107 protein-coding genes, 5 pseudogenes and 1 other annotated feature (2 of these 113 only partly in view) are annotated in these 115,343 nt (G+C 41.6%); of the genes and pseudogenes, 25 read left to right on the top strand and 87 right to left on the bottom strand.

From position 1 onward, the window contains the following. The 3 genes in view from liaF to GRQ40_RS05165 are tightly spaced (each overlapping or abutting the next) and all read left to right on the top strand, a layout consistent with a single transcriptional unit that may run on beyond the window. A protein-coding gene (gene liaF, locus GRQ40_RS05175) for a cell wall-active antibiotics response protein LiaF (protein ID WP_159719510.1) crosses the window boundary here: on the top strand, positions 1 to 324 show its end. 411 nt of this gene lie to the left of the window's left edge; 324 of the gene's 735 nt are visible here — the last part of the coding sequence; its start codon lies off the left edge, out of view; its stop codon occupies positions 322 to 324. Next, on the top strand, positions 321 to 1,373 hold the full coding sequence (locus tag GRQ40_RS05170; RefSeq protein ID WP_156487519.1) for a sensor histidine kinase: 1,053 nt from the start codon (positions 321 to 323) through the stop codon (positions 1,371 to 1,373). The genes liaF and GRQ40_RS05170 overlap by 4 nt, the downstream gene beginning before the upstream one ends. Beyond that, entirely contained in the window at positions 1,366 to 1,998 is a 633-nt protein-coding gene (locus GRQ40_RS05165) for a response regulator transcription factor (RefSeq protein ID WP_159719509.1), read from the top strand. Before GRQ40_RS05170 ends, GRQ40_RS05165 begins: the two co-directional genes overlap by 8 nt. 164 nt (positions 1,999 to 2,162) lie before the next feature. On the opposite strand, the gene GRQ40_RS05160 is transcribed toward GRQ40_RS05165, so the two are convergent. The 3 genes from GRQ40_RS05160 to GRQ40_RS05150 all read right to left on the bottom strand — a co-directional run bounded on the left by GRQ40_RS05160 (position 2,163) and on the right by GRQ40_RS05150 (position 5,039). Continuing rightward, the gene (locus tag GRQ40_RS05160; RefSeq protein WP_044742111.1) at positions 2,163 to 2,801 is read right to left on the bottom strand and encodes an SGNH/GDSL hydrolase family protein; all 639 of its coding nucleotides are present in this window, start codon (positions 2,799 to 2,801) and stop codon (positions 2,163 to 2,165) included. Between the two features lie 112 nt (positions 2,802 to 2,913). Further along, on the bottom strand, positions 2,914 to 3,759 hold the full coding sequence (locus tag GRQ40_RS05155) for an aldo/keto reductase (protein WP_159719508.1): 846 nt from the start codon (positions 3,757 to 3,759) through the stop codon (positions 2,914 to 2,916). Between the two features lie 47 nt (positions 3,760 to 3,806). Beyond that, positions 3,807 to 5,039, bottom strand: a complete 1,233-nt coding sequence (locus GRQ40_RS05150; RefSeq protein ID WP_159719507.1) for an MFS transporter — start codon at positions 5,037 to 5,039, stop codon at positions 3,807 to 3,809. 147 nt (positions 5,040 to 5,186) lie between these two features. On the opposite strand from GRQ40_RS05150, the gene GRQ40_RS05145 reads away from it, so the two are divergent. After that, complete coding sequence (locus GRQ40_RS05145; protein WP_044742108.1) at positions 5,187 to 5,558, top strand: winged helix-turn-helix transcriptional regulator; 372 nt, start codon at positions 5,187 to 5,189, stop codon at positions 5,556 to 5,558. A gap of 62 nt (positions 5,559 to 5,620) precedes the next feature. Here the strand turns inward: GRQ40_RS05145 and GRQ40_RS05140 are convergent, their stop codons facing one another. Genes GRQ40_RS05140 through GRQ40_RS05130 form a run of 3 tightly spaced genes read right to left on the bottom strand, consistent with a single transcriptional unit; the run spans position 5,621 to position 9,509 of the window. Beyond that, positions 5,621 to 7,048: an NAD-dependent malic enzyme gene (locus GRQ40_RS05140; protein WP_066150879.1), complete on the bottom strand. Its 1,428-nt coding sequence runs from the start codon at positions 7,046 to 7,048 to the stop codon at positions 5,621 to 5,623. A gap of 27 nt (positions 7,049 to 7,075) precedes the next feature. Beyond that, positions 7,076 to 8,494, bottom strand: a complete 1,419-nt coding sequence (aspA, locus tag GRQ40_RS05135) for an aspartate ammonia-lyase (protein ID WP_066150925.1) — start codon at positions 8,492 to 8,494, stop codon at positions 7,076 to 7,078. Position 8,495: 1 nt separating this feature from the next. Then, positions 8,496 to 9,509, bottom strand: a complete 1,014-nt coding sequence (locus GRQ40_RS05130) for an asparaginase (RefSeq protein ID WP_066150876.1) — start codon at positions 9,507 to 9,509, stop codon at positions 8,496 to 8,498. Between the two features lie 220 nt (positions 9,510 to 9,729). On the opposite strand from GRQ40_RS05130, the gene GRQ40_RS05125 reads away from it, so the two are divergent. Continuing rightward, the gene (locus GRQ40_RS05125) at positions 9,730 to 10,095 is read left to right on the top strand and encodes a helix-turn-helix domain-containing protein (protein ID WP_066150873.1); all 366 of its coding nucleotides are present in this window, start codon (positions 9,730 to 9,732) and stop codon (positions 10,093 to 10,095) included. A gap of 335 nt (positions 10,096 to 10,430) precedes the next feature. Here GRQ40_RS05125 and GRQ40_RS05120 read toward each other — a convergent pair whose 3' ends face one another. The 4 genes from GRQ40_RS05120 to GRQ40_RS05105 form a co-directional block, all read right to left on the bottom strand. Then, positions 10,431 to 11,366 (bottom strand): LCP family protein, encoded by a 936-nt coding sequence (locus GRQ40_RS05120; RefSeq protein WP_159720772.1) that lies wholly within the window; start codon positions 11,364 to 11,366, stop codon positions 10,431 to 10,433. A 455-nt stretch (positions 11,367 to 11,821) separates the two neighbouring features. Further along, on the bottom strand, positions 11,822 to 13,081 hold the full coding sequence (locus GRQ40_RS05115; protein ID WP_080859957.1) for an MFS transporter: 1,260 nt from the start codon (positions 13,079 to 13,081) through the stop codon (positions 11,822 to 11,824). A gap of 60 nt (positions 13,082 to 13,141) precedes the next feature. Beyond that, positions 13,142 to 13,384 (bottom strand) — a binding site (T-box leader). A 3-nt stretch (positions 13,385 to 13,387) separates the two neighbouring features. After that, positions 13,388 to 13,858: a metallothiol transferase FosB gene (fosB, locus tag GRQ40_RS05110; RefSeq protein WP_369824128.1), complete on the bottom strand. Its 471-nt coding sequence runs from the start codon at positions 13,856 to 13,858 to the stop codon at positions 13,388 to 13,390. Positions 13,859 to 13,942: 84 nt separating this feature from the next. Beyond that, positions 13,943 to 14,092: a hypothetical protein gene (locus tag GRQ40_RS05105; RefSeq protein WP_231734656.1), complete on the bottom strand. Its 150-nt coding sequence runs from the start codon at positions 14,090 to 14,092 to the stop codon at positions 13,943 to 13,945. Positions 14,093 to 14,477: 385 nt separating this feature from the next. Here GRQ40_RS05105 and GRQ40_RS05100 point away from each other — a divergent pair, with 385 nt between their 5' ends. Further along, the gene (locus tag GRQ40_RS05100; protein ID WP_159719506.1) at positions 14,478 to 15,431 is read left to right on the top strand and encodes a carbon-nitrogen hydrolase family protein; all 954 of its coding nucleotides are present in this window, start codon (positions 14,478 to 14,480) and stop codon (positions 15,429 to 15,431) included. Positions 15,432 to 15,765: 334 nt separating this feature from the next. Here GRQ40_RS05100 and GRQ40_RS05095 read toward each other — a convergent pair whose 3' ends face one another. The 16 genes from GRQ40_RS05095 to hpaI form a co-directional block, all read right to left on the bottom strand. Beyond that, the gene (locus GRQ40_RS05095; protein WP_159719505.1) at positions 15,766 to 17,211 is read right to left on the bottom strand and encodes a MocR-like pyridoxine biosynthesis transcription factor PdxR; all 1,446 of its coding nucleotides are present in this window, start codon (positions 17,209 to 17,211) and stop codon (positions 15,766 to 15,768) included. A 144-nt stretch (positions 17,212 to 17,355) separates the two neighbouring features. Further along, on the bottom strand, positions 17,356 to 17,550 hold the full coding sequence (locus GRQ40_RS05090; RefSeq protein ID WP_044742100.1) for a hypothetical protein: 195 nt from the start codon (positions 17,548 to 17,550) through the stop codon (positions 17,356 to 17,358). Positions 17,551 to 17,894: 344 nt separating this feature from the next. Continuing rightward, the gene (locus tag GRQ40_RS05085) at positions 17,895 to 18,380 is read right to left on the bottom strand and encodes a YfmQ family protein (protein ID WP_080859828.1); all 486 of its coding nucleotides are present in this window, start codon (positions 18,378 to 18,380) and stop codon (positions 17,895 to 17,897) included. 457 nt (positions 18,381 to 18,837) lie between these two features. After that, the gene (locus GRQ40_RS05080) at positions 18,838 to 20,343 is read right to left on the bottom strand and encodes a malate:quinone oxidoreductase (protein ID WP_066149443.1); all 1,506 of its coding nucleotides are present in this window, start codon (positions 20,341 to 20,343) and stop codon (positions 18,838 to 18,840) included. Between the two features lie 599 nt (positions 20,344 to 20,942). Then, complete coding sequence (locus GRQ40_RS05075; RefSeq protein WP_159719504.1) at positions 20,943 to 21,329, bottom strand: 5-carboxymethyl-2-hydroxymuconate Delta-isomerase; 387 nt, start codon at positions 21,327 to 21,329, stop codon at positions 20,943 to 20,945. A gap of 223 nt (positions 21,330 to 21,552) precedes the next feature. Further along, entirely contained in the window at positions 21,553 to 22,296 is a 744-nt protein-coding gene (locus GRQ40_RS05070; RefSeq protein WP_066149441.1) for a fumarylacetoacetate hydrolase family protein, read from the bottom strand. Further along, positions 22,293 to 23,090 carry a fumarylacetoacetate hydrolase family protein gene (locus GRQ40_RS05065; protein ID WP_159719503.1) on the bottom strand — a complete coding sequence of 266 codons (798 nt, stop codon included), beginning with the start codon at positions 23,088 to 23,090 and terminating at the stop codon, positions 22,293 to 22,295. Before GRQ40_RS05065 ends, GRQ40_RS05070 begins: the two co-directional genes overlap by 4 nt. A 317-nt stretch (positions 23,091 to 23,407) precedes the next feature. Beyond that, the gene (locus tag GRQ40_RS05060; RefSeq protein WP_236546403.1) at positions 23,408 to 24,964 is read right to left on the bottom strand and encodes a solute symporter family protein; all 1,557 of its coding nucleotides are present in this window, start codon (positions 24,962 to 24,964) and stop codon (positions 23,408 to 23,410) included. A 2-nt stretch (positions 24,965 to 24,966) separates the two neighbouring features. Next, complete coding sequence (locus GRQ40_RS05055; RefSeq protein ID WP_231734655.1) at positions 24,967 to 25,311, bottom strand: DUF485 domain-containing protein; 345 nt, start codon at positions 25,309 to 25,311, stop codon at positions 24,967 to 24,969. Between the two features lie 27 nt (positions 25,312 to 25,338). Continuing rightward, on the bottom strand, positions 25,339 to 25,497 hold the full coding sequence (locus GRQ40_RS05050; RefSeq protein ID WP_156450541.1) for a hypothetical protein: 159 nt from the start codon (positions 25,495 to 25,497) through the stop codon (positions 25,339 to 25,341). Between the two features lie 102 nt (positions 25,498 to 25,599). Then, a complete protein-coding gene (locus GRQ40_RS05045; RefSeq protein WP_159719501.1) occupies positions 25,600 to 26,496 on the bottom strand; it encodes a cytidyltransferase in 897 nt (298 codons plus the stop codon). Between the two features lie 154 nt (positions 26,497 to 26,650). Next, entirely contained in the window at positions 26,651 to 27,115 is a 465-nt protein-coding gene (locus GRQ40_RS05040) for a flavin reductase family protein (protein WP_044742090.1), read from the bottom strand. A gap of 43 nt (positions 27,116 to 27,158) precedes the next feature. Beyond that, positions 27,159 to 28,142 carry a 3,4-dihydroxyphenylacetate 2,3-dioxygenase gene (hpaD, locus tag GRQ40_RS05035; protein ID WP_044742089.1) on the bottom strand — a complete coding sequence of 328 codons (984 nt, stop codon included), beginning with the start codon at positions 28,140 to 28,142 and terminating at the stop codon, positions 27,159 to 27,161. Positions 28,143 to 28,459: 317 nt separating this feature from the next. Next, positions 28,460 to 29,932, bottom strand: coding sequence for a 4-hydroxyphenylacetate 3-monooxygenase, oxygenase component (gene hpaB, locus GRQ40_RS05030; protein WP_066149431.1), 1,473 nt, complete (start codon positions 29,930 to 29,932; stop codon positions 28,460 to 28,462). Positions 29,933 to 30,000: 68 nt separating this feature from the next. Continuing rightward, positions 30,001 to 31,521, bottom strand: a complete 1,521-nt coding sequence (hpaE, locus tag GRQ40_RS05025) for a 5-carboxymethyl-2-hydroxymuconate semialdehyde dehydrogenase (protein ID WP_066149428.1) — start codon at positions 31,519 to 31,521, stop codon at positions 30,001 to 30,003. Positions 31,522 to 31,575: 54 nt separating this feature from the next. Next, positions 31,576 to 32,505 carry a 2,4-dihydroxyhept-2-ene-1,7-dioic acid aldolase gene (gene hpaI / locus GRQ40_RS05020; RefSeq protein WP_044742086.1) on the bottom strand — a complete coding sequence of 310 codons (930 nt, stop codon included), beginning with the start codon at positions 32,503 to 32,505 and terminating at the stop codon, positions 31,576 to 31,578. A 158-nt stretch (positions 32,506 to 32,663) separates the two neighbouring features. On the opposite strand from hpaI, the gene GRQ40_RS05015 reads away from it, so the two are divergent. Continuing rightward, complete coding sequence (locus GRQ40_RS05015) at positions 32,664 to 33,557, top strand: LysR family transcriptional regulator (RefSeq protein WP_044742085.1); 894 nt, start codon at positions 32,664 to 32,666, stop codon at positions 33,555 to 33,557. Between the two features lie 346 nt (positions 33,558 to 33,903). Here the strand turns inward: GRQ40_RS05015 and GRQ40_RS05010 are convergent, their stop codons facing one another. Further along, positions 33,904 to 34,953: a hypothetical protein gene (locus GRQ40_RS05010; protein ID WP_044742084.1), complete on the bottom strand. Its 1,050-nt coding sequence runs from the start codon at positions 34,951 to 34,953 to the stop codon at positions 33,904 to 33,906. 369 nt (positions 34,954 to 35,322) lie between these two features. Here GRQ40_RS05010 and GRQ40_RS05005 point away from each other — a divergent pair, with 369 nt between their 5' ends. Then, positions 35,323 to 35,727, top strand: coding sequence for a (deoxy)nucleoside triphosphate pyrophosphohydrolase (locus tag GRQ40_RS05005; RefSeq protein WP_066149422.1), 405 nt, complete (start codon positions 35,323 to 35,325; stop codon positions 35,725 to 35,727). A 133-nt stretch (positions 35,728 to 35,860) separates the two neighbouring features. On the opposite strand, the gene GRQ40_RS05000 is transcribed toward GRQ40_RS05005, so the two are convergent. The 4 genes from GRQ40_RS05000 to GRQ40_RS04985 all read right to left on the bottom strand — a co-directional run bounded on the left by GRQ40_RS05000 (position 35,861) and on the right by GRQ40_RS04985 (position 38,933). After that, complete coding sequence (locus GRQ40_RS05000; RefSeq protein ID WP_044742082.1) at positions 35,861 to 36,271, bottom strand: hypothetical protein; 411 nt, start codon at positions 36,269 to 36,271, stop codon at positions 35,861 to 35,863. A 12-nt stretch (positions 36,272 to 36,283) separates the two neighbouring features. Further along, positions 36,284 to 37,213 (bottom strand): glutaminase A, encoded by a 930-nt coding sequence (gene glsA, locus GRQ40_RS04995; RefSeq protein ID WP_159720770.1) that lies wholly within the window; start codon positions 37,211 to 37,213, stop codon positions 36,284 to 36,286. 311 nt (positions 37,214 to 37,524) lie between these two features. Further along, positions 37,525 to 37,929, bottom strand: a complete 405-nt coding sequence (locus GRQ40_RS04990) for a hypothetical protein (RefSeq protein WP_236546402.1) — start codon at positions 37,927 to 37,929, stop codon at positions 37,525 to 37,527. Between the two features lie 821 nt (positions 37,930 to 38,750). Continuing rightward, positions 38,751 to 38,933: a hypothetical protein gene (locus GRQ40_RS04985; RefSeq protein WP_159719500.1), complete on the bottom strand. Its 183-nt coding sequence runs from the start codon at positions 38,931 to 38,933 to the stop codon at positions 38,751 to 38,753. 207 nt (positions 38,934 to 39,140) lie between these two features. Here GRQ40_RS04985 and GRQ40_RS04980 point away from each other — a divergent pair, with 207 nt between their 5' ends. From GRQ40_RS04980 to GRQ40_RS04960, 5 genes are all read left to right on the top strand, one after another. After that, the gene (locus GRQ40_RS04980) at positions 39,141 to 40,337 is read left to right on the top strand and encodes an iron-containing alcohol dehydrogenase (RefSeq protein WP_159719499.1); all 1,197 of its coding nucleotides are present in this window, start codon (positions 39,141 to 39,143) and stop codon (positions 40,335 to 40,337) included. Positions 40,338 to 40,676: 339 nt separating this feature from the next. After that, positions 40,677 to 41,744 carry an iron-siderophore ABC transporter substrate-binding protein gene (locus tag GRQ40_RS04975; protein WP_236546401.1) on the top strand — a complete coding sequence of 356 codons (1,068 nt, stop codon included), beginning with the start codon at positions 40,677 to 40,679 and terminating at the stop codon, positions 41,742 to 41,744. After that, positions 41,737 to 42,777 carry a FecCD family ABC transporter permease gene (locus GRQ40_RS04970; protein WP_159719498.1) on the top strand — a complete coding sequence of 347 codons (1,041 nt, stop codon included), beginning with the start codon at positions 41,737 to 41,739 and terminating at the stop codon, positions 42,775 to 42,777. Before GRQ40_RS04975 ends, GRQ40_RS04970 begins: the two co-directional genes overlap by 8 nt. Then, on the top strand, positions 42,774 to 43,805 hold the full coding sequence (locus GRQ40_RS04965; protein ID WP_159719497.1) for a FecCD family ABC transporter permease: 1,032 nt from the start codon (positions 42,774 to 42,776) through the stop codon (positions 43,803 to 43,805). Before GRQ40_RS04970 ends, GRQ40_RS04965 begins: the two co-directional genes overlap by 4 nt. Continuing rightward, positions 43,806 to 44,612, top strand: coding sequence for an ABC transporter ATP-binding protein (locus tag GRQ40_RS04960; RefSeq protein WP_159719496.1), 807 nt, complete (start codon positions 43,806 to 43,808; stop codon positions 44,610 to 44,612). It begins immediately after the preceding gene. A gap of 560 nt (positions 44,613 to 45,172) precedes the next feature. Here the strand turns inward: GRQ40_RS04960 and GRQ40_RS04955 are convergent. From GRQ40_RS04955 to GRQ40_RS04935, 5 genes are all read right to left on the bottom strand, one after another. Then, a complete protein-coding gene (locus GRQ40_RS04955; RefSeq protein WP_044742119.1) occupies positions 45,173 to 45,943 on the bottom strand; it encodes a DUF817 domain-containing protein in 771 nt (256 codons plus the stop codon). 133 nt (positions 45,944 to 46,076) lie between these two features. Continuing rightward, positions 46,077 to 46,298, bottom strand: coding sequence for a helix-turn-helix domain-containing protein (locus GRQ40_RS04950; RefSeq protein ID WP_044742076.1), 222 nt, complete (start codon positions 46,296 to 46,298; stop codon positions 46,077 to 46,079). A 10-nt stretch (positions 46,299 to 46,308) separates the two neighbouring features. Next, positions 46,309 to 46,788 carry a DUF2975 domain-containing protein gene (locus GRQ40_RS04945; RefSeq protein WP_159719495.1) on the bottom strand — a complete coding sequence of 160 codons (480 nt, stop codon included), beginning with the start codon at positions 46,786 to 46,788 and terminating at the stop codon, positions 46,309 to 46,311. 269 nt (positions 46,789 to 47,057) lie between these two features. Continuing rightward, positions 47,058 to 48,695, bottom strand: coding sequence for a nucleoside recognition domain-containing protein (locus tag GRQ40_RS04940; RefSeq protein ID WP_159719494.1), 1,638 nt, complete (start codon positions 48,693 to 48,695; stop codon positions 47,058 to 47,060). Further along, on the bottom strand, positions 48,689 to 49,801 hold the full coding sequence (locus tag GRQ40_RS04935) for an NAD(P)/FAD-dependent oxidoreductase (RefSeq protein WP_159719493.1): 1,113 nt from the start codon (positions 49,799 to 49,801) through the stop codon (positions 48,689 to 48,691). Before GRQ40_RS04935 ends, GRQ40_RS04940 begins: the two co-directional genes overlap by 7 nt. A gap of 515 nt (positions 49,802 to 50,316) precedes the next feature. Here GRQ40_RS04935 and GRQ40_RS04930 point away from each other — a divergent pair. Beyond that, a pseudogene (locus tag GRQ40_RS04930) lies at positions 50,317 to 50,937 on the top strand (IS256 family transposase); the annotation flags it as partial. 344 nt (positions 50,938 to 51,281) lie between these two features. Here GRQ40_RS04930 and GRQ40_RS04925 read toward each other — a convergent pair. Further along, positions 51,282 to 51,758: a GNAT family N-acetyltransferase gene (locus GRQ40_RS04925; RefSeq protein WP_044741682.1), complete on the bottom strand. Its 477-nt coding sequence runs from the start codon at positions 51,756 to 51,758 to the stop codon at positions 51,282 to 51,284. A gap of 394 nt (positions 51,759 to 52,152) precedes the next feature. Here GRQ40_RS04925 and GRQ40_RS18465 point away from each other — a divergent pair, with 394 nt between their 5' ends. From GRQ40_RS18465 to GRQ40_RS04905, 5 genes are all read left to right on the top strand, one after another. After that, positions 52,153 to 52,764, top strand: a complete 612-nt coding sequence (locus GRQ40_RS18465; protein WP_066149404.1) for a hypothetical protein — start codon at positions 52,153 to 52,155, stop codon at positions 52,762 to 52,764. Between the two features lie 56 nt (positions 52,765 to 52,820). Beyond that, positions 52,821 to 53,324 (top strand): SagB/ThcOx family dehydrogenase, encoded by a 504-nt coding sequence (locus GRQ40_RS18460; protein WP_052660899.1) that lies wholly within the window; start codon positions 52,821 to 52,823, stop codon positions 53,322 to 53,324. Between the two features lie 12 nt (positions 53,325 to 53,336). Beyond that, positions 53,337 to 54,608, top strand: coding sequence for an MFS transporter (locus tag GRQ40_RS04915; protein WP_044741680.1), 1,272 nt, complete (start codon positions 53,337 to 53,339; stop codon positions 54,606 to 54,608). 152 nt (positions 54,609 to 54,760) lie between these two features. Next, positions 54,761 to 55,153, top strand: a complete 393-nt coding sequence (locus tag GRQ40_RS04910; protein WP_044741679.1) for a DCC1-like thiol-disulfide oxidoreductase family protein — start codon at positions 54,761 to 54,763, stop codon at positions 55,151 to 55,153. Further along, positions 55,122 to 55,604 carry a VanZ family protein gene (locus GRQ40_RS04905; protein ID WP_236546442.1) on the top strand — a complete coding sequence of 161 codons (483 nt, stop codon included), beginning with the start codon at positions 55,122 to 55,124 and terminating at the stop codon, positions 55,602 to 55,604. Before GRQ40_RS04910 ends, GRQ40_RS04905 begins: the two co-directional genes overlap by 32 nt. Before the next feature lie 271 nt (positions 55,605 to 55,875). Here GRQ40_RS04905 and fumC read toward each other — a convergent pair whose 3' ends face one another. Next, entirely contained in the window at positions 55,876 to 57,264 is a 1,389-nt protein-coding gene (gene fumC, locus GRQ40_RS04900) for a class II fumarate hydratase (protein WP_159719491.1), read from the bottom strand. A 152-nt stretch (positions 57,265 to 57,416) separates the two neighbouring features. On the opposite strand from fumC, the pseudogene GRQ40_RS04895 reads away from it, so the two are divergent. Next, positions 57,417 to 57,925 (top strand): annotated as a pseudogene (locus tag GRQ40_RS04895) (alpha/beta hydrolase); the annotation flags it as partial. 70 nt (positions 57,926 to 57,995) lie between these two features. On the opposite strand, the gene GRQ40_RS04890 reads toward GRQ40_RS04895, so the two are convergent. The 16 genes from GRQ40_RS04890 to GRQ40_RS04815 form a co-directional block, all read right to left on the bottom strand. Next, complete coding sequence (locus GRQ40_RS04890) at positions 57,996 to 58,856, bottom strand: fructosamine kinase family protein (RefSeq protein WP_370514186.1); 861 nt, start codon at positions 58,854 to 58,856, stop codon at positions 57,996 to 57,998. Between the two features lie 28 nt (positions 58,857 to 58,884). Further along, entirely contained in the window at positions 58,885 to 59,430 is a 546-nt protein-coding gene (locus GRQ40_RS04885; protein ID WP_159719489.1) for a hypothetical protein, read from the bottom strand. Positions 59,431 to 60,158: 728 nt separating this feature from the next. Further along, positions 60,159 to 61,490, bottom strand: a complete 1,332-nt coding sequence (locus GRQ40_RS04880; protein ID WP_044741674.1) for a PTS galactitol transporter subunit IIC — start codon at positions 61,488 to 61,490, stop codon at positions 60,159 to 60,161. Between the two features lie 21 nt (positions 61,491 to 61,511). Further along, positions 61,512 to 61,787: a PTS sugar transporter subunit IIB gene (locus GRQ40_RS04875; protein WP_044741673.1), complete on the bottom strand. Its 276-nt coding sequence runs from the start codon at positions 61,785 to 61,787 to the stop codon at positions 61,512 to 61,514. Between the two features lie 36 nt (positions 61,788 to 61,823). Beyond that, complete coding sequence (locus tag GRQ40_RS04870; protein ID WP_044741672.1) at positions 61,824 to 62,291, bottom strand: PTS sugar transporter subunit IIA; 468 nt, start codon at positions 62,289 to 62,291, stop codon at positions 61,824 to 61,826. An 897-nt stretch (positions 62,292 to 63,188) separates the two neighbouring features. After that, entirely contained in the window at positions 63,189 to 64,136 is a 948-nt protein-coding gene (locus tag GRQ40_RS04865) for a sugar-binding transcriptional regulator (protein WP_159719488.1), read from the bottom strand. 301 nt (positions 64,137 to 64,437) lie between these two features. Beyond that, a complete protein-coding gene (gene lpdA / locus GRQ40_RS04860) occupies positions 64,438 to 65,820 on the bottom strand; it encodes a dihydrolipoyl dehydrogenase (protein WP_159719487.1) in 1,383 nt (460 codons plus the stop codon). A gap of 14 nt (positions 65,821 to 65,834) precedes the next feature. Continuing rightward, positions 65,835 to 67,172, bottom strand: coding sequence for a dihydrolipoamide acetyltransferase family protein (locus GRQ40_RS04855; RefSeq protein WP_159719486.1), 1,338 nt, complete (start codon positions 67,170 to 67,172; stop codon positions 65,835 to 65,837). Between the two features lie 18 nt (positions 67,173 to 67,190). Continuing rightward, positions 67,191 to 68,174, bottom strand: a complete 984-nt coding sequence (locus tag GRQ40_RS04850) for an alpha-ketoacid dehydrogenase subunit beta (RefSeq protein ID WP_159719485.1) — start codon at positions 68,172 to 68,174, stop codon at positions 67,191 to 67,193. Between the two features lie 15 nt (positions 68,175 to 68,189). Continuing rightward, entirely contained in the window at positions 68,190 to 69,170 is a 981-nt protein-coding gene (pdhA, locus tag GRQ40_RS04845) for a pyruvate dehydrogenase (acetyl-transferring) E1 component subunit alpha (RefSeq protein ID WP_159719484.1), read from the bottom strand. A 296-nt stretch (positions 69,171 to 69,466) separates the two neighbouring features. After that, positions 69,467 to 70,396 (bottom strand): sugar-binding transcriptional regulator, encoded by a 930-nt coding sequence (locus tag GRQ40_RS04840; protein ID WP_231883425.1) that lies wholly within the window; start codon positions 70,394 to 70,396, stop codon positions 69,467 to 69,469. A gap of 62 nt (positions 70,397 to 70,458) precedes the next feature. Continuing rightward, entirely contained in the window at positions 70,459 to 70,818 is a 360-nt protein-coding gene (locus tag GRQ40_RS04835) for a PTS glucitol/sorbitol transporter subunit IIA (protein WP_044741666.1), read from the bottom strand. 20 nt (positions 70,819 to 70,838) lie between these two features. Continuing rightward, a complete protein-coding gene (locus tag GRQ40_RS04830; protein ID WP_044741665.1) occupies positions 70,839 to 71,870 on the bottom strand; it encodes a PTS glucitol/sorbitol transporter subunit IIB in 1,032 nt (343 codons plus the stop codon). Positions 71,871 to 71,920: 50 nt separating this feature from the next. Beyond that, positions 71,921 to 72,448, bottom strand: coding sequence for a PTS glucitol/sorbitol transporter subunit IIC (locus GRQ40_RS04825; protein WP_044741664.1), 528 nt, complete (start codon positions 72,446 to 72,448; stop codon positions 71,921 to 71,923). A gap of 25 nt (positions 72,449 to 72,473) precedes the next feature. Continuing rightward, entirely contained in the window at positions 72,474 to 72,899 is a 426-nt protein-coding gene (locus GRQ40_RS04820) for a transcriptional regulator GutM (RefSeq protein WP_231734651.1), read from the bottom strand. A gap of 36 nt (positions 72,900 to 72,935) precedes the next feature. Beyond that, entirely contained in the window at positions 72,936 to 74,183 is a 1,248-nt protein-coding gene (locus GRQ40_RS04815) for an NAD(P)H-dependent oxidoreductase (RefSeq protein WP_066149390.1), read from the bottom strand. A gap of 320 nt (positions 74,184 to 74,503) precedes the next feature. On the opposite strand from GRQ40_RS04815, the gene GRQ40_RS04810 reads away from it, so the two are divergent. After that, positions 74,504 to 74,851 (top strand): hypothetical protein, encoded by a 348-nt coding sequence (locus GRQ40_RS04810; RefSeq protein WP_044741662.1) that lies wholly within the window; start codon positions 74,504 to 74,506, stop codon positions 74,849 to 74,851. Between the two features lie 392 nt (positions 74,852 to 75,243). Here GRQ40_RS04810 and GRQ40_RS04805 read toward each other — a convergent pair whose 3' ends face one another. From GRQ40_RS04805 to GRQ40_RS04710, 20 genes and pseudogenes are all read right to left on the bottom strand, one after another. Continuing rightward, a complete protein-coding gene (locus GRQ40_RS04805) occupies positions 75,244 to 76,353 on the bottom strand; it encodes an RNA-guided endonuclease InsQ/TnpB family protein (RefSeq protein ID WP_159719483.1) in 1,110 nt (369 codons plus the stop codon). A 12-nt stretch (positions 76,354 to 76,365) separates the two neighbouring features. Next, positions 76,366 to 76,755: pseudogene (tnpA, locus tag GRQ40_RS04800) on the bottom strand (IS200/IS605 family transposase); the annotation flags it as partial. 582 nt (positions 76,756 to 77,337) lie between these two features. Then, a complete protein-coding gene (locus GRQ40_RS04795) occupies positions 77,338 to 78,087 on the bottom strand; it encodes an HNH endonuclease (RefSeq protein WP_080860724.1) in 750 nt (249 codons plus the stop codon). 88 nt (positions 78,088 to 78,175) lie between these two features. After that, positions 78,176 to 78,325: a hypothetical protein gene (locus GRQ40_RS04790; protein WP_156450539.1), complete on the bottom strand. Its 150-nt coding sequence runs from the start codon at positions 78,323 to 78,325 to the stop codon at positions 78,176 to 78,178. 279 nt (positions 78,326 to 78,604) lie between these two features. Continuing rightward, positions 78,605 to 78,727, bottom strand: coding sequence for a transposase (locus tag GRQ40_RS04785; RefSeq protein WP_159719482.1), 123 nt, complete (start codon positions 78,725 to 78,727; stop codon positions 78,605 to 78,607). Positions 78,728 to 79,186: 459 nt separating this feature from the next. Continuing rightward, positions 79,187 to 79,933, bottom strand: a complete 747-nt coding sequence (locus GRQ40_RS04780) for an SIS domain-containing protein (protein WP_044746811.1) — start codon at positions 79,931 to 79,933, stop codon at positions 79,187 to 79,189. Further along, a complete protein-coding gene (locus GRQ40_RS04775; RefSeq protein WP_159719481.1) occupies positions 79,930 to 80,655 on the bottom strand; it encodes a KDGP aldolase in 726 nt (241 codons plus the stop codon). Before GRQ40_RS04775 ends, GRQ40_RS04780 begins: the two co-directional genes overlap by 4 nt. After that, a complete protein-coding gene (locus GRQ40_RS04770) occupies positions 80,642 to 81,373 on the bottom strand; it encodes a creatininase family protein (protein ID WP_159719480.1) in 732 nt (243 codons plus the stop codon). Before GRQ40_RS04770 ends, GRQ40_RS04775 begins: the two co-directional genes overlap by 14 nt. Positions 81,374 to 81,393: 20 nt before the next feature. Next, positions 81,394 to 82,386: a phosphotriesterase family protein gene (locus GRQ40_RS04765; RefSeq protein ID WP_159719479.1), complete on the bottom strand. Its 993-nt coding sequence runs from the start codon at positions 82,384 to 82,386 to the stop codon at positions 81,394 to 81,396. 136 nt (positions 82,387 to 82,522) lie between these two features. After that, positions 82,523 to 83,821: a PTS ascorbate transporter subunit IIC gene (locus tag GRQ40_RS04760; protein ID WP_080860700.1), complete on the bottom strand. Its 1,299-nt coding sequence runs from the start codon at positions 83,819 to 83,821 to the stop codon at positions 82,523 to 82,525. A gap of 27 nt (positions 83,822 to 83,848) precedes the next feature. Beyond that, positions 83,849 to 84,112, bottom strand: a complete 264-nt coding sequence (locus GRQ40_RS04755; protein ID WP_080860698.1) for a PTS sugar transporter subunit IIB — start codon at positions 84,110 to 84,112, stop codon at positions 83,849 to 83,851. A gap of 26 nt (positions 84,113 to 84,138) precedes the next feature. After that, entirely contained in the window at positions 84,139 to 84,570 is a 432-nt protein-coding gene (locus GRQ40_RS04750) for a PTS sugar transporter subunit IIA (RefSeq protein WP_159719478.1), read from the bottom strand. A gap of 26 nt (positions 84,571 to 84,596) precedes the next feature. Next, positions 84,597 to 86,705 (bottom strand): BglG family transcription antiterminator, encoded by a 2,109-nt coding sequence (locus GRQ40_RS04745; protein ID WP_236546399.1) that lies wholly within the window; start codon positions 86,703 to 86,705, stop codon positions 84,597 to 84,599. Positions 86,706 to 86,889: 184 nt separating this feature from the next. After that, positions 86,890 to 87,123: a hypothetical protein gene (locus tag GRQ40_RS04740; protein WP_159719477.1), complete on the bottom strand. Its 234-nt coding sequence runs from the start codon at positions 87,121 to 87,123 to the stop codon at positions 86,890 to 86,892. A 273-nt stretch (positions 87,124 to 87,396) separates the two neighbouring features. Continuing rightward, positions 87,397 to 87,882, bottom strand: coding sequence for a hypothetical protein (locus GRQ40_RS04735; protein ID WP_201295978.1), 486 nt, complete (start codon positions 87,880 to 87,882; stop codon positions 87,397 to 87,399). Positions 87,883 to 87,894: 12 nt separating this feature from the next. Beyond that, positions 87,895 to 89,043: a pre-toxin TG domain-containing protein gene (locus GRQ40_RS04730; RefSeq protein ID WP_159719476.1), complete on the bottom strand. Its 1,149-nt coding sequence runs from the start codon at positions 89,041 to 89,043 to the stop codon at positions 87,895 to 87,897. A 278-nt stretch (positions 89,044 to 89,321) separates the two neighbouring features. Continuing rightward, positions 89,322 to 90,593 (bottom strand): Wadjet anti-phage system protein JetD domain-containing protein, encoded by a 1,272-nt coding sequence (locus tag GRQ40_RS04725; protein ID WP_159719475.1) that lies wholly within the window; start codon positions 90,591 to 90,593, stop codon positions 89,322 to 89,324. Further along, entirely contained in the window at positions 90,593 to 93,976 is a 3,384-nt protein-coding gene (locus GRQ40_RS04720) for an ATP-binding protein (RefSeq protein ID WP_159719474.1), read from the bottom strand. The genes GRQ40_RS04725 and GRQ40_RS04720 overlap by 1 nt, the downstream gene beginning before the upstream one ends. Next, the gene (locus tag GRQ40_RS04715; protein ID WP_159719473.1) at positions 93,945 to 94,586 is read right to left on the bottom strand and encodes a DUF4194 domain-containing protein; all 642 of its coding nucleotides are present in this window, start codon (positions 94,584 to 94,586) and stop codon (positions 93,945 to 93,947) included. Before GRQ40_RS04715 ends, GRQ40_RS04720 begins: the two co-directional genes overlap by 32 nt. A gap of 30 nt (positions 94,587 to 94,616) precedes the next feature. Then, the gene (locus GRQ40_RS04710; RefSeq protein WP_236546398.1) at positions 94,617 to 96,146 is read right to left on the bottom strand and encodes a Wadjet anti-phage system protein JetA family protein; all 1,530 of its coding nucleotides are present in this window, start codon (positions 96,144 to 96,146) and stop codon (positions 94,617 to 94,619) included. A gap of 536 nt (positions 96,147 to 96,682) precedes the next feature. Between GRQ40_RS04710 and GRQ40_RS04705 the strand changes: the two genes are divergently transcribed. After that, the gene (locus GRQ40_RS04705; RefSeq protein WP_370514185.1) at positions 96,683 to 97,009 is read left to right on the top strand and encodes an ATP-binding protein; all 327 of its coding nucleotides are present in this window, start codon (positions 96,683 to 96,685) and stop codon (positions 97,007 to 97,009) included. A gap of 109 nt (positions 97,010 to 97,118) precedes the next feature. Here the strand turns inward: GRQ40_RS04705 and GRQ40_RS04700 are convergent, their stop codons facing one another. The 7 genes from GRQ40_RS04700 to GRQ40_RS04675 all read right to left on the bottom strand — a co-directional run bounded on the left by GRQ40_RS04700 (position 97,119) and on the right by GRQ40_RS04675 (position 101,439). Continuing rightward, complete coding sequence (locus tag GRQ40_RS04700; RefSeq protein ID WP_159719472.1) at positions 97,119 to 97,379, bottom strand: hypothetical protein; 261 nt, start codon at positions 97,377 to 97,379, stop codon at positions 97,119 to 97,121. A gap of 92 nt (positions 97,380 to 97,471) precedes the next feature. Then, entirely contained in the window at positions 97,472 to 97,837 is a 366-nt protein-coding gene (locus GRQ40_RS04695) for a transposase (protein ID WP_159719471.1), read from the bottom strand. A gap of 151 nt (positions 97,838 to 97,988) precedes the next feature. Next, positions 97,989 to 98,246: a helix-turn-helix domain-containing protein gene (locus GRQ40_RS18935; protein ID WP_338079045.1), complete on the bottom strand. Its 258-nt coding sequence runs from the start codon at positions 98,244 to 98,246 to the stop codon at positions 97,989 to 97,991. Positions 98,247 to 98,252: 6 nt separating this feature from the next. After that, a complete protein-coding gene (locus GRQ40_RS18450; protein WP_236546397.1) occupies positions 98,253 to 98,468 on the bottom strand; it encodes a helix-turn-helix domain-containing protein in 216 nt (71 codons plus the stop codon). A 412-nt stretch (positions 98,469 to 98,880) separates the two neighbouring features. After that, positions 98,881 to 99,429, bottom strand: a complete 549-nt coding sequence (locus GRQ40_RS04685) for a hypothetical protein (protein WP_159719470.1) — start codon at positions 99,427 to 99,429, stop codon at positions 98,881 to 98,883. An 18-nt stretch (positions 99,430 to 99,447) separates the two neighbouring features. Further along, positions 99,448 to 100,386: an SAR2788 family putative toxin gene (locus tag GRQ40_RS04680; protein ID WP_159719469.1), complete on the bottom strand. Its 939-nt coding sequence runs from the start codon at positions 100,384 to 100,386 to the stop codon at positions 99,448 to 99,450. Between the two features lie 15 nt (positions 100,387 to 100,401). After that, complete coding sequence (locus GRQ40_RS04675; protein WP_236546396.1) at positions 100,402 to 101,439, bottom strand: S8 family peptidase; 1,038 nt, start codon at positions 101,437 to 101,439, stop codon at positions 100,402 to 100,404. 546 nt (positions 101,440 to 101,985) lie between these two features. On the opposite strand from GRQ40_RS04675, the pseudogene GRQ40_RS04670 reads away from it, so the two are divergent. Then, positions 101,986 to 102,327, top strand: a pseudogene (locus tag GRQ40_RS04670) (thermonuclease family protein); the annotation flags it as partial. A gap of 190 nt (positions 102,328 to 102,517) precedes the next feature. Continuing rightward, the gene (locus GRQ40_RS04665; protein ID WP_159719468.1) at positions 102,518 to 103,804 is read left to right on the top strand and encodes an IS110 family RNA-guided transposase; all 1,287 of its coding nucleotides are present in this window, start codon (positions 102,518 to 102,520) and stop codon (positions 103,802 to 103,804) included. A 784-nt stretch (positions 103,805 to 104,588) separates the two neighbouring features. Here GRQ40_RS04665 and GRQ40_RS04660 read toward each other — a convergent pair. Beyond that, positions 104,589 to 105,653 carry an anti-sigma factor gene (locus GRQ40_RS04660; RefSeq protein WP_159719467.1) on the bottom strand — a complete coding sequence of 355 codons (1,065 nt, stop codon included), beginning with the start codon at positions 105,651 to 105,653 and terminating at the stop codon, positions 104,589 to 104,591. Beyond that, on the bottom strand, positions 105,650 to 105,814 hold the full coding sequence (locus GRQ40_RS04655) for a sigma factor-like helix-turn-helix DNA-binding protein (RefSeq protein ID WP_236546395.1): 165 nt from the start codon (positions 105,812 to 105,814) through the stop codon (positions 105,650 to 105,652). The genes GRQ40_RS04660 and GRQ40_RS04655 overlap by 4 nt, the downstream gene beginning before the upstream one ends. Between GRQ40_RS04655 and GRQ40_RS04650 the strand changes: the two are divergent. Then, positions 105,815 to 106,762: pseudogene (locus tag GRQ40_RS04650) on the top strand (IS256 family transposase); the annotation flags it as partial. Between the two features lie 39 nt (positions 106,763 to 106,801). On the opposite strand, the gene GRQ40_RS04645 reads toward GRQ40_RS04650, so the two are convergent. From GRQ40_RS04645 to hsdR, 4 genes are all read right to left on the bottom strand, one after another. Continuing rightward, positions 106,802 to 107,933, bottom strand: a protein-coding gene (locus GRQ40_RS04645; RefSeq protein ID WP_159719466.1) for an IS3 family transposase whose coding sequence is annotated in 2 segments (ribosomal slippage) — positions 106,802 to 107,662 and positions 107,664 to 107,933 — 1,131 coding nt in all. Because the reading frame shifts where the segments join, the coding sequence is not laid out codon by codon here. 1,744 nt (positions 107,934 to 109,677) lie between these two features. Beyond that, positions 109,678 to 111,075, bottom strand: coding sequence for a restriction endonuclease subunit S (locus GRQ40_RS04640; protein WP_159719465.1), 1,398 nt, complete (start codon positions 111,073 to 111,075; stop codon positions 109,678 to 109,680). Beyond that, complete coding sequence (locus GRQ40_RS04635) at positions 111,072 to 112,526, bottom strand: class I SAM-dependent DNA methyltransferase (RefSeq protein WP_159719464.1); 1,455 nt, start codon at positions 112,524 to 112,526, stop codon at positions 111,072 to 111,074. Before GRQ40_RS04635 ends, GRQ40_RS04640 begins: the two co-directional genes overlap by 4 nt. Further along, positions 112,527 to 115,343 carry the 3' portion of a type I restriction-modification system endonuclease gene (gene hsdR, locus GRQ40_RS04630; protein WP_159720760.1) on the bottom strand. Its footprint extends 429 nt past the window's final position, so 2,817 of the gene's 3,246 nt are visible here — the last part of the coding sequence; its start codon lies off the right edge, out of view; it ends in the stop codon at positions 112,527 to 112,529.

Raw genomic sequence — 115,343 nt, 5'->3', positions numbered from 1 at the left:
GCATATGAATGGAACGATGTGAATATCCAAGTAGGACTAGGAGATACCGTGATTGATTTAAGCTATGCGGTGCTTCCAAAAGGCGAAGCAGTGATTTCCATACGCCATTGGATCGGAAATGTCCAAATTTTTGTGCCTTATGAACTCGAAATCAGCATCGTCCACTCCGCGGTTGTTGGTTCCACTCTCATTTTAGATAAGGAAAAGGAGCAAATATTTAACCAAACATTGGTCTGGCAAACAACAGCTTATGAGACAGCAGAGCAAAAGCTTAAAATCATCACCTCGATGATGGTCGGAAATTTAGAGGTGAAGCGGATATGAACATGATGCTGCGGCAGTTTGCACTTTTTATTTTAGTGGCGCTTGTTGTTTTGTTTCTTCTGCTTTTCTCTTGTTTCACGTTGTTTCCATTAGGAGACTGGTCCATATTATGGAAAACCAAAATCATGAATTTGCCATTTATCGTTTTTGCACCTACTGTTGTCATTTTGATCGGAGCTGCCTTCGGAATTGTTTCTAACCTATGGTGGCGACAGCAGCTGCAAACGATCGCCAACGCCCTTCAACAAATCGAACAAGGCTCATTGATGCAATTGGAAGTCAAGCAGCCAACGGAAGATTTTCAGGAAATTTGGGAACGCCTCCAAAAAATTCATCATCAATGGATCGAACAAACCAAACGCTCACAAAAAATGGCGACAGCAAAAGCTGAACAGCAAGAGCGGCTTATTCAAGATATTATTTCCCAAGAAAGAAATCGGCTTGCGCGCGAGCTGCACGATTCCGTCAGCCAGCAGCTCTTTGCCGCTTCGATGATGATGTCGGCGATTATGGAAGAAAAAGAGCGGTCCGATAACCATGAAACCAAGCAGCTGAAACTGATCGAGCAAATGATTCACCAATCGCAATTGGAAATGAGAGCGCTGCTGCTTCATTTGCGTCCTGTCCAACTTAAGGGCAAATCACTGCAAGAAGGAATGGAGGAGCTTTTGCTGGAATTATCGCAAAAAACGCCGATGCAGATCAAATGGAAAATAGAAGATGCACCTTTAGATAAAGGAGTAGAAGACCATTTATTTCGTATTTTGCAGGAATCTGTTTCCAATACGCTTCGCCACGCGAAAGCTTCGACTCTGGAGGTGCTGTTAATTCAGCGGGATCATTTTGCTATTTTGCGTGTGGTTGATGACGGAATTGGATTTGATGTCCATGCAAATCATTCTAAAAGCGGTTCATACGGCTTGCAAAACATGTATGAACGAGCGGCTGAAATCGGCGGAACGCTCAAAATTATCAGCTTAAAAAATAAAGGGACAAGACTTGAAGTAAAAGTACCGATAGTGGCACAGGAGGATCAACGCCATGATTAGAGTGTTATTGATTGACGACCATGAAATGGTGCGAATCGGAGTTTCTGCTTATTTATCATCTCAACCTGACATGACGGTAGTCGGCGAAGCAGAAAACGGAAAAAAAGGAGTGGAACTAGCGCTTCAGCTTCGCCCGGATGTCGTTTTAATGGACTTGGTGATGCAGCCAATGGATGGGATTGAAGCGACAAAAGAAATCATGTCCGCATGGCCGGAGGCAAAAATTATTATCGTCACTAGCTTTCTAGATGACGATAAGGTCTATCCGGCGCTAGAAGCGGGAGCGGCAAGCTATATGCTGAAAACCTCGAAAGCGAGCGAAATTGCCAATGCCATCCGCTCTACTTTCCACGGCCAGTCGGTATTGGAGACGGAGGTAGCCGGAAAAATGATGAAGAAAATGCGGCAAAAAGAAACGCTGCTGCCTCACGAAGAGCTGACGAACCGCGAAATGGAGATCCTTTTATTGATCGCCCAAGGCAAGTCTAACCAAGAAATCGCCGAAGAGCTATTTATTTCATTGAAAACCGTCAAAGTCCACGTCAGCAGCATTCTCGCCAAACTGGGAGTACAAGATCGGACACAAGCGGTTATCTATGCTTTTAAACATTCACTCGTCAAATAAACGACATGGCACTTTACAGCCTTTAAACCAACTGAACAATCCGGCCTATCCGGCGCACTTTTTGCCACGATACGGGAAAATAGAATAAAAATGCTTACATTCGCTTGTTTTGCTGGGAATGTTAAAGCAAATGCCAATGTGAAGTGCGAAACACATTTCGTGTGCTATTTCTGTCGCCGATCGCGATCAAACGCCGTAAGCCATGTTCGCGCCATCAACATATTGCCAAGCGAATTCATATGAACTCCATCTGTCGTCAGCCGATAGCGAGATGATGGACGTGCTTGCAAATAAGCAAGAAATGCTTGATGAGTAGGCACAAGCGTTCCATGAAACGTATGCGCTACTTTACGCACAATGTTCACATAAGGCTTCAGCTTTCGATTGCCTTCTGAATGAATCGCCTCGCCAATAATCGTCGGTTCCATCAAGATCAGATGCGCATAGGTTTTGGCTTTCGTTTGCCAAGCTAACTCCATATAGATTTCCTCAAATTGCTTAGGATACACCTGTTCCTTCTCGGGATGATCGAGCTGGCGCCACACATCGTTGATACCGATGGAAATCGAAACAAAAGATGGTTGCAATGCAATGACATCTCTCTCCCAACGCGCCAATAGATCAGGAATGCGGTTGCCGCTCACTCCCCGATTGACAACGGCTAACGGCTGCTGCGGGTCATCTGTCAGCAAATAATCGCGAATCAGTCGGACATACCCGTAACCCATTTGCTCGGGATCTTTCCTTCTGCCCGCTTCTGTTATACTGTCGCCGATAAAAACAATGCTTCCTTTCTCGTTCATTGTTCTCGCCCCTCCTTGGCTCCTCCAAACATCATGACATATCTTCTCAATGGATCGATATCGATTGTATGAACCTCCCCCCGTTTAGAGGGGGAGCTTCTTGGTGGATGTGTTAAAAATCAAAGTTATCCGGATCTGGACCTACGCGGCGATTTTGATTTAAGCGATCGATTTGTTCCACCTCTTCTTTTGTCAGAGCAAAATCAAATATGGAGGCATTTTCCATCATCCGCTGCTCTTTAGTTGTTTTTGGAATGGTTACCACTCCTTTTTGCAAATCCCAGCGCAAAATAATTTGCGCAACCGTCTTATTATGATGCTTCGCGATCTCTTGTAAAACAGGATGATTAAGCAATTGTCCTTGCATTAATGGCGACCACGCTTCTAATTGAATACTGTGCTCTTCGCAAAAAGCCTGAAGCTTTTGTTGTGTTAGACGCGGATGGTACTCTACTTGGTTCACCATCGGCTTGATTTCTGCTTCCTTCATCAGCTCCTCAAGATGATGAATATGAAAATTGCTCACACCGATAGCCCGTACTTTTCCTGCCTTGTAAAGCGTCTCTAATGCTTTCCATGCTTCTTTATATTTTTCTGCTACAGGCCAATGAATCAAGTATAAATCTAGATACTCTAAACCTAATTTATTCAGGCTCGCTTCGTACGCTGCTAGCGTCGCGTCATATCCTAAATCCGTGTTCCACACTTTTGACGTCACAAATAATTCTTCACGTGAAGCTCCGGTCTCTTGCAATGCTTCGCGAATCCCCTGGCCTACTCCTTGTTCATTTTCATAAATCGCCGCGGTATCAATACTGCGATAGCCGTGGCGAATGGCTGCTTTAACAGCCTGAACAAGCTCCGGCCCATCTTCCACCTTAAATACTCCAAGCCCAAGCCATGGCATTTGGACCCCATTCGCTAAAATCGTTGTGTCGGCTAAATGTTTGGCCGTCATTCAACTCATCTCCTTTATTTCTTTTGATTGGTCTTGTATTACACTACTTATCGCATAAGGCATTCGCGATGATCCATCATCTCGTTTTCCGCTCTGTGCATCTTTTGATCTTTCTTCTCAAGTGCCAAGCTCCAGCTTGTTAAAAGGACCGCTCCTAGCACCATCAATCCACCGACCCAAGCGGTATGAATCAGCCCCATTGATTCGGTGACAATGCCGCCTAGGTAGGAACCAATTGCAATTCCCGCGTTAAATGCGGCAATGTTAATCGCTGAAGCAACATCGACTGCGCTCGGCACAAAACGCTCGGCAAGCATCACTACATATACTTGCAATCCTGACACGCTCATAAAACCAAGCAGTCCCATTAAGATGATCGTCATAAGCCCAACCACCTTAAATGGAGCTGTAAAGGTTAAAATAAAAAGCACAATAGCTTGCACAATGAACATATAAAATAAAGCGCTAATCGGATTTTGATTAGATAGCTTTCCTCCCGCTACATTACCGATCGCAATCGCTACCCCATAAACAAGCAAAATCACCGTAACCGTTTTTTCACTAAATCCCGTGACGTTCTGCAAAAGCGGAGATAAGTACGTAAAAGCAACAAAAGTGCCTCCGTATCCTAAAGCTGTAATAATGAACAGCAGCAACAAACGTCCATTAGTGATTAACCGAAACTGATCACGAAACGTAGTGCGGGCACCTTTTCGCAAATTCGCTGGAACGAGAATGCTGTTGGCAATGAACGCAATAACCCCTACAGCAACAATAAAAAGAAAGGCAAACCTCCAGCCAAATTGCTGTCCAATAAATGTACCGAACGGCACTCCTGTGATCGTAGCGACCGTGAGCCCAGAAAACATAATGGAAATCGCGCTAGCCCGTCGGTGTTCCGCTACTAAACTTGCGGCGATGGTTGACCCGATCGACATAAATACACCGTGTGAAAACGCAGAAAGCACACGAGCTACAAGTAAAACCGTTATACTATCGGCACGAGCTGCAATGCTGTTACCGATGATAAAGACAACCATAATCGAAAGCAACAAAGCTTTGCGTGACATACTGGACGTTAAAGATGTAAGAATAGGAGCGCCGAAAGTAACCCCTAAAGCGTACAAGGAAACCGTCAGACCGGCGACTGAAACGGAAACGTGCAAATCGCGCGAAATGAGCGGCAGTAACCCTACACTAATAAATTCTGTCGTCCCGATCGCAAAGGCACTTACAGCTAATGCGATCAATGCTAATGTATTTCGTTTACCTTCGTTCATCGCCTTTCCTCCCCATTGCTTGGTTGTAAAAAATATAGCAAAAGCCAGCTGGCAAATGTTATTATGGAGCATATAAGCTATAAAAAAAAGTACGTACTTTAAAGTACTATAGATACTTTTTAGTAACTATTGAAGAGGAGGAAGAACATGCAAAAAAAGAAATATAATATTCCCGTTGAAGCGACACTAGAAGTAATAGGTGGAAAATGGAAATGCGTTATTCTTTGCCACCTGACACACGGCAAAAAACGCACCTGTGAATTGAAACGTTTGATGCCAGGAATCACGCAAAAAATGCTAACGCAGCAATTGAGAGAGTTAGAAGAAGATGGGATTATCAATCGCATTGTTTATAATCAAGTCCCCCCGAAAGTGGAATACGAACTAAGTGAATACGGGTGGAGCTTAAAAGAAATTTTAGATTCTTTATGCGGATGGGGAGAAAAGCATATTGTCAAAGTATACGGAGATAAATTTTCCGTTTTAGAAGAAAGTGTTTTAAATGAAAAATTAAAATAACGTTGTTGATTTGGGAAACTAAAAACGTCGAAGCCCTAGTAAACGGGACTTCGACGTTGTTTTTATTCAGCCTTAAACATGATATCCTCTTTGCGGGCCACTCCTGTACGATAAGCAGCTTTAATAACCGCCTCTCTCACTTTCTCAGCCACTTTGCTGTTAAATACACTTGGAATGATATACGTTTCATTTAGCTCTTCTTCTGTCACAACAGAGGCAATGGCTTCAGCTGCCGCCAGCTTCATCTCTTCGTTAATTTCAATCGCTCGGCAATCAAGAGCGCCTCGGAAAATCCCCGGGAAGCAAAGCACGTTGTTGATTTGATTCGGATAATCGGATCTGCCTGTAGCCATAACCCGTACATACGGCTCTGCCAGCTCCGGATCAATTTCCGGAATAGGATTAGCCATCGCAAACACAATCGGATCTTGCGCCATTTTTTGCACATCTTCGATTTGTAAAATTCCCGGAGCAGATACCCCGATAAACACATCCGCCCCCTCAATCACATCTGAAAGCGTGCCGCTGACATTTTCCGGATTCGTTAGCTGTGCATATTCATTCCAATAAGGGTTGTCATATTCCACCCCGCGGTGAATAGCACCATGACGATCAACACCGATAATATTTTTGACGCCGGCCGCTAGTAAAATTTTCGTGCAGGCGATGCCGGCCGCGCCAATTCCGGTTAAGACCACTTTAATATTTTGCAGCTTTTTATCTACAATTTTCAGCGCATTTAAAAGACCGGCAAGCAATACGACGGCCGTTCCATGCTGGTCATCATGGAATACTGGAATATCCAGCTCTTGCTTTAATCGTTCTTCAATTTCAAAGCAACGAGGAGCAGAAATATCTTCAAGATTAATGCCGCCAAATGCCGGGGCAATGGCTTTAACAATTTGAATAATCTCCTCGGTATCTTTTGTATCTAAGCAAATCGGAAAAGCATCGACATCAGCTAACTGCTTAAACAGCATCGCTTTTCCTTCCATGACAGGCATCGCTGCATACGGTCCGATATCCCCTAGCCCCAACACAGCTGTCCCATCAGAGACAACCGCCACTGTATTGCGTTTAATGGTTAGCGAGTAGGCTTTGCTTGGATCATCGGCAATCGCACTGCACACGCGAGCCACTCCTGGCGTATAAACACGCGATAGATCATCGCGAGTTTTAATCGGAATTTTGGATTTCGTTTCAATTTTCCCGCCAATATGCATCAGGAACGTGCGATCCGATACATTGATGAGTTTGACTCCATGCGTTTTTCTCAATGTGTCTGTCACTAAGTCGGCGTGCTTAGTATCAAACACACTGACCGTAATATCGCGCACCGTATGCGTTTTCGTCGAGGAAATGACATCGATTCCAACAATGTCTCCACCCGCTTGTCCTATTGCCGTCGCAATGTCACCAAAAGAGACCAAATTTTTTGCAAACTGAATACGGATTGTAATATGCATGCTTGCACCACTTGGTATTGCCATATGTATCTGCCTTTCTGTTTTTATTTTTTAATCATTTTTTTGCCCTGCAATTCCAGGACGAGTCATCGCATAAGGATCCAGTATTTCGTTTAACTGCTGTTCTGTTAATAAATGATAGGATAAGCATAGCTCACGGACAGATTTGCCTGTAAGATAAGCTTCACGCGCAATGTGCGAGGCTGTTTCATACCCAACATAAGGGTTTATAGCCGTAATGATTCCCACACTTTTTTCTACTTTCGTTTTTAAATTCGCTTCATTTGCTTCAATTCCTGCTAAACAATAGTCAGTAAATACACGAAATGTATTATCCATAATATGAATGGATTGCAGCAAATTAAAAACGAGTACGGGCTCCATCACATTTAATTCTAGCTGTCCCGCTTCAGATGCCAAGCAAATGGTGTGATCGTTCCCAATCACTTGAAAAGCTACTTGATTGATCACTTCTGCCATGACCGGATTGACTTTGCCAGGCATGATGGAGGAACCAGGCTGGCGGGCCGGCAATGTAATTTCATTAAAGCCCGTTCTTGGACCAGATGCCATGAGACGCAGATCATTCGCAATTTTTGACATATTAATCATGCACACTTTTAGCGCCGATGACACCTCGGTATAAGCATCTGTATTTTGCGTTCCGTCAACGAGATGCTCAACACGTACTAGCGGAAGCTCGCTAATCGTTGCTAAATGCCTAATCACGCGATCAATGTAACGCGGATTAGCATTTAATCCGGTTCCTACTGCCGTTGCCCCCATATTGATTTCATATAAATGCTGACGCGATTGCTGTATTCTTTTTATATCCCGCTCCAACACACGGCTATAGGCTTCAAATTCTTGGCCAAGGCGAATGGGAACAGCGTCTTGCAAATGCGTCCGCCCCATTTTAATCACACGATCAAACTGCCGCGCCTTCTCAACAAATACAGCGTGCATGTTCTCCATCGTCGTCAGCAGCTTTTCCAGCATCTTTAACACGGCAATATGAATGGCGGTCGGAAAAGCATCGTTCGTCGACTGGGACATATTGACATGATTATTCGGGCTGATGACTTGATAGTTTCCTTTCCGTTCGCCGAGCAATTCAAGCGCCCGATTGGCGATGACTTCATTCGCGTTCATATTAATCGATGTTCCGGCCCCGCCTTGAATCGGATCCACGATAAATTGGTCATGCCACTTTCCATCGATAATTTCTTGCGCGGCTTCGGCAATCGCTTGGCCTATCCGTGGACTGAGCTGTCCGATTTCCATATTCGCTTGTGCCGCCGCCATTTTCACGATCGCTATTGCTTCAATTAAGGACGGATGAATTCGATATCCGGTAATCGGAAAATTTTCTACCGCGCGCATCGTTTGAATGCCATAGTATGCATGCTCTGGAATTTCCTTTTCTCCAAGAAAGTCTTTTTCCATTCGCACTGCTTTTGTTTTAATCATTTTATAAATCCCAGCTTTCATCAAATTTTGGCGTAATGTCTCTCGCAATCGGAGTTTCCATTATTTTTTTGATTTCAAGCAGATGATTGGTTTTGCCTAATACCCACATTAGCTTTGGCACAATAGCCTCTGTATTCATATCTCCAGATAGAATGACGGTGTTTTGCGCCACTTTGCGTCCCACCTCATACAACGTCAAATCTTCTCCCTCTTCTAAACATTGCGTGGTAATGACAACGGCCATGCCGTCATCAATGAGCTCCTTAATTTTGGGAAGCAAGTTCCTTTCCTGAAACGGCACCCCACCATTTCCAAAGCTTTCGATAATCACTCCTCGATACAGCGGTTTAATATAATCAAAGATTTCTGGCTTCGTACCAGGATGTAGCTTTAAGAGAAACACATCCGGACAAAGCGACGGCTCAAATATTAGTTCTCCAACTGCTTCCGAGCGAAGCTCATATTGATAATCGACTTGATCATGATGGATATAAGCGATATACGGATGATTAATACTTTCAAAAGCATCGTAGCTTTTTGTTCGCATTTTGACCGCTCTTGTGCCAAGAATCACTCTTCCATCAAACACGATAAATACGCCGCCAACTTCTTCACAAGCAAACCGAACGGCATCGGATAAATTTTTTTTCGCATCCGTTCGCTCAAAGCTAATCGGAACTTGGGAGCCAGTAAGAACAACAGGTTTGTCCAAATTTTGCAGCATATAAGATAAAGCCGAAGCTGTATAAGCCATCGTATCTGTTCCATGCGTAATAACAAACCCGTCATAGCGATGATAGTTTTCATAAATGGCTTCGGCGATTTTCACCCAATACTCTGGCTGCATATTTGTGCTGTCGATGTTCATCAGTATTTGGCTGTCCAAGCGATAATTAGGGCTATGTTTTGGCACATACCCTGTAAGTTCTTCAGCTGTTAATGCCGGTGAGAGTCCTTCTTCTCCTTTTACGGAGGCAATTGTGCCGCCTGTCGCGATTAAAAGAATCTTTTTCATCATTGACACCTCTATGAAAAGCGATAATCGAACGAAAAGGTGATTTTCTATTGAATAACCTGTTGTGTTTTATGGGTCATTTAGTGTACATTATAATTAAGTTGTTCGCGAATCGCGAATATACGATTCCATTATATTCATTCCCTATGAAAATAACAAGAGTTTTTATTCGTTTCGCGAACTTTTTATAGTGGGAGAAAAAGAGGGAGGGAGCAGGACGATGATATCAAAACGGCTATCAGAATTAAGAAAAAAGAAAAAATGGCCTTTGCAATATATTGCCGATCAATTAAATATCGCTAAAAGTACCTATGCTGGCTATGAATCCGGCTACCGCCAGCCTTCATTAGAAGCAGTTAAAGAATTGGCTCAATTATTTGAAACGTCTACCGACTATTTGCTTGGAGCCGCGGATAGCCCTGAAAAGCCCGATTTCCATACCATTGAGTTAACGGAAACAGCGATGTTGGCCCATATTTGCTTTACCATTGATGGAAAGCCTTTAACAGCGGATGACCTTAACCAAATGATTGCCTTTATTCGTGTCAAAAGAGAAATGGACAGCACTCAAACCCATCATCAATGAACCTTCCCACCTACACTCCGTTACGAGGTGGGAGACTTCTCGATGGATGATGTTAAATACGGAATGTTTCCGACTGATCTGCGCCAGAAAAATCCCGGTAAATTGAACAAAAAGGCAAGTCCGTCTCCATAGACTTGCCTCTGATCGCCGACGTTCCAGAAATTATTTGTACAATCTATTTTGAAAATGCTTTGCTCCCCCTATGCGTTTTTCGTCATGGAAGTCTATATCAAACTAGCGGCCAAACATGTTCTGCGCTGTATTTATAATTTTTGCTGGCAAACGGGTGCCTTATTCCGTCTTTAGCAGCTTATGAACCATACAATCGAGCATGCTTACTTTAGGAATTCCTTTAACGCTTGCCTATTTTTCGCAAGATCCATTTCTAGCACGGCCCCTGCTTGAGGATAGGTGGCATCTCGAAATGATCCATCAATAGGAATTCGAAAGAAGCTAATATCCTTCTGGTCGCTTCCGGGAAATGTAGCTAATAGGGGCAGTACTTCTTTATACCCTACGTTCGTTAATATATATGGCCGGATGGTACCGACTACACTCGGCAGCTTCGCGATCCCCCGCACACTGATAAATTCGTCCATCACACGCTTCACTACCTCTTGCTGTCTCCGTACTCTGCCAAAGTCGCTTTCAGCATCTTTTCTGAATCTCACATACCCAAGCAATTCGTTTCCATGAAGTCTTTGAACACCTGGATGCAGCGTGACACCTATTCCTTTCGACATCTCTTTTTCAACATTGATTTCAATTCCTTCAGGAAAAGCTACATCAATTGCTTTAGTGAATCCTTTAAAATCTACTAAAGCAAAATAGGCAATATCTACATCAAAATTTTCTTTAATCGTCTTCCGTAATAATTCAGGACCTCCATAAGCATAGGCGGCATTGATTTTATTTTTCCCATACCCCGGTATATCCACATAGGAATCCCGCATAATGGAGGCGATTTTCGCTTGCTTGGTCTTTCGATTATACTGAGCAATCATAATCGTATCCGCTCGCGCTTTCTCGTTTCCTCTCGCATCAACGCCAAGCAGTAAAACGTTCATACGCTCCTTATCCTTTACGCCTTGAAATTCTACCTTTTCATGCGGCAAAAAAGAGTCATTTTGCGAGTTTTTCAAGCCTTTACGGTATTCGATGACCGCATATAACAATGCCGTCAAAATGAGCACGATCAAAATAAGCAGGATCACGAACCACTTTTTTCTTTTTCGTTTTTTTATTTTTCGATCCCTTCTGCTACTTTCCATCATGGAACACGACCTCACTATGTAAGTTTTTAACTAAAACCTTCGAATTAGCTCTCCATGCCAACAACCATCCAATATTGACAGCATTTATTCATACTTCATCTATTAAGAACAAATTACCAAACGATGATGAAAAAAACAATTAAAATTTGCCAAACTATATTTACCCTATTGATAAATACAGAATATTTGTCCTTCAAATGAACAGATGATGATCGGGTGACGACAGCATACGATCGAACACGCCGCTTTATAGAACCATAAGAGGAGTTTGAAAACATTTTCGCCACTTGTCTATTTGGTAAAGACCCGTATTTTCATTTTTCTTGTAAGTTTCCACGTACAATAGGCATTGCTCATTTTCTCTAAAATGACGTGCTACAACTTGATAGCCCTTCCTTCTTAATTATAAGGAATCGTTCTATATAAGCCTATATTGTCAGCCAAAGATCTCCTCATGCTTGTGAATCTTCTATTGTCTCTGTGATAATAGATGAGTAATATTTTTTCTTTGCTGGCAATAAGGCGAGTGCGCATAAAATCGAAGTAACGAGTAGCATCAAGAATGCGCCGATCATGACGACAGACTGAATAGAGGCAAGCTGCGCCATCATTCCAAAAACAGCAGTTGTGATGACGAGGAATATCGCTTCAATGAATCCATATATGCTTCCCACTCTTCCCATTACGGAAACAGGTATGTTATTTTGATAAAAGGTATAAAATCCGGTATTGGCAAAGGATAAAGAGACGGAAAGAATAAAGAACCCCAAAGCAGCGATAGAAAAAGAGCTTGAACAAGCATAGATCATATAGCCAATCGCTACATGGAAGGCACCAAAGCCGATTAACCAAGACGTCGCTAATTTTCGCGAAAATATTGCATTCACAATCGCTCCCAACGCAACACCTCCTCCAGCTACACTCACTAAAAAGCCATACTCACTTTCTGATAAAGCAAGCACTTCTTTCGCAAAGGCAGCTTCCAATGAATCAACGGCTGTCGCGATTACCATCATGCAGCTAAATAAAAAATAAATAAGCGTGATATAAACGTAACGATAACTAAAATTCATCACCAGCTTCCAATCGTTTTTCAGCAGCTGGAAAGAGCCTTTGTGATCGGCTGGATGACTTACCAGCTGTGTTTCAACATTCGGAAGCAACAAGGTGATCGCCCCTGAGAAGAGTAGAGCCAATGAATTAATATAAAGGGCCAATACAGGCGTTCCGACTAAAAATAGAGCACCTGCAACCGCTGGCCCGATCAGAAAACCGCCGGAGTCCATTAAACTTCGCAATGAATTAAAGCGCTGCCTTTGCTCCGGAGGAGTTAGCTGGGTGATATAAGTCATCGATACCGGTCCAAATACCGCACTTGCTATACAGATGAAAAAAACAATAAAATAAATAGCCCCAATCGAAGAACAAAAAGGCAGGATGGCAATTAGTACAGCCCTTATCACATCTAGCATGATCATAAGATTCCGTTTATTGAATCGATCTATCACACTCCCGGACCAAGCGTTCGTAAGTAAGGCCGCTAAAGGCTTGAGCATATACAGGATAGATACCGCAAAAGGGGAATCAGTCATATTGAGAACCAATAAATTCAAGGAAATTAAATAAATCCAATCGCCCACATTGGAAATTCCGATTCGAAGCAAAAGTAAAAGGTGATATTGCCAAGCCTCGAATGGATTTTTACCTCTCACTTCCAAGCTCCTCCTTTTATCCAATAAGCTAAATAAAAAATTCGCCCCAAGACACTAGGTCTTGGGGACGAATTTTCATTCGCGATGCCACCCCATTTTATTAATATGTCACCATGTTTAACTCAGTAGGTACACGAATACCTTAGCTCTATAACAGGTGCCACCTGTCACACGATCCCCTTTTTTTTCGGTTCCCGTGCGATGCTCCAAGGCTTGCTTCAATAAACCATTCTTACTCCTTCCCAGCTACCGGAGCTCTCTGAAAAGAATGAATGTATTTACTCTCCTCTTCATCGCATGATGATATTAAGTAAAAAACTGCATATGATGCTTCTCGCTTTTGTAATAAGCCAACCGATCATTCAAACTGCCGGTGTGAAATTCGAACTTGTGCCCGTCAGGATCCGTAAAATAAACAGAGCGCTTGTCTCTTTCATCTCTTTCTCTGCTTGGAATTATGGCCACATCTAGCTCTTTCAGCCTTTGAACAAGATCATCGAAATCTTCTTCTTTGACGGAAAAAGCGATATGAGTATATGAGTGCCGGATTTCGTTTCGCGGAATATCTTTTTGGACATTCAGAGCAAGCCACATTCCATTTAGATCAAAATAGGCTAAATTTCGTCCTTTGACCAATAGCTTTGCACCGAATACTTGCTGGTAAAAGCGAACGGATTTTTCTAAATCGGATACAGAGAACGTTAGGTGATTAATGCTTCCAATCGGCAAGCGGATCTTCCTCTCCGTTTCGTTTTGACATTGATTATGACGATTCATGCTGAGTAAAATGACTGGGGAGTAGCTTTTGTCAAGAAGCAAAATAGAATCGATACATCTTCACTGTTTTCTTATCGTGGAACCCTAAATCGGGCCGTTATCATGATGATCATTTCTCATATTCTGCATATGGGCTTCCATATAGGCCTGTTCTGACCATGAAACGTGCTTGGCATTTTCTTCAGGGTTCAAATCATGGATGCCTTTTCTTTTATACGCCCAATCAACCACCACATGCTCTTTTCCTCTCCTTTCGTATAAGATCATAACCAGTATAGACCACGTATTTTACTAATCTGTATGCATTATACCACATAAAGAAATTATTTTACATAAATTCCAAAATTATAGCCAAATTTTTGCTTTTGTCCTTTATTTTCATTTGATTTATATATAGTGACCGTTAGTCGTCCGATAACCGAAAAACAACATACACTCCAACCTAAGACAGAAACGGCAGCGCCAAAAAGCTGCGTTGATCGCTAGAACCATCCTCGCCCAATTGTGTTAAGGGAAAATGGATGGGGCATTATGGATTCTATTGGCTGGGCACAAAGCATAGATTTTCCATTATCATAACAATGATAGACTTATTCTACTGAAAAGAGGAGGATTTCTCATGGTTCAGCAACATCATGTGCGAGTAGCGGTTGTGCAAACAGCTTCTGTCATTATGGATCGAAAAGCGAGCACCGAAAAAGCCATTTCGTTCATACAGCAAGCAGGGGAAAAAGGAGCGAACATCGTTGTATTCCCTGAAGCGTTTATTCCAGCCTATCCAAGGGGACTCAGCTTCGGGACAACTGTCGGGAGCCGTTCACCAGAAGGGCGGAAGGATTGGCTTCGTTATTGGGAAAACTCCGTTCCTGTTCCTAGCGAAACTACTGAGAAATTAGGAGAAGCAGCACGCAAAGCCGGGGTGTATCTCGTTATTGGCGTCATTGAGAGAGACAATGAATCTAGCAAGGGCACTTTATATTGCTCCGTATTATTTTTTGGACCAGACGGAAAATTGCTGGGAAAGCACCGCAAGCTCAAACCCACTGGTTCAGAACGATTCATTTGGGGAGAAGGAGACGGAAGCACTCTTCCCGTTTTTGATACACCTTATGGCAAAATAGGGGCGTTAATTTGCTGGGAAAATTACATGCCGCTGGCCCGAGTAGCGATGTATGCGAAAGGAATTCAAATTTATATCGCTCCGACAGCAGACTCCAGAGAGCTATGGCAATCTACGATTCGGCATATCGCCGCAGAAGGCAGATGTTTCGTTTTATCTTGCAACCAATATGTGACCAAGGACATGTATCCTACCGATCTAGCTTGCTACGATGATTTATCCTCTTCTCCAGAGGAAATGTGTTTAGGAGGCAGTGCGATCCTTGGACCTTTAGGTGAATATATAAAGGGACCTGTTTTTGGCAAAGAAGAGATGCTTATCGCAGATCTTGATTTGCGGGATATTGCTTACAGTCAATTTGACTTTGATGTAGTAGGTCATTATTCAAGGCCGGATGTTTTCCAGCTCCTAGTAAATGAGGAGAAACAAGAAAGCGTAAAATGGAAAAAGTAAGTAGAAGCAAGAAGCCCCAAAAGCATTGGTCTAGCGCTCGCTTTTGGGGCAAACCAAAAAAAGAAACAGGTTTAACGCTCATCTTATCATGTTGTCCAACCGCTATCATGAGACGCTTCTGCACAATGAACTTCTTAAGCTTTTTCACAAAATCATGAAACTTTCAGTTATCTTAATATGTCTTTACTCGATCTTGGTCGCTCAATCCATTGATCAAGGTTCTTCCCAAAAGCTGGGGCGCCCCCATTTTCTCATTCTATCTTCCTTCAACAAAAACCCGATTCACTACTTTGAAAATAGTGGGGCCTGCATCCCAAAGGCAGAAATGATTCGATTACTTTGGAACCGACTGAATGCTTTTAAACGCCTCTGCAAATCGGGAAACTCCCTCCCGGATGAAGCGTGACTCTTCTCGTCCAAACGTAAAGCGTACATAGCCTTTTTTTGAACCTAAAATGCTTCCCGGAACGAACGCCACTCCTCTTTTCATTGCTTCCTCAAGTAAATGATGCTCATTCATCGGGCGATTTAGTTTGCACCATAGATGGATTCCTCCTTTTGGGATAAAAAAATCCACTTGACTGCCCAATTGGTCGGCAAGGCTGGAAATCAGCACATCTCTTTGTTGTTCTAATTTCTTTTGCAGCATCGCTATATGTGTATGAAAATGTGAGGACGCTAAAAATTCATTGGCGATCCACTGCGGAAAAATGCTATGTCCAAAATCCACTTGCTGTTTCGCATCGGCTAGTCGCTGAATCACCTTCGGCGGGCCAATCACCCATCCAATTCGCAATCCCGATGCGGCAATTTTGGATAGAGAACTAATATACAGGATATTCCCCGCATCATCCATCGATTTTAAAGGGGGATGGATTCTTCCATCAAAGGTCGTTAAACTATAAGGATCGTCTTCAATGATGGGGATACCGAATTCAGCCGATAGCTCCAGCACTTTTTTTCGGCGCTCTAAAGAAAGGACCGTTCCTGTAGGGTTATGGTGTTCAGGGTTTAAAAAAACCATGCGAATCCGATGCTTCTTGTGCAAGGACAGAAGATCGTCAGGATTCATGCCGTGCTTGTCTACAGGCAAAAAATACGTTCTTAGCCCGGCAGACTGAAAAACAGGGAGAGAAAAACAGTAGGACGGATCCTCAATGGCAACCGCATCTCCTGGCTTTAATAAACATTGAACAATCAAATAAAGAGCTTGTTGCGCTCCCGATGTAATGAGAATAGAAGAAGAGCTCGTCTCAATATTTTTGTACTCTCTCACATGAGAAGCAATAGTTTCCCGCAACACTTCATTTCCTTGGGGATGGTCATAGCCGAGATGTCCAGTAAACAGCTGTTCAGCAAAAATTTTCTTAAATTGTTCAGCTGGAAACAAGCTTGGCGTCAATTCGCCGCTTGCTAAATTAATTAAATCATTTTTTTGTGTTTCCGTGCGAATTCGCTGCACTAGCGGAAGATTAGGCAAAAAAGAGCCATCCTCGACATACCGTCCCCAATTGGGGATGCGTTTATGCGATATTCCCCATATATCCGTACTCACTCGTGTGCCGCTTCCCTTTTTACGCTCGACTATTCCGAGAGACTCCAGCCATTCATAAGCTGCAGAAACAGTGCTTCGATTCACCTGCAATTCGTTTGCAAGAGCACGTTCGGAAGGCAGCAAACGGTCCGGCGGGAATATTCCCGATGAAATTCCTTGTTCAATATAATCGGCAATCTGCTTATAAATCGGTTTCTTATCCGCACGATTCGGCTTCCAATCCATCTTAACCCATCCTTACCGTTTTTTTATTGGCTGGCTACTTTCATGAAGTTGATGATTCCAGCCATGTTGAAGAGATCCCTCGCTTGCTCCAATCCGATGATAAAAAATTTCCACCGTCTAACGACAGCTAGGCCGCTAGTCAAGCTATAAAGCAACAAATGCATACCAGACCAGCCCGATAAGAAGTCCCAAAATTAGGATCACATAGATAATCGTCAAATTCCCGATATTCCGCTTAATCGATTTCCCATAGTTCGTCTCCACCGTTCTTGCCACTAATATGGTTCCTATAAGGGAGACCACTCCTATCAGCAAAACAAGCATAATGGCAAATTTCATCGATTTTCTCCTTCCTAAGTTCATCAAAATGAAACGAATATTTATTCATACGGTGTTACCGTGATACTTACGCCCCATTCTAACTTGACGTTACCATTTTGTAGATATCGAGTTCAACACTTCACAAAGTCAGCAACAACGGCGCCGAAAGCGTTGTTGCTCCGGCCTTTGTCATGCGGACAAACCACTTGCTTTCCTTTTTCCATCTTTACAGTTTGGTGACAATACAAGAATAAGTGAATCCATTTAATCTGACAACGAATGAACAGCCGCCTTTTTCCCTGCTTTCCATTTCGTTTATGAAGCTGACCAAATTCGTTAGCCACGAGCATCTGTCTTCTTTTTCATTCGCCACTAGCACAAACATGAGGATTTTCAGATCCGGAAATATCCGTTGCGAGCCGCTGTGCATAACGAACTAAATTTCCCGGAAAAAGACGATACGCCAGCATTTTTTTCTTATACTGTTTGATAACCTCCACGCGGTCGTTGTAGCAATAAATGAATAGTCTCACATCTTTTTTAGAACTTTTCGTATCAACGATAATCAACGTTCCGCTATCTGTCGGATGCAAATAGCTCTGTTCCGTGCCCGGCCATATATAATGCCGTTCTTTAAACGAGGCTTCATTAAAGTAACGGATTATTTTTGCCTTTTCTTCCCCCTCCAGTCTCTGATTAGCCATCGTCACAATGCTATTCTCCTGATTGAGTTTTGAATGAATTTGAAATTTATCGGTCATCCACTCAACAACCCCAGAGGGAAGAGAAGTGATCACTATTTTTAATAAACTTCCCATGACGATACAAAGCAATACAGTCCATGACATTTTACATCATCTCCGTTTCATGCTTTTTATAGTTCCATCATAACGCACATGGATCAATTATGAACCAGCCACTTCCCCTAAAAATAAGCCATCCACTTTGGCATGGAGCCGCCTCAGCCAACACCTCATCACGCCGCCATCTATCATCCGAAAATATTCATAGGCTATATGCGTTGTGCCATTCTTTTTTTAATTTAGGAATAAAATAGACCGCTTCATTCCAACTTTACATACAAAAAGCCCGAACCATATCATTTCCAACCCATTCAATGAGCTGTTAAAAGCGATATGGTTCGAGCATCCGACCGTCTCATGTGCTGCATTCCGTCTATATCAGCAGCGACAAAAAGGGCTAATCCAAACATGGGCCCTAGCGATGTTCAACCAGCCCTATATACGAATCCATCATCATAACAAACGATATTGTTAAAACCGTTTCTTATTCTTATCGTTCACTTTAGGCCATGGGAAGCGGCATGCCCTCGCTTAAACCAAGCGTTCTTGCAGCTGAAGCATGAATTTCGCGCAGAAGGCCTGGGTTTTTCATAAGTGGCACACCGTAGGAAGGGATCATTTCTTTAATTTTCGGCTCCCACTCTGTCATGCGTTCAGGGAAGCATCTTGTGATCACTTCGAGCATGACGTGTACAGCGGTAGAAGCTCCCGGAGATGCGCCAAGCAACGCTGCGATCGAACCATCAGCGGCACTTACCACTTCCGTTCCAAACTGAAGCGTTCCTTTTCCGCCAGCCTCCGTATCTTTGATCACTTGCACACGTTGACCCGCTACAATTAAATCCCAATCCTCGCTTCTGGCACTCGGAACAAATTCCCGCAGCTCTTCCATGCGCTGCTCTTTCGATAGCATCACTTGCTGAATCAAGTAATTCGTCAGCGACATGTTCTTAACACCAGCCGCCAGCATCGTTAAGAGATTATGCGGCTTTACAGAAGTAATTAAATCAAGCATGGAGCCGTTTTTCAAAAACTTTGGCGAGAAGCCGGCAAACGGCCCAAATAGCAGCGATTTTTTATTGTCAATAAACCGCGTATCAAGATGCGGAACCGACATCGGAGGCGCTCCCACCTTCGCTTTACCGTAAACCTTGGCATGATGTTGCTCTACAACATCTGGATTATTGCACACCATAAATATTCCGCTTACCGGAAATCCGCCAATTCCCTTTCCTTCAGGAATACCAGATTTTTGCAGCAAATGCAAACTGCCTCCTCCAGCTCCAATAAAGACAAATTTTGCGACATGTCGCTCGACCGTACCGCTATCGAGGTTTCGGACTTTCAATTCCCATGAGCCGTCGCTAGTTCGTTTCATATCATCAACATGATGTTTGTATCTTATATCCACATGTTTGCGTTTCAAGTGGTCAAACAGCATGCGTGTTAACGCACCAAAGTTGACATCGGTCCCTGATTCGATTCTTGTGGCCGCTATAGGTTCATTGAGCGTCCGATCCTTCATAATGAGCGGAACCCATTCCTGCAATTTTTTCGGATCATCAGAAAATTCCATTCCCTCAAACAAAGGGTTGCTAGCCAGCGCTTCAAAACGTTTTTTCAAAAACGCGACATTTTTTTCCCCTTGCACTAAACTCATATGAGGCAATGGCATAATAAAATCCTGCGGATGATCAATCAGCTTGCTTTTGACAAGATAAGACCAAAACTGCAACGAAACATTAAACTGTTCGTTAATTTTGATCGCTTTGCTAATATCGATCGATCCATCCGGTTTTTCGACCGTATAATTAAGCTCGCACAGCGCGGCATGTCCCGTTCCGGCATTATTCCATTCATTAGAGCTCTCATCCCCTGCATCTGCGAGCCTCTCAAATACTGTAATTTCCCAGTCTGGTGCTAATTCCTTTAACAACGTTCCCAACGTCGCACTCATAATTCCAGCACCAATTAAAATCACATCTGTTCTCATCCGATTGTTGCTCATCTTTACCATCCTTATACCCTAAGATTTAAAGAAAACCTGTAAGCGCTCCCCTTAGGCGCTCCAACAAACTAGACGATAACCTAGCCTAGCTGATCCACCTTTTCTGAATGAGATATCATTATTAATTATAGTATAGCATTATTATTTATAAATTTAAAATATTTTCTATAATATTACAGTCATTAATGAAATCATTTATGACATCCTCATCCATTGGTTCAATAAGATGGGCACACATATCTGAATGAAAAAATCAAAAAACGCATAAATATACATAGGTAACAAAACCGTTGCTGATTCGTTTTTCCGCGCTAACATAGCCCCTCCGAAAAATCTCTCACCTCTCAGCGAAGTGTAGGTGCAACGGTTCATGCAATTCGGTGTTGGCATTGTGCTTATACAATGAAAATGGACTGAATTATTTTCTATAAAAAACGCATCAGGCTACTGCATTTCTCAATATCCAAAAAACAAACGTAACAGAACTTTTCGGATATGTTAAAACCACATTTTCTGTTCATTTATTATTTGAACCACACTGCATAAAAAAATACGGACGCTTTGCATCCGCTCTCGCTTAATGAACAAATCCTCCCACACTACGTTCTAAAACGTTTATGAATATTGTTATGCTTATAGGTGCCCGTTTCGCTGAATTCCACTAATTCCAGAGACAATGCTAAGTAACGTTTGGCGAATTCGGCCGCAAAATGATCCTTTATTACCTCAAAAAGCTGATCACAGGTTTCTTTTTTTTCCTTCTCAGACCGCCCGGCGCCAATTTTTAAAGTCACATGAACAAACGCATCGTCCTCAGCTCCATCCGCAATCCGGTAATGATGAAGCTCAATGGCCCGCGAACGAATACCTCCAATCGGGAAAATATCGCTTTTAGAGATCAGAACTTGATTCACTTTTTCCAATAAATCAGAAATATGAATCGCATCCTTCAGATTGTCTGTATATTCAATAATCAGATGTGGCATGATTTCTCCTCTCTTTCTATCACTTGAAAATGAGGCAATTCTTTTTTAAACCCGTCATACGCGCAAGCACGCTCCAAAAGCTGAATGACTAGCAGCTTTTTAGGATCAACGAATCGGTCTTTCGAGCACTCCGAACATCTGAACCCCAGCCAAAACTTCATCGTTCCTTTTCTCTTTATAAAAATGATTACCACGAGAACGATAAGCAACATCAGCAGCCACTTTATTCGTCAGCTATAATGGTGTTCATAAGTCGGCCAATTCCTTCGATCTCAGCGACCACTTCGTCACCTACAGCTGTATCGGCTAGCCCTTCAGGAGTTCCGGTTAAAATTACATCATCCTTGTTCAATGTCATAAAACTGCTTAAATACTCAATAAGAGCAGGGATGTCAAAAATCATATCCCTTGTCGTCCCATGTTGTGTCAGCTTGCCATTGACATATGTTTTTAACGTTAAATTCATCGGATCGGCTATGTCTTTAGCATCTACCAGCCATGGTCCAATCGGCGTGCATGTATCCCGGCTTTTCACCCTTAAATTAGGGCGATAATAATTCTCTAAGTAATCGCGAATCGCATAGTCGTTGGCAATGGTATAACCCGCTATATAGTCATATGCCTCTTCTCGTTTCACTCTACGAGCTGGACGGCCAATCACGACCGCCAGTTCACATTCATAGTGCATGTTGACAACATCCTTGGGACGCCGCGTCTGTGCACGATGACCAACAAACGTATTGGGGCCTTTCAAAAAAACAAGCGGTTCTGTCGGCGCTTGAAATGACAGCTCCTTCGCATGATCGGCATAATTAAGCCCAAGGGCAAACACTGTACGAGGCTGCACAGGCGGCAGCCAAACCACTTCATGTTCAGCAACGATACGGCCATCTTCCAGCTTCATACAGCCATTCTCTTCAACGGCATGATGAATGGCTCCAGCATACGCGATTCGTGCTCGCTTCATAATCGTTGCCCCCCTGCTAATTCATCCTCATAAATAATCGTATTCTCCAAACTGCCAATCCCGTCAATTCCAATGCGAACATGATCTCCTGCCTTTGCGACCGGCGCTCCTTCCGGCACTCCTACTAACAGCGTGTCACCAGCATATAAGGTCATAAAATCCGTAACATCAGCAATAAGCCTGCTCACAGATCGAATGAGATTTGCTGTCGTATTTTCCTGTCGCAACTCCCCATTAATCCATACACGCACTCCCAATGCATCCGGATCGAGTACTTCATCCTGTTCAACGATCCAAGGGCCGACTGGGCAAAAACCGTCACGAGCCTTTTGCTTGATGGCCGGACGATAAAAACTTTGATGCGGAATGCTCACATCATTCACGATCGTATAACCCGCTACAAATTCAAGCGCTTGTTCCTCGCTCACACGAGTTGCCGTACGGCCCATCACAACTCCGAGCGCCGCGCCGATTTCAAGCTCTCTGGCATCAGCCGGCAATGGAATGGGCATTCCATAACCAATGACTGTATTTCTCGGTTTAATATATAAAACAGGAGCTTTTGGTTCTCCATGATAAGGAGCTTCATATACAGTCTCTCCCAAAGCGGCAAGCGCTCCTTTATAATTGAACAGCGTTCCGTATACAGCACCTGATATAGGAGCATCCCACATCAGCTGATCTACCCGATAATGCCTTCCTTGCAATTCAATCCTATTCTCGTCCAAGTTAGCGACCGCTTCCCTCTCTTGCAGGATGCCGCGGAATTTCACCCTGACTTTGACTTTACTCATATCCCTCGCTCCTTGTTTTATTTTTCTATAAGAAAGTTGAGCTTACATAGCCAATGCAAAAACAGAATCCTATTTTTTCGTCGCGCTTAAACCGAACAACCGGCTGTTTCATTTGTCAATGAACAGGGTTGCTCGGTCGTCCGACCGCCGCAATCGTCTCCTCGTTTTTAGGATAAGGCCGGAAATGCATCCATTCACCAACAAGGGAGCCTTATAGAAATTGTCATCATGACCATCGTTTCAATAGTGATAAAACCTTGTACTCATCTTTACACAGGTTAAAGATACCTCTTACTGATTGTACAAATGGCCTCTCCTTACACTCCATGATGACTAACTCCTTTTATGTCGCTCCCTGTATTTGATTTAACTAATATTTCCTCGAAATTGCCGATCTGCTCTTTTCTCGCTGAAAAGACTGTGCCAAGATAGGCTCCTAAAAAGCCAAGAGGAATCGATACAATTCCTGGTGACGCTAATGGGAAAATCGGTTCGCCAACGAAAAGAGCCTTCCCTTGTTCAGGACTCCACACATTGGGACTTAATGCAACAAGGAGAATCGTTCCAATCAATCCTACGAGCATCCCTGTAATCGCGCCTGTTATGTTAAAACGCCTCCAATAAACGGTATACAAAATAACAGGCAAATTCGAGCTGGCTGCTACTGTTAATGCTAAAGAAGCTAAAAACGCCACATTCATTTTTTGGACGAATAAAGCTAGGATAATAGAAAGGACTGTAATTCCGATCGATGCGAACCTTGCCATGCGAATTTGTTCTTTCTCTGTCGCCTTCCCTCCTTTGACAATTTCGTTATAAAAGTCATGTGAAAATGCTGTAGCGCCTGTTATCACAATTCCTGCCACAACCGCTAAAATCGTGGCGAATGCTACCGCTGAGACCACAGCAAATAGCAGATCTCCCCCCAATATTTTAGCGAGCAACGGCGCGGCCATATTCCCGGCTGGATTAGCAGCCACAATGTCTTGCGCCCCTACAAATTTAGCGGCCGCAAATCCTAAAAAGATCACCATCACATAAAACAAACCGATAATCCAAATGGAATAAACGACAGATTTTCTTGCTACCTTCGCATTTGGAACGGTTAAAAAGCGACTAAGAACGTGCGGAAGCCCAGCCGTGCCCAATATTAGGCCAAGCGTTAACGAAAAAGCATCAAGACCGTTCGCATATTTCGCCCCCGGAGCTAAATAGGCTTCCTTAAGAGGCGTGGCTGTCTGCATCTCCTCAAATACTCGCAAAAAGTTAAAATCAAATTTCGCCATCACCATCACAAAAATGACAAATGTGCTGCCTAACAACAGGAAAGCTTTCGTGATCTGCACCCAGCTTGTGGCCGTCATTCCTCCAAAAATCACGTAAATTAGCATGACAAGACCTACTAACACAACGGATATTTCATAACGAATATTCAATAAAAGCTTAAAAAGATCACCCGCTGCCACCAGTTGGGCCAGCATATAAAAGATAGAAATCGTTAGCGCATTAAAGGCTGTGACCCCGCGAACTTTTCTCGCTTGAAAACGCTCTACAATCATATCTGCCAATGTATATTTCCCAAGATTTCGCAGAGGTTCAGCTACTAAAAGCAGAACCACTAAATAAGAAACAAGCGCTCCATACATTAAAAAGATCCCATCATAGCCGACGAGGGAAATGGCGCCGATCAACCCTAAAAATGAAGAGGCCGACATAAAATCCCCTGCAATAGCAAAACCATTTTGCCAGCCTGTTAACCCCCCGCCTGCCGTATAAAAAGAACTTGCACTATTTGTTTTTTGGGAAGCATAGTAAGTAATGAGAAGCGTGACGGCAACGATGAGAGTAAAAAGGGTCACAACTTTTACATCCATGTTCATCTTTCCCCCTCTTCTTGATGATGCAGCAGCACTTGGTCCGCCATGTCATCAAATTCAGCCGCTTTTTTTACATACAAGTGGCAGATGATCCATGTCATCACAAATTGGGCAAAAACGAATATCCAAGCCCATGAAATAGCGCCTATGGCAGGCTTTTTTAAGATGTTAGTGTAGAATGCCAAAATGGGGAGCAAAAGAGAGAAGATAAGAAAAAATAGGGTTACATAAATGGTAAAGCGCTTCTTTACAGCTAAAAGCTGTTTGAATTTCTCCGATGCAGCAAGCTCCTTATAATGGAGCTGTTGATGGTTAACAACGACCCGTTCATTTTGTCCCATCATATCACCAATCCTCCACTTTTTTGTCGTTCATTTTTTACGTCCGACTCGTTTCCGTTCTGCCATCTCTTCAAACGCAGATGAACTCTTTTCCAAACAGCTTTCCTTTACTCTGCTATATGGCATGCGAGAGGTTTCGTGATTTTGCTTATATACCATTTTCTGAAACAAGCTATTTTTCGTATCCATTCCTGCGTCCCCTATTGCAAATGATGGACTTGTTCCATTATTTTCAGAGGACGGAACTGATTGGTTAAGACCTTTTTCAATCCAATCTTCATCAAGACAGGACTAAATAATTCTTCGCTCTCCCTCCATATATTGATAGATGTCGTGATCCTCTTTTGCTTTGCGCAAAGAGAATTGAAGCCATTTTACCTTAACCCGTTTCTCATACGTGTTGATAAGGCAATTTGTCAGCTGAACTAAAAGGAATGATTGGTTACCATTGCTAGAAATTTGCTGGCAAGTCCCCTTATATCGTTGCCCATCTATTTCCACATAAACTTTATATATACCGGGCGTTGGCAGCATATATTCTTCATCTACTAGAATATGAAGAAATTGATTATTTTTATAATAGATCGACGCTTTTTTGACTTTCCCTCTTATTTCGTAGAAGTCACCAAGATAACTAGGAATCAAGGCTACGTTCCCAACAGACAGCAGATTGCGGATAGCAGTAGAACTGATTTTTTCCTGCTCGCGTTTGATCGGATGGATCACTGTTACTTGAAACTTTCCGTCCCCTTCTTTTTTCAAAGTGGCCATCGTTCCTTTGCCTTTATATCCGTAATGATAATCAAATCCGGCTACGACATGCTTACAACGAAGGCCTACGATATATTGGACGACGAAATCTTTCGGCCGGAGACGCGCAAATTCAGGAGTAAAACGGACCACGAATAATTTTTCCACCCCCATCTCTCGAAACCGTTCTTCCTTTATCGGCAAAGGAGTTAAATACTTTCTCGGCTCTTCATTTGCTTGGATAATATCTTTAGGATGAGGATAAAAGGTCATAACGCCAAAGGAGAGCTGCTTTTGCTTCGCCGCTGCTTTGGCAGCCTCTAGAACTTCTTTATGTCCAAGATGAACGCCGTCGAAAAAGCCAAGCGCCAAAACACAAGGCCTCATTTGAGCTGTGACGGATGCGGAAATCGGATGCCGGATATAAACGGTTTCCATCGCTACACCTCCCTGTTCTCCAGATCAACCTTAATTTTTTTAACGCCCTGTCGTTTTTCAGCGTTCTCGAACAATACCGCTTCCAGATCTCACCATTCGTCTAAAGAAGCGGTTGGTTGTTCGAGTAAAAGCCATCCTCCTGCTACATGCGATTTTATATATTTGCAATTTTTCCATACTTTCCGGCAAAAAAGGTTAGCGGCGTCCCTTCCCCCACAACCACATCGATGACTTCCCCGATAAATAACGTGTGGTCTCCCGCCAGCTGCTTGCTATAAACATGGCAGACAATATTGGCCAAAGCACCATTTAAAATAGGAATACCATGTAGCCACTCAAATGTTACCTCGCGCTTTTTCTGTATTTGTCCTGCAAACTGCATGGATAATTCCTTCTGATCTTCAGACAAGATATTGACAGCGAATGCGTCTGACTGATTCAATTTTTCTAGCATTTTCGCTTTTTCCCCAATCGAAATGAGCACTAGTCGGGGGTTAAGAGAAACCGACATAAATGCATTGGCTGTCATTCCATGAACGTCCCTATCTACTGCCGTTGTGATTACCGTTACTCCTGTCGCGAATTTTCCCATTGCATTTCTAAATGTCCGATCATCCACTGCTCATCCCCCCTTCGTTCTGTTTGATCCCATGGACAAGCAGCTATAGGATAAATTCTGGTTTAATTTTTTCTAAAGTCGCTTTGGAGACAGGAATCGGTTCTCCTGTATCAATGTCTAAAAACGGAAACGTTTCGTTAAACCAGCTTTCTGGAGCTTTATGCCCCCAAAATGTTTGACGTCTCGGGTCATCTAACTCCCAACGAATCGGAATAAAATCGGGATCACTTGTCAAGTAGTCCCCGTTGTAAAGCTCAATTCGATAACCATCCGGATCTCTTAAATAAAGGAAAAAGGCATTGGAAAGTCCGTGGCGCCCTGGTCCTCTCTCAATACTTTCTGCATAGCCGATAGAAGCCAGTATATCGCAACAATGGATTAATGCTAATGGATCTGGCAGCCAAAAGCCGATATGATGAAGGCGCGGACCTTCTCCGTTCATAAAAGCTTGATCGTGTACCCCTTGTTTTCGGTGGAGCCATGCTGCCCAAATCCGCTCTTTCTCTGTCACGGTGTACTCAGAGCAAGCAAATCCTAATTCTTTCATAAAAAAGTCATAGGCTTTTTCTACATCAGGAACCATGCAGTTTACATGGTCAATGCGCTGGATTCTCGCCCCTTTATACTGATCATAACGTTGAAGCATCCGCTCCACCCGATCCATTTTGCAGAAAAACTCCAATGGCATCCCGGATACATCATGGACATGCAATGCTCTGCCGATCGCATATTGCGTTCCTTCTTCCAACCATTTCGTTTTCAAGCCTTTTGCTTGAAATAACGCGGCTAATTTATCTAAATCGGCTTCTGACGCCACTTTATATCCAAGGGCATGAACACCAAGTTGATCTGATTTTTTTAACACTAAGCTATGATGCGTATGCTCTTCTAATCCTCTTAAATAAATATGTTCTCCGTCACACTCTGTTTCAACAAAACCTAAAGCGTTTACATAAAAATCTCTCGAACGATCTAAATCCGTGACGTTAATCACTACTCTCGCAATGCGGATAATATTAAATTCCATCCTACCAACTCCCCCACTTATTGAATGTGGTAATACCTTCACTACACTTTTCGACGGTCGGACAACCGACCACCCTCGCCTATTGACACCTGTAAGCGATTGGTTGTTTGGGACTCGGCCATACTTTGACGTACCCAGCCACTTTTTGCCAACCGTCGAGACTTATAGAAATTCTTCTTGAATGGGCTGTACTTTTCCTTAGTCGTATCTATATAGGCTTCCCGTGATTTCTTGCTAGCTTTCATGATCTAGTTGCGGCAACTCGTCAATAGATGATGAACTGAAAAACCATCTCACAACCCTCTATCGCAAAGAATTTAATTATTTTGAATCATCTGTTCTGAACGGTCGAGAAACTCTTTCACACGATCTACATATTCTTGCTTATCATAGCCGTTATATAAAGCACTCGCCATTCTGACAGGATCGCCAAAGAAAAAGCGCTCATATAAGGTTTGTCTTGTGCCGAATGCACTCATACAAACATCCCAAGCAAGACGGTACAATTTCACACGATGGTAAGCTTCTCCATTCGCCGCTTGCAAATACTTATCTAAATCTGGGCGAATGTCTGACTTAAAATCTGCTTCTGACGGAATAGCCATTAAACCGCTAGCACCTAATAGCTGCATAATTTCACTAAATCGAGGGTAAATCTTTGGATAATAATTGCGAGCAATATTTAGTGGCGTAAAATCAGGCGTCATAATCCCCCATTTATCTATTTTTGCGTTCGCTTCCGCTGCTGTCATGTAGGCTTTCATCGTTTCTAACGCGATAATCACCTCGGACATTTTTTCTTGGACATGCTGGAACTGTCCGATGTTGATCGTTTCCACCATTAGTTGTAAAATTCCTAACACAAATTCCGTTTTCACAATGTTTTTAGCGACTACTTGATGCGTCATATGAACAACGGCATTGCTTTCGTTGTACGCCTGGTTGCAAACGCTTACATCACCAAGTGCAAATACGCGGTTCCACGGCACCACCACATCATCAAAAACAACAACCGTATCCATTTCTTCAAAGCGTGATCCCAGCGGGTGGTCAAAGTGGGATTTTCCGTAATCGAATGATTCACGGCAAATAAATTTTAACCCGGGGGTGTTATTGGGAATTGCAAATGCGTAAGCATATGGGTTTTCTTCTTCGGATTGTTTTAATAGAGTCGAAGGAAATACCATAATTTCATCTGTAATTCCCCCTTGCGTTGCAAGCAAACGCGCTCCGCGAATCACCACTCCTTCCGATGTTTTCTTCACAATCCGAGCGGCAATATAAGGATCTGGCAGCTGTGCGGCGTTGACCGCCCGATTGACTTGAGGCTGAATGAGCGTATGAGTGAGAGAAATATCATTTTCTCTGCAATACTCGTAATATTCTTCCATATTTTTAGCGTAAAACGGATCTTGTTTCCCAAACATTTTGGCAGCTGCGCCGTAAGCCATGATGCCAACGTTAAGATAGTCTGGAGAACGTCCCATCATTCCTCCATTATATTTGGCCCATTCTTGCATCATCTTGCGGCGCATCACAAGATCTTCTTTTGTTCTTGGCTGGATAAATGAAGTCCCTACACGTTCTCCTGTTGTTGGCGATACATATGTCATATAATCTCGCTTGGCGGGATCATGTTGCATATCATACATCTCTGCTTGCGTTTTCATGACTCCTTTAAAAGCAGGATGCTCAGAAATCTTTCCTCTTACTTGTTCGCCATTAATCCAGACAACTGCCTGCGCCTCATCCACTCTCTCAATATATTGTTTTCCTGTTTTAGCTGGCATCTCACTCTCTCCTTTGGAAATTCCCTTCATCACCGATCCATTGTTATTCTATCTGCTTCTTTGATTCTCTATTTCTTTTTTCCAAATTGAGGTATATGGTGATCCCCAATTGCTACATGAATCACTTTCGGCTCCGTGTAAAATTCGAAAATGGCATAATGTCCGCCTTCTCGGCCAATTCCGCTATCTTTCGTACCGCCAAACGGAATGCGAAGATCTCTTACATTTTGAGCATTAATCCATAGCATTCCGGCATCGACCGCATGTGCCACACGATGCGCTTTTTTAATATCGTTTGTCCAGACGTAGCCTGCAAGTCCATATCTTACATCGTTGGCCATTGCAATCACTTCTTCCTCTGTCTCAAATTCAATAACGGCCATCACAGGGCCAAATATTTCTTCTTGGCATACTCTCATTTCATTTTTGGCATTTAATAATAAGGTTGGCGGAACAAAGTTCCCTTCCCTTAATTCCTCAGGCACGATCCCTTGTACCACCTCACATCCTTCTTCTTTTGCCAGTTCGATGTAGCTCTGCACTTTATTAAAATGGGCTTTTTCAATTAAAGGTCCCAGCTGTGTAGCAGGATCTAAAGGATCTCCTATTTTGATGTTGGCTACACGCTCTTTTAATGCTTCTACAAATTGAGGCTTAATGTTTTTATGAAGAAAAACGCGAGAGTTTGCGGTACAGCGTTCACCGTTGAACGAGAAAATTCCCCATACGGCGGCATCAAGCGCCCTCTCTAAATCAGCATCTTCAAATACAATGAATGGCGATTTTCCACCAAGCTCCATCGATACTTTTTTTAATGTATCCGCTGAATTTTTCATAATGATCGAGCCTGTTGTAGTTTCACCTGTAAAAGAAATCGCTTTCACATCTGGATGCGCAACAAGAGCGGCTCCTGCCGTTTCTCCAAAACCATGGACGACATTAAATACCCCCTCTGGAAGACCGGCTTTATGAATCACTTCGGCCAGTTTATTAGCTGTTAACGGTGAAAGCTCTGCGGGCTTCAATACGACTGTATTGCCTGTTGCTAATGCCGGTGCGACTTTCCACGTTTCCAGCATGAAAGGAGCATTCCACGGTGTAATCAGTCCAATCACGCCAAGCGGCTTGTAAATGGTATAGTTGATGAATTCTTTATCAACCAGGTAGGACTCGCCGTGCAATTTGGCTTGAACCATTCTTGCATAAAAGCGGAAGTTTTCCGCAGCCCGTGCTGTCATCTTTTTCGTTTGACTTATCGGAAGTCCCGTATCCAGCGCTTCTAAAAAGGCAATTTCCTCAATTTCTTCATCAATCAGATCAGCGATACGATTTATATACTTCATTCGCGCTTCCACTTTCATCGTTCCCCACGGGCCATGCTCAAACGCTCTTTTCGCTGCCATCACCGCTTCATTTACATCCTCCTGGCGGCCTTCTGCTACACGGTTGATCACTTCATTTGTAAAAGGATTGATGTTATCAAAGCTGGTTCCTGACCGGCCCTCTACAAATTTCCCGTTTATATAGTGCTGGACATCGTCTACTTGCTTATGAGCCGATTTTTGAACGGCTATTCCTTGATTCTCCATCTTTTTTCACATCCCTTTACCCTATTTTTTATGATGTTATGGAAAAGGACCGTCTCATGAGTTCGATGAAACTTCCTCCGGCAAATCTACGTATCTCTTGAGAACTTCGCGGATTTCATCTTGCAAAGCCTGTGTCGGTAAGTCCATTGGCAGACGAAGAACCGGTTTAATTTTCCCCATCATGCCTAATGCCGCCTTTACAGGAGCGGGATTCGTGTCTTTAAAGAGCACATCATTTAATGGCATTAACTCATAATGAAGCTCCAATGCGCGTTGGACGTTGCCTGCATTCCAAGCATTGTACATTTCGGCTACCTTCTTCGGCTCGACATTAGCTGTGGCGCTTATATATCCCGCCCCGCCAATCGCCAACATTGGATAGCATAACAGTTCAATGCCTGAATAAAGGAGAAAATCTCTTCCGCATTCCAGCAACACTCGGTTTACATGTTCAAAATCCTTGTTGGACTCCTTCACCCCGATAATGTTTGGACAATCTTCCCGCAATTTCGCAAGTGTTTTCACTTCAAGATTGACCGCTGTTCTTCCTGGAATATTGTAGACAATAATCGGAATATCCACGGAATCAGCTACCGCTTTAAAGTGTTTATAAAGGGCATGCTGAGATGGTTTATTATAATATGGAACAATTACTAATGCCGCATCGGCGCCAATTTCTTGTGCTATCTTTGTTAAATAAAGCGTTTCAGCATGATTAGTCGAACCTGTACCCGGTACGAAAGGAACGCGACCGTTCACCGCTTTAACCGCTGCTTTCATCACTTGTACGCGCTCTTCAAGCGTCAATGAACTCGGCTCCCCCGTTGTTCCCGTTACAGAAATCGCATGGCTACCGCTCTCAATATGCCAGTTGATCAATTGCTCCAGCGTTTCAAAATCAATCGAACCATCCTCGTTAAACGGGGTTATAATCGGAGCAATGGAACCTCGCAATTTTTTCTTAACCGCTTCCAAATTTCCCATCTTCTCGCTCTCCCTCGTTTCTTTTAGTTAGAAAATTTCATTTTATCTGAAATATCTTACAAATCAAATGTATCATGTGTTAATCTATATGAAAAATACTAAAAAAATTAATGCTCTATACAAAAAAAATATACTTAATGGAAAGGATGGAGACTGTAATGGATATTAAGCAGCTTCGTTATTTTTCAACCATTGCGGAGGAAGGACAGATTACTCGAGCAGCCAAAAAGCTCCATATGGCCCAGCCTCCGCTAAGCTACCAATTGAAATCTCTCGAAGATGAGCTAGGCGTTCTTTTGATGGAAAGGAACGGAAAAAATATGGAGCTGACAGAAGCCGGGGAAATTTTGTATAGACGAGCAAAAGAGCTGCTGCATCAACTTGATGATACCATTACAGAAGTAAAAGAAGTGGGGCAAGGCATTAAGGGAATCTTATCGATCGGATCCGTCAAAACATGCTTTGCTTACATACCGGAACGCATTCGGCAGTTTCGTGAACAATATCCAAAGGTTCGTTTTCGGTTATATGAGGGAGATTCATTCCGTCTGGCGCAGAATTTACGAAACCGCGAAATCGAACTTGCCATCGTCCGCCTCCCTTTAGACCTGCATGACTTTTCGCTGCTTATGTTGCCCGCGGATCATTTTGTCGTGATCTCATCGAAACACTGGCCTGTCAGCCCAAAGATGCGAATCCAGGAACTCAAGCATATTCCATTAATCCTATTACACCGAGTTAGCGGTGTCGGCCTTTATGAGCTCGTGATCGATACATGTCGAAAGCATGGATTTGAACCGAATGTTGTTTGTCAAGGCCCTGATGCCGCCATGCTCCTCTCTCTTGCAAGAGCAGGAGTAGGAGTGGCGCTGCTTCCGAAGTCGACATTATGCTCCTTCCCTTTAACCGATTTAAAAATTAGTGAAATTGAAGATTGCAAGATTGAATCAGAATCTGCCGTGATTTGGCTTAAAAACCGCCGTCTGTCAAAAGCAGCTCGCCAATTCCTCCAAACCTTTGAGTATGAATATATGGCACCAGTCTTTGAGTAACTTGGAGGCAGCAGTTGTAATATGCGCTGAAAAGTGATGGCTTTTTTGTTTAATAGAGGACGAACACCCCCGCTTCACAGAACCAAAGCGGGGGTGTTCATGACCTTCATCACGCATTCACATGACGAAAAGGCAAGTGTGTGCACTTGCCTTTCAGCCGTGTTTTTACGGGCATCGTTCGTTCAATTCTTCAAATGACTGAAGTTGACCTTTTTCCCTATTAGATAACCCCTGAACTCCAAATAAAGAGTCATCAACTTTTTATGGGAACAGCTTTTGTTCGAGGAAAAAAGTTCTTTTTTTATACTGGCTGATTTTAGCTTCATTCAAACAGATAGCCAAAGTTTTATTTTTGCACAGACTTAACTATGCTACTATTTTCACCAACTTTAAGTTTCTTAACTATTTTACCATTTTTCATAAATTGTAATGTTCCGTTTTGAGGATTAGACACTAAAAATCCTTTTAATTGTTTGTTGTAGTCAAAATAGGCTGGATTCTTTATAGGTAAAAATGATTCACCAAAATCTTTTTTATTAATTATTGTTAAAAATTTTCCTTTCATGTCCATATCCGTATAATTATTAATATAGAATTTATTCCCCACGCTAATTATTTTTTGCGGGAAAGGCTTAGACAATTTCTTCTCATAAATGATTTTCCCATTATTCAAATCGATAACCATAAACCTATTTGTATATTTTTCAGGATCTTTCACCCACTCAGGCCGTGGTCCGTAAGAAAAACCTGTAAAAACACAGTACATTTTGTTATCTTCAATTACAAAATCACTTGGAGGTAATTCAAGATGATCTTGAATAACAGGATGAAATGAAAGGGATGCATCATTAGTTTGTATTCTATATACATTACTGTGCTGGCTCATGCTCCCCCCAGAATTTATAGAAATGAAAATTTCATCTTTATAATGTTTAATTGTATTAACCATTCCTTTGGTAAACATCAATTTTTCTATTTTCCCATTAGACAAATTAACAATAAAAAAAGGCATTCCCTCTCTAAATATTTCAGATGAAGCAATATAAGCTTTTTGCTTCACGACCACAAAGGCCGCTGGTATATGTGGCAGTTTTATTTTTCTTTCAATATAACCATTCGAAAGATTCATGATGAGCATCGAGGGTTTAGTTCCCGTATACGTACCATCCTCTAAAGCATAAACACGATTTCCGTCTATAGAAAAACTTTGAAATTTGTTTTTATTATTAATTTCTTTCACTATATTCATCTTCTTATCAAGAAAAATCAACTTACTATCTCCATCGGCAAGTGCGACAAAAGTTGGATATCTTGCGTGGTTTATTTCTTTCGATTTTTCACATCCGAAAATAAAACAGCAACAAATAAAATACGCAAAAATGACAAATTTCCTCATATACAAGTCTCCTTGTAAATCAGTGTTCATCTGAAACAAGACCAACTAAACATTAGGATAAGATCAAAAGTGTGGATAATCCATTATTTTACTAAAAATATGGAATGATTGAGCTAGACACAAGCAATGTCAATTGGTTTTAGTTTTTTTACCAAAACACCATAATTTCTTTGCATGAAAACGAATCTATGCGACACACATTGGACTAGTATCCAGACAAATAGATTGTCCCGCTCTTATATCATACCAAAATTTATCACTCAAAGATTCTTCAGCGTTTTTCCAGAAATCAAAAAAACAACTAAGCTTTGCATCGAATATTTTGTGATAAAATAAAGTAAAAATGTGAACAAAAAGGAGAATAACATCATGAAAAAGACCGTTCGTGTCATCGGCGCCGTTATTGAAGATGAGCAAAATCGTATTTTGTGCGCTCTTCGTTCTCCTCAAATGACATTACCGAATGTATGGGAATTCCCTGGCGGCAAGATGGAAGAAGGAGAGAAGCCAGAAGAAACATTATCAAGAGAAATTTTCGAAGAATTAGGCTGCACAATTAAAGTAGATGAAAAAATGGAAGAAGTGCATTATGAATATCCAGATGTGATCGTCCATTTGCTTACGTATAAAGCAAAAATTGCCGAAGGGGAACCAAAGGCGAAAGAGCATGCAGAATTAAAATGGGTGCCGCTTCAAGATCTAACATCCCTTGAATGGGCACCTGCTGATGTTCCTACAGTAAAAGCGCTACTAACGAATGTTCTCAATGCTTAGTAAAAAACGGTCATACACGGCCTCTAAGCGCCAAAAAGCCCGCATAGAAGATTTCTCTTCCATCCGGGCTAAGCGAAGAAAGCTGTTTTCAAAAATCATGTTACTGGCCTTTGAAAACAGCTTCTTTCATCCCTTACACTTCCACCGTCTTTCCTTCCTCCACAATATGGTAGAGCAAATGGACCAAATGGTGAATCGGACCGTATGCTTCCTCTTTATCGCCTTCTCCGGCCATCTCTTCCTCATCGGCGAATTCAAGATCATTTAAGTATAGGGCCATAAATTCATAAAAATCTTTCATCTCAAAGCTATAGCATGCGCTCGCTTCTTCTTGGTCTTCTTCATATTGAAGCATCAAATAGGATACATTTCCTTTTGTGTCTTCGGCATCAAAAAAGACAAAGTAGCCGATGTTCGTATCCAAGTCGAACAAATGGCGCGTCCCGCCTTCAGTTACCTCATTGAACTCGCCTTCGTTCAATTTGCCGACTTTCATCGTTTCCATATCATCTTCGCGGTGAAACTGCACCATAAATGTTTTCATGTTTGTCTCCTCCTAGAAAATACTTAGTGAATATGTTTTTGACAGCAGCTCAAGCAATTTCATTCCCGTTAAGCTATTTCCCTTACCATCGAGCGCCGGACCGAAAATGCCGATTCCACACCGTTTAGAAACAGCCGCGAGAATACCGCCTGAAACACCGCTTTTCGCGGGAATGCCAATTTTAATCGCAAACTCCCCTGAAGCGTTGTACATACCGCACGTCACCATAAACGTTTTGCAGATACGGGCGACATCAGGCGGCATGAGCGGTTCACCCGATTGCGGGTCTCGCCCATCAAGCGCCAATACAAGGCCGATATGCGCCAAATCGATGCACGTCATCTCAATGGCACACTGCTTCGTATACAAATCCATTAGTTCTTCAACATCTTCATCGATAATACCATGCTGCTTCAGGAAATAGCAAAGCGAACGATTTAAAAAGGCGGTCGCAAACTCAGATTGAGCCACTTCTTTCGAGTAGGAAATGCTTTCATTGCCGGCGAGGCGGCGGACGAATGCCAACAGCCGGACAAGCCGTTCCTCGACCGAACCGCCGCGGATCATATGCGTCACCGCCAGCGCTCCAGCGTTAATCATCGGATTAAGCGGTTTGGCTGGCTGCATGTCTTCAAGCTTGGCGATTGAATGAAACGGGTCTCCCGTCGGCTCCATGCCGACTTTGCGGAATACTTTCTCTTCGCCGCAGTCAATCAAGACAAGCGCAAGCGCAATAATTTTCGAAATGCTTTGCAATGTCACTTTGACTGTTACATCGCCAGCATCGATCACCTGACCATCCGGCATATAGATGGCGATCGACAGTTCATTCGGATTCGCTTTTCCCAGCGCGGGGATATAATCGGCCACCTTTCCATCGCGGGCGTACGGCTTCGCTTCTTCGACAAAACGGACAAGCTCTTCTTTTTTATACACAAGCATCACCGTTTGTTAGTATCGTCCATTTCTCCAGCATATATGACCCTTTGTTTATCGCTCATTGATCTTTTTTCTCTAATGATTCGCTCTAAGGATTTCTGCTTGATTTTTCAATTTCTAAGGCGCAAAATAATCATTAACAAAAAAGTGCCGAATGAATGACCATTGAACCGCGCTTTTTATGTTGGCACACTCACAGTTACTAATTTGTTTATTTCGGTTGAAGTTTTTTCTTTCTCCAAGGTTTTAAATATGAAATAATAAAAATAAAAACGGTGACGGCCACTTGAAAATATACCGCGTATTGCCTTATTTCATGATTTTGAAGAAAAGCCGGATTGCTTAAAGCTAGTTCCTTTTGCGTTTCCAATAATTCCATATTGGCAATCATCAAACGGTCGACGACAAAAATGCCAACAACGGTTTGGATCATATAAAGACCAAATTTGACGCCGACCCAGCGATGCTAAAAAAATCCCCAATGGGTGAAAAATCCGTAAATAAAGCCTACTAAACAAAGTTCCAACCGCTCCCCATCTGACTACATGATCACTTATCGTCACCATGTTTTTATAACCGTGGTAGGCTTCATCATATTTTGTAAAATCAATCCAGAAATTCAATGCTACCGAGCTCAAAATGCCGCCAAAAAACAAAACCACTAAAAAAACATGGATGATTTTCAGCCATTTCATGCCATTAGGTCCTATTTTCTTCAATATTCCGTCCCCCTCTTTATCGCTTGTATGTTACGCGTTTTTTACACCGATCAAAAATCTTCTCTATCTTCGCACTATTCATCATTATAACGGGGGAAAAATAATGGCAATATGGGCCGCGTTTTTCATTCTCCCTACTTCTGAAGGCTTATTTCTTATAACAGCAACAACGATAGTTGATGTGAAATGTTTGGACACAAAAAAGCAATCACGGGAAGATGATAACGTGTTTGGCAAGGGGCTTCTGCATGTATAAGTTCTGTTGCAAAAATTCTTATATGACGAATGAGAGGGAAACGATATGAAACAGAAATTTTTCCCACCCTTATTATTTTTCTTAATATAAAGCGGGTCAGAAGGTCCAGACTTTACTGGCATTGTTGCTTATAAATCAAGACGGTTGTCGCAAAGTTTGTTATTTTTTCAAGAAATCTCCCGCCTCTTAACGAAATGCAGGTGGGAGAGGCTCAGCAAGTAAAATACGCCATAAAATGATTTTCATTCTCTGAATTACGATAAAATAACACAAATGAAAAGAGGATTGTTTATGAAAGTTTTCTCTGTTTTGTTCATGATTTTAGGAGTTATTTTAACGCTTTTAGGTATATTACCTTTTATATTGAAATATCCGTTTAACAACAGTCCTAATTCAGGTCCAGCAAATATTTGGGAACTAATCCTTATGATTTCATATGACGTCAAGGGATGGTATTTAATGATTGGCATTGGTTTATTGTTATTATCCTCGTTTTTCAAACAAAGGGAAAATTAAAGTTTTAAATCATTTTTAAATAAACACCCTAATTTTATTTGCACAAATATTACCATTCTCCTGCTTCTTTCAAGATTCCACTCCATAAACTTTTTACTCTAGCAAAATAGATCAACGCTTTGACAGCCGGGCGACCGAACCAGCCGACTTCTAGACAAATGAACTTGTTTAGAAGCAGCTCGTTGTTCGGCGCTTGGAACATTTTGGCATGACCGAGACATGTCATTAACACTTCTCCATCCACCCTGAACTTTCGGCTAAAAAATGAGGAAAGCAGTGGGCTTCTTTTGAAAAATTCATCTGTATTTATATAGATCGTTATGATCTGAAACACTTGTCTGTCTATATATCACGCACTAAAGGATCTTATGGTAATTGCATTTAATAATTGGCAGACGTCTTGCGTATTTATATGGTGAAAAAGAAAGGAGTGTACCAAATGAGAGATTATGCCTTGTTTCAAACACCCCAAACCATATCCTATGGATGCAATGCCCTTCAAACAGTAGGCAAAGAAGCAGCATTAAGAGGCAGAAAAGCTTTAGTAATAAGCGACAAAATTATGGAGAGCTTAGGGAATATTGAAAAACTTCAACATGAGCTTTTAAAAGAAGAAATTGTAAGCGTTGTCTATTCAGGCGTGAATTCAGAACCAAATGATGGTTACGTGGAAGAAGCATTACATCTTCTTCAAGAAGAAAAGTGCGATTTAGTGATTTCGCTAGGTGGAGGAAGTTGTATTGATACAGCAAAAGCCGTTGCTGTGGTTGCAACAAATGGTGGTTATATTGGCGATTATATGGGAAGAAAAAAAGTCGCAGGAAATCCATCCATCCCGCACATTGCCATTCCAACAACAGCGGGAACCGGATCGGAAGCTACGGATGTCACAGTCATAACCAATACTGCTAATGATGTAAAAATGATGATCAAACAACCTGCCTTCATGCCTGACGTCGCCATTGTCGACCCACTCTTCACTTTATCTTCTCCTAAAGCTGTCACGGCGGCCACTGGAATTGATGCTTTAAGTCATGCTGTTGAAGCTTACATTTCTAAACGTTCTCATCCAATGACAGACGTTCTAGCACTTTCTGCAATGGAATTAATCGTGAAACACTTAAAAGAGGCATATGAGGACGGAAACAATATTGAAGCAAGAGAAGGAATGGCGCTGGGAGCATTACAGGCAGGTATGGCCTTTACCAATTCTTCTGTTTGTCTAGTGCACGGTATGTCAAGGCCAATTGGTGCGCTGTTCCACGTCCCGCATGGAATTTCAAATGCGATGCTACTACCGGCCGTTTTAGAGTTTAGTTACGAAGCTTGTACCGATCGCTTAGCTGTATTGGGAACATATTTTGATCCAACAGCAAAAACCCTTTCCCACGACGAAGCGGCAAAAATCGCCGTTCGTTCTGTAAAAAAGCTTTGCCTAGATTTAAATATTCCCAATTTAAAAAATTGGGGCATCGATCAACATGATTTTGAAAACGCTATCGAAAAAATGGCGACTGATGCGCTTGCCAGCGGAAGTCCACAAAACAACCCTAGAGTGCCATCAAAAGAAGAAATAAAAGAGCTTTACAAAGTTTGTTACAATTACGATTTTTCTACGGAAAATTCTTCACTATGAACCCCCCTCCGTTAAGAGGGGGCTTTTTTCAGAGGAGTGTTAAAAATATAAGATGGCGCTCATTCATTATTGACAACTGATTTCTGAAAACATAGAATGAGATTGGGAATCATTATCATGTGTTGGTGGACAAAAAGCATTTATTTTCTTGCTGTCCATCTCATAGATTGTGATCAAGATAGGAGGTAGACACAGATTGGCCGTTGTGAAAAATGATAGGCAAAACGCCTGCTAGTAGCAAATGTGTGGAAACAAATCATTTGTCAAGGTTTTTTCTTTCTATTCAATAGGATTTGCCTATCATAAATCTATGATTAAAAATAAAAAGGGGGCTATAAATTGATTGCAAAACAAAACTTCTCATTTAAATTACTTGTTATTTTGACAGCGCTCATGATCGCATTAGTTGGTTGTTCGAGCAATTCTTCTTCTACCTCCAAATCAAATGAAGAGAAATCGACAAATACTAAAACAGCCGCTGGTGATGACACAAAATATCCGATCGAGATCAAACATGCTTTTGGTACAACGGTGATAAAAAGCAAACCGAAACGAGTCGTTACGATCCAATGGGGGAATCAAGATATCCCGCTCGCTCTTGGTGTGGTTCCTGTAGGATTCTCGGCGGCAAACTTTGGCGTCCAAGATGATAGCGGTCTTCTACCTTGGACAGCGAAAAAGCTCAAAGAACTCGGTGAAACGAACCCAAATGTGTTCCACGATACAGACGGATTGGATTTTGAAGCGATTTCCGACGCAAAACCCGATGTCATTCTGGCTGCTTACTCCGGTATAACAAAGGAAGATTACGATATGCTCAGCCAGATTGCTCCGGTCGTTGCTTATCCGGAAGCACCATGGGCCACTCCATGGCGTGACCAAATTCTCATGAATGCAGCAGGAATGGGCATGAAAACAGAAGGCGAGAAACTGGTCAAGGATATGGAAAAATTGATCCAAGAAAAATTAAGCAACTATCCACAAATTAAAGGCAAGAAATTTGTCTGGGCTAATTTTTCGGCTGATGATTTGTCAAAGCTCCATATCTATACGCCGGTAGACACCCGCGTGGCCTTTCTACATGAGTTTGGATTGGAATACCCTGAAAGTGTGAAGAAACTTATTAAAGATCCTAAAAGTTTTTACTTGGATTTAAGTGCAGAGAACGCCGAGGCTCTTAACGACGTGGATATCATCGTCGGATATGGCAACGAAGAATTATACAATGCCCTCAAAGCGGATCCTGTGCTTGGCAAAATTCCAGCGATCCAGAGAGGTTCTGTCGCGTTCATCGACAGCAGCACACCTTTGGTTGCAGCTGCCACTCCGACTCCGCTTTCCATAGAATATACGATTGATGATTATTTAGAATTAATTGGAGGAGCCGCTAGCAAAGTAAATGAATAGTTTTTTTGCTACTCATGACAAACGAATCCGTTTACATACGCCGAAAAACTTTACAATGATTTTGGCGATTTGTATTCTCTTGCTCGGCGTGTGTATCCTTGCTTCCCTGGCCTTGGGTTCCCGATTAGTGAGCCTTCAAGAATTAGTAGACGGTTTGTTTCACCCTGATGTTGATTCTTATGGAGCCAACGTGGTTCGCAAGCGAATTTCGCGAACGATTTTCGGTTTGTTTTGCGGAGCAGCGCTTGGGGTTTCCGGAGCGCTTATGCAATCTGTCACGCGAAATCCCATTGCGGACCCGAGCATTTTGGGTGTGAACACGGGCGCCGCTTTGTTTGTTGTTTGCGGGATCGCGTTTTTGCATATCAATGCAGCCAACCAATATATTTGGCTAGCTTTAGCTGGAGCGGTGATAACAGCAAGTCTCGTATTCGGCATTGGTTCCATGGGACAAGGAGGGGCTACTCCCCTCAAGTTGATCTTGGCGGGAGCCGCTACAAGCGCGGCTCTCTCTTCCCTCGTCGTCATGATCATACTTCCGCGCTCTTATGCCATGGACCAATTTAGGTTTTGGCAGGTCGGAAGTGTTGGATCAGGGACTTGGAGCGCTATCTCCATCTTTATCCCTTTTCTTATCGTCGGGATATTGATCGCTATGATAACGGCTCCGGCCCTTAACGCTCTCGTACTTGGAGATGACGTTGCGACCGGACTGGGGGTTCGAACAGAAATCTTGAGACTAGTTGCCGCTCTCGCAAGTGTGATATTGTGCGGGGCAACTACGGCGCTGGCCGGCCCTATCGCCTTCGTCGGGCTCTTATCCACTCATATTATGCGACTTCTACTCGGCCCTGACTTGCGCTTTGTCATACCGATGTCTGCTATGGCAGGCGCCATTATCTTGACGATATCAGATGTATGTGGCAGGCTCATCGGCAGCCCTGGTGAACTTGAGGTCGGTGTTGTTACTGCATTTATCGGAGCGCCGTTACTCATTCTATTAGCTATAAAATCGAAAGTGAGTTCATTATGATCAAATCATCTGTTGAATTGATTATGGCGGGCAGACGCCAAAGACGTCGCCGATGGATACTTGTTACTGGATTGCTTGCGTTATTGGCGTGTATACTTTGTTGCGCGATGCTGTTGCTTGGGAACACGATTTATCCGGTTACAGAAGTCATCCGGGCGCTTTCAGGCGAGCAGATTCCAGGTGCGTCATTTGCGGTGAATACGATCCGCTTACCGAGAATGCTGGCAGGACTTTTTGCCGGATTTGCTTTTGGCCTTGCCGGCAGCATCTTCCAAACAATGTTGCGCAATCCTCTTGCCAACCCGAATGTCATTGGAATTACTACCGGCTCAAGCGCGGCGGCCGTTTTCTGTATCATCGTGCTTCAAACTATTGAATCGGTCGTTTCTTTAGCTTCGGTGATGGCTGGTCTTGCCACCGTCATGATAATTTATCTCTTATCTAGCAGAAAGCCCTTTTCAATTGGGCGATTAATCTTGGTTGGAATCGGCATACAAGCGATGCTTGACGCCGCCATATCCTATCTGCTTCTCATTGGCGCACAACAAGACATTCCCGCAGCACTCAGATGGCTGAGCGGGAGCCTCAATGGCTCCCAGATGCATGAGCTTCCGCCACTGATGATAACGGTTTTGATCTGCACTCCTATCATTATCGTATTGGGAAAACAGCTCAGTTTGCTGGAGCTTGGCGAACAAGCGGCGACATCTCTCGGCGTACGTACGAATACAGTCAGAGTCATACTTATTCTAAGTTCAGTCTGTATGCTTGCTGTGGCTACGTCTGTCACCGGACCCATCGCCTTTGTCGCATTTCTTTCGGGACCAATTGCCAAAAGATTGGTTGGATCTGGTTTTTCCAATGCCCTTCCTGCGGGGCTTGTTGGTGTGAATCTTGTTCTCGGAGGAGATCTGATTGGACAGTTTGCTTTTGAAACCCGTTTTCCTGTCGGCGTCATCACTGGCATAGTCGGAGCGCCATATTTGATTTTCTTGCTGATCCGAATGAATCGAAAGGGAAGTTTATAAATGAAACCAGTGCATCTTTTCAAAGTCGAGCAAGTCGTGGCAGGGTACGATCATAAAACCGTTATTCAAGATGTTAGTCTTGTTGTTCCTAGTGGCAAAATAAGTGTGATGATCGGAGCAAATGGCTGTGGGAAATCGACTCTTCTAAAAACGATGGCCAGACTGATCAAGCCTACATCTGGACAGATCATCCTCGACGGAAAACCGATCAGTCAATTTCCACCAAAACAATTGGCTCGAATTTTAGGATTGCTGCCGCAATCTCCTGTCATCCCAGAGGGAATTACGGTTGCAGATCTGGTGGGGCGTGGAAGATTTCCACATCAATCTTGGCTTAGCGGATGGACTAAAAAAGATTATGAAGCTGTTGCAGAAGCCATGGAATTTATGAATATTATCGAGTTCGCCAATCATCCTATTGATGAGCTTTCAGGCGGTCAAAGACAGCGCGTCTGGATTGCTATGGCTCTTGCACAACAACCGGACATTTTGCTTCTCGACGAACCAACAACATTTCTAGATATTACCTATCAAATCGAAATTCTCGACTTGCTTACTGACTTAAACCGAAAACATGGAACAACGATTGTCATGGTCCTTCACGACATCAATTTATCTGCACGCTATGCCGATCATATTTTTGCGCTCCACGAGGGCAGGCTTGTGGCCGAAGGAGAGCCATCTAAAGTGCTTACGAGCACATTGATCAAAGAAATCTTCGGCCTCGATTGCACAGTAATCGAAGACCCTCTTTCAGGCTCACCAATGGTGGTGCCGAAAGGTCGACATCATGTTCATGTCCATTAGTAGGCGTTCCCCTGTCTTAAGGGGAACGCCTACTATTGTCTAATACATTCTATCGAGAAGTCTGCCTCCTCTTAACAGAATATGAGCAGAAGAAATTCCATTAACAGCAATCACTACATGAAACAAACAGATTGTCAACATCATAACTTGGAATTGCTTATCTAATTTCCATCAATATAAAAAAGCAAAAACCCTAGTATCATAATAGTTGACTAGAAAAATTACGGTAAGGATTTCCGCTATGCATCATCTATCGAATTAATCCTGCCATTCTCGTCTCTTTGGATTTTCTATGCTCTCTGGATGAAGCTTCATCATTTTCTCGTCAATCGTTCCACTTGACACAACGGCATGTTTAAATAGAAAAATTTCTCCACCACTCTGCACAAATAAACTAGTGAATAGAAGCAATCGGTATGAGACAGCTAAAATTCATATTTTAGCGTAAATGCTAATCTCTCAAGTGACCTCTAAATGTCATAAGAATGAACGTTGATCGTTGGAAACGGAAAGGATTCGTTTCGATCACATATAATTTCAAGTTTCGCGAGGACAAGCCTCTATTCTGATGGAAGATTTTCCTTCACTTGCTTTAACGTCGCTACGATCAAAAAGCTCACAATCACTAGTAAGAACCAAGAACTCACCTTTCCAAGATGAACAAGACTCCATGCCTCGGCCTGATTTGGATATTGCCAAGCTCCAAAAAACGTTGCGATATTTTCAGCGATCCATATAAAAAATCCGATAAGCACAAAGGAAAGGACGATCGGCATGCGGTAACGAGTGCCGCCAACCTCGTACGTGACCCATGATGGCCAAAAAACGATCATGACAAGTCCTGACAGCCACCAACGAACGTCCATCCAATAATGATGAGTGAAAAAATTCAAATAAATCGCGGCAGCAAGAGGCACAACGACGAAAAACGGCGGCCATTTAACGAGCTCCACCTTCAGCCTCCTCCACGCCTGACAAAGATAGCTCGCTACACTTGCGTACATAAATCCGCTATATAAAGGCACTCCGAAAAATTTAGAATATCCTTCCCCTGGATAAGACCATGAACCCATATGCACCTTGAAAAGTTCAAGAGCAAGGCCGATAAGGTGGAACAATGTGATCACCTTTAGTTCATCCATTGTTTCAAGCCTAGAACGCACCATCCACCACTGCATCAGAAGGCAAATAATGAGCAGCCAGTCATATCGCGGCAGAAAGGGAAGCGGCACGATTTTTGTAAAGGCTAAAGAGGCAAAAATCACAACGGGAAACAAACATGATAGAGCCTGCTCCCAACCGAAACGCACGAGTTGTTTGCATGCTCTCATAATTTGTGCCTTTATCATTTTTTTCTGGGTATCCTTTTGAATAGTTAAATTCATGAGCGACTCCTTTTTGATGAATTTGAATCATCGAAATGCTCCTCTTCCTTTCCACTTCACGTTACATAGTTCTATGAGCCTAATCTTGACTCTCTTCATCACTTCGGTATTCTAAAATATCTCCTGGCTGACATTCTAATGCCTTGCAAATCGCCTCTAAAGTGGAGAAACGAATCGCTTTCGCCTTTCCGTTTTTCAATATGGAGAGATTCGCCATTGTGATCCCAACTTTCTCCGAAAGTTCTGTAACGCTCATTTTTCTTTTCGCCAGCATAACATCAAGATTGATTATAATTGGCATATTGTCCACCTCAGATCGTTAAATCATTTTCTGATTTGATATCGATAGCCGTTTTTAAAAGTTTTTGCAGAACGGCAGCAAAAACGGCAATCACCATTGATGCAAAAGGAACCACCAATCCGAGCAAGATGACACCTGGAGCGTCATCTTTCTCCGCAAAGAGATAAAAAAACGGTAAGACGAGCGCATGCAAACTGCTAATGGTGATGGCACAGTATTTGATTTTTTTCAAAGCGATGACAGATAACTCGGAAAAAGCTTCATTTTTGTCAATGTAGCGTAAAAGATTGAAAGCCTGATACAAAGCAAAGTAAAACGGTACCGCAGATGCATAAAAAACAATGAAAACGAGATATTTAATAGAAGCAAATTCCGGAAGCAATTTTGCTGCAACATTCCCTAGCGCAGGTACCAAAAAGATGCACAAAGCAAGAACTGGAATCCCTATAAGAATAACAACAATCTTTAAAAAGAGAGTTTCTGGTTTCATAAAAAGCACCTCGCTTATTTATTGTCGATTTAATTTTAATAGATGTTTTATTGTTTTTCAATAAATTATTATCGTTTATTATTATTTTTTTGTTGCAAAAAAATATACTCCTTCGTTCAAAACAGACACAAAAAAGCATTTCTCATTATAGAGAAATGCTCTGTCACTTTTATATCCAAGCCTCCAGCTTCCCTGCGCTTTTTGCTTATTAATCTTTGGACTTCCTTAGATCTTTTATGATTTGCTTCTTCGAACGGTAATCAAGTATTTTATTGGAACAACAGCGAAAGCATCAGGGCGGATGTAAGAGATGTGACCATCTGCTTCCCCGATAATAACAGGGCCTCTTTCACCCCTAATTCCTTTGCAACCGTCCATAAAGTAACCGCGCACGCACTTAAAGTAGAAGCAAGATAAACGCTAAGAAATAATTGAAATGTCGACATCTCCGATAACAGCAGCTGGTTCCCTTCATTAAACAATAAAATGCCATCTTTGCGAATCATCGAAAAAACAAGGCCGACAGCGGCTTCATGCGGCAAATTCAGCCATTGAACAAGCGGCGCAAACACTCCAACCGCTTTTTTCATCCATCCGAACACGTCCATCAATCCAGCAATTAGGCAAATCGTAAAAAAGATTGGCATCGCCTGTGTTAGAAATTGTGAGACCGTTGCACGAACCCGGTATAATACTCCTGACCATGTTGGCAGCTGAATAAATGTCCGATGCGGGCGGATCATCCCTATATGCGCGAATGCCTGCCGATGCCATATTCTCGTATGAAGTGCTCCAACAAGAAAAACAGTAAATAAATACGGCAAAAATAAAGACGGCTTTTGTGCGCTATGAAAAATGGAAATCGTTGCACCAATTTGATAACTGCAAGCCGAACCAAACGAAATAAGAGAAACACACGATTTTCGTGTGCACGCACTGCATAATCTGCTCTGTTGAACGGCCACCACATTGCATCCAAATCCAGTTAATACTGGTATAAGATCTTGGCCATTTAATCCGATTTTTCGCAAATATGGATCAAGGGCATCCATGATCCGATCTTTAATCCCTGTTTCGTCCGTGATCGCCATCATAACACTTAACAAAAACACAACGGGAAACGCCCATAAAAAGGAATACGCTCCCAACGTAAGCAATCCATAATCTCCAACAAGTAACGCTTCAACCAGTCTCCCTTTCCCTTCAAGAGCCTGAATAACTCCAGCTAACGCCGCTTCTAAATACGGCTGTCCCCACTCTGCGATTTTATAGGCGATATAAACCGGAAAGAGAAACATCATCAAAATCGCCGCTACTGAAGCGAGAGGCCCTACGACGGGGCGTTCAAATAAAAGCGAAACAGGCTCTTGTTTAGGCAAACGAAGCGCCTGTAATAGCTTCATATCCTCTTCTGTCCATTTTCTTCCTTGCATAAACGGCGGAAGCGTACCATCAGTCTCCTTCCTTCCTTTTGTCAAAAAGATCGGGAATTTGTATTGCTTTTGGGCGTTTTCTAATACTGCTTTCGCTTGTTCATTCATTTTATCTACAAATGTAACGGCAATGGAGACGTCCATTTGATCGATAGAAACAATGGACAATAGTTCTTCTAATTCCTCTTGAAAATGGGTGCCCCGTATAATAAGCATCACATGATGGGCTTTTTCCACTTCTTTTTCCAGTTGCCGCTTGCCAAGCTCATCTCCTCTGCGCAATCCCGGTGTATCGACAATCTCCCATCCATCCAAGCAACGAAGGGGATGGGAACGAATCGTATACGTCGTTCCCTTCACATTGGTTTCTTCACCAATGCCAAACTGCGTCCATCTTGAAAATAACGTTGTCTTTCCAACGGATTCAAGCCCGATGAGCAAAAGCCGTTTTCGTTTCGCTTGTTCGGCTAGCACTCGCATTTCACCTCACAACAAGATAAGTCCGTTAAATACATTTGATTGTTGGCGTAGTGAGTGAATATTTCTTCATCATGAGACAGTCTGAAACGGTCAACCAATTGTTTGGCCACAACAGCAAAACGCTGCCGAAATTTATAAATAAAGCAGAAAATCGCCTGATCGTGAGCAACACTTGGCCCAATTAAAAATAAATTCGGCGTAATGGTCGATTCATCATGAACCGTCAGTTTCGGTTTTCCATTTTCCCCCCATTCAAACAATGAACGAATTTGTTCCGCACCTGAACGAAATCCTGTGGCTAGAATCGGTTGGGGTTGAGTCAGCATTTGCTTGCCATTCGAAAGAAATAGCGTATAACCGTTGTTATCCTTATAAATCTTTTCCACTTTTGTCTTTTCGATAACGGTTAGCCGCTTGGTGCGCTCGGCTATTCGCAAGCGCTCCCATGTATATGGGGCCAGCGACAAACTCGGGTCCGCTTCTTTTTTTCCATTTCGCTCTTGAGCTGAGATCACAGTCACCTCATTGCCATAAGCCACTAAATTCACAGCTGCATCCATCCCGCTTTCATAACCGCCAATGACCACATAGTGACCTTTTTCAAGCTTTCTCCAACTATCAATATATCGGTTATGTAACGCATGTTCCGCCCCCGGGAATGGACGTACATTTGGAAACTGAAATTCCCCCGTCGCCCAAATGACAGCATCTGCTTCATAATCGCCTTCATTTGTTTTTAAAACAAAGCGGTCTCCCCTTTTCTCAACGCTAGTCACATTTACTTCTTCTCGAATCGGCAAATCATAATGTTCAGCTAATAAATCAAGATATAGTGCATAATCTTCGCCGCTTAGCCGCTCTTTTCGCAGTGTGAATGCAGGCGATGTTGTCGGGGAAACAGCATTTAAATCTAATGCGCCAAATCCTTGTCCTGTAAATGACGGAGTAATAAAGCGCATTTCTTTCGGCCATTGCATAAATGACGAACCAATGCGATCACGCTCTAAAATCCCGAAATTCTTAATTCCTAATTGCTTGAATAATATCCCCATTCCAATCCCAGCAGGTCCCGCCCCTATGATTAGAATAAAAGGGTTCATTTCCTCTTCACCTCTCGATAATAGTAATCATTACGTTTTATAAACTATACCACACAAAAAGGAATTTGTGAATTCTATAGAATGGAATACATCAAAACATTGTCGGTATTAATTTCATATTTTTTCACAAACGTTCAACAAGGATTCGTCTGTATAGTCCCCCCCTCCTTGTGCGATTCTTTTAGCGATGATAGACGAATCATCCAAACAGCCCTTTTTATGAAGTTCTTTCTAAAAGCTTCTTTCCCCGTCCAGCATTCATCTTTTCCCATTCCAGACTTCAATATATATACTCCCCAGTTTGTCTTTGCATTTACAAGCGAAGTATGTTTAAATATTATTTAAATCGTAATGATTACTATTTTCGTTTTATTTTCTTATCTTTTAAGAGTGTTATCAAAATCAGGACGGAGAATTTAAAAAAGAATTTTTAATAACGGGGAGGAAAATGACTAATGAATCAAAAAATACCTGTAACTGTTTTAAGCGGCTACTTTTATTTTGCACTAAACAGTCGAGATACGGTAGAAAAAGAGGTCATTTATGTCGTGTTAGGTGTAAACGAAGAAGGGTTTCGTGAAATTCTTGATTTCTTTGTGGGAGGACAGGAAAGCGCCCATGTATGGCAGGAGATTCTTCAACAACTATACAACAGAGGCGTCAAGGAAGTCCTTCTAGGCGTATTCGATGGACTACCGGGTTTAGAGGAAGCCTTTAAGACGGTTTATCCGAAAGCCGATGTGCAGCGTTGTGTCGTTCACAAAGTACGTAATACCTTACATCGTGTTCGGAAAAAAGACCAATTTGAAGTGGCAGAGGGTCTCAAGCTGATTTATTGCGCAACGAATAAGGAGATGGCGTTACAGATGTTTCAACAGTTTGAGTCGAAATGGTCCAGCAAGTATCCGAGAGAAGTTCAATCTTGGGCGAATGAGTGGGATGTCCTCCTTACATTTATGGAGTATCCAAGTCGTATTCGAAGTGTGATTTACATGACCCATGCCATTGAACGAACGATCAAAGAGATTCGGAAACGTCTCAAGCCGATGAACAGTTTGAGTAGCTTAGAAGCCGCTGAAAAAGTCGTGTATTTGACCATCCAAGATTTTAATGAGAAATGGGCAGGGCGAAAGTGACGAGGATTTGCTGAAGCACAGGAGGCGCTTCAACGAATGTTTGAAGAACGTTACAATTAACCAAATACTGTAAATTCCAAACCAATAAAACAAGGGGATCCTCCCTTTCTGCACAAAAAAACTGAATATTCTGTCATTTTTATAGAGGAAACTAATCCCCTATCCATTCCAAATCCATTTCAGAGATACCCTATCTATGTTGCATTACACAAAATTCTTGACGTTACCTAGTATTATAACTAAATTATACCAAATTTGGCATATTATTAAGAATTCCTGAACCCATAAAAAGAAAGCCTTTCTCAAGTGCTAAAGTCTAGTAAAATCGAGATACGAGTTAGTTTTCATTTGCTTCTGAGATATTTTTTCATTTTAATGCTTGTTGGAATATACCCCATCTTGGTATATAACTGATATGCACGTTTGTTGTGCCCGAAAACATGTAACCCGATTGAACTTACATTCATCGAGGCAAGGTCAGTTTCAAATGCAATAAGTGACTGCTTTCCATATCCTTTGCCTTGAAATTCTTCGTATATCTTAATGCTGTATATAAAAGCTGATTTCTCGCCATTATTTTCTTTGACTTCATACCAAATCGTGCCTATTGCGCCTACTACTTCGTGATGCAATGAACACAAAAAATGACCATTCGTATGAATCCCTTTAGATAATAGTTCATTTGTTTCTTTGATCGCTCGTCCAATCGATTCTGATGGTGTCCATCTGCCTTCCTTTACATTTTCTTCGGCATACTCTCTGACTGTCTCTTCGAAGAACCTTTTATATTGTTCTTCGTTCATTCGAACCAAAGTTATCATGGATATTCCTCCTAGATTAATTCCTACCGGCCAAAATAGACTATGGTGTCGGCTTCAAATGCAGATTTACACAGCAATTTAGTGGAAAATTATTACTAACATTAACTTAATATTATCATATTTATAATAATTTTCAAATTTCTAACTTGACTAAATTGCCAATCAAATTTAATATAAACTTAAGTAATGTAAGTAAGTGGAAAAATTGGATGATGAATTAAAAGATAATTCAGTAAAAAATAATACAGTAAAAGAAGAAACATTTATTTTTGAAGAACAGGAAGCACTGATACCTATTATGCACCCGGCCGACTAAGAATTGGCATGAGCGGAACCATCTGAAACTCAATCAGGTGGTTCTTACTTTTATTCTGTTGGGAAAGGGTTTGAGAAAATGTCACGATTGAACCGTTATTATTTAGCACCTGATTTAGTCATTACTTATCCTGATGGACAACCGCACTTGCATCTACCTTCTGTAAAACGCACTTTTAAAGTTGATTGGAAGGTATGCGAGATTATCTCCATGTTTTCGAGTGAAGACACAAGCTTACAACCGATTTTTTCAGAATCAATGGTAACAAGTATTGTCGAGCACTTGGTCAAAAATGGAATTCTCATCGAAAAGGAAACAGATTACAATTTGACCATTGAGCAAATCGTAGCGGAATGGCAAGATTGGGATGAATCATCTTGGTTCCTTCATCTACAAACAAAAGATACAAAATTTGAAACCACTGAAGAAGGTAGATTGAAAAATGTTGAAGAATTCAGAAAAAAATCATCTCCTGCACCACAATATTTCAAGTGCAACTGCGCAACATCTAGCATCAAACTACCGACTCCTAGTAAACTTTTAGATCAAACTTTGGTCAATTCTTTTATGAAACGTAGATCCTGTCGACGTTTTTCTGAAGAACCAATTTCACTACAAAACTTAGCCGATGTTCTATTTTACACTGAGGGATTCTTTTCACAAATGACACACACTCCTATGGAATCGTAGCCAAAAAGCCCTCTCCCTCTCCGGGTGGACGACATTCAATAGAGTTATATCCGATTGTGAATGCATGTGAAGGTTTACGAAGCGGTGTGTACCATTACTGTCAAAAACACCACGCTTTACATCTTATTGAGACAGAAGAAGACGTGAAGCCATTTCTATACGATGTCCTATATGGGCAAGATTATTTCCTGAATGCCGCAGTTACAGTTTTTTATACAAGTGTTATAGATCGAATTAAATGGAAATACAAAGGCGCACGCATTTATCGACTTATGCATTATGAAACCGCTCACTACGCGCAAAACTTTTTGTTAGCGGGAACAGCACATAATTTAGGTGTTTTCATGACGGCAGCTTTTAAGGAAAGTTTAGTAGAATCAAAACTCGGTATTGACGGAGTACATGAAGTGGCCATGTATGTAACAGGAGCTGGACAAAAAGATGAAATAGGTCCATATGCTCGCGCCGGCATTGAGCTAAGTGAAAACGTACCGGCAGATTTTAAAATTGTCCTGCCAAAAGCTCTTTCTTCTACAGCTGAGCAAAAGATACTAGGGTAAGGTGGAGATGGCATGAAGTTCCTAGTTTCTCAATATTCGAAAATAAAGAAAGTAGTTCATTCACAACCTTGGAGTGCGCCCTTTCTAGGGGCATTGTTTCTAGATTCGTTCGGATCGGGGTTAACTATGCCATTTTTAGTTCTTTTTTTTCTAAAGACGAGTGGTCTTTCGTTGGAGCAAGTAGGTCAAATGCTATCGATTAGTGCATTGGCTGGATTACTTGCCATACCTGTCTGCGGTATGATAGTGGATCGATTAGGTGCAAAGCCTGCTGCTCTTGCAAGTTTTTGGTTACGAGGAATCGGAACTCTTGGATATTTGATATTCCATAATATTTGGGGATTGACAATCGCAGCGACTATTGTTACCTGGGGACAGCGGGCATGGCCAGTTGTGAACCAAACGATCATCTCACAACTTGTCCCCAGCGAGGATCGAACGATGTGGTTTGGAAGTTCTCGAAGTTTACGGAATTTGGGGAATTCTTTAGGAATGCTCATAGGTACAGGTATCATAGCAATATTTAATACATCGTTTGCTTATGGGACGTTAATATTCATAGATGCATTCAGTTTTCTTATTGCAGCCGTGTTGATTGCAAAAATTCCATTGCGCAACCAATCAATTATAAAAAAAGAACCGATTTCCAAAAAAGTTTGGGCTATTCGTTTTTCATACGACTCAAACTTAATGCGTTTTTTGGTAGCAGTTGCTCCGATGACCTTTATGTACGTCGCTTTAGGTTTCGCAATGCCTGCTTTTATAAAGGAGATAAGTCCAGACCTTAGCTGGATTTCTGGTGTGTTATTTACAGTAAATAGCCTTTCCGTTATTGTCCTTCAGGTTCCGCTGTTGTTTTTTACACATCGCTTGAACGATTTGCAAAAAATAATCGTCGGTTCGGTTGTTTTAGGCTTATCTTATATCATTTTCTTAGGAAGTACATTTTTAGTATCTGCACACTTGAACTTTTTTGTTCCACTTCTTTTCGTCGGAATTCTTCTCTTTAGTTGTGGAGAACAACTTTTTTATCCAGCGTCTGCAACAATTGTGGGAGAAATTGGTCCGGCTGAGAAAAGAGGGAAAAGCATTTCGAGCTATCAGCTTCTCTATGGAATCAGTAACGCGATCGGTCCCTTCATTGTAGGATATTTATTAACAAGAAATATTCCCCTTTCTTGGTCGTTTTTTGTGGTGCTTGCTTTTGTTGGAGTATTCCTACAGTGTATGTTATTACCCAATATAATTGGACAATCGCGTTCTCGTGAATCAACAATATTATAGGTATAACAAATGCTAAAAATAACGAGACGTAAAGCGTGATAAGTGTATTTGAATATTCAAATCCTTTCAAAATTAATTAATTTGATGATTTTGATATCACCCCTTATTATAAACATAAGATTTGAAAATTTTACAAAAAGGAGTAGCATAAGGTGAGTAAAATCTTAGTATTGTATGATAGCTGGTGTCCAATCTGTATGAGAGTTAAAGAAAATATTCATAAGCTGGATTGGTTTAACCTTATTGAACTAAAGAGTATTAGAGAAGAAAATAATCTAAATATACCTATCACTGACCTTGAAAAAGAAATGTATTGTATAAACGTAGAAACAGGAAAAATCACAAAAGGTATTGACGCAATCGCTTCTATTTCAGCAAGACTTCCGTTGATGATCTTATTTTGGTTACCTGTGAATTTGTGGTCGTTCAGGCATTTATGGTCAGAAGAAAAAAGGAGTTTAATTTTTTTAGCATATTGGCAAATATATTTTTGTGAACTACTGTCTGTACGTTATGTTCTTACTCTTTTTCCCTATTTATATTGATCCGAAAGCAATAGATACAAGTCAACCGATCGCTCATAATATTAATATAATTCCCTTCGCTTCGTTAATCGATATGGCCATATTCGCTATCAAACACGGCTATTATATGTCTTTAGTTACAAACATTGTGGGAAACACTTTGCTGCTTTTCCCATTGTCCTTTTACTTGACAGTCCTCTGGGATCGGCTTAAAAGCGTGAAAACAGCATTTATTTCCTCCATTTCCATTCCTATTTTAATCGAATTGATTCAATTAATTGAAAACATTTTTCAAGGGACTGGAAGAAAAGTAGATATTGATGATGTCATGCTAAATGGAATCGGCTTTTTTATCGGATACCGGATTGCTGTTCAACTTTATTCCCCACTTAAAGAGATCCTTTCACAATCGAGTATCCGTTTAAAAAAAACATCATTTATAACTTCAGCGATTTACTATGCAAAATTTTGAACCCTATCCGAGCGTTGCAACAAAAGCTGGAATCATTCTGTTTTGTTTTTTGGGGATATGGTGATCATTTTATATTAGCTGATCGCCATTCTAAGCATGGATAAATGGAGCGGCTTTTATTATGGAAAATAAAAGCAATAAGTTGATTGAGTTTTTTAGCTTGCTCATGGCCTAAAAAGACCATGAGCGAGCTTTCATAAGTTAAATTGGCGCGAACGCGATAAAATAAGTGAGGCTTGGACTTTTAAGACGTTAGAAAGCTACTTTTTGATCACGCTTTTGGATGAATCATCTCTTCAGGACGAACATATTGATCGAATTGTTCTTCCGTTAGCACTCCTAATTCAATGGCCGCTTGTTTAAGGGACAAGTTATGTTTATGAGCATGTTTGGCAATTTTCGCCGCATTTTCATAGCCAATGTGAGGATTCAAGGCTGTTACTAACATTAAAGACTGATTCAAGTATTCTTGTATCACTTTTTCGTTTGGTTTAATGCCGACGGCGCAATTCGTATTAAAGGAATCCATCGCATCGGCTAACAGACGGACGGATTGCAAGAAATTATAAGCAATGACCGGTTTAAAAACATTTAATTCAAAATTCCCTTGACTTGCGGCAAAACCAATCGCCGCATCATTTCCCATCACTTGAACCGCTACCATGGTGAGTGCTTCACTTTGTGTAGGGTTTACTTTTCCAGGCATGATCGAGCTGCCCGGTTCGTTTTCAGGGATGGTAATTTCCCCGATTCCGCAACGAGGGCCGCTTGCCAACCAACGAACGTCATTTGCGATTTTCATTAAATCGGCAGCTAAAGCTTTTAAAGCACCGTGGGCATAGGTGATTTCATCATGGCTTGTTAAAGCATGGAACTTATTGATTGACGAAGTGAACGTTTCTTTTGTATAAGCCGAAATCTCTTCGGCAACCATCTCGCCAAACTTTGGATGAGCATTAATTCCTGTTCCTACAGCCGTTCCCCCAACCGCCAAGGCTTTCATCTTTTCAGTAGATTCCATAATCATCTCTTTGGAACGCTGCAGCATATATGCCCAGCCGCTAATTTCTTGCCCGAGTGTAAGCGGGGTGGCATCTTGGAGATGAGTACGACCGATTTTTACAATATGTTGAAACTCTTTTTCTTTCGCAACGAACGTTGTATGTAAGCGCTCTAATGCCGGAAGCAAAGTGTCTTTGATCGCAAGGACACTCGCAATATGCATGGCTGTCGGAAAGGTATCGTTTGAGCTTTGGCTCATGTTGACATGGTCATTCGGATGAATCTTTTCATCCATTCCTTGTTCTTTTAACCAGGCATTTCCGCGATTCGCTATCACTTCATTCACGTTCATATTCGACTGCGTTCCACTACCGGTTTGCCAAACGACAAGCGGAAAATGGTCATTTAATTTCCCAGCTAAAATTTCATCGCAAGCAAAAACGATCGCCTCTTTTCTAGGTTTGCTTAGTTTTCCTAGTTTTTCATTAACGATGGCGGCACTTCTCTTTAGCACGGCGAAAGCGCGAATTAATTCGATTGGCATTTTTTCTGTTCCAATTTTAAAATTATTCTTACTTCTTTGTGTTTGGGCTCCCCACCATTTATCCGCTGGAACTTTCACTTCACCCATTGTGTCTCTTTCTATCCGATATTCCATCGATCGAATTCCTCCCATATATTGATGATTTCTATGTTTACTATAAAGGAAATGAGCCTCTGGTTTCAAATGATTAAGATGTAGCTTACAAAACAATTTGACAAATAGGGAATAATCCGTCAATATTACTCTGAATTTGAGATATTTTAATTAACGAACAAGCTCTCCTGCCATTAGCTGAGCATATCGATCCACAAGCGAACATACTCAGTGTTCGAGGAAATGTTTTAGAAAACGGAATGCCGCGATTTTTTAAGCGCTTGGCGGAAGGAGTTTTTGATGAGGCCGATTTGATTAAGCGGACGAAAGAACGAAACGACTTTTTAGATGAAGCAGAGGCAAACTATCAATTGAACCGCGGAAATATCGTGGCATTTGGATATTCCAACGGAGCTAATATAGCAGGAAGTTTATTGTTTCATTTTAAAGGGACTTTAAAAGGGGTCTTGCTGCATCATCCAATGATGCCAAGAAGAGGAAACAAACTTCCTGATTTAACCGGTACGTCCGTATTTATTGCCGCGGGTGTGAATGATCCGCTCTGCCTCCGGTCAGAAACGGAGGAACTAGAAGGCAAAGGCCAAGGTAACCATTCATTGGATGAACACCGGCCCATCAGCTTACATGGCAAGAAGTCCGGCAGGCTGCTGAATGGGTATAAACATACGGTTAAGCAATAAATAAGAAAGGTAGAATGAAATCGTTGACGAAATGTTGTTAGGTGAACACGGTTAAACATAACGGTTAACGATTCTTTCTACCGCATTTACATAGCTTTTTCCAAACAAATTGAGATGAACAAGCAGATAAAATAATTGATAAAGTTCTTTACGATCTTCATAATCTTTGGATAAAGGATTTACTTCTTGATAAGCATGATAAAAGCCGGCTGGAAACCCGCCAAATAATTCGGTAAAGGCGAGCTCAAATTCATCATGTCCATAAAAAACAGAAGGATCGATGAGATACGGTTCGCCATTTTCCCCCGCCATCCAATTTCCGCTCCATAAATCTCCATGAAGCAAAGAGGCTTTTGGTTTTTCTGGTATCCATTGCTCTAACTCTTGCATCAGCTTATTTAATTTTTTGAAAATCGAAAGGGGTAACAATCCCTTTTCTTCAGCAAGACGAATTTGAGGTTGCAGCCTGCATGTTCGATAATAATCGATCCATGAATCCAACCATTGATTCGGTTGCGGCAGCTTTCCAATGTAACCATTGTTCGCAAAACCAAATTTTTCTCCTGTATGGTTGTGCATGAGGGCGAGCAGATTTCCAAGTTTTTCGGCGGCTTGTTCGGTTTTCTTCCCGGATATCCATTCTAAAATTAAACAGCCAACCTCGCCATCTTCATACACGTGAAACACGTTTGGAACGGAAATCGTCTTCGTTAAGCGAATCGTATCTAATCCGCTTTTTTCAGAATGGAAAAAGCAAGGTGGCGGCGCTGTTTGAATTTTTATGAAATAGGAACCGGAAGCTGTCCGAATGTAAAAAGATTCATTGATATCTCCGCCATAAACTTGTTTCCATGTAATGATTTCGCTTGTATCGAAATACGTTTGGATGGCTTTGGATAACATAGAATGCATCTGGACCATATCCTTTGCTATTCACGATTTATCCTTCTTCAGGCTTTTTTCTTGGAAAGATAAAATAGGAGATCGAGATGAGAAAATCGACGATGAGCACAATTGTCCAAACTTTTGCAATTTGAACGAGGGCAGCTGTTCGTTCGATATCGTCAATCAACCAATCAATCATTCCTATCATACCACAACCGATCATATAAGATAAAACGTGCCGAATCCAGCCTTTAAAATAATGCTTTGCATAGTCGAGACCGTAACGTTTCACTGGTTTTGGCCCTGTTTTTGCCACGTAATATTGAAATCGCTCATCCGCCCAGCGTATCATGCTTTTCCCGAAAGCGATCGAAACGCCAATATATACCGCGGCCACACCGTGGGCAATGGTGGCTGTTGCTCCACGATATAAATCAAAACTCGTAGCGATAAGTAAAACGAGATCGACGATAGGTGACATCGCTAGTAGATAGATTCCTAGCTTTTGTTGCTTAAAAACATATCTTGCAAATAGGCCAGCAATAATGAATACCCAAAATCCGATTTCACAGGCAATAATGAACCATGCGATCCAATTCATCTGTTTCTCCTTTTTTAATACAATTGTACTAAAAAAGTACAGATTAAGCAAATAGTTTGAAGACCATGACAGGAAGCCTTCTCCATTTTCATAAAAAAACGTTTGGAACACATGAACCAACAAATGGCCGAAGAACGCGATAAAAAACAAGATCGACTGCTCCATCAACATACATTCGGAATCAATAGCTTTTTGATGAAGAAGAAAAGGTGATCTCCAGAAGAGAAAATGAGCGCTTACATGCAGAACATCTATTTATTGCAGCTTCCTCACCTTCGCCCCGTTAAGAGGCGGGAGAGTTCTCGGCGGATGAGGCTACAATCATTTGAAAAGAAACCAATATTAAATTGAGAGATTGGATTACAGAGGGTTTACTGATAAAAGGCATAAAAAAATAGCTTCCCCCCAAGAATGTTGCTCACTGTCACTTTTGAAATGGGGTACAGAAAGTTTTCCACCCCGCATCATCCGTTCAGCACATATGTCTTTCAATCCATTGTCCGTCTGCTTATAGGTTCCTTCGCTATCCATTCATTTGTTATCATATGTAACTGCTTTTTGATGAGCTGTTGCAAAACGTTCTATGCTGATTGTTTTTTAATTGAGCAGCAACATAGAAACCGCCAAAACATTCCGCAAAAAAAAAAACTTCAACTTCGAAACTGAATCGTTTGGAAGTTGAAGCTGCATGTTTTCGTTTGCTGTAAAAAGCAAAGGATGAACCCCATTTATGATTCGTTTGTTTTATTGGGCCTTTTATTGATGTAATAAGCGGTTGCTAGAGCAATTAATGCAATGATAATCAAGCCAATGTACCCTAGCTTTGCCCCGAATAAGAAGATCGCAGTCGTTGGAACCGCCCCGTCAACAAGCGAGGATATGGAGTTCGTTCCTTCTGGGAAAGAAAAACCTACATTTTTGGCTGCTTGTGTGAAAAGAGGGGAAATATAGGTTGCTAGCAATAAACCAAACCCTAATGCAATCGTGCTTGCTACCACGGTTCGAATAACATTTCCCCGGAAAATCGGAACCATCATACTGACAATGAATGGGATCGTTGCCAAGTCACCGAATGGCAATACTTTGTTGCCAGGTACAATAATGGCTAGTAATAAGACAATCGGCACCATGATCAAAGATGAGGCGATTGCTGCTGGATGTCCTACTGCCAAAGCACTGTCCATCCCTATGAATACTTCGCGGCCAGGAAATTTTGATTTTACAAATTCGCTGGCAGATTCTGAAACGGGCGCAAGTCCCTCCATTAAAATGGAGACCATCCGCGGTAAAAGAAGCATAACAGCTGCAGTCGATACTCCTAAATTCAACACTTCTTTTGCATTCCATCCTGCTAAAATACCGATAATAAGACCTAATATCAGCCCTAATACTGTCGATTCACCTAAAATTCCTAATCTTTTTTGAATCGATTCAGGATCAGCTTTTAAATTTTTAAACCCGGGAATCATGTTGAAGAGCTTTTCTAAAGGCCAAGCAAACAAAATATACGGTGTAGACGTTCCATGGGGAAAAGAAATGTTTGGATAGCCATAAAATTTCTCTACATGTTTTTGTGACATATCAGCAAGGACTAAGAGGACAATGGCATGTACAGAGGCGGTTACAATTCCCATCGCAAAGCTGTCGGTCATAATGCTGACGAGCGCACCTGTGAAGGCAATATGCCATAAATTCCACAAATCAATATTCAGCGTTTTTGTCAAGCCTACAATGAGTAAAATGAAATTGACAATTAATCCGATAGGGATTGCCAAGGCACCTACAGTTGATCCGAAGGCAATGGCAGAAGTAGCTGGCCAACCCACGTCAATAATACTTAAATCAATCCCTAGCCTTTCAACCATATCTTTTGCGGCAGGTCCTAAATTATCCACGAGCAAGCCGATAATTAAATTCACACCGATAAAACCAATTCCGACGGTTAAACCTGCCCGAAAGGCACGCCCCGGTTTCATTTTTAAAACAAGACCGAATAAAAAAATGATGACAGGCAATACGACTGTAGGGCCTAAATCAACAATCTTTTGGATGAAATCCATATACTCCCATCCCCTCATTGATTATTTTAATGCTTCTAATATATCGTTAAATACCTTTTCCTTTCCTATTCCTGTTAGTAAAGGAACGGCATTAACAACCTTTGTTTTAATGCTTGGCGGAACAACGGTTGTCGATATGATGACATCATAATCATTTCCGGTTGATAAAATATCCGAAACTTTTGATTGATAAAGCTGAACATCGATTTGTTTTTCTGCAAAAAATTCCTTTAGCTTATTGATCACCATTGTTGATGTTGCAACTCCAGTTCCACAAATGACAAGCACCTTTTTCATTTTTATTCCTCCCTTAATCATCAATATTTTCTATTTTCAAAATATTTCAGTTTCTAAATAGGCAGCGATTTCTTTCTCGTTTTTCATGTCTTTTAAAACAAGCAATTTTTCTTCTTTTTGAAAAAATTCCATTAAACGTTGCAGGAGTTCGATTTGTTTTTTGCCATCGTTCATCGCAAGCATCAAAATAATAGATACATGTACTTTATCATCAGGACTTCCCATTACAGAGAACTCTACAGGTTTCTTTAAGATGGCAACTCCTATGCCCGTTCGAGCAACATGGTAAGCATCTGTGTGCGGAATGGCAACACCGATTGAAACTAATGGCAATCCAGTCGGAAATTCGGCTTCCCTTTCTAAAACAGCATGCTTAAAGGTATCCTTAACAAAACCTTGTTTATATAAAGCATCCGAGAGTTGAGAAAGAATGTCATGTTGATCATACGCTTCGACATTTAACAACACACAATTTTCGTGAATGATTTTTTCAATCGAATTCATGAACCTTCCCCCTAGTTAGGTTGAAACACAATCGCACAAAAAATGATAATTCTGACTTTTTACATTTGTTCTATTTAGTTAATTTTGTTTTAATTATATTTGTAATCGCTTTCTCGTGTCAATACATAAAACCAAATTCACGGTTGAAATGTAAAAAAACGATAGATTCGTATGTTGACATCGAACAGCTTTTTGCTGATATCAATAGGACTCGCTTGTTTCGCTTCACTCATAAGAGCAATAGCTCTTTTCCTCACGACAGAATGCCAGTCTGATCAATTTTGGGTGCCTTTTGAACATGGCGATGACAGCTGTTTTCAAGCAAGCTGCTGCAATCGTTTTTCAACAGATACCATGATTGCCCGAAAGATTTTTCGTAAAGCCGAAACACTAATGGAAAGGCTTGTTTCATCATATGAACCATGAGCCGACAAGCAGATGTCTCAGACGAACGAATGAACCATATGCGAGCAATGGAAGCCGCCTCCTCCGATCATGAGATCAAGCAGTATCGTCGCTCAAGAAGGTCTTTATTTAGGCTTGACCATTGAGACAACGGAACATCCCCTATTGCCTTTTCCTACAGAAGAATGGTTTCATCCCACAGATTTTGGCTCATTGTCGCCCAATGCTTCGGATAAAAGCCGAGCGGATGAAGCCCCCGTTAGCGTTCCAGCCATTCCTTCATCGATGATACGGTTGTGATCCCTCATCATCCATGTTGAGTAATAGAGTCTCAGTCCTTCTATCTGTAAAAAATTGGTGAATCATTAGTAAGCTGAAGCCTGATACATGAACCTCCTCAATCGTTTGGTCAAATCTCTACTTTATGAAGGTTTTTTTGTAAATGTATATTAATGAATGGACCCAAGTAAAAATCGTTTTCCATGAAATTTTTCACCAATTTTCAACAATCGCTGCAGCAGTCTGCTCATCAATAATTAAAACATTGATGAAGCCTCCGTTCAGTGCTCCTTTTATACTTTCAAGTTTATGAATTCCTTCAACAACCGCTATCACTCGGTTCACCTTTTTTAATTCGCTTAAGGAAACGCCAATCACTTTATTGGTGAATGAATTGATAATGACATTACCAGATTCATCAAAAAATCGAAATCCGATATCACCCACGACACCCAGCTTACGCAAATAGTGCAGATCATCATCCTCCAAGTAACCTAGCTTACGCAAGGTGGAGGATTTATGCGGATTGCCGATTCCAATGATGGCTACATCGATATTCCGACCTTCTTCAAGCACGGATTCGATATCTGGCATGGATAACAATCTTTCCCTTAATTCTTCTGTCTCAACAATGGCTGGAGCATATAAATAAAGACAGGTACAGCTCATTTTTTTAGCCAATTCGTGGGCAAGCTGGTTCGCATGAATTTCAACGAATTTTCTTCCCATCCCTCCTTCAAGCGGAATAATTTTTAACTCTTCTTTGCGAATATACGGAAATTCTTTCACTAGTTCTGCAAGCGTCGTTCCCCACGAAATCCCTAACCTTTTCACCGACTTTAAATTTTTAGAGAGATAATAAGCGCCCGCACGCGCTACAGCCCGCTTCACCATATCAGGCGTCAATCCTACTGTCGGTACGACAACCGCATCCTTCAATCCGTAATGCTTCTCCAATTTTTGCTCCAATTCAACGGTATGGGCACTTTCATCTTTAATAAATATTTCTACGATTCCCACTTCTTTCGCGCGCTGTAGCATTTTGGAAATAATCGGTCTTGACACTCCTATTTTTTTCGCGATTTGTTCTTGCGTCCACCCCTCCATATAATACAATGTAGCCACTTTAACAAGCTGCCTTCTTTCTTCCCACTCTAACATTTCCTCACCTCTTCTTTTTTCATACCATTTCAGGTGTGTTGATACCCCATAAAAAACCCGTTGACATTGCTTGATTCCTAGCTCAATCATTCCACATTTTTCATAAAGTAATGGATTATCAACACTTGCGATGTCATTTGCTCTATCTGATTACTTACATAATTCTATAATAAACATATCATCAGATGAATAAAAAGCTTTTATGTTCCATTTACTTTTTTAAAAGCAAAAAATAAGAGCTTATTTACATTTTGTTCGATCCATAGAACAATTGTAAATAAGCTCTTTTTACATCACACTATTATTTTTTACTTTTATCTATAATGTTTTTTGCGATGTCAAAAAACGATTCAGAAATCGTTGGATGCGGGTGAATCATACGGGCCATTTCTTCGACCGTGCCTTCTAGAAATATGAAAGAAGACGCTTCGGAAATCATTTCCGTTACGTGAGGGCCGACCATGGTGACGCCGATGATTTCTCCATATTTCATGTCATAGACGATTTTGACAAATCCTGATGTGTCGCCGGAAATCAACGCTTTCCCATTTCCGGCAAGATCGAATGTTTCCGTCTTCACCGCAAGCCCTTTCCGTTTCGCCTCTTCTTCCGTCCATCCGACACTGGCCACTTCCGGAAGCGTAAAAATGCATCTAGGAACCACTTTTTCATCCATTTTCCGCTCGTATCCTGCTGCGTTCGAAGCAGCAACGATCCCTTCCATATAGGCGGCATGCGCCAGCTGGTATCCCCCTATGACATCGCCGACAGCATAAATGTTGGAAGCGCTCGTCTCCATTTTTTCATTTACTTGAATAAAAGGTCCGTTTTGCTCCAGTTTTAACCCCTGAACCGCAGATAAATTAGGCTTCCTGCCAACGCTTACGAAAAGCGCCTCTCCTTCGACCAACACGGATTCGCCTTTTTCATTGAGACATTCCGTCATGATTTTGTCTCCATTTTTTTGCACACGTGTCACTTTCGCATTTGTTAACATTCGTACTCCTTTTTTTTGCAGCGATTGAGCAAGCGCTTTGGAGGCGTCCGCATCTTCGGTCGGGATCATCCGTCCAGCCATTTCAATAATGGTCACTCGTGTTTTAAAACGAGAAAAAACCGTCGCCAGCTCCACGCCAATCACGCCGCCGCCAATAATGGTGAGGGAGCTTGGGATGTTGTCGATTTCAAAAATGGTATCGCTTGTATAAAAAGAAACATCGTTTAGCCCGGCAATCGGAGGAATGGAGGGAGATGAGCCGGTCGCCACAATGATTTTATCCGCTTGAACACGTTCCTTTTTTTGATCTGCAATCAATTGAACCGTATTTCCTTCTTCCAAAAAGCCTTCTGCCTGATATACGTCAATTTTTCCTTGCCTTAACAAAAGCGCAATCCCTTGGCGGAGACGGGAGATGACGTCATCTTTCCGCTTTTTCATCTTGTCTAAGGAAATCGTGAGGTTGCCCGTTTGAATGCCCCATTCTTTGGACAACTCAATGGATTCTATAATTTCAGCGTTTTTCAACCATGTTTTAGAAGGAATGCAGCCTCTATTTAAACAGGTGCCGCCTAAAAACTCCTTTTCCACCAGCATGACTTTTTTTCCAAGACGAGCAGCATGAAGAGCCGCCATATAGCCTCCCGGACCGCCGCCGATGACCGCGATATCATACGATTGTGCCAAATGGAACCTCCTCCTTATAAAATCATTTCATACGGGTTTTCGAGAATGCGTTTGACTTCAGCTAAAAATTCCGCCGCGGGCGCGCCATCGATGACGCGGTGATCAAAAGACAAGCTGACGGTCATGATTGGGCGGATGGCGATGTTCCCATTGACAACCACAGGTTTTTCTTGGATTCTGCCTACGCCTAAAATCGCGATTTCCGGCTGATTAATAATCGGGGTGAATGCATCAATCGGATACATGCCTAAATTGCTAATCGTAAAAGTAGAGCCTTTCAGCTCATCGGGCCGGAGTTTTTGTTCCCTCGCGCGCTTGCTTAAATCTTTTGCTTCCGCGCAAATGACCGCCAGCCCTTTCTGTTCCACTTGTTTAATGACCGGCACTATTAAACCGTCTTGGACCGCAACGGCTACTCCAACATTGACATTCTTTTTATAAATGATTTCATCATGCTCCAAATGGACGTTTACTTCAGGGAAGCGTGATAAAGCCGTACCAACCGCTTTGATGAGAATGTCCGTATACGTTAAACGAAATCCTGTTTGTGCTTCGACAGTCGGAAGGAGGGCTATTCTCATTTCGATCGCTTTTGTCATATCCACATCGCTGGTTAATGTAACGTGGGGAGCGGTAAAGGCGCTTTGTACCATGCGGTCGGCCACCACTTTCCGCAATCCAGATAGCTTCTTCCGGACTTCATGCTGCTCCTGCTTTTGTCCTGACGTTTGAGCTGGAACGGCATGGATCACATCCCGGCTCATCACCTTGCCGCCTGCTCCTGATCCTTGAAGCGTCTTCCAATCGATATTCTCACGTTCGGCCATTTTTCTTGCTAGCGGCGATGCTTTTGGCTGTTCCTTTTCCGTTTCTAAATATTGCTGCACATCTTTCAGGTGGATGCGGCCTTTGGGCCCGCTTCCTAAAATGCTTTGTAGATCCGCTTGCGCTTCTTTGGCTAAGCGTCTGGCGGCAGGTGTGGCTCGTACCTTTCCATTCTCATTGCTTTTCCCTTTGACAGCGTCCTCGCTTATTGCAGACGGTTCCGTCTTTTGACCAGATGGTTCGGTCGCTCCTCCTGATAAAATCGGCGGTTCTTCAGGAACAGCCTCCCCTCGTTCGCCGATGTAGCCAATCACTTGATTGACCGGGACTTGATCATCGGCTTGGAAATATTTTTTCAATAGGATTCCTCTGTCATAGGCCTCGACTTCGATATTGATTTTATCGGTCATAATTTCAAAGAGCGGTTCGCCGATATCAACAGGTTCACCTTCTTCTTTCAACCATTGAAGGAGTGTGCCGACTTCCATTGTACTGCTCAGCTTCGGCATAAAAATTTCTTTTGCCATCGGTTCTTCCCCCCTTTTTTATTTAAATTGGACCGTTTCTTTTACGGCTTTGATAATATCTTGTACTTGCGGGACAGCCGCTTTTTCTAAATTCGGGTTATAAGGAATCGGAACAGGCAGCCCGCCAAGCCGTTTAATAGGGGCGTCGAGATAATCGAAAGCCTCGCTCTCTGCAATGATGCTTGCGATTTCACCGCCATATCCTCCACGTTTGACCGCTTCGTGGACAACGACCACTCGTCCTGTCTTTTTCACCGATTCGACGATCGTCTCTTCATCAAGCGGGACAAGTGTTCTCGGATCGACAATTTCGACGTCAATCCCTTCCTTTTCAAGCTCTTTTGCCGCTTCTAATGCCTTATGCACCATCATCGCTGTGGCCACAATGGTTACGTCCTTTCCTTCCCGTTTCATGTCTGCTTTTCCTAATGGAATGGAGTATGGTTCTTCTGGAACGTGGCTTTTCGTTTTGTAAAGGAGCTTATGTTCGTAGAAAATCACGGGATTATCATCATCAATCGCCGCCTTCAACAATCCTTTGGCATCATAAGCGGTTGACGGCTGTACGACCTTTAGCCCGGGAATATGAGCCATCCATGCTTCTAGGCTTTGGGAATGTTGGGCAGCTGCGCCTGTACCTGATCCAGCAGGAGTTCTTACCACCATCGGAACCTTCCCTTTTCCTCCGTACATGTATCGGAGTTTGGCCGCTTGGTTCACAAGCTGATCCATCGCGATCGTGATAAAATCGGAAAATTGCAGCTCCAAAATCGGCCGCATCCCGGTGAGCGCTGATCCGACGGCCGCACCGGCAATAGCCGCTTCCGAAATCGGCGTATTTCTCACACGTTCCGGTCCAAATTCTTCAATCATTCCTCGCGTGACACCAAATGCACCGCCGTAAACCCCGATATCCTCGCCTAATAAATAAACATCTTGATTTTTTCTCATTTCCTGACTCATCGCTTCGCGAACGGCTTCTAAATACGTGATCTCTCGCATCGCTTTTCTCCCCCTTTACGCATAAACGTCTTCCAACAATGTATCGATCGACGGTTCTGGACTTTTTTCCGCAAACGCGACAGCTTCTTCAATTTCCCGGAACGCTTCTTCGCGCAGCTGTTCGGCCTTTTCTTCTGTTATTACTCCTTTTTCCATCAAGTACTCTTTGAATCTTTTGATCGGATCTTTTTTTCTCCATTCTTGTTCTTCTTCGCGAGTGCGGTATTTTTTGGCGTCGCTTTTGGAGTGGCCCTTCCATCGATAGGTTTTGGCTTCAATCAGTACAGGCCCCTTTCCTGATCTGGCATATTCAACCGCTTCATAAACGGCATTCATCACTTCCAGCATGTCATTTCCGTCGATGACTTTGCCGGGAATGCCGTAAGCCTGTGCCCGATCGGCGATATGTTCAATATTGAACATTTCTTTGACAGACCCGCTCATTCCGTATTGATTGTTCTCGCATATGAACACAACGGGAAGACCCCAAATGGAAGCAAGGTTTAAGGATTCATGGAAGCTTCCTTCATTGGCTGCACCATCTCCGAAGAAGCACAAGACAACATAGCCTTCGTTTTTCATCTTGGAAGTTAAGGCCGCGCCGACGGCCAACGGGATGCCGCCGCCAACAATGCCGTTTGCGCCAAGGTTTCCTTTTTCCACGTCGGCAATGTGCATAGAGCCGCCTTTTCCTTTACAGTATCCGGTCACTTTGCCAAACAGTTCGGCCATCATTTTATCGACGGATGCCCCTTTCGCAATGCAATGACCGTGGCCTCGATGCGTGCTCGTAATTTTATCTTTCTCTTGCAAAACCGCAATGGATCCAGCTGCCGTCGCTTCTTGTCCGACGCAAAGGTGTGTCGTTCCATGAATCATCCCCTTAGCAAAAAATTGGTCCACCTTCTCATCAAAATATCGAATGAGCCACATTTGTTTATACAATTCAACTAATTTTTCATCTGTTATAAATGCTGGAAGTGCATGATTGCTCATTTTTACACTCTCCCTTTACATTTGTTCTTTATATTTACTTTTGTATCAAATATAAAGTTTTTTCTGAAAATAGTCAAGGAATATCTACGTGAGTTTTACTAGAAATTTCAAAATAGAAAACGTATTTGAGCTTGTTTTTTCGCGCTGAAAAAATCAGGAGATCTGTTATCATATTTCGTGCAAAAAAAAAGCGGCTGTCATGTTTGCAGTTACGACAGCACAGCTACTGAGCAAAGATGAAAAGCATATAAAATTGATGTGTTGGACACCCTCGTGTTTTACACAGAGGATACGTTTTAGGACCCGAGCATTTCTGCTGTTTTTTCATCTGTGATCAGCACATTGATTAATTTCCCATTTAAAACGGCTTTAATGGCTTCGACTTTTTCCACCCCCGCTGCTACTCCGATCACAAACGGGATTTTTTTTAATTTTTTAATGTCGAAAGAAATAATTTTATCATTCCAGCTATTCGAAGGAGCATTTCCATTTTCATCGATAAATTTATAGCAAATATCACCGACCGCATCGAGTTCATTAAAATATTGCCGATACTTTTTGCCAATCTCTGATCTCGTAATGGTGGAGTGTTTAGGTGAACCGCCGATTCCCACAAGGATGATATCCGCTTTTTCAGCAAGTTCAAAAACACTTTGTATCGATGATTGGGACATAAACAATTCCTTATCTTTTTTACTGTCGGCTATTACCGGAGCATGAAGGAATTTATAATGGGCTTTTAATTTTTCGGCAAACATAGAAACAAGAACATTGGCATGGATATCTACCCGTTCATCTCCCATGCCTCCTACGATCGGAACAAAGGTGGTAGAGGCATAAGGGAGCTTGGCTGACAGCTGCTTTGCTACGGAGAGCAAGGTGGTGCCAGAAGAAACTCCGACAATTTGCCCATTTTTCAAGATCCTTAATAAATAACGGCTTGCATATGTTCCAATACTGTCTAAATCTGTGCCATTTCCCAGGTTAGGAACGCAAATGACCTCCCGAAGCCCATACTTTTTCTCAATCCTTGCTTCTATATTCATAAAAGGATGGTGTGAGCCGTCATGAATTTTTATTTCCACAATTCCTGCTTCTCTCGCCTTTGATAAATATTTTGAGATTAATGATCGACTTACACCGAACACTTTGGCGATTTCTGATTGGGTCGCTCCTTCCAAGTAATACATATGGGATATTTTCACAAGCAGCCTTCTATCTTCCAACAGTCCCCCTTCTTTCTATCAAAAATTAGACTGTATTTTGTTATAATCAACGAAAGAATTGGTTATTTCTCAAAGCGAATTTCTTTCCCGACTTCGAGCGATGGGAAGGCGAAAGGCTCAACAAAAACCGCTCCAGGAAGCACATGTTCATTCGGCTCGGAGAAATAGATAGAAATATGGCCCAGTTCTTTTAAATTTTTGTTTGCTGCTGATCCGACCGCCGTGATGGAATATTCTTGATCGTTCCAAATGATTTTCCCGCCTTCAATTAGAGGCTCATCTGGCACTTCACCGGCAAATTCGTGAATAACCGATATCTCTCTTAGCTCTGGAGGAGCGTGAAGTCCAAAGAGAATTAATAGGTTTTCTTCTTTAAATGATGAGACGAGTGCACCGATTTCACGAATAATGGTTTTTGACATCTTTTATCCTCCTTGAATGATTAATACATGCCAATGCTTGCGGCATATGCGATTAAAACGGCAAGAACTCCCGTGATTAAGCGGCTGTACAAGACCGCTGGCACGCCGTATTGAATCGTTTCCGGCTTTGCTTCGCCAAGAGACAGACCGACAGGGACAAAATCCGCACCCACCTGGCCATTAATAGCGAATAGAGCCGGCAAAGCAAACTGCGGCGGAATATGGCCTGCTGCAATTTGGCTTCCAATTAACACCCCAACGACTTGCGCAATCACCGCTCCGGGACCTAATACCGGCGACAGAATCGGAATGGTACATACGATAACAATGATGATCAATCCCCATAAAGAACTGGCGAGAGGAGAAAGAGTATTGGCAATCACATCACCGATTCCCGTATAATTGATGATGCCGATTAACATACTGACAAAAGCCATAAATGGAATAATATTTTTAATCAGCATATCAACAGAATCGCGGCCCGCCTGATAAAAAGTGCCGGTTACTTTTCCTATTCCCCTTGAAAACCTCATAAATAGATTTTCATTATGCTCACGGGATTCTTTTTTCACTTGTTCATATTGAGAGCGAAAGGCTTCCTTATCCTTCACATCGAATGCCGGTCTTTCTTCCAAGTTTTCTGCTCCCAAAGCATCCGCCTGAACCGCTTGTTCTTCTGCTTCATCCGCTCGATAAATGTCCTTCACGGTAACGCCTGATACAAAAATATCTTCTGTAATGTGTTTCGCTAACGGACCAGAAGGAGAAGACGGAAGAATATCAACGGTCGGGATTCTTTTCATTGGATACAGGCCGATTCTCGCTGTTCCGCCGCAATCAATCACCACGCACATCATTTCATCTTCTGGAACGGAATGTTTAAAGCCGTCTATCGCTTCCGTGCCAGTTAACTCTGCTATTCTCGCTGCTACAGGATGGATGCCGCCGCCCGTAATCGATACAACTTTTTGTTTTTTTCCTTGCGGCTCAATGCGCAAGCCTTTTCCCCAGCCGCCTGAACCTTTGGCAACAAAAACAGCTTGTTTTGACATCATTTCTCCTCCTCTTAAACATTTGAATTCGCTTTCATCTTTGCCCTATGTTAAGATTTTGCTTCCATTCTGCGCGCCAAGAATTTGGTAATATATTCGGTAATGATTCCCCGCAATAAAATGACAACAATCCCTACGAGAAAATAGCGGACAGCAAGTTCTGACATCGAATAGCCGGCCTCTTTGATCCCATTGGCAATTCCTAAATAGACAAATAGCTCGCCTGCGTTCGCATATGGGAATAGCGCTGTTACCGGATGAACGAATGATACGGCAGAATCATAAAACGCCGGTTTTTGTTTTTCTGGCAAAAATCGTCCGAACGTATAACACATCGGGTTTGTTAATAGCAATACGGACAATATCGGCATGACCGTATATCTTAACAGCATATACTTTGAGGCAAATTGGATCGCTCGATTGACCCGCTCTTCCCCAATAAATTTAATAACGGCATAAGTGAATGTAAGTAAAACAATTAAAGTCGGGATAATTCCTGTAAACATTCCCATAAACGTTTCTCCGCCGGCCTGAAACATTCCGATAAAATGTTCACCAATCCATTTTAACCATTCCATCTTTCACTTCTCCTTTCCGGGCATTTTATATGGAAAGCTTTTTCTTAGAAATGGAAACCATCGCGTTTTCGGCTGCCATTGACAAAGCCGCCAAAAATGAAGGGATTTGCTTCTTCCTTCCTCCAGTCTTTTCTACACATTCATGATGATCATCCAAAATTTTCGCTACGTGATGCCCAATGTATTTTTCATATTTTTTAAACTTCGAAAAAACGGAAACCCCTTTGAGAATATAGCAATCTTCTATCACATAATCGTTGTTCACCACAATCATAGCCACAGCGCCGGGACTCAATTTTCGTCTGTTCATGCCAGAGTACAAAAAATAGCCTTCTTTGCCTTTGTAACGGCTTACAATTTTGCCGACATATTTTTGATAATGTCTGACTTGTATGATCGTTGCCACATATTGAATCAGCAAAATCATCGATAAAATGATGGCAAGCTTCAAAAAGAATCACCTCCTTTGCGCTTGACACATGCATTTTTAGTTTGAAAACAAACGATCTTGTAGAGCTCTTAATTTCCAAACAGTGGTGGATGGATCTAACTCGACATCATCCAATGTTAAAAATTGGCCTTGTCTAATAGGGCGTTTGGCGATAATTTTTCCGCTGATTAAACCGATGGGGATGTGCGAATCTTTCTTCATCTCTTGATGAGTTTCAAGCACGCCTCTTACCGAGTAGCCGCCAATGCCATCAATGGCTTCCCCTGCCTGGATATCGCGCTTGGCGACAGCGACTGTTTCTGAAACGGGCGCGCCTAATGGATGAATCGACGTATCGTGATGCAATACGGCTTTGGCAATGGTGATCGGAGTTTCTAAACTTGCGAGATGATAAGGCCGGTAAAGAACGTAATGGGGACCTTTGCCAACTTTCAAATACCTTAATTCGGCATCCACAGGTTCTAATTCGCTTTTCACGATGACAAATACGCCCGGTGCTAACCCTTTTACATATTCAACGACTCCGAATTGGTTTAAAACACCGCCGTTTTCTTGTAAATTCAGCTTGTCGGCAACCGTTTCCAAATGGGCCTCCACGCCATGCATCCCAATTTTATCTGGAATAAGGCCTGTAGCGTTGCTTAACAAATTCATTTCCGCCATCGTTTTTGTGCCGTCCTGGAACGCCGCAAGCATATGGGCGCTCATCCGTTTTTGAAGAGCTTCTTCCTTGCACGTATCCGGATTGGCGTTTGGAATAAACGGGTTGTTTTTCCCTTTTCCAGCAACCAGTACTTCAAAGCCCATCGTCTTCGCAAACTCATACAGTTCAAGCGTGGCTGCCGGCTCATCTCCCGCCGATCCTGTATAAACCAACCCAGCTGACGTAAACCAATTGTGCATGATAGAACCAATTGTAATATCTACTTCGACGTTAAGCAGTACTAAATGTTTTCTCGATCTCAATGCTTCCAGCGAAATATTGGCGCCGACTTCAGGAATCCCTGTCGCATCGACAATCACTTCCACTTCATCCGATTGAATGACTTTGCGGTAATCACTGCTGACAAGAACAGGATGTTTTTTCGTTACTTTCGATTGATAATAGCTGCTGGCTCTTTCTGCTGCCTCCATATTGACATCGCAAATTCCTCTAACCTCCATGCCAGGTATGCGCGAGATTTGCGAAATCAGTCCAAATCCCATTTGACCTGCGCCAACCACCCCTACTTTAATCGGCTGACCGTCACGTTCCCGTGCAAGCAATTCTTGATAAACGGACATGTTTCCAGCTCCTTCAAAGCGTTTTTTAACGTATGTGCACGCACTCGTAACATTTGTTACGACTAATAACATTTGTTAATAGATTATTATCATCATTATATCCTAGTTGTTCAAAAAGTCAATAAATTCTTAAAATTATTTTTCAAACTTTTTATACTTTGAAATACCTATTGAAATTTGGTTATAATGATTTCAATCCTCGAGGAGTTTTTATCAATTGTGAGTGTCGGAAACATTTTACAGAAGGAAAAGAAGCCAGACTTGAATAATATACTTAATATAGAGAAGGATTTGATCCTTCATAAAAAGAGGTGAAGAACGTGGAAATTAAAGAAATAGAAGCAGTGTTGTTTTGCATTCATTGCAACGAGGAGCAAGACCACGTCATTACTTACATTAACGATAAAATCTCAAAGATTGAATGTGTTCACTGCCATCACTCCGTTGAAATAAAGATTGATTTATTACATGAATTTTATCATGAGGTATATGAAAAAATTGTTCATAAACCGGCAGAGATCACAGAGGAATATCGAAGCGACCTCAGTAAATTTTTGCTTTCCCTTCCGGTCCGAATCATAAAAAAGCCTTACAGCATTTATAAATATATGAAGCAAACAAGAGATGTTTTTAAAGCCTTTAAAGAGCAGCAGAAACGAGAAAAGTAGCTTGTTCAATCTTCATCTCCCTCTTTCCTGCTGACCTTCTCGATAAAAAGAAAAAGCGAAATTTCCTGCAAGGTAAAGGTATTCTCCACGGCTACCAAACAGGAAATTTCGCATTTGTCTAACAACTGTATTTAGTAGATACGATTAAATACAAGCAGAGTGTTAAATATATATCCATAATAGGATCTAAAATCCTTATTGAAACATTTCTTCGAGGTACAAGTGTTGGATATTCATATTCTGAAATCATTTTATCTGTTTTAAGATCTTTTATCCGTGACATACTCCCCCCACCTACGCTTCGCTTAGAGGTGGGGGCTTCTCGGGTAATCCCATCTCATGATGAGAAGTTGACCGAGCGATCCCCGTGTGCCCCACGGTTCGAGGACAAGTTAGACTATCGCTAATCGTTTCATGCCCTCATGTTTGATATTGATGGCCGCATTGACGTCCCTGTCGCTCTCGAATCCACATTCACAGCGGAATGTACGCTCAGAAAGCGATAGAGACTTCCTAACTTTACCGCAGCACGAACAAGTTTTTGATGATGGAAACCATTTGTCGATTTTGATCAGCTTCTTCCCCTGTTCTTCCAATTTGTACCGAAGGAAAGTGATAAACATGCCCCAGCCGTTATCATGAACGCTTTGACCGAAATGGAGGGCTTGGGACATTGCTTTCATGTTGAGGTCTTCAATCACCACGCAATCATACCGTTTCGCTAATTTGTGCGATTCCTTATGCAGAAAGTCCTTGCGCTGATTGGCAATTTTCTCATGCAACTTCGCTGCTTTCAGACGCTGTTTATGCCAACGATTAGAGCCTTCCTTTTTACGAGACCATTTACGCTGTTCTTTCGCTAATTTTTCCAATGCTTTGCGATAGAATCGAGGATAATTGGCTCTCTTACCCTCGCTATCGACATACAGCATATTCATGGAAAAGTCAAGCCCAACAACCGTTTGTACTTCTTTTGGTGCAGGTTGATGTTCGTACTCTGTGAGAATAGAAATATAGTATTTTCCTGTTTTTGTTTTCGTGATCGTACAAACCTTGATGATATGGTGGGCAGGAATCTCCCGATGTTGCTTGAGCTTGATCCATTTCAGTTTGGGCAGCTTGATATAGCCATCTGAAAGCTTCATGTTGCCATTCACCACATTTGTGGTGTACGACTGTTTCGCCTTGCGGTTTTTGAACTTTGGAAATCCAGCGCGGCCAGAAAAGAAGTTTTGAAACGCCTTCTGCAAATTCAATTGGGCATTTGCCAGCGCAAGGCTATCCACTTCTTTTAGCCAAGGAAACTCCTTTTTGTACTTGGTAGGGGTCGGAAATTTTTGCTGTTTCAAGGATTCTTTATCGTCCTTGAACTTTTCAAAAATTTGTATGCGTTCTTCAAGCATTTTGTTATACACGAAACGGACACAACCGAAAGTTTTGGCGAGCAGTTGTTCTTGTTCTTTTGTTGGGTATAGACGGAACTGATAGGCTTTGTTTGCCATATCGACACCACATCACTTCATACCTTGATTTTCTATATATTTTTTTATTACTTCAATGGGCGCACCACCCGTTGTAAGCAGGCAAAAGCTTCTTGACCCAAAATATTCTTTCCACCGTTTTCTTTTCACTTTCGGAAAATGCTTTTTGATCAGTCGAAAACTTGCACTTTTATAGGCATTGATGAACTTTGATCGTTCACTATTTGGATGTGCTTTGAACAAAATATGCACATGGTCCATATCGTGATTCCATTCGACCAAGGAAATATCGTAATTTTTACCCAATCTCACAAACATATCTTTTGCATAGTCAGATATGGTATCATCAATCACTTTTCTGCGATATTTTACAACCAGAACAAGATGATAATACAACAGGAACACTGAATGGTTATTATTGTCTCATTTCATTGATACAACGGCCTTTCATTTTTCTAAAACTAATTATATCATAACACACAAAAAAAGAGACCACTTTAGGCTACGCCTAACCGAAATTCATCTCCCACTTTCACTTCGTTTAGAAGTGGGAGACTTCTTTCGGAAAGATGTTAAACAGCACCATTCGAATGGTGACAGGCGCTGAAACAATCTGTTGGTTGAATTGATCAATATATTTTGTGATAAAAAAAGTTTGTAAAAAATGCAAATATCAATCCGAGTGGAAACGAAAAAATAACAGACCAACCGTTGACTTTTCCGGTTTCTGCACTTATTTTTATAGCTTCTTTATATCCATATGCAAAATGGAAAACAGATAAAACATAAGTAATAATGAAGAAAGCAAAATCCATTTCTATCCCCTCCAGCTTTTGTCTTCCCTAAATTTCATATATTCACGCTTGTCCATTTTTAATACAAAAAATAAATATTATGAATGCATCAACATCCTGTTTTTAATTGTATCTAGATACATCGTGTCTTTTTAGTTGGGGGAAACTATTGTTTTACATCACCATATTTCAACTTAGAGAAAGACCATATTTATCTTAACGAACGAGTCGAAATCATACGTCTTAATTCTTCAATCGAAACATTCGCTTTATGCAACATGGCGTGGCAATTCGGACATACCGGCCGTAAATCTTCAAAAGGATTAACTTTGTACTCTTCATTGATTTCACTTAGTGGTTTGAGATGATGAACTTCGATAAAGTGTTTACCGATCCTTCCATAGAACTCCTCAAAATCAAAGTCACAAACCGAACATCGGTATCCATATTTTGATAAACACAACTGCCTTGCTTTCGCATTCCGTTCATAGCGATTGACGGCTACTAATTTTTTACTGCCTTCATATAATTCCATATGGTCCAATTCCTGTTCTTCTGGCATCAAAAACATTTCCTTCTGCTCCGTTTCTTCCTCAAACTCATAAAGACGGACCGCTTCTTTTAATTCAGGTCTCACTTGCCAAAAGCATTGATTCCGATATTCTTCTCCTAAAAAGGGAATATGCCACCATCGAATCGTACCATCTTCTCTTTGCGGAAACGTTATCCCTGGCAATCGTTTGCGTATCCTCCTTCCAAGACGACCCAATTGAGAATTAAATCCCCGATGGTCTACTCTGTTTAAAAGTTTTGCTACTTGTCTGCCTGTCGCTTTTGAATCCTTCTGTTTATAAACCGTCAAGATGAGCACTATATCTTCTGTGCGAAAAACTTCCGGGTCTTTCAACAATTGAAGCCACTGATGAACGGAAATATCAAGTGGATCATTATATACCTTCATTCTTTTCTCCCCCTCTCTCTAGAAAACAAACGACATGCTTGCTAGCGACTTCCCCATCTCCTAAATGAAGGCTTGTCCTCACCTTCTCCTACATATGGTAACCAATTCCTTCATAAAGCTTCTGCAAGATTTCTTCTTGATACCCGGCTTTTTTTATTTTTCGCATTTTCTCTTTGATCGGCTGCAATTCTTCAAGCGTAACCGTCTCTAGTTTCTCTACCCGGTCAAGCGACAGCAAAACAAGGCATAATCCAATAGATCTTGAAAATCTTGAATACCCATGTAACCGACGGGAAAAATTGAACAGTTTTCGCTAAATAAGAGTGAACACTTTTCTGGAAATTCCAGCGTAATCCCTATCACTTGACATGGAGCCTCTGCGTACAAGATATTTCCTAAAAAGCGAGCAACAACAAGAATCAGCCGCATGAAACGAGGCTATCATGTACGCCACTCCATGTAAAGTGCACGCTTCTAAACTGTTCAATTTAATCAGTCGAATTCTGTTCAGTTTTATTTAGCGGTCACAGTTGTAAGCCAATCCTAACTCTTTTGCCACTTGGGCGATGGACTTGTCCCCCTCCAAGCATAAATCAACGGCTTGAATCTTGTATTCTTGATCAAATGTTCTCTTTTTCATGATTGGACACCTCGAACCGATTGTCATTAAGTTGATTATCATCTCTCTGTTCTCCGTGTCCAATTTTTAGACTCACATCATTTTTATACAAATAGAAACTGAGAAATTAAAAATTCCGTAATTATTTATCGACATAGCTTCGTGAAGGATCCTAATGGATGGAGGAAGTAAAAAGGTAGAATCTGAATGACTGATAAGTTTTCTTAATAAAAATACTCAACAAAAAACTGATTCAAAAAGTTTATAAAGACCATTTTGAATCAGCCGGTTATTAAAAGTTAACAGAACGATTTTAGAATATAAAAAAAATTCATAAAATATTATCTAAATACTCCGATCTAAATACAAACTTTTCTAATGAAACATAGATTAAGTACTTTACAGGAAATTATGTGACTCCTTACCTTAATAAAATTTTATATCAATTTGTACAGTTAGGAGTAAAAGCCGGAAAATTCTTTAACCTAATCCTTTTGTCAATAGAGGAATTCTTTCTTTATATTTATTAATGAGTAACTGATTGTGTTCATCTGCCCCCTCTATATTTCCACTTAGAAAAACAGGTGGAGTGAAACCTTCTTTCGCCATAATCACAATTGCTTCAGCAAAAATGCCATTTAAAATAACGGCTCCTGAAACTGTAGATGTTGGCGAGAACGGTATAGCCACCTTTTCATGTTTTAATATAGCGTCTCCGATTACGGAATGATTATCAATCACTAGGTCTCCCACTTCATATAACCTCTTTCCACTTTCATGTCTTGAAGGTTGACTGTTCGAGTACTCCATAGAAGTTATAATAATCACAAAGGCTCCCTTTTCTCTTGCATGGAGTGCAACGTCAATTGGAACGGCATTTCTTCCGGATGTGGAAAGGACAATAAATACATCTCCTGATCGAATGTCTTGTCTGCTCATAAATGTATGTGCATAATTGTTTTTACGTTCTAACATCGATGAAAGAACTGCTCCTTCATGAAGCATTAAAGGCTCATGAAAAATGGGTTTAATCGGTACAAGTCCGCCCGCTCGATAAAACACTTCTTCCGTTAAAATATGGGAGTGTCCACACCCAAATAATTGAACAATTCCTCCGTGTTTTATAGCTTCTGCCACTTTTTCCGCTGCCTTTTTCATCGAATCTGTCTCTTCATTTTTTATTTTTTGCAACAAATGTTCAATTTTCTGAAAATATTGAGCGATCATAATGTTCCCCCTTTTAACAACGTCAATAGATCCCTAACTTTTTCATGATTCGTTTTACCAGGTTCTACTAATAAATCTCCAAAAATATGGGGCATAAATAATTCAATATGGGTCTGTTGGATGGCTTTAAACATTATTGGTACGTGTTCAATTTTAATACCACCTGCCGGCTCAATCCCACGAATACCTCTTTTCACTGCTTCTTTTGCAATAAAGACAAGTTCTTCCAAATGAGTTAACCCCTTTACCGGCATCACTTTGATTGAATCAATATTAAGAGCTGCTGCTAAATCTAAGCACGATTCAACATCAACTGTAGCTCCAGTGGACAATCTCACTTTACCGATTATACCAGTTGGCATTACTAAGGCATTAATCATTGGTTTGACATTATTCGCCTCTAAATATCCTTTGGCGTAGCTAGCTGTTTCATACGGTTGATTAATATGCTCGGATTTTGCCTCAACTGCCATTTGAACAACACGTTTCCACTCTTGGAAGTTTCCACCACCTCCAAGACCAATACTAACTACAGGAACAGCTTTTTTTAATTCGCGTAATTTCGCCACACCCTCATCTATAGTAGAATAGTCTGCTGCTGCAATTCCTGGAACGATATATCCTTCTCCAGCATCATAAATTGCTTTTGCGTTTTCTTCACCACTTGCCAATACATTGATTAATAATTGATCCCTAAATTTTTCCATTTCAAGCAATTTCATCTTTTGCACTCCTTAACATTGCTGCCATTTTTTCAATGGCAGTTTCAACAATTTTCTCTCCCTTTTCTTTTGTGGCAAGAATTGCATCTCCAAGAACAGCAGTATTAGTAAATTTCTGCCAAGGAGTTGGTGTGAAATCAGCACTTTCCGGTATATCGGGGATGTCGCAGATGGCCTTATCCATATTCGTGTGTTCTTCAGCTAAATAAAGCATGATTGATGTTTCGATTTCACAAGCATGAAAATAAGTGGAATGGACGGATTGAGTTTCTCTTACATCTTTTAAAATGGCATTCATCCCAGGATAAAAGAAATAAAAAACTTTAAAATCCTGAAATTGATCATAAAGAACTCGTGCAGCATCTTTTAAAGCCGGTTGATTCCCTAAATGACCATTTACGATCGCCCAAATTCGAAAACCTTGTTTATATAAACTTGTTCCTATATCAACGAGGACTGAAATTAAAGATTCATTTGAAATATTTATGCTCCCAGGAAAGTCTCGTAAACTCCATACTTGTCCATAAGGTAAAGTAGGGAGAACAAATGCATGAACCTTTTCAGCAAGCTTTTCTGATAACCGTTCAGCTAAAATATTATCTGTCGATAGAGGCAAGTGTGGACCGTGAGCTTCAATAGCCCCAATTGGCAATATGGCTATTTTCCTTTCCTGAATTTTATGTTTCACTTCAAAAGAGTTTTCATATTCAAATTTCATCTAGTTCACCTGCATTCAACTCATTTTTTAAATGCAAAACATTTTGCCGGATTTTCCACAAAGAAAAGATAAACTAATTTTTCACCGTCAAAACCGGCTTTGTTCGCTTCATCAATAAATCTCGGCACCCATTTAGCGATAATATACTCTAAACCTAATCCGTCATCATAATGTTTGTAATAAGTCTTTCTTGCTGTATCTCCACTAACTAAAATTTGTCCCTCATATCCTTTACGAACTAATTCTAAAATACAATGAATCCTCGTACTTTCTGGTGCATACTTAATTTTTGCTATTCCATCAAAGCAAAGAAAAGCTCCTGTCTTTGCGATTTGCTCATGATAATACGGATCGGGATTTCGATCCATATGACCAAAGCTGACGTATGATAAATCAACACCCTCACTCTTTAATATTTCAATTTGTTCTAATGCCATCGTGCCAACTTCTGTATGTGAGTGAACAGGAGCTTTCGTTTCATGATGAGCTCTCGCAACAGCACGTATTGTTTTTTCTTCTAAAGGAGTAATGCGATTATAGCCTGTTCCAAACTTCACTTGTCCTCCTTTATAAGAAGTTCCTTCCAATCCTTCTTCAATTTCTTTTACAACAAATTCTGTTAACTCATTAATCGATGAATGGTCAATCCATTGTGTATAAGTATCAAAAGGTCCTATTACTTTTCTTACTTTTTCTTCTATTTTCGCATCCCATAAAAAGCTTTTATTAAACCCAGCCGTTCCAATAATAAAAATTCCAGCTTCTTTCCCTATTTCTGCAACTACCTCTACATCTCGACCATAATCAACTGCAGTTGCATCTACAATTGTTTGTCCACCGTGTTTTTTAAAATCTAACACATCTTTTAGGGAAGCCTCTTTATTATCTAATAATAAGTCATTCTCTCCTTTTTCAACCCAATACGGAGGACGACAAACAATATGTTCATGAGAATAGGTAAATCCAAGCTGTTCCGGTTTTATATCACCAAAAAATGTTCGGATGAAAGACATGCTAGACACCTCTTTTTTCATTTTTTATCCTAATTGGAAATGTCCACACTTGTGCGGGAAATATATAATTAAGACCAGGCTTCCCCAATCGTGAAAGACTTCTAACCTAATATATTCCAACCATCTTATTCAATCATTAGAAAAATAAACCTGATAGAAAGCGAATAATCGGCCCTAAAATAAACATGTCAGAGTCTGCAGCCCACATTGCTGTGTCAGGAACAGTACTTGCGATTAAGTTTCTTACCATGAAATATTGTCCCCAAGCAACTACCGTCGCCGTAATAAATCCACCGATTAAGGCACCGCGTACACCACCTGTCGCATTACCAAACACTCCGGCTGTGGCCCCATGGAAAAATAAAACGATCATGGTAGGTACAAAAATGTAAGCAGCTGTATTCCCTAACACAACCAACCATAATAATGCCCCGACAAACGCACCAACAAATCCTAAAATAACAGCATTTGGAGCAAACGGGAACACAACCGGACAGTCTAATGCAGGTTTTGCACCTGGGACTAATTTGGTTGCAATACCGTTGAAAGCAGGTACAATTTCACCAATGAACATCCTTACCCCCATCAACACAACTGCAATACCACCCGCAAATGTAAATGATTGAATAATTGAATATACGATAAAGTCTTGTCCACCTGTACTTCCTATTAATTCTTTGGCCCCGGGGGTTGTTTTTAACGAAACGACAATGGCCCCAATAAGAAATAGAATTCCCATAGTCAGCGCCGTAATAACGTTTGAATCTCTTAAAAACTCGAGGCCTTTAGGCAATTTTATTTTTTCTGAATCGTTTTCCTTATTTCCTAAATATTTACCTGCAATAGCTGCCAAAAGTGATACAGATGCAGAAGTATGTCCTAGAGCAATGTTATCATTCCCCGTTATTTTCCTCATGAACGGCTGCGTCAGTGTAGGTTGGATGGTCCAATAAAGCCCCATTACAATTGACAAAAATGTGACCAATCCCCAAAATGACAATTTGTCCCCCACTGTATGAACAACGACTCCTGCAAAAATCGTTGTTGTCCAGAACATCATATGACCCGTTAAATAAATATACTTAAAAGGTGTCATTCGAGCTAAAAGTACGTTGATTAGAAATCCTAATGTCATGGCCAATGTTACAGCGCTACCAAACTTCGCATTGAAAACATCTTGCCCCATAAAGTTTGATAATGCTTCAGCTTCTAAGTTAAACACTTCTTTCCACATTGGTTCAAATACGTTCAGTGCCCCGACAATAATCCCTGATCCAGCACTAATGATCAAAAAGCCAATAATTGCTTTAAATGTACCACTGATTACTTGACTGGCCGTTTTCTTTTGAAGCAATAAACCGATTAAAACGATAATTCCTAATAAAATTGCCGGTGTCCCGAAAAAGTTATCGGCTAACCAATACAAAAATTCCATGCTTAATCCTCCCCCCTAAAATAAGGTTTATAAATTTTCTTTTAAAGCTGAACGAATTTCATCCATATCAAAATAGTTATTCACTATAATGACCTTAGAGGGTGTTCCTTTTAATGATTGAGCTAGTTCATTACTAGTAATAATGATATCCGGGTTCAGACTGGAAGCTGAAGATACATCCGTATTATCCACATCAGCCGTAATCCCCATTTCCCTTAATGCCGTTTCGACGTTCATTCGCAATATTAAACTTGTTCCTTGACCTAAACCACAAACGCATAAAATTTTCATCGTCACCCAACTCTCCTTTTGATCCATTAATTTAATAACGATTTTATTTCTTCATAATTTTTGGCTGATTTTAACTTTTCTGTATTTTCAGCATTCCCTAACACCTTCATTAACATTTTTAAAACGTTTAAATGTTCATCGCTGTTTGAAGCCCCTAACGCAAACACTAGCTTCACCGGATCATTTCCGGTGCTTCCAAATGAAACAGGCTCCTTTAGTTGAATCAAAGAAACACTTGCTTCTTTTACTCCATCTTCCGGACGAGCGTGCGGAATTGCAATATTAGGGGCTATCACAAAGTACGGGCCATTTTTTTGAAACGAGCGAATCATCGCATCGATATAAGATTGCGTGATATATCCTTTGTCACTCAATAAATGCCCGGCTTTTTTTATTGCTTCTTCCGGAGTAGATACTTCTACATTAAGTGCTACAATGTCTCTCTCTAAAAATTTCATATCCAATCTCCTTTAGTTCCCAACTTTTATGATGTCGATAAGATTTGAAGCACACTTTCTTTCGTTTTACATTCCATTAATTCCACTACTGTTTTTCGTGAAGAAAGCAATTCTGATAATTGCGATAGAGCTCTTAAATGGAGTTGGTTATCAATAGAAGACAAAACAAATAATAAACGGACTTGATGGTTTTCTTTACTTGAGAACGATACAGGTTTTTGTAATATTAGTAGACTCATTCCAAGTTTTAGTGCACCATCCTCCGGTTTCCCATGCGGGAGCGCGACATTTGGTACAACAACATTATATGGGCCCAATTTTTTAACATATTGGATCATTGCATGAACATAAGATGGTTGAATCACTTTATCCTGCAATAGCGGATGAGCTGCCTTCCTTATAGCATCTTCCCAATCATTTACTTCATTCAAAAATGTTACATATTGACCCTTTAAAATATCTAATAAATTTGGACCTTCCCCCTTTTCTTTAGTCATGATTGGTTGATGTAAGTATTCTTTTAATGCGAGTTTTAACGATTTTTCATCTTGTATACTAGAATATTGTTTAATGATGCCCATTATAGAATCAACGGAAACTCGAAAAGCACTTTGTTCAGTCCCCGTTAATGCATGGACCTTTTTAATTAATCTTTCTTTGTCCTTATCATTTAAGATCGGATTTACAATAAAAGTCGGATGTTTCGCCTCCTTAATCGGGACTGTTGATACTATAAAGTCTACATTCGAATATGACCTGTTCTCATATTCTCTTGCAGAAATAATGTCTATAAAATCAACGGTTGAAAATAGTCCATCTAATTGATGTTTTAAAATGGTTGAAGTTCCAATACCGCTTGGACAAACAATGATTGCTTTTTTTCTTTTTTCCGGTTGTAGCCCTTCTTTTTTCAACCAACCTCCAAAGTGGATTGCTATAAGAGCAATCTCATCATCATGAACCGATTCACCTACAAGCGTTTCAAAATGATGAATAACTTTTTTTGTAATTAAATACACATCTTTATATTTTCGTTTAATTTGATCTGCTAATGGATTTTCAGCCTTTAATCCATATTTAATTCGATAGAAAGCAGGTTTTAAATGTAACACAAGATTGGCTTCAACTTCTTTTTTATTTGAGAACGATACACAGGCAAATGCTTGAAAATCAGTAACCATTTTCTCAGCAACAAGCTTTAATGTTCTTGTTTCATCATCTTCATTTGCTTGAGCTGAATATTGCACTTTTGCACTTAACAAGTGGGTTGCTAAGTAGTAAACTTCATCTTCAGGTAATAAAACGTGATAAATCTGTTCTAACTTTTTGCTAGCTATTTTCGCTGCTTGAAATTCTTTCGTTTGATTAATAATCTCTTTTTCTATTGGATCCATCGATATTTCTTTCCCTTGAACAATTCTTTTACCGAATAACCAAAACCTTAAAACTAAGCTATTTAATGTATCATCTGCAAATTGTATATTTAACTCCTGTTCACATTCATTCAATATCGTTTGAATCTGTATGAGTTCTTGGAAAAGAATCGTTTGCTTTTGTCTTTCTTCGGAAAAAAGTGCCCGGGTATTCGATAAAAATGTATGCCAATCAAGCGGCTCCGGTATAAGTTTTGATAGGTAGTAAACAATCGCTTTTCGTTTATCGCCTTCACTCCCTTGAACTATATATCCTTCCCCACGCTTTGAAAGTAATTGAAGAGAAGACAGCTCCAGTTCTTTTTTTAGCTTCTTCAAGTCATCAATCGTAGTATTTCTACTTACTCTTATTAACTCTGATAAATCCTCAAGGAATAAAGGTCTGTCTCTTGTTAATAAGTAAATTGCTAACCAAGCTAAGCGTTCATTAGCAGAATATTCATATTCCCATTTGTCAGCAACCTCCAGTTTTTTAGCAATTTTTTCCCGTTCACCTTCCGGGATATAATAGCCTTTTCCCCTAAAATATTGAACAATTTCTAGGCCATTCGATTTCAGCCAATCATTAATTTTATCCAGGTCGTAGTAAACGGTCCTACGAGATATGCGGAATTTTTTAGTGATCTCCTCAACGGTAATACTGCTATCCCGCCAAATTAACTCTGATAAAATCGCTTTACTTCTTTTATCCAAATACATCATTTTGCCCTCCCTGCACTCTAGTGCATCACATTGGATGGCTAGTATTGATTAATGATATAGTAAACAAAATTAGTAATAAATATAAGAACAAATCTCTCACACTATAACTGTGCAATGTTGGACTTTCTATTCTAGATAGTCCAATACGTCCCTCAATCTTTGTGCTTGGCTTTCTCGTAAAATACTATCCTAACGCATTTTTTCCTCCGCCTGCTTTGCCAGAACGATATAAAATTATATCCTCTTCAAGCTTTATAACATTATACATTCCGCTTCTAAAAGTGGATGCAGCACAAGGATTGACTTCCGCTAACGGTTCTGAATTTTCAACCATATTATAAACACATTGTTTTTTGTCTATGTTCTCAGCTGTATCATCTATTGTCTTTTCTGTAACCCGGTTCACCGAAAAATCCATTACGTTTGGGTGTCCTTTTGTAGCCTCTTGTATCGTTTTCCCGAAAATGGATCCAACTCCGGCATACGCTGGCTGCCGTGAAACGGAGGCGACACTTTCCACACAACCGCTGTAAGTCGTACCAGTCAAGAAGCTCCAAGCTGAATTCTTGCAAATAAGCTACGGTCAATTATTCTAAAAAATTAATTACAATCAATGGCTACTGAACGATTGAAAAGACAAAAACCTTGAAAGGCCTACAGCCAATCAAGGTTTTTAATGTAATAGACATAATCACTTATCATTTTTGTTGTTAATACTAGAAATGTCACATTTGTCAACATGAATCTCATAATGCTGTTCCTCAGAATATATTTGTGCAATTAGACCCGTTGACTTGTCGGCTATTATGAAGCTACGAGATTCTGATGTTTTCCAAAGCTCTTCGAGTGCTTTCGTAAAATCCAAAACCCTCACATTCGCCCATACTGGTTGCGTACAATTTGGCACCAGTATCAACCACTCCTCTTTATCCTTGAAAAAATATAATGAGTTTACTAACCACAAAATATAATCGTTTTTATCATCCCTGATAGGCATTAGATATTTTGGTTTAGAATTGATTTTACGGAATTGTTTTAATGAAATTTCAAATATTTTTAACCAGTGTGAATCATGCTGCTCGAAAGCAATGAGCTCTACATATAATAATTGCTTCAAAACTTTTTTTGCGTTCATGATTGCAATTTTTTGTTGTATTTTTTCATTCGGGTACAACATCGCACTCCCCCTTTACCTATTGTAATAAATGTGATTGTCTCCATTCGGACTGTAAATATTAGCGTATCTTTCCTTCTTAAAGTCATAATCAAATGGATTAGCACCTTCTTTTGGTTTGCCCGCATGCACATGTAATCTTCCGTCATTTGTATGATCCACAATCACTCTCTTTCCTTGAGGTGTATCGTACTCGTAGTAACGCCCATGATGGGTTGGGTTAGAACTATATTCGTAGTTTTTATAATTCCCACCCTTTTTATTTATGTCATCTCCAACTTGCCATTGACGTGTAGGCTGTTGTGACCTAGGAATGCCGGCTAAATTCTTTGCTTGGTTAAGGGCTTCTCTTCTGTTAAGATTACCCGTACCCTTAATGGAAGAATTACTTGACTTCGGTATACTATCAATGGCCTCTCCTTCGATTTTCTTCATCATATAAAGAGCGGCATCTTTGACTTCATTCCTCGCTTCATTCATCCACACTCTAGACGTTGGACCAATTCCCGCATAAACCGGCTGCCATGCAGTGGATGCGACGCTTTCCACTAAATCATCCCATTGCTTCTTGAACAAACGTGCCGTTTCCGCAAACGGCGCTTTCATGACCTGTTGGTAAATCGTTTCGAAGATCGCCTTTATTTTATCATAGCACACCACATGTTTCATTTTAGATAGGACCGATGCCGCCTCGATCGCCTTGGCGCCCTTGATTGCCGCTTTTCCCGCCATGTCAGCCCCTTTAGCGGGAGGAAAGATGGACGCAAGCAGCATCCCGCCTGCCAGCAGCCGATCCCCCATCGAAAGGCGCTCGCCGGTAATCGGATCGTACTCGCCAAACACGCGCTGCACGTCGTACCAGCCGAGAAGCTCTAAGCCGAATTCTTTCATGTTGTCTGCCAGCGTTTGGTCCGCTTGGCGCATCGCCGCGGCGGTGCGATATAACAGCTCTTCGACTTCATTTAATTTGTCTTCATAACGTCGCAGCCAATGAACGAGTTCGTCCCGCAGCGCTTCAATGGCAGGCGTGCTGACGCCAGGGAGGGCCATCGCAAGAGAAGAAAGCTCCCTCGACAGCGTCGTCCGCGCCCGTTCGCACGCGTCTTCGGCATCAGGAATGTGCTTGGCGATCGTTTCCAACTCTTCAAACTTCAGACGGATCATCGTCTATACAGCTCCCTGATTAGTTTGGACAACTCTAATGGTTTCTGATCAAAAGGCATGGCGGTCTTCCGTTTTCTCGTATGCACGTTGACTCACTCCCCTCTACCTTTTTTATAGATGGTAACATAAGTAAAATAAGGAGAAAGGATGATTTTATGTTCCTCATTTTTTACCTAGTCAATCCTCGAAAAAATAAACAGAGAGCCAACTCATAACTCTCTGTTTCCGTCGATCTTCGGCAAATTTCGGGTGGTAACAGGCACCAAAACTATGTTTGTTTACAGCTTAGAATCCGGCAAAGGCAGCTTATCCACCGACTCCTGTTCGATTCGTTTACCGTGAGCCAGCATCAGTCTGAGCAGATCGTGCCACCTGCTAAATTGACCGTCCTTCAACATGGCTTCAACTTTACGTTCGTATCCTCGCCCTAATTCCATTCCTTTTTTTGCGTATTCCAAGAAGACCGCAACATCCATTCCGATAGGCTGCAGATCGTGGATAAAGTTCTCGCGGATGAACTCGAAAATGCGAATGCCTCCAACGTCGATATCCCCCCAATGATAAGCTTTCGCAAGACCGGCGATCTTCTTCAGCAACAGTTGTACCGTGCGATTTGGAAAGCCCCCTGTATAGACGACGATCTCATCCTCCCCTTCACGATCTGCCACCCATTGATGCCAGGAAGTCAAGTTTTCGATCAAGATGATTCGTTTCACATCAGATGGAACCGGTTCGAGTGCCCATACCGTTGCATGCGATAGTCCAACACCGCCGCGGAATACTTTAAGTGAAACCTCCCCTCCTTCTCCAGTACGAAAAGCCAAAGGGCCTGCAACAAACACATTCCGTGGGTGAGCGGCTATGCCAACGCTCTCGAGCGCTTCCGCATCTGATTCAAATTCTATATCCGCATGTGCATGAATCAGTTGAACTAGACGCCGCTCGACGCTTCGCTCGAACAATTTCGTGTCTTGGAATAATCGCTGACTAAGCACTCGTTTCGGCACGTTGTCTTCGAGCTTAGGCAGCTCCGACAGCACAACAACAAGCTGCTCATAGCCTGGCTTATCGTCAAGGTCAAGGCCTACTGTTCTTCGTTCACTTAGCGCTTGAACGGCAGATGACGCCCACGCCACGACCCATGGCCAAGGGTGCCGCAGAAGGGGCATCAACACACCCCGAAGCCGCGTCATCTTCACATCGCGCGGTGTGACGCCAGCTAGCTCATAAGCAACCTGCAGTTTGTCAAACTCAAGGAATAGTTTCGCCAATTGTCTTCCTTCCCCGAACTTTTCCCAAGTATGAGTGATGATTCCCTCCCTGCTGAGCTTAATGACCACATCGTGTATCCATTCTTTCTTGCGAAAGTCCATTTCATCATTATAATCTTTATGAAACGGGCTTTTTTCTATGGCGATTTGCGGGCGCTGCTTGGATGGTTCGCCGGTTGCAAATGCTTTGCTGTTCTCATATTTTTGGATGAGTAGCTTCAACAGTTCCTGCTGAAAATGATTTTTATACTCGATTTCATTCGTCACACGGTTCTCCATTAAAACAATTCCCCTTGCTGCACGCTTTTCTCTTGCTCCTGATCATCCTCGTCCTGGGATTGCAAGACCGCGTCGTCCGTCGCGTCACTTTCCTGCAGCTCCCTACGATCTAACATATCCACGAAACAACGATAATTCTGATTCGTTACAATGAGTGTTGTTGTTACTTCCGGCGCCATATGTTGCATCTTCTCGTCCGGCACAGCCGCGATCAGCTGCAGATTCAGCTGTTTGATCAGCCGCAAGCTCGATTGAATGCGTTGCTCGTCCATCTTGTTAAACGCTTCGTCAAATACGACTAGCCGCACAGTCTTGTTGCTTTTGTACAGATGATAGAATGATGCGAGAATCGCGATATAGAACGGCGTCTGCGTTTCCCCTCCGGATTTTTCTTTGAGCACTTTCGAGAACGAATAAGATGTGTCCCGCGAATGCACCTTGATATCGAAGTCCAGATAACGGCGATAATCGGTGAACTCCTCAAGATCGCCTGCTTCGCCTCTGACCAGCATCTCGAACAATTGATGCAGTGTTTCGGCGGAATCGTTGTCGGGAAGGTCGAACAAAGAGCCTTTTTCCCCTAACAGCGGATTCATGATTGCCTCATAAAATTTGCGATATTTCTCGCTCGGTGAGACCTCGAAATGGTAGCGATCCTGTGAAAACGGAAAGTGTCGTAAGGCATGGTTCAGCTCATGAAACTCCCGTCGCGCCATCGCAATGGCCTCACGTAGCTTGAACACGAAATGTGATTTAAATTCCTCCTCGGAGTCCTGCAGCGCTTTCTCCACCTTCTGTTGATATTCGGGAATATTGAGGTCGGCGACCATTTGCAACGCCGCATCATAAATCTCGTTATCCTCAGCCGTTTCAGACCCGTCAAACAGATGCTCCGTATTGAACTGCAAACGAAGCCGTTGCAGCGCATGGAAGGCGTTGTCGCGCCGCGTCATATTGCCATTCAGATTGCTCTGCCAATTTTCGATCTTGCGTTGCGTCGGAATGTCTTGTTTCTCCGCGTCAGCCCAGCGTGCAAGAGCGCCTTGCAGCAACCCCGGATCGTTCTCGGCGCTCCAGCTTTCCAGCGCGTACTCCGCATCTCTCACTTTGTTCTTCTGTATATAGATCCGAGTAACCACTTGCTGTTGTTCGACTTCCTTTTTCGCTTTGTCGATAGATAATGCAGTCCGCCTTTTATCCCATTTTGTCTCTTGATCCCGCCAATACCTGTACTCTTCCTCTAACCGGATCGCTTCGCTCAGATCCAGGCTTGCCAGTTCGCGTTGCTTAATCTCCAGCTCCGACCGCACCTCTGCCAGTTGCGGCAAAAGCGCAAGTTGCTCACCAAGTCGTTCAAGCCTTGCTCGCTTCTCACCGAGCTTCTCCGTCCAATCCTCGAAATCCTTATGAATCCGGCGCAGTCTAGTCAACTCCAGCCGAACAGCTGCAAGCTCATGTTTCTTCAACTCAAGCTGGCGCGCGATCGCCTTCGTCCCGATATATGGAAGCTCATATTGCGACCGCTTCATCTGCCTTGCCACAAGGTTGTTGTACACCATACATGTGCGTGTCACCGCTGTACGATGCTTGCGTAGCTCCTGTTCGTTGTCCGCCTTCATGACGCGACCGAGCAGATGCTCCAGATGCGCCCGAATGATCGGATTGTCCGTCTTCAACACATGCGCAAGCGATCCAGCTTGCGAACTATTCAAGTATCGCTGCTCCTTCTCCGTATCGACCAGTCCGACACCTTCAAGCTGCAGGGTAAACTTCTCTTGTTCATAAATCTCTAACGCCTTCGTAAAAACATCCGGCCGTACAAGCAAATCAAAGCGTTGCGTGTTCAAATATCCTTCCAACGCATTGCGCCAAGCTTCATCTTCTACTTCCATCTCCTCACAAAAAATCCAGACAGGCGACCGATCGCCAAGCCTTTCTTCCAACAAACTCTTCAACGCATTCACCGAGGCCGGGTAGGTCCGCTTCTGATTCTCCAGGTCGCGGATGACCTGCTCCAACTCAGCGATCTGCGCCGTTACCGTCTTGATGTGCTCGTCGGTGCGTGACCGCTCAATCACCATTTGCTCGTAGATTTCATTCAGTCTGGCGCCAAGCTGTCCGAGCTGTTCCTGAATTCCATCCGGCAGTTCTCGCCTCTCTAGGCTGCTGATCGCGATCGACAGCTGCTCGAGACCTTGATGGAGCTGCTCCAGTACCGAACGCTCCCATGTCCATTGACCGTTCCCAGACCAATCCGCCAGTTGCTCGACAACCAACCGCTCAGCTTCCAATGAACGTTTCGTAAACGCCAGCTCTCGTTGCAGTTTGTCTGCTTGTTCGCTTAGTTGGTCGATCTTGCTTTTCAACTCTTCCTGACGTTTTACCGAGTCATGGCTTTTCCATCGCGTAAGCGCCTGCTCCACTTCCGTCTTGGCCTGTTCATGCTTCATTGCTACCAGTTCAATCTCGCCTTCAAGCTTCCGCAGTGCATCTTCGAGAATCGTCTGTTCGCGTTGCTCCGCTTCCAGATTTTCTCGCTCCAACGTCAGCTTCAACCGGCGAATCACATAATCTTGCTCACGGGTCGTTACGCGCAGCTTGTCGTATTGCTCATATTGATTGCGGATCGCAAGAAGCTTATCCTTACGCACCTGCAACTGCTCGAGCTCAAGTTTATATCTTTCATGAATATCGAAATTTTGTTTCATCAGTTCGAGTTGCAGCTCACGGCGGTCGAGGATATAGTCGTAAACGAAATCCCTCACACTGTGAATCGGTTTAAACGAAAGAGCTTTGAGAAATATCGAGAAAAACCGCTCATGCAAGCTGCCAAACCTCTGCAGAAGCGCCTTCTGATACAGCGATTTGTTCCTCTCGAAAATGGTGCGAGCACGCTTGGGAGTTCCCAGTGACGTACCGTTGTGCCTGTCCTTAAACTCGCTGCGGTTGCGAAGATGGCCGGAAGGCTTGACGAACTCGACATCATCCAGACGACAGTCGGCCAATATAAAATATTCTTCTTCAAATTGCTGATCGCGGAACACATCGATGACAACGCCGACGACGAACGATTCTTCCTTCGCCTCGTCATAGTATTCCGCCGCTATATATGTTGTGAAGTCGCCGTCACGAACGAAGGTTCGGTCATCGCTGCCGATCTTGCCTTTCAGGTAATTGATCATCGAACGCTTTGCTTCCTCATGCGCAGCCGGATTGAATCGGATTTGGCGTTGGTCGGCGATAAGCAACACTTGCAGCGCATCGATGATCGTCGATTTGCCCGCCGCATTTTGCCCAGTGATCAGGGTCTGCTTGCCAAATTCCATCGTCTCGTCGGTAAAATAATGCCAATTAATGAGACGCAGCCTCTTCATCCACTTCATCCAACAGATCCCCTTCCTTCTTTGTGGCGTATCGCTCGATCCGCTCGGCGATTGCCCTCACTTCATCCATATTGACCAAGTAGATCCAGCTATGAAACAGACGGAAACGAGTGTCATCGGAACGCAGATCCGCATCCATCGCGTCCAGTAGTTGATATCTTGCACAAAGGCGCACCAGCTTTTCCAGCTTCGTCATGTTCACCCATGGAATACGGAACGTCTCGTATTTGGTGCGAATCTCGTATATGGTCGTCATCGGAAACTCGCTGAGCGACAATGCTTCACGCTTCTCCTGATAGATAAGTCGTAATATAAGCATCCATAACGTTTCTTCGCGGGATAGCGAACGTCTCATACTGCTGTCGGGCCCTTGAACGTATATGCATTCATGCCGTTCATCCATCACAAATTCCCATCCTAGAAACCTGAAGAAAGTTTGTGCTGCTTCCCGGTTTCGCCGGATCAGCATGTAAGTTTCGCGGTCCTTCTCCTTGACCAGAAAATTGACGAGGAGAAGCCTGTTGAGGGCAGTGCTCATCTTCTGTTTATCCGCTTCTCCAAGCGCATCCAATATAAACAAGCCTCCTTGGCCTGTGCCAATGCCTTCCATGCTTGCTCACCTCTCATCTGTACATTAACGCTAGCGCGTCGATTTTCGCTTCGACCGCACGATCCGATGATTATGAAATCGATACGGTCCGATCTCCACGATGACGCGCTCCTCACTTCTTTTAATGCAAAAACTTGAACTGCCGTCCTGCCCGTACAAGTACACATAGGCAAGCAAAAGAAATTGCTCTACTGTCTGCGGCGCCAGTTCGCGCATTTCCATCTGTTCACGATTTCCGAGCCGCTCCAACACGAACTGCTCCACTTTCTTCCGTGTTATCGAACGGCGAATCCGTTCGAGGTTGGCCTCGCGCAGCTGCTCTTTCAACTCTTGTGGGATGTCTACCCTGACGTGCTTCTCGGGTCGATGCGGCTGCCTGCGTTGCCGAGGCGTGTAAAGAGAGCCTTCGCTCAGCTGCGCGTGAAGCTGGAGGCGGAACAATCTCGTGCCTAGTTCCGTTGCTTCTGTGTCTGTGAACACCGCTGTGGCTTTACGATCCGAAAACGCGCCTTCTTGGTCGGTCAGATGCTCGAGCAATGTTGCCAATTGCTGACTGACACCCGTCTGATGTTGGCCCAAATAACGAGCGCGGTCATATGACGAACGCAAATATTGATTATGCCGCACATCGATCCGGTAGAAAATTTCGTCAAGTCCTGCATAGATTTCTTCGATCGTCAGAAGTGCATCGCGAATATCCCCTTCTGCTTCTTCTCGTGATTTATAGAAATCGCTTTGCAAGCCGTCATTGATTGTCTCCTCAAATAAATTCCGATCGAGCCACCAGTTTTGTACACGCTGAAGAATTTGAAACCGATAACGTGATACGTGGTCGGACGTTTTCAGCCGGTGATAGCTCTTATCGACAATTTGCGATTTATAAGTATCAAAGTGATGATCGAGTACTTCCTGGATCGACGTCTTCTGCACGACTTGCTCCATATGATGCTTCATGTTGTTGTAGAGCGTAATTAACTCTTGACGGAATTGCAATGTAATTTCTCTGGCTTCGCGGATGGCAAAGCAAGGCCGAAGTTTCGCCTCCTCGCCGGACAAAACTTGAAACGTCGAAAATGCGAACCGCTGGTATTCAACTGCCCGCGCTTCGCACAACTCTTTGAATAGCGCCATCATCCGGCTCGTATAATGTGGAAGCACGATATAGCGTTGAAACTGATCGCGCACCTCGATGTCGATCCACTTCAGCGACTCCATCCGGCGCAGCATGTAATTCGCCTGAGCCCTGGACAATTCTTCCAACGTAATCTGCTGGTATACATTACGGTCGCGTTCTGCCGCAGGAAGTTTTTCTTCATCCAACTCGAAGTCGATGCCAAGATCACGTTGCGTCTCTATCAACTCTTGCAGCAAGTCTTGCATCACATCATAGCGAATGCCAAACCGCTCGCGCTGCGATTGCTCGTAGATGAGTAACACCGCTTCTGCGTACAATTTCTTGTTCGCACCTGTCAGCAACGAGAAAAAACGCTCCGGCAACACTTCAAACAAATTCATCGTTTCGCCATCTCCTAATAGGTTGATATAACTATAATACAACATAGACCGATGGATGGGAATTTCTGAAAATCTCTCCTACAAACATTTTACTCACACGAGACTCAGAATGGCTAATGACAAATAAAAAGCTGCTTGGAAACGAAGAGCAACCGTAAAGTTTGCAAGCCTGTATACTGCCGCTTCAACGGAGTGCATTTAGTCCAAACGAAATAGATCTCGCAATATGAGAAGGCAAGTGCGATCACCTTTGCTTGTTGGCTCGGGGACTACCTTGCCTTATGAAATAATGCCCACGGTCGTACACAATTACAATGATTGTGCTTGCGCTGCTATGCTCGGGGCTGTATCTTCGCTCTTTCAAATGAGAATAAGGCGTATGTACGGATGAAGCCAGGGGATCGCATCCGTACATAGACACCCCCGAAATAGCTCTGTCTTCATTCCGGTAGAACCATGATCATATTACAACTGTTCACGAATAAGCTTGGCCATCAGTACGATATCTTTTTAGGTCATTTTTATCATAATGGTATCAATTTTCTATTGTCGATAAAATGGAAGCAACATTGAGACTAGGAATGTTGGCTCAGTACAGAATGTATTTCAAATATGATGTGATCATCGTAGACGAGCTGGGATATATCCCCTTTTCAAAAGCAGGAACAGAACTATTATTTCAACTCTTTTCCAATCGCTATGAACGTGCCAGTATCATCATTACAACAAATCTTGAATTGGTAGAATGGACAAACGTTTTTGGAGACGAAAAGACAACAGCAGCATTGCTTGATCGGCTCACTCACCGTTCGCACATTCTTCTTCTAAACGGAGAATCTTATCGATTCCGTCAAAGTATGAAACAGAGTAAAAATGAGGATTGGTGGCTAGGTGCGCGAAGTGTTTAGTTGCCCCTAGAGGCAACTCATCTAAACACCCACGTTCTCCCATTTGTAGGAACTCTGATTCTAAGAGTGGCTCACTTTTCAATTGCTATGGTGGCTCAGTTTTAGCTTATCAAATACAGATATCATACATTCTGTATAATTTAGCAAATGCACGTATCATTTCTTCAAGTGTCGGTACCCAAACCCTTACTTCGCCGTCTTTTTCATAAATTAAAGATATTCTTGTATTAGGAACAGGGAATTTTATAGGATCAGAAGTGCCTAGCTCCCTCGTAATTAAATATCTATCGGTCTTTTTTAAACATTTAACACCATTTTTATCATTGACTAATCTGTGTTGAAATACTACTTCCTCCACAGTTTCATTCAAGTTAAACTTCTTTAGTGATTTGCCTTCCTTTACTTCTTGTATATATTTCCCTGTATACGTTAATGTAATGTTATAAACTATATAGATTCAGATTAATTTTCCGACATAACCATCTGTCCGATGCGTTGGAGCACTTTTTCTGGAAACTCAGAAAGGTACTCTAAGAACGAAACAACCGATTCTCGCAACTCTTTTCGATTGGGATGAAAGCGATTGGCAATGACACTCTCTTTCAGCCAACCCCAAATTCGTTTAACCACATTTAAGTTTGGGGAATAAGGGGGTAAGAATACAAAAGTGAACGGCTCTTCGTGCTCCTGTAAAAAAGGCTGAAGAACGTTGGCACGATGAATTTTGGCGTTGTCCAAGACCATCACGACATGTTGATCTGGATACTGGTCCAATGTGTATTGGAGAAACTGCAAAAAAGCCTGTGCATGACATTGGTCCGTTTCCATGCAGAGAAATTCACCTGTTTCGATATTCACACGCCGAATAAGCTCACCGTCGCGTGGTGTCCATACGTAGGGATTAGTTTTTGACGCCCTTTGACCCTCCATGTGGTCCGAAGAGCTTGATAGTCGCGAATAGGACTTTCATCTTCATAGATTACGACCATGTTGTCGGACAAGTTTTTTTTATGAGTTCCATTTCTTGTTGAAACTCTTTTTGTTTTTGAGGATTCGCCCGTTTGAGGGTATACGTAGGGCGTGTATAGCGAAATCCCCACCGATGGAGCCTATCACAAATCCCACCGCGAGACATGGTGACAGAAAATTTCTCTTCTAACACATGTTGAATGATTCGTGTATTCCAGCTGGTTTCGATGCCATATCCTTCATTGGCAGGGGTGCTTTCTTCCAACATCTTTCTTCATTCGCGTTCTTCGTCTGGAGACAGATACGGCTTTCTACCGGGAGCATAATGGCGTTTGAATAGAGCATCCATACCACCTTGATTAAACTTTTGAACATAAATCGAAACGGTTTCACGATGGATGTTCAAAAGCTCAGCGACTTGGATTCCTAAGTAGCCTTGCATCATGAGACGAATCACCGCTATTCGTTTCGCCATGTTCGCATTTTTCATTCGGCGTTCCTGTTCTTGAAGACGTTCGATGGTCCAACCATGATTGTTCGTAATTTGTCATCCTTTTTTCTTCATCATTCATCCGCTCCTTTGATTCATCTGTTTAGGAGCAGTATAGACAAGAATAGGCATTGGTTAAACATGTCGGAATTTCAAACTGAATTTATATATAAACGCTGTACACTTCTGCGTATTAAAGTTTAATTTATAATATCTAATAAATATTATGCACTGTGGGAGATGTATCCTCTACTGTAATACAGATTGAGCTTTAGGAACATTTAAAAAAGGCATCATATTAATTGATGCCTTGTAATTTTAAGATTCTTAGTGTTCTTGGTTTACCGAGTTTCCATGTAATATAACCTGCTCTTCGTAATTTTTCTAGATAAGCGAAGTTTCTTACCATTTTTTATTCCTGTAAATAACCTGCTTTCACCAAAGCTTCCAAATACTCATCCAAAATAGGGTTCCCTTCTACACAATCTGCTGGATCAATTCCTTTAAATACCTTTAGTTCATGATATAAATTCTCACACATTGCACCTTGCATTTGAAAACCACTGACATATTGTCTATCTATACTTTCTAAAATAACTGCTATTAGTCTTCCCTCTGCAAAATTAGTATATCTAACCTGCAAATCATAATCTTCATCACTCGGTTGCGGAAGAAGGAGTTCACCAGCCGCCCTCATCTCTTGAATACACTCTCTCATTCTATCAATGTCCGCTTTCTCTTTCTCACTATACAAACTATTCAAAATCTCCTCATTTTGAATAAAGTAACTTTTCACAAATGTTGAATAATCAACAAAAGGATCTTTTTTAAATTCTATAAACTCATTGACAGGAACTTCAACCGCTTTATATTTCTTTTTTAATATATTGTCTACCTCAGTTACTAAAAACTTATGAGGCATATTTAATTGTTGGTATTTTTTAAGTAAGTTATTTTTCAAGTGATTTTAACCTCCCTATTAATAGAATGAGTGCCCTCCACTTCTATTATATATATGCCAATGTGGAAGGTATCCCTCTCCACCATGTGCAGAATCATGTATAGGTGGTTTGCCATTCCCAGCTTTTGCAGCAACCTTAAATGCCTTAACTGAATCTGTAGACCATACATCATTATATGGAGGTGCGCCTTTCAATCTCGATGCAGCTTCATCTAATGTCAGCGGTTTGTTCCCAATCATTACTCTGTCTTTCTTTTTATCTATATATGCTGGATAGTGATCGTATTGTTTTTTTCTTAGTGTCTCAGAGACGCTAGAAGCTACTGTATAAGTCACTCCTGCAATAACTGCTGCAAGTCCTATGGCGATTAAGTGTTCTAAAAGTGCTTCTCCTATAATAACACCTATTGGAATTAGAAATGCAAACGATGCATGTAATTCGTTTGTATTTAATTCGTACTTTTCACCTGTACCCATATCTGTAAAAGTTGCAACTATTCCGTCTTCTGTAGCGTTCTCTACGTCTACTTTGTATTCTTTCTCTACTTGGTTTCCTTGGGAGTCTGTTTCTATAGATGTTACTGTAAATTCATTCGTCCCCTTATCCAAGGACAGAGAAACAGTTGCATTTGTTGTGTCGTCAGTAGTTGCATTTGTTGTATCGTCAGTAGTTGCATTTGTTGTGTCGTCAGTAGTTGCATTTGTTGTATCGTCAGTAGTTGCATTTGTTGTATCGTCAGTAGTCGCATTTGTTGTATTATCAATTGAAACCTCAGTCTGAATCTCTAATGTTTTTTCGTTATTTTCAACAATTTTAATATTTTCTTCATTTATTGCATCAGTTTGGGTTTGATCATCCGTTATCTCTTCGGCTAATGTGCTACTATTCGTCGGTACTATTCCAACAAGAAGAACTAAAGTCAATAGAATGGATATAGCTTGTTTAAATTTAAACATTAATATCCCACCCTTTTATGATAATTTTATGAATCCATTCCCGTAATATGTTTTGTTTCCTATATCTATAGAGTATTTTTTTAAGATACTTATCATCTTTGATGATAGTTTTTTATCCCTCATAGAGATTCCGAATTGTTCATGTTTCTCTAAAATAATCGAAATAATTCCCGTCACATAAGCTGCCGCTAAAGAGGTTCCGCTATACATAGCATAACCACCATTTTTTGATGTAGTTAAAATATCTACACCTGGAGCAGAAAAATCAATCTTTCCACGAGCTGAAAAACCAGCCACTTTATAATTACTATTTACTGCCGTTACAGAAATAACATCTTTATAACTAGCAGGGTAATCTGCCTTGCCGCCATAATTGTTTCCTGCAGCAGCTATAACTATTATTCCTGAGCTAGTAGCAGCCTCAATTGCTTTTCGAAGTTGTGGATGATCTGATGACATACCAAAACTAATATTTATTATCTGTACCTTATTATCAATACACCATTGAATACCTCTTACTAAGTTTCTAACATTGCCATGCCCCTTGTCATCCAGAACTTTTACCGAATATATTTCTACATTTGGAGAAACACCTCGAATGCCGACCTCATTATCATTAGCAGCTATGATACCAGCAACAGCGGTTCCGTGACCATAGTTATCAGACACGGGTTGTCTTGGGTTTATTGCATTAAATTCCTTTACTACTTTTCCTTTAAGGTCTTCATGCTCTTTGTTAATACCACTGTCTAAAATAGCAACCTTGATTTTTGGGATAGATACTTTCTTAGCTTGTAATTTGTCTATACCTAAACTATTTACCCCCCATGGAACTACTTGTTTTTTTTTGCTAATCAATAACTGCAAATCATTTACTTTTCTCTCCGAATTATTCACTAACTTTAGGTTACTTGATTTCTCCTCGCCACTGTTAGTACTACTACTGACATATGTTTTGGGATTATTAACCCCAAAAAAATCCTTTGAAATATAAAACGAAATTACTAAAGTTAACACAAGTAAAAATAAAGTTACTTTTTTAAAGATAATCACCCCCTCTTAATGATAGTAAGATCGGACTACTTAATTATAATTAATCAAATAAATTTTGCATATATATGAAAAATGTCGAATTTTGTCCTTATTTTTTATAATATTGTCGTTAAATTACAATAAAGTTGTTTAATTTTAAAGTCTCAAATCAATGAGGTGAATATCATGAATATAAAAACCGAAACAGGATATATATGTAAAACTAAAAGTAATCTTAGCTGAAAACGGAATAAAACACGGGTGGTTTGCGGAAAAAACAGGGGTAAGTGTGACCGCTAAATAAAACTGAACAGAATTCGACTGATTAAATTGAACAGTTTTTTACCAGTTAGAAGCGTGCACTTTACATGGAGTGGCGTACATGATAGCCTCGTTTCATGCGGCTGATTCTTGTTGTTGCTCGCTTTTTAGGAAATATCTTGTACGCAGAGGCTCCATGTCAAGTGATAGGGATTACGCTGGAATTTCCAGAAAAGTGTTCACTCTTATTTAGCGAAAACTGTTCAATTTTTCTCGTCGGTTACAGGTAAGTAAGGGGACTTTAATGAAGAATTATTAAAGAATGGTCTAGCTAGAGTAGCATACGTTTATCCGCCGAATACTCGCTATGTTGATCAATTTAATGCTCTTCAAAAAAAGGCCCAACAACAAGGGATTGGGATTTGGGAAATTGAAAATTATGCACAAGAAGATGGTTTTCATCCCGAATTAATAGAATCAAGATCGAAAAGGAGAGAATCTGAAGACTGCCTAATAAAAGGAAATATTGGCACCGAAAAAATTTATCATACTCCGGACTCACCTTGGTATAAACAAACAAAGCCGGAAGTTATGTTTTGTACTGAAGATGAAGCAGTAAAAGCTGGTTTTCGTCCTCCTAAGCAATGAGAATGAATTCCAGTTTAATAGACTATATTTGGCATCAAATATAATAACTCTTAATGTCATTAATTTTTTTCTGTAAAAGTAAGCATTCCTGTAATGAGGAAAAATGAGGTTTGAAACAAAAAAGTCCCCTTGGTATGATACAGGGTGTCATGGCCATGACCCCTAACTAATAAACCAAGGAGGACTCGATATGAATTATAACCGAAATTCGAAAATTAGACAAATCACTGAACAAACGTTAATCATTGGCGTCGATGTTGCGAAACACAAACATGTGGCAAGAGCTCAAGATTATCGGGGAATGGACTTATCAAAGGCCGTTGTATTTGAAAACTCAAGAATAGGGTTTCAAACGTTTTTAAATTGGGTACACACCTTGATGAACCAACATGAAAAAAGAGATGTCATCGTAGGAATGGAGCCAACCGGACACTACTGGTTGAATCTCGCTTATTTTTTAACTTCACATGACATCCTATGTGTGACAGTCAATCCGATGCATGTGAAACGAAGTAAAGAGCTGGATGACAACTCTCCTACGAAAAACGACGTGAAAGATGCGAAGGTCATTGCCCAACTCGTCAAGGATGACCGATATTCCATCCCGATTCTTCCAGAGGGAATCTACGCAGAATTACGTGAAGGCGTGAAACTTCACGATATGATGACACAGGATCTATATGCGGTTCAAGCTCAAGTACACAATTGGCTGGATCGATATTTTCCTGAGTTTCTTACGGTGTTTAAAGATTGGACAGGAAAAGCAGCGCTACAGCTTTTGAAATTGGGATATCTGCCAAACGAAATCGTAAAGATTCCATCCGAACGGCTTCTTGTAGAAGTCAAGAAAGTGGCGAAACGAGCTGTTGGAATGAAGCGAATGGAACAGTTCAAAGAGGCTGCCAAAGTCTCCATTGGACTTCAACCGGGCACTCAAATGGCCAAAGAAGAGTTACGTTATTTACTCGAGAAATACGAGTATTTAACCCATCGTCTAGACGAATTGGAAAAGCAGTTAAGTGAAATGGTTCAAACGATTCCGGGGGCCAAAGAGATGTGTGAGATCAAAGGCATCGGAGAAATGACCGTGGTTGGTTTTTTCGCTGAAGTGGGCAACCTCCACCCATATCAGCATCCACGCCAAATCATTAAATTGGCGGGGCTGAACTTAAAAAAGAATGAATCAGGGAAACATCGAGGAAAAACAACGATTAGTAAGCGAGGACGAAAACGACTGCGCGCCCTCTTATTCCGAGTGGTGATGCCTTTATCAACGAAAAACAAAGGGTTTAAAGCCTTACATGAATACTATCGCACACGGACTCATAATCCATTAACCGGTAAGCAGTCTCTTGTCGCTTTATGTAGTAAACTCATTCGAATCTTATTCGTCACTGGTCGACGTCCAATTTCGTTCAGTGAAGAGAAAATGATACAAGATATTCCACACTTAAAGACATTACAGGAAATCGCCTAATCTCAAACAATGTATCGAAGATAGACATTAGAAGCACGGAGAAGTCGGTCGTAAATCCCCATTCGGGCATAGACCCAGCAAGTGAGCATATTCCGACCTCCACCTCATGGATAGGTGGAACGAAGGAATGTAGGAGCGAAGGACTCCGTGAGACATGGGAGGGTACACCGCCATGAGACAAGTGGAGATCCATTGGTGCGATCATAAGGAAATGTCCTCCATTTTTAAAAAATTGGATGATGGAGCTTGTCCCCCTACATTCTATCTATCCAAAAATTTATAGATATTCAATATCTATCCTTATTTCTGATGTCTACGAAACGTCTATGTTCATGAAAATCGAAGAAATTCAAAGAAAAAACGAGAAAATTGATATTTTATAGAGGGAGGAATTTTATTCCGGATATATTGGGGATTTTATCATCGGCTTTAACAAAAAAGCGTACATATATACTAATGCACGCCCATTTTTACAGTATATTTAGCAAAAAAGTGTTTCTTATTTATAGTTAATGCCAATACCAAACCAAATTATAATATAATATGAAACAATAAGAATGAAATGTAGACCTCCCCCTAAATATGAATAGAATAAATCCCCTTTTGTCATTCCTAACAAAGATATGAAGACTCCAAATAATGAAATAAATAGGTAGCCAAAAGTGAAAACTGGTAAATTGGCTATGAGTTGAACATTTAATAAAAGAAGAAGAAACAAAGCGACCAAGGTATTTATCAAATTAATATGAGAAAACTTTATTTTCATTTATTTATCAACTCCCTGTTATGGTAAATTTACCTGCCCCAATCGAATCACGTTAACTTCCTTCATCTTTTCTAGAGACAAAACATCTTTGGCGGTTCCTGTAATGGAAATTCCATAGATCTTCAATTCTTTATGTTTTTTCACCCATTTTAGTCGCTCGGCAATTTTTAAATCTTTATATTCTGTTAGTTCCGTCGCCCATTTTTCGTTTTTGTTCAATAGCTCTAGCCCTTTGACTACTTCTTCATAATCAGTAAAAGTACGATCAAATACAGAGCTTACATTCACTTTCTTATAAGGGAAACCAATGGCTGGTGTTTGGATAAAATCCAGATCATCCTTCATCTTTTCCTCTACACCTGTTTCTAACGCAAGCCATGTCATATTATATCCTTTAAATTTTTCATTTATTTCTTTTAAGGAATAGGATCGATTCAGGGAAATATAGATTTCAACCGGCCAATCGCTCGGGAGAGATTCAATTTTTGTTCGTTCGTCAGGTAAATAGTATTTTGCTTTCGGATGAATAAAGTTGATTCCAATTTGATTAATGGAATATCCAATAGCTCGATAATTTGATTCTTTAGCAAACACATCATCTAAGAACAGTTTGTAAGTATCCTTGCCTAAATAACTTCTTTTATCACCAAACATCTTATATTTGTCGGTTGTTACACTCATGGTAAACGGCTTAATATCGTCGTCAACGGTATCGTAATCCACGTACACATTTGGGACCATCATTTCACTCACAGTCCTAATAGTTCGTATAAATTCGTTCCCTTTGCTGTGGTCTCGCCCCCAACCGTAATAAATAACAGTAACCATCGTCAATAGCGGAACAATAACGAGTATAAATGATAAAACGAGCAGCGTATTTCTAAAAAAGAATTTTTGTTGGGCCTTTTTCATCATTTTTGCGAGATCGGCTTCCTTCATCCCTTCATCATGAAGGGTTTCATTAAGAAATTCATTGTATACATCAAAGTTTTCTAGAAACTCTTCTACTTTTTGTTCTTCTTCTTTGCTTAATGTGCCGTTTTGATATTTCTGTAATAATTCCTTTAATTCCTCTTTTCTCATCCCTTCACCTCATTGCGTAATCGTTTTTCTAATTCCCGCCTTCCTCGAAACACAAGGCTTTTTAAATGAGGAATTTTCACGTTTAACAACTCCGCCGCTTCTTTGTAGCTAAATCCTTTTACATCGACGAGCATAATGGCTTTTTGTTGCAGTTCTTTCATGCTAGAGACCGAAACGTGGAATTTCAAACACAACTGTTTGTCCCTTACCAACGCCATACAGGCTGGCTCGAGGAAGCCGTCATTAAAATGTATCAAAGTGGCATGAGTACGAGGGAAATCGGCAAGTTTATTGAACGAATTTTAGGAAATGCCTATTCTCTTGCAACGATCAGTCATATTACCGATGTCGTGAAGGAAGACATCGAGAAATGGCATACACGTCCTTTATCCAAGCGTTATTCCGTCTTATATTTGGATGGGTTGTACGTAAAACTTCGTCGAGATACGGTAAAAAAGAGGTCATTTATGTCGTGCTAGGTGTAAACGAAGAAGGGTTTCGTAAAATTCTTGATTTCTTTGTGGGAGGACAGGAAAGCGCCCATGTATGGCAGGAGATTCTTCAACAACTATACAACAGAGGCGTCAAGGAAGTCCTTCTAGGCGTATTCGATGGACTACTAGGGTTTAGAGGAAGCCTTTAAGACGGTTTATCCGAAAGCCGATGTGCATTGTGTCGTTCACAAAGTCCGCAACACGCTCCAGCGTGTTCGGAAAAAAGATCAATTTGAAGTGGCAGAGGGTCTCAAGCTGATTTATTGCGCACCGAATAAGGAGATGGCGTTACAGATGTTTCAACAGTTTGAGTCGAAATGGTCCAGCAAGTATCCGAGAGAAGTTCAATCTTGGGCTAATGAGTGGGATGTCCTCCTTACATTTATGGAGTATCCAAGCCGTATTCGAAGTGTGATTTACATGACCCATGCCATCGAACGAACGATCAAGGAGATTCGGAAACGTGTCAAACCGCTGAACAGTTTGAGTAGCTTAGAAGCTGCTGAAAAAGTCGTGTATTTGACCATCCAAAATTTTAATGAGAAAGGGGCAGGGAGAAGGTTGCGAGGATTTGTAATGCCCCCCATTGTCAAGACACAATTTCGGAAAAAATAAGTTAAGTCCTCCTTCAATTGTAATGGGGAGCGGATGCCGTTAAGCAGTCCGCGCATACACATCTGCCGGCTTGGCGTAACCCAACGCCTGATGGGGGCGTTCGGTATGGTAAAAGCGTAGATAAGCTGTAATCGCCTTGCGAAGCGCCCGAGGGTTCTCATACTCATTCAGATAGATTTCCTCATATTTGAGCGAACGAAAGAAGCGTTCCGTACGGCTGTTATCCCGTGCCCGGCCTTTGCCATCCATCGATACGTTTACGTTGTGCTTGATCAACAAGTCCAAGTAATCCTGATTCGTAAAATGACTGCCCTGATCGCTGTTCATAATCTCGGGCTGACAGCGCCCCAGTGCCCGTTTCAGGCACGTCAGCACGAACGCCTTCTCCAACGTGCTGGAAAGCTCGTAATCGATGATTTTGCGGCTGTACCAGTCAATGATCACAAACAGATACATGAAGCCTTTACCCATCCGTAGATACGTAATATCAATGCCCCAGACCTGGTTCGGACGATCAATCTTCAACCCGCGCAGCAGGTAGGGACGGATATACTGGGCATGGTACCGTTTGCTCAGGTTCGGGCTCGGGTAGATCACTTCGATTCCCATCACGCGCATAAGCCGCTGAACGCGCTTGCGATTGACGCGCCATCCCTGTTCCTGCAATTTGCTGCTCATCCGCCTGTAGCCAAAAAACGGATGTTTGGTATACAACTTGTCAATCTCATGCATCAGCTGTACATTCTCCGGCGTTTCTTGCCTCGGCTCCCGCTGCCGATACACATTCGTGCGATGGATACTCAAGAGCTCCGCCTGACGCTTGATGCTGATTTTTGGATGATCTCGTTCCACCATCGCTTCCCGATCTCTTGTCGATACCTTAGAGGCCAGATTTTTTTTTGAGCCAACTGACCTCTAGCGTCAGTTGACCAACCAGTTTTTCTAATTGTTCTTGCTTCTCCTTGTAGTTTCTTTTCATTTTCTCGGCTTCTTTGGTTTCACGGCCGAACACCATGGAGGCACGCTCCACAAACTCCGCCTTCCACCGGCTTAGCATCACCGGACTAATTTCGTACTTCCCAGCAATCTCATTCATTGTCTGCTCTTCTCTCAGCACTTCCATGACAACCTTCGTCTTAAATTCTGCGGTGTATCGATTCCGTTTTTCCATAGCTTCAGTATAACTTATTTATCTCCTCCCTGTGTCGCACTCTATGGGTTCATTGTACTTTGTTGCTAAAAAAGAAAATTAATCACGCATGCTGGCTATCTAGTAAAGTCCAAAGAGAACATGGAAAAAGAACACCATTCCTATGGACTGTAAGTGACCAAACCAACAAACATAGGAGGTACTCTCTGTGAACAAACATACTATACTCCCGAGCTTGTTGTAAAAAATGGTTTCAAACACAGAATTACATTACAACTAGTTACATAATAGGTATATTATTAAAAAGTTTGCTGTTAGCACACTGATCCATTTGTTCTTCTCGCTACTACTCATGAACAGAAAATCTTCGACATGAGAGTGATGTCTTGTTTAACGAAAAATAGGACTTTAGCAAAATGCAGGATAAAAATTAAGCGCTAAATTGAAAAAAATAGGTTATTTTCCTCACAAAATATAATTTTAGAGATACGGCTTTACATGGAATGACATGCATAGTAAGCTAGTTGCCTCTACGAACTCCTTTTGTGCTCAGGCCTTCGCAAAAGAATCCATGCACGCAGAGAGGCTCCATGTCAAGCCTGCCAGAGGAAAGTAATTTATATTGATATATGAATTATATTTACTTTTATGGGACGTGAGGGGCTTAACTTTTTCATTGCATTTTGCTTAACTTTTTAGCTGCAGAAAACAATGTCACACCATTTATGTTCTTCCTCAGTTTTATGGTTCCACCTTGATTAACAGAGTCAAATCCGCTCCTCCTAGTATCATGAAGCGTTTATTGGAGCTAATCGTTTCCTAGCCTTGTCGTTCCCAAAGCCCCTTCGCATCGTCGATTCCAAGGTAGGGACGGTCGGAAGGAACTACTCCTCATGTGTTCTGTATGACAGGGAACGTTCTGTCATTAAACTACATGTCGCCTATTCTTTGGAACTCGAACCCCTATGGAAGATTTGGAAACAACGGAGCTTCATCATGATGAACCACCAATAGGGAACCCTTGATAAACCTGAAGCACATCTCTCCGAGGATCGAGCACACTTTAGATTGAGAGAATCGATCATTTTGCCCAAGAAGATCAAGTTTTATTCAAATGAAACATAACATCAAGGTATGCTGTTGTCAGCTGTTTCAGCATTTAAGGGCTTCTAATTCCACCGTTATCGCCGGCTTTCACGTGCCATCTTAGAACGAAGTAATGACGTTCGAAGAAACGCCATCAGTCCTTTTTTTTAGGATGCACATCAACATGAGATTCGAATCTTACCGAATGTTTTTTCATATATTGGCTAAGAAAAAGATCGCAAACATGTATCGAGAACATTAGACAATTAGGATCTTTTTCGTTGGATCAAGCAATATTTAAGCATTCCCGCATTACTTGGAACCACCGAAAATACCACCTATAACCATTTTTTTACAATCCCCATTGTGTATGTTAATATATCCATACAGTCAAACAGAGAAAAAGAGACCGTCAACTATTATTGTACCTCAGCTATTCCTTCAGCAACTTCCTCCAAGTTGTAAATTTTGGATAGACGTTGCCTTATCGGAGCATTTCTTTTTTTATGACAGGGTTATTCCTAAATTTCGATAATCAATAACCATAATGTAAATAAATTTATTTATATACTAAAGGCCCCTGTTTCTCTCTTGTAGAAAACAAATATTAGTAATGCAATTTTTAATATGGGGTGAAAAAGAGCCCACCTATTAAGCGAGCTCCTTATTACATAAATTGTTATTTAAATCTTAGCACTCCTTTTAACAATTCAATCGCATGTTCATCATTCGGATCATTTGTGCCAAGCTCGCTGCGGAAGGCTTTATTTAAAATCGAACTTTTTAGTGATACTAATTCTTCTTCTAAACAGTCCAATAAAATTTGCTCTTCATTCAAATCACTAAATAGTTTATCTAAAATTTTAACGATTCTTTCCCACTCATTCTTTGGTGGAAGCGGAAAAGGGAGTTCGTTCATTTTTTTAGGAGACACCCTTGGAAGATTAATGCCGTTACTATTTGAAATCGCATATTCTATGGTAGATGGTAGTCCTAGATAATAATCTAAAATTCTATTAAGATGTTTGTATTTAGTTCTGAATACAAGTATATCTGTGGAAGCTACTCCATCAAAGTCAACAACTGCGTGCTTGTTCAAATACGGACGCAACTTCCCGTACAATACATCCCCAACTTTAAAAACAACTTTCTTACTTTTAACATCTTTTGCGAGTTCAGTATGAGATATGCCTCCACCTTTTATTAAATGCTCTAAACCTACATACGTTTCGTCACCATTTGGTAGTATTTGTTCATTAACTTGTCGAAAAACGGCTCCTATTTTGACCCAAACCCAATTTTTAGGTAATTCATACAATTGCTCTTCTTCTGGAATAAGATCGTTTTCAGTTATTACATCAGATATTTCAAGCATACTCTTCTCATTAAGATCATTCGTGCCTAACTGTCCCTTAAACGCCTTCTCCAAAATCGCCGCCCGCCTTAGTTCAAACGACTCCTTCACTTCTTCAATCAGCCGCTTCGCTTCATCAATTTTCGCAAAAAGCCGCTCTACCTTCTCAGCAATACGTTTTTGTTCATTTATTGGCGGTAATGGAATTTTTATTTCCTTACATTTTGATGCGGATATTTCCTTAAAAGTGCTACCGCTTCCCATACTCTCTAAGTATTTCCGCGATCCTTTTAAATACCAATAAAGGTATTCAGAATCAATAGAATTTGATGGAATAAAACTTTTGAATCCTTGGTTGGTTGAAAGTGGGTTTGCGGCAATTGCTACATAACCAATCGGTGCTCTTGAAGACAATAAGACTGTTTTTTCCGGTAACAATTTAGCCGAACTGTTTTTTAGTCCTTCTTCCGTAATATTCCTCTGCCCTCTACCTATATAAATATCTTCAAAATCCGATAAATCTGCCGGAGTAATCCAAGGAACATTCCCATTTTCATAATATTCTTTAATAGTCGTTTTAGGGGTTCCACCTCCCACAATTTCTGTGATGTCTCCAGCTTTAGTCCACACCCAATTCCCCGGCACTTCATACGGCTGTTCGTCTTCCGGCACTAGCGCTTCTTCCAATAGTTCGTCGATCGATTTTTGTTTTGTTTTGCTCATTGTTTCAGCACCTCAGCTGTTTCTTCTTTGGATGTTGAGCTTGATTCCGCTGCTTTTAATTCGGCGATGACTTCGTTTAATAAAGAAATCGCTAATTCGAGTTTTTCGACCGCTTCTTCGGCCGAGTCGATCGGGTCTGGCAAGTTTTCGTAAATCGACAGCGATTCGTCGGCAATTAAGCCGATGTCTAAGCTGTCGCCTTTTTTGGCAATCTCTTCGCGCGTGAATACGTTCCAGCGCTCGTCTTGCACTTGGCGGCGGTCTTCGGCGGTGTACGCTTGAATGAAGCCGGCAAAATGTTCCGCGGTGAGCGGGTTGCGCTTGCCGAAAGATGGCATGTTCGTGCGTAAATCATACACCCATACTTCTTTCGTATTGCCGACATCGCTAGTGCCGCGCGTGAAGAACAAGACGTTCGTTTTTACCCCTTGGGCGTAGAAAATGCCGGTCGGCAGACGCAAAATCGTATGTAAATTGCATTTGTCCATTAAGTCGCGGCGAATATCGGCACCGACCCCGCCTTCAAACAAGACGTTATCCGGCAGAACGACGGCCGCGCGGGCTTTTCCATTTGCTTTAAGCGCGCGATAAATGTGCTGCAAGAAGTTCAGCTGTTTGTTCGATGTCGTAAACGTAAAGTCCGTTCTTGTCGCCCGCTCGCCTCCTTTTTTCGTTCCAAACGGCGGGTTCGTTAAAATGACGTCGTAGTTTTTCAAACTTTCGCCTAATGATGACAGCGTGTCGCCTAACAAAATCTCCCCATGAATGTCATGAAGAAGCGCGTTCATCGTCGCAAGACGGTGCGTATCTTTCACAAGCTCGACGCCGGAAAAAGCTTTATATTTTTGAAACTCGATTTCTTCTTCGGATAAATCGAAATAGTCATCGGTTTGCTCGCGAACGTGGCGGTCAGCCGCGATCATAAAGCCAAACGTTCCGGCAGCCGGGTCATGGCAGCGCTCCCCTGGCTGCGGATTGACAAGCTTCACAATGACGTCGATGAGGACGCGAGGCGTAAAATATTGCCCCGCTCCTGATTTCACTTCGCTCGCGTTCTTTTCTAACAATCCTTCGTATAAATCGCCTAAGCCTTCTTGTTTTGCGTTATACCAGTCTAAGTCGTTAATCGACTGAATGATTTTCTCTAAGTTTTTCGGCTCGCTAATATTCGAAGTGGCGTCTGTATAAATTTGCTTTAATAACTCGTTGCTCTCTTTTCCTAAATCAAGCAACAGCTGGCGGTAATGCTCCTTCAATTCAATGCCGTCTTTCGTGACTAACGAATCCCAACGGTATTTTTCCGGGATCATATATTCTTGGCCCGTTTCTTTCATCATTTTCAAAAACAGCAAATACGTCAATTCCGTCACGTATTGGTGGTACGTAATCCCGTCATCGCGAAGGACATTACATAAGTTCCAAAGCTTTTGCACAATCTCTCGGTTGTTCATCTACGCATTCTCCTTCTGTTGTTGATAGTTGTACAAGTTATGATTAATTTCCCGGACAATTTCCGCTAACTCGCCGTTAAAAATTCGATTCAACTGTTTAAATCCACCATGATTTTTGAATGGTTCGTATTCAAATGCTTTTTCAGGATCCGGATGGAGAACAGATTCCTGCAAAAGTTGTTTTTCGATGCGTTCGAGCCATTTCTTTTGCACAGGTGGCCATGCTTTCATTTGGTAAATTTTCTTCATCGCATTTTTAATCCGTTCTTCATGGCTAATGAGCGGATCGCCGAGCGCTTGCTGGCGGATGAAGGCGATGATATCGGCCGCGATGTCTTCGTTTTTCGCCTCGCGCCATGCCGCTTGCAGCTTTTTCTCAGAAAAGCCTTTTTGATCTAACTCAAGCAATAGCTTTTTTAACTCTTCTCTCGTTAATTCAGTTGGACGCTGACATACAATCGTCAAAGCAGGAATTTGGTTCATATTGCTGCGAATAAATTCTCCAAATGATTGTAAATAGTCATCTGGTTTCTCTGCGTTCCCATATCCGCGTTTGACCCCAATCAGCTCATCTTCATGTGTAGAAATATATTGTTTGTTTTCTCGATCACGATTTTCATCGATATAGCGGAACATCGACATATACTCTTTTAATTGTACAGACAGTTCCGTAGGACTCAAGGATTTTACCCAATCAATAAATTCGTCCACCGTTTTGCCACCAGATAACACTTTAAAATCTTGATATTGCTTATCTAACCATTGGCGTTTTTTTCGCTGGATTTTGGCAATCATTTGTTCTCGCTGATGTTGAAGATGTTCCGTTTTTTCAAATCCTTCTAATTCTTCAACTAATTGCACTAGAGAAATATTTGGACGGGCGACAACTGGCTTCATGCTTGTATATGGTTTTAACGCTTCATAGATGCCGACCGCGTCAAAAATATTAAAGTGATCTTTGCGGATTTCTTCACATCGTCTCGTTGCTCGACCCAGCATCTGCTCGTAAAGAATCCGAGAACGGACGCGTCGCAAGAACACGAGATTGGTAATCGATGGGATATCAACACCTGTCGTTAATAAATCGACTGTAACAACAATGGTTGGATATTTTTCATTTTTAAAACGACGAATCGCAGCAGATGGATCTTTGATTGAGCCGGTAATTTTCATAATGGCATTATCTTCGACTTCACCGTATACATGAGCAAACTCTTCTTTTAGAAGACGTACGACTAAATCGGCGTGGTCATCTGTCGCTGCAAATATCAATGTTTTTCCCTCATCATCTGGAGAAATATAGTTCGTCAGCTCTCGTATAATCACACGATTAAAGCTTTCTGTGATCACTTTTGTATTAAAATGCGCCACCTCAATATTCACTTCATCTTCAAGATATTCTTGTGAAATGGTGCCAGAAACCGTATCGTATACGTCGACCTTTTCGCCTTTCGCCCAAGTGATTCCTTCCCTTTTTAATACCGTTTCAAATTGATACGGCGGTTCATGGTCGACTAAATAGCCATCAACGACGGCTTCACGATAAGAATAAGTAAAAACTGGCGGCCCGAAAATCTCCGTTGTATGCAACGCAGGCGTAGCCGTTAATCCGATGCGAACAGCATCGAAATAGTCGAGCACTTTTCGGTATTTGCTCACGTAATCGTGATGGTCTCTGATTTCGATTTCCATCTCGCTCATTTCTTTATCGAGCGTATAGCCGCGATGCGCCTCGTCGACAATAATGCAATCATATTGGTCGATTGGCGGAATGTCCTCTGTTTTGTCGTTATAAAAAATGCGTTTGAGCATTCCTTGCACCGTTGCGATGTGCACTTTTGTATCCGGATCCGGCTTTTGCTCGTATAGCGATTGCAAGCTGTAAATCTCGGTGAACGTATGGAAGCTTTCCATCTTGCTTTCTTTAAACGCGCTCTCGGCTTGTTCGCCAAGCGCTTTCCGGTCGACAAGGAACAAGATGCGGTTAAAGCGCTTCGCCTTAAGCAAGCGATAAATGAGGCCGATCGCCATTCGCGTTTTTCCTGTTCCGGTGGCCATCGCGACTAAAATGCTGCGCTTTTTCTCTTCCAACGCTTTTTCGACGGCTTGAATCGCGTTGACTTGATAGTCTCTTAGTTTCAAATAATCAAATTTTTCGTCGCGCAAAAATTGCTCGGAACGCTCGACATCCTTTTCTAATAGTTTTTGCAATCCTTTAGGCGTATACCATCCTTGCAACGGGCGCGGATGGTTCGTGGATTTCCGGGCATCTAAAAACCAAATGCCCGATTTTTGTTCCAGCTGTTTGAAGTAAGGACGGCCGTTTGTCGCAAATAAAAACGGCACAAAATAATCGCCCCACGGCTCGTGGATCACTTCGTTGCCATGTGACACGGCGAGTTTTGCATATTCTTTCGCCTGCTCAATGTCGGACGGGATGTCTTTGCTGGCGCGTTTCGCTTCAATAATGCCCACTAGCTCGAGTCCGACAAATAAAGCGTAATCAGCGTAGCCTTTCTTTAACGGCCATTCGGCAATCGCCATATTCTTTCCTTTTTCCGGACGGGCTCCTTTAGAAAAACGAATCGTTTCCGAATCTGCTTCCCAGCCGGCGTCCCGCAATTGCTGGTCAATGAGAAGCCGCGTTTCTGCCTCCGTCAATTCCAAATTCGCGGCAACGCGCTGCGAGTACTCGCGCCGTTTTTGCTTTTCTTCGCTGCTTGTATAAATTTGTTGCTTTCTGATTTTCTCAAGCTCTGTTTCTAGCTGTGCCAATTTTTCTTCATATGATTTCACGACTTCATTTAACTCGTCGGC

This window comes from Anoxybacillus sp. PDR2 (assembly GCF_009834045.1).
Lineage (GTDB): Bacteria > Bacillota > Bacilli > Bacillales > Anoxybacillaceae > Anoxybacteroides > Anoxybacteroides rupiense.
This window is presented reverse-complemented; position numbering and strand designations above follow the sequence as displayed.

Bases quoted from the DNA above. Each gene is read 5' to 3' on its own strand.
- GRQ40_RS04885 (WP_159719489.1), bottom strand. From the start codon at position 59,430: ATGAATTGGATCGCATGGTTCATTATTGCCTGTGAAATCGGATTTTGG.
- GRQ40_RS05100 (WP_159719506.1), top strand. From the start codon at position 14,478: ATGGTTCAGCAACATCATGTGCGAGTAGCGGTTGTGCAAACAGCTTCT.
- GRQ40_RS05075 (WP_159719504.1), bottom strand. From the start codon at position 21,329: ATGCCACATCTGATTATTGAATATACAGACAATCTGAAGGATGCGATT.
- GRQ40_RS05080 (WP_066149443.1), bottom strand. From the start codon at position 20,343: ATGAGCAACAATCGGATGAGAACAGATGTGATTTTAATTGGTGCTGGA.
- GRQ40_RS04665 (WP_159719468.1), top strand. From the start codon at position 102,518: ATGAATTATAACCGAAATTCGAAAATTAGACAAATCACTGAACAAACG.
- GRQ40_RS04735 (WP_201295978.1), bottom strand. From the start codon at position 87,882: ATGTTGTACCCGAATGAAAAAATACAACAAAAAATTGCAATCATGAAC.
- GRQ40_RS04720 (WP_159719474.1), bottom strand. From the start codon at position 93,976: ATGAAGTGGATGAAGAGGCTGCGTCTCATTAATTGGCATTATTTTACC.
- GRQ40_RS04960 (WP_159719496.1), top strand. From the start codon at position 43,806: ATGAAACCAGTGCATCTTTTCAAAGTCGAGCAAGTCGTGGCAGGGTAC.
- GRQ40_RS04915 (WP_044741680.1), top strand. From the start codon at position 53,337: ATGAAGTTCCTAGTTTCTCAATATTCGAAAATAAAGAAAGTAGTTCAT.
- fumC (WP_159719491.1), bottom strand. From the start codon at position 57,264: ATGGAATATCGGATAGAAAGAGACACAATGGGTGAAGTGAAAGTTCCA.
- GRQ40_RS04935 (WP_159719493.1), bottom strand. From the start codon at position 49,801: ATGAACCCTTTTATTCTAATCATAGGGGCGGGACCTGCTGGGATTGGA.
- GRQ40_RS04945 (WP_159719495.1), bottom strand. From the start codon at position 46,788: ATGAAACCAGAAACTCTCTTTTTAAAGATTGTTGTTATTCTTATAGGG.
- GRQ40_RS05090 (WP_044742100.1), bottom strand. From the start codon at position 17,550: ATGAAATTTGCCATTATGCTTGTTTTGCTGATAGGAGTGGTCTCCCTT.
- GRQ40_RS04815 (WP_066149390.1), bottom strand. From the start codon at position 74,183: ATGTCCGTTTATCAAGAATTGCTTGCACGGGAACGTGACGGTCAGCCG.
- hpaE (WP_066149428.1), bottom strand. From the start codon at position 31,521: ATGGAGAATCAAGGAATAGCCGTTCAAAAATCGGCTCATAAGCAAGTA.
- GRQ40_RS18450 (WP_236546397.1), bottom strand. From the start codon at position 98,468: ATGAAAAATGCGAACATGGCGAAACGAATAGCGGTGATTCGTCTCATG.
- GRQ40_RS05150 (WP_159719507.1), bottom strand. From the start codon at position 5,039: ATGAACGAAGGTAAACGAAATACATTAGCATTGATCGCATTAGCTGTA.
- GRQ40_RS04770 (WP_159719480.1), bottom strand. From the start codon at position 81,373: ATGAAATTTGAATATGAAAACTCTTTTGAAGTGAAACATAAAATTCAG.
- GRQ40_RS05070 (WP_066149441.1), bottom strand. From the start codon at position 22,296: ATGAAGCGAGCACGAATCGCGTATGCTGGAGCCATTCATCATGCCGTT.
- GRQ40_RS05170 (WP_156487519.1), top strand. From the start codon at position 321: ATGAACATGATGCTGCGGCAGTTTGCACTTTTTATTTTAGTGGCGCTT.
- GRQ40_RS05005 (WP_066149422.1), top strand. From the start codon at position 35,323: ATGAAAAAGACCGTTCGTGTCATCGGCGCCGTTATTGAAGATGAGCAA.
- GRQ40_RS05045 (WP_159719501.1), bottom strand. From the start codon at position 26,496: ATGGAAACCGTTTATATCCGGCATCCGATTTCCGCATCCGTCACAGCT.
- GRQ40_RS04765 (WP_159719479.1), bottom strand. From the start codon at position 82,386: ATGTCTTTCATCCGAACATTTTTTGGTGATATAAAACCGGAACAGCTT.
- GRQ40_RS04715 (WP_159719473.1), bottom strand. From the start codon at position 94,586: ATGGAAGGCATTGGCACAGGCCAAGGAGGCTTGTTTATATTGGATGCG.
- hpaD (WP_044742089.1), bottom strand. From the start codon at position 28,142: ATGGAATTTAATATTATCCGCATTGCGAGAGTAGTGATTAACGTCACG.
- GRQ40_RS05085 (WP_080859828.1), bottom strand. From the start codon at position 18,380: ATGTCATGGACTGTATTGCTTTGTATCGTCATGGGAAGTTTATTAAAA.
- GRQ40_RS05095 (WP_159719505.1), bottom strand. From the start codon at position 17,211: ATGGATTGGAAGCCGAATCGTGCGGATAAGAAACCGATTTATAAGCAG.
- GRQ40_RS05060 (WP_236546403.1), bottom strand. From the start codon at position 24,964: ATGGATGTAAAAGTTGTGACCCTTTTTACTCTCATCGTTGCCGTCACG.
- GRQ40_RS04955 (WP_044742119.1), bottom strand. From the start codon at position 45,943: ATGAGAGCATGCAAACAACTCGTGCGTTTCGGTTGGGAGCAGGCTCTA.
- GRQ40_RS04965 (WP_159719497.1), top strand. From the start codon at position 42,774: ATGATCAAATCATCTGTTGAATTGATTATGGCGGGCAGACGCCAAAGA.
- GRQ40_RS04640 (WP_159719465.1), bottom strand. From the start codon at position 111,075: ATGAGCAAAACAAAACAAAAATCGATCGACGAACTATTGGAAGAAGCG.
- GRQ40_RS04755 (WP_080860698.1), bottom strand. From the start codon at position 84,112: ATGAAAATTTTATGCGTTTGTGGTTTAGGTCAAGGAACAAGTTTAATA.
- GRQ40_RS05015 (WP_044742085.1), top strand. From the start codon at position 32,664: ATGGATATTAAGCAGCTTCGTTATTTTTCAACCATTGCGGAGGAAGGA.
- GRQ40_RS04680 (WP_159719469.1), bottom strand. From the start codon at position 100,386: ATGTTTAAATTTAAACAAGCTATATCCATTCTATTGACTTTAGTTCTT.
- GRQ40_RS04905 (WP_236546442.1), top strand. From the start codon at position 55,122: ATGTTCTTACTCTTTTTCCCTATTTATATTGATCCGAAAGCAATAGAT.
- GRQ40_RS05140 (WP_066150879.1), bottom strand. From the start codon at position 7,048: ATGGCAATACCAAGTGGTGCAAGCATGCATATTACAATCCGTATTCAG.
- GRQ40_RS05155 (WP_159719508.1), bottom strand. From the start codon at position 3,759: ATGACGGCCAAACATTTAGCCGACACAACGATTTTAGCGAATGGGGTC.
- GRQ40_RS04970 (WP_159719498.1), top strand. From the start codon at position 41,737: ATGAATAGTTTTTTTGCTACTCATGACAAACGAATCCGTTTACATACG.
- glsA (WP_159720770.1), bottom strand. From the start codon at position 37,213: ATGCTTGTGTATAAAAAAGAAGAGCTTGTCCGTTTTGTCGAAGAAGCG.
- GRQ40_RS05125 (WP_066150873.1), top strand. From the start codon at position 9,730: ATGATATCAAAACGGCTATCAGAATTAAGAAAAAAGAAAAAATGGCCT.
- hpaI (WP_044742086.1), bottom strand. From the start codon at position 32,505: ATGGGAAATTTGGAAGCGGTTAAGAAAAAATTGCGAGGTTCCATTGCT.
- GRQ40_RS05120 (WP_159720772.1), bottom strand. From the start codon at position 11,366: ATGGAAAGTAGCAGAAGGGATCGAAAAATAAAAAAACGAAAAAGAAAA.
- GRQ40_RS05010 (WP_044742084.1), bottom strand. From the start codon at position 34,953: ATGAGGAAATTTGTCATTTTTGCGTATTTTATTTGTTGCTGTTTTATT.
- GRQ40_RS04660 (WP_159719467.1), bottom strand. From the start codon at position 105,653: ATGAGAAAAGAGGAATTAAAGGAATTATTACAGAAATATCAAAACGGC.
- GRQ40_RS04775 (WP_159719481.1), bottom strand. From the start codon at position 80,655: ATGAAATTGCTTGAAATGGAAAAATTTAGGGATCAATTATTAATCAAT.
- GRQ40_RS04655 (WP_236546395.1), bottom strand. From the start codon at position 105,814: ATGAAAGAACTGCAACAAAAAGCCATTATGCTCGTCGATGTAAAAGGA.
- GRQ40_RS04710 (WP_236546398.1), bottom strand. From the start codon at position 96,146: ATGTTGTATTATAGTTATATCAACCTATTAGGAGATGGCGAAACGATG.
- hpaB (WP_066149431.1), bottom strand. From the start codon at position 29,932: ATGCCAGCTAAAACAGGAAAACAATATATTGAGAGAGTGGATGAGGCG.
- GRQ40_RS04635 (WP_159719464.1), bottom strand. From the start codon at position 112,526: ATGAACAACCGAGAGATTGTGCAAAAGCTTTGGAACTTATGTAATGTC.
- GRQ40_RS04980 (WP_159719499.1), top strand. From the start codon at position 39,141: ATGAGAGATTATGCCTTGTTTCAAACACCCCAAACCATATCCTATGGA.
- GRQ40_RS05050 (WP_156450541.1), bottom strand. From the start codon at position 25,497: ATGGATACGAAAAATAGCTTGTTTCAGAAAATGGTATATAAGCAAAAT.
- GRQ40_RS04850 (WP_159719485.1), bottom strand. From the start codon at position 68,174: ATGCGAGAGATCACGTATTTAGAAGCCGTTCGCGAAGCGATGAGTCAG.
- GRQ40_RS04890 (WP_370514186.1), bottom strand. From the start codon at position 58,856: ATGCATTCTATGTTATCCAAAGCCATCCAAACGTATTTCGATACAAGC.
- GRQ40_RS04750 (WP_159719478.1), bottom strand. From the start codon at position 84,570: ATGAAATTTTTAGAGAGAGACATTGTAGCACTTAATGTAGAAGTATCT.
- GRQ40_RS04760 (WP_080860700.1), bottom strand. From the start codon at position 83,821: ATGGAATTTTTGTATTGGTTAGCCGATAACTTTTTCGGGACACCGGCA.
- GRQ40_RS05145 (WP_044742108.1), top strand. From the start codon at position 5,187: ATGCAAAAAAAGAAATATAATATTCCCGTTGAAGCGACACTAGAAGTA.
- GRQ40_RS04705 (WP_370514185.1), top strand. From the start codon at position 96,683: ATGTTGGCTCAGTACAGAATGTATTTCAAATATGATGTGATCATCGTA.
- GRQ40_RS05130 (WP_066150876.1), bottom strand. From the start codon at position 9,509: ATGAAAAAGATTCTTTTAATCGCGACAGGCGGCACAATTGCCTCCGTA.
- GRQ40_RS04695 (WP_159719471.1), bottom strand. From the start codon at position 97,837: ATGGAAACGGACCAATGTCATGCACAGGCTTTTTTGCAGTTTCTCCAA.
- GRQ40_RS05160 (WP_044742111.1), bottom strand. From the start codon at position 2,801: ATGAACGAGAAAGGAAGCATTGTTTTTATCGGCGACAGTATAACAGAA.
- fosB (WP_369824128.1), bottom strand. From the start codon at position 13,858: ATGAATCGTCATAATCAATGTCAAAACGAAACGGAGAGGAAGATCCGC.
- GRQ40_RS04875 (WP_044741673.1), bottom strand. From the start codon at position 61,787: ATGAAAAAGGTGCTTGTCATTTGTGGAACTGGAGTTGCAACATCAACA.
- GRQ40_RS04730 (WP_159719476.1), bottom strand. From the start codon at position 89,043: ATGATCCGTCTGAAGTTTGAAGAGTTGGAAACGATCGCCAAGCACATT.
- GRQ40_RS04830 (WP_044741665.1), bottom strand. From the start codon at position 71,870: ATGTCAAAACAAGCTGTTTTTGTTGCCAAAGGTTCAGGCGGCTGGGGA.
- GRQ40_RS04805 (WP_159719483.1), bottom strand. From the start codon at position 76,353: ATGGCAAACAAAGCCTATCAGTTCCGTCTATACCCAACAAAAGAACAA.
- pdhA (WP_159719484.1), bottom strand. From the start codon at position 69,170: ATGAGCAATCATGCACTTCCAGCATTTATAACAGATGAAAAATTAGTT.
- GRQ40_RS04780 (WP_044746811.1), bottom strand. From the start codon at position 79,933: ATGATCGCTCAATATTTTCAGAAAATTGAACATTTGTTGCAAAAAATA.
- GRQ40_RS04825 (WP_044741664.1), bottom strand. From the start codon at position 72,448: ATGGAATGGTTAAAATGGATTGGTGAACATTTTATCGGAATGTTTCAG.
- GRQ40_RS04865 (WP_159719488.1), bottom strand. From the start codon at position 64,136: ATGTTAGAGTGGGAAGAAAGAAGGCAGCTTGTTAAAGTGGCTACATTG.
- GRQ40_RS05055 (WP_231734655.1), bottom strand. From the start codon at position 25,311: ATGATGGGACAAAATGAACGGGTCGTTGTTAACCATCAACAGCTCCAT.
- GRQ40_RS18935 (WP_338079045.1), bottom strand. From the start codon at position 98,246: ATGTTGGAAGAAAGCACCCCTGCCAATGAAGGATATGGCATCGAAACC.
- GRQ40_RS05065 (WP_159719503.1), bottom strand. From the start codon at position 23,090: ATGAGTAAAGTCAAAGTCAGGGTGAAATTCCGCGGCATCCTGCAAGAG.
- GRQ40_RS04745 (WP_236546399.1), bottom strand. From the start codon at position 86,705: ATGATGTATTTGGATAAAAGAAGTAAAGCGATTTTATCAGAGTTAATT.
- GRQ40_RS05000 (WP_044742082.1), bottom strand. From the start codon at position 36,271: ATGAAAACATTTATGGTGCAGTTTCACCGCGAAGATGATATGGAAACG.
- GRQ40_RS04880 (WP_044741674.1), bottom strand. From the start codon at position 61,490: ATGGATTTCATCCAAAAGATTGTTGATTTAGGCCCTACAGTCGTATTG.
- GRQ40_RS04725 (WP_159719475.1), bottom strand. From the start codon at position 90,593: ATGGAGAACCGTGTGACGAATGAAATCGAGTATAAAAATCATTTTCAG.
- GRQ40_RS05165 (WP_159719509.1), top strand. From the start codon at position 1,366: ATGATTAGAGTGTTATTGATTGACGACCATGAAATGGTGCGAATCGGA.
- GRQ40_RS04950 (WP_044742076.1), bottom strand. From the start codon at position 46,298: ATGCCAATTATAATCAATCTTGATGTTATGCTGGCGAAAAGAAAAATG.
- aspA (WP_066150925.1), bottom strand. From the start codon at position 8,494: ATGATTAAAACAAAAGCAGTGCGAATGGAAAAAGACTTTCTTGGAGAA.
- GRQ40_RS04795 (WP_080860724.1), bottom strand. From the start codon at position 78,087: ATGAAGGTATATAATGATCCACTTGATATTTCCGTTCATCAGTGGCTT.
- GRQ40_RS04925 (WP_044741682.1), bottom strand. From the start codon at position 51,758: ATGATAACTTTGGTTCGAATGAACGAAGAACAATATAAAAGGTTCTTC.
- GRQ40_RS04870 (WP_044741672.1), bottom strand. From the start codon at position 62,291: ATGAATTCGATTGAAAAAATCATTCACGAAAATTGTGTGTTGTTAAAT.
- GRQ40_RS18465 (WP_066149404.1), top strand. From the start codon at position 52,153: ATGTCACGATTGAACCGTTATTATTTAGCACCTGATTTAGTCATTACT.
- GRQ40_RS04835 (WP_044741666.1), bottom strand. From the start codon at position 70,818: ATGTCAAAAACCATTATTCGTGAAATCGGTGCACTCGTCTCATCATTT.
- GRQ40_RS04855 (WP_159719486.1), bottom strand. From the start codon at position 67,172: ATGGCAAAAGAAATTTTTATGCCGAAGCTGAGCAGTACAATGGAAGTC.
- GRQ40_RS04785 (WP_159719482.1), bottom strand. From the start codon at position 78,727: ATGAAAAAGAGAACATTTGATCAAGAATACAAGATTCAAGCCGTTGAT.
- GRQ40_RS04740 (WP_159719477.1), bottom strand. From the start codon at position 87,123: ATGGATTTTTCGGTGAACCGGGTTACAGAAAAGACAATAGATGATACA.